Annotated in this window: 106 protein-coding genes, 1 tRNA gene, 8 pseudogenes and 4 riboswitches (1 of these 119 cut by a window edge); of the genes and pseudogenes, 22 read left to right on the top strand and 93 right to left on the bottom strand. The window is 40.9% G+C overall.

Translation table 11 applies throughout. From position 1 onward, the window contains the following. Positions 1-166: 166 nt before the first annotated feature. The 9 genes from secG to rpoN all read right to left on the bottom strand — a co-directional run bounded on the left by secG (position 167) and on the right by rpoN (position 9493). Positions 167-394, bottom strand: coding sequence for a preprotein translocase subunit SecG (gene secG / locus AC6CIB_RS12220; protein ID WP_148995353.1), 228 nt, complete (start codon positions 392-394; stop codon positions 167-169). A 160-nt stretch (positions 395-554) separates the two neighbouring features. Beyond that, the gene (eno, locus tag AC6CIB_RS12215; protein WP_044338271.1) at positions 555-1847 is read right to left on the bottom strand and encodes a phosphopyruvate hydratase; all 1293 of its coding nucleotides are present in this window, start codon (positions 1845-1847) and stop codon (positions 555-557) included. Then, the gene (gene gpmI, locus AC6CIB_RS12210) at positions 1848-3395 is read right to left on the bottom strand and encodes a 2,3-bisphosphoglycerate-independent phosphoglycerate mutase (RefSeq protein WP_498281008.1); all 1548 of its coding nucleotides are present in this window, start codon (positions 3393-3395) and stop codon (positions 1848-1850) included. Further along, entirely contained in the window at positions 3388-4152 is a 765-nt protein-coding gene (gene tpiA, locus AC6CIB_RS12205; RefSeq protein WP_498281006.1) for a triose-phosphate isomerase, read from the bottom strand. Before tpiA ends, gpmI begins: the two co-directional genes overlap by 8 nt. Before the next feature lie 59 nt (positions 4153-4211). Then, positions 4212-5396 (bottom strand): phosphoglycerate kinase, encoded by a 1185-nt coding sequence (locus AC6CIB_RS12200; RefSeq protein ID WP_498281004.1) that lies wholly within the window; start codon positions 5394-5396, stop codon positions 4212-4214. A 182-nt stretch (positions 5397-5578) separates the two neighbouring features. Beyond that, entirely contained in the window at positions 5579-6586 is a 1008-nt protein-coding gene (gene gap / locus AC6CIB_RS12195; protein ID WP_044338275.1) for a type I glyceraldehyde-3-phosphate dehydrogenase, read from the bottom strand. Positions 6587-6642: 56 nt separating this feature from the next. Beyond that, complete coding sequence (locus AC6CIB_RS12190; protein ID WP_498281002.1) at positions 6643-7662, bottom strand: sugar-binding transcriptional regulator; 1020 nt, start codon at positions 7660-7662, stop codon at positions 6643-6645. Positions 7663-7811: 149 nt separating this feature from the next. Further along, a complete protein-coding gene (locus AC6CIB_RS12185) occupies positions 7812-8057 on the bottom strand; it encodes a glutaredoxin family protein (RefSeq protein WP_498281000.1) in 246 nt (81 codons plus the stop codon). Between the two features lie 95 nt (positions 8058-8152). Continuing rightward, on the bottom strand, positions 8153-9493 hold the full coding sequence (gene rpoN / locus AC6CIB_RS12180) for an RNA polymerase factor sigma-54 (protein ID WP_498280998.1): 1341 nt from the start codon (positions 9491-9493) through the stop codon (positions 8153-8155). A 594-nt stretch (positions 9494-10087) separates the two neighbouring features. Between rpoN and AC6CIB_RS12175 the strand changes: the two genes are divergently transcribed. Continuing rightward, positions 10088-10174 (top strand): SEC-C metal-binding domain-containing protein, encoded by an 87-nt coding sequence (locus AC6CIB_RS12175; protein ID WP_498281404.1) that lies wholly within the window; start codon positions 10088-10090, stop codon positions 10172-10174. Positions 10175-10677: 503 nt separating this feature from the next. Here AC6CIB_RS12175 and AC6CIB_RS12170 read toward each other — a convergent pair. Further along, positions 10678-10926: a hypothetical protein gene (locus AC6CIB_RS12170; protein WP_498280996.1), complete on the bottom strand. Its 249-nt coding sequence runs from the start codon at positions 10924-10926 to the stop codon at positions 10678-10680. A 394-nt stretch (positions 10927-11320) separates the two neighbouring features. Further along, positions 11321-11687 (bottom strand): annotated as a pseudogene (locus AC6CIB_RS12165) (IS110 family transposase); the annotation flags it as partial. Between the two features lie 373 nt (positions 11688-12060). On the opposite strand from AC6CIB_RS12165, the pseudogene AC6CIB_RS12160 reads away from it, so the two are divergent. Next, positions 12061-13279: pseudogene (locus tag AC6CIB_RS12160) on the top strand (IS110 family RNA-guided transposase). A 279-nt stretch (positions 13280-13558) separates the two neighbouring features. Next, positions 13559-13644, top strand: a riboswitch (cyclic di-GMP riboswitch). Positions 13645-14218: 574 nt separating this feature from the next. On the opposite strand, the gene tatC reads toward AC6CIB_RS12160, so the two are convergent. The 4 genes from tatC to AC6CIB_RS12140 all read right to left on the bottom strand — a co-directional run bounded on the left by tatC (position 14219) and on the right by AC6CIB_RS12140 (position 16961). Then, the gene (gene tatC, locus AC6CIB_RS12155) at positions 14219-14944 is read right to left on the bottom strand and encodes a twin-arginine translocase subunit TatC (RefSeq protein ID WP_498280994.1); all 726 of its coding nucleotides are present in this window, start codon (positions 14942-14944) and stop codon (positions 14219-14221) included. Between the two features lie 154 nt (positions 14945-15098). Further along, complete coding sequence (tatA, locus tag AC6CIB_RS12150) at positions 15099-15275, bottom strand: twin-arginine translocase TatA/TatE family subunit (RefSeq protein WP_498280992.1); 177 nt, start codon at positions 15273-15275, stop codon at positions 15099-15101. 29 nt (positions 15276-15304) lie between these two features. Further along, entirely contained in the window at positions 15305-16678 is a 1374-nt protein-coding gene (locus AC6CIB_RS12145; protein WP_498280990.1) for a peptidoglycan-binding protein, read from the bottom strand. A gap of 22 nt (positions 16679-16700) precedes the next feature. Next, positions 16701-16961 (bottom strand): twin-arginine translocation signal domain-containing protein, encoded by a 261-nt coding sequence (locus tag AC6CIB_RS12140; protein WP_498280988.1) that lies wholly within the window; start codon positions 16959-16961, stop codon positions 16701-16703. Positions 16962-18340: 1379 nt separating this feature from the next. Here AC6CIB_RS12140 and AC6CIB_RS12135 point away from each other — a divergent pair. Next, positions 18341-19117: a M23 family metallopeptidase gene (locus tag AC6CIB_RS12135; RefSeq protein WP_498280986.1), complete on the top strand. Its 777-nt coding sequence runs from the start codon at positions 18341-18343 to the stop codon at positions 19115-19117. Between the two features lie 42 nt (positions 19118-19159). Beyond that, on the top strand, positions 19160-19516 hold the full coding sequence (locus AC6CIB_RS12130) for an SH3 domain-containing protein (protein WP_498280984.1): 357 nt from the start codon (positions 19160-19162) through the stop codon (positions 19514-19516). Positions 19517-20519: 1003 nt separating this feature from the next. On the opposite strand, the gene AC6CIB_RS12125 is transcribed toward AC6CIB_RS12130, so the two are convergent. The 4 genes from AC6CIB_RS12125 to AC6CIB_RS12110 all read right to left on the bottom strand — a co-directional run bounded on the left by AC6CIB_RS12125 (position 20520) and on the right by AC6CIB_RS12110 (position 22335). Further along, a complete protein-coding gene (locus tag AC6CIB_RS12125) occupies positions 20520-20879 on the bottom strand; it encodes a cell division protein FtsK (protein WP_498280982.1) in 360 nt (119 codons plus the stop codon). A gap of 144 nt (positions 20880-21023) precedes the next feature. Next, positions 21024-21359, bottom strand: a complete 336-nt coding sequence (locus AC6CIB_RS12120; protein ID WP_498280980.1) for a hypothetical protein — start codon at positions 21357-21359, stop codon at positions 21024-21026. 206 nt (positions 21360-21565) lie between these two features. After that, positions 21566-21919 (bottom strand): Na(+)/H(+) antiporter subunit C, encoded by a 354-nt coding sequence (locus tag AC6CIB_RS12115; RefSeq protein ID WP_498280978.1) that lies wholly within the window; start codon positions 21917-21919, stop codon positions 21566-21568. A 56-nt stretch (positions 21920-21975) separates the two neighbouring features. Next, positions 21976-22335: a hypothetical protein gene (locus AC6CIB_RS12110; protein WP_498280976.1), complete on the bottom strand. Its 360-nt coding sequence runs from the start codon at positions 22333-22335 to the stop codon at positions 21976-21978. Positions 22336-22544: 209 nt separating this feature from the next. Between AC6CIB_RS12110 and AC6CIB_RS12105 the strand changes: the two are divergent. Together AC6CIB_RS12105 and AC6CIB_RS12100 are read left to right on the top strand one after the other, a co-directional pair. Then, positions 22545-23042 (top strand): annotated as a pseudogene (locus AC6CIB_RS12105) (DUF4158 domain-containing protein); the annotation flags it as partial. An 18-nt stretch (positions 23043-23060) separates the two neighbouring features. Further along, positions 23061-25463 carry a Tn3 family transposase gene (locus AC6CIB_RS12100; RefSeq protein ID WP_498281402.1) on the top strand — a complete coding sequence of 801 codons (2403 nt, stop codon included), beginning with the start codon at positions 23061-23063 and terminating at the stop codon, positions 25461-25463. A 160-nt stretch (positions 25464-25623) separates the two neighbouring features. Here AC6CIB_RS12100 and AC6CIB_RS12095 read toward each other — a convergent pair whose 3' ends face one another. The 6 genes and pseudogenes from AC6CIB_RS12095 to AC6CIB_RS12070 form a co-directional block, all read right to left on the bottom strand. Continuing rightward, the gene (locus tag AC6CIB_RS12095) at positions 25624-25986 is read right to left on the bottom strand and encodes a DsbA family protein (protein WP_498280974.1); all 363 of its coding nucleotides are present in this window, start codon (positions 25984-25986) and stop codon (positions 25624-25626) included. Positions 25987-26057: 71 nt separating this feature from the next. Beyond that, positions 26058-26273 carry a hypothetical protein gene (locus AC6CIB_RS12090; protein WP_498281400.1) on the bottom strand — a complete coding sequence of 72 codons (216 nt, stop codon included), beginning with the start codon at positions 26271-26273 and terminating at the stop codon, positions 26058-26060. A gap of 108 nt (positions 26274-26381) precedes the next feature. Continuing rightward, the gene (locus AC6CIB_RS12085; protein ID WP_498281398.1) at positions 26382-26771 is read right to left on the bottom strand and encodes a nuclear transport factor 2 family protein; all 390 of its coding nucleotides are present in this window, start codon (positions 26769-26771) and stop codon (positions 26382-26384) included. Between the two features lie 93 nt (positions 26772-26864). Beyond that, positions 26865-27167 (bottom strand): annotated as a pseudogene (locus AC6CIB_RS12080) (DsbA family oxidoreductase); the annotation flags it as partial. 275 nt (positions 27168-27442) lie between these two features. Next, the gene (locus tag AC6CIB_RS12075) at positions 27443-31597 is read right to left on the bottom strand and encodes a S8 family serine peptidase (protein WP_498280972.1); all 4155 of its coding nucleotides are present in this window, start codon (positions 31595-31597) and stop codon (positions 27443-27445) included. Positions 31598-31992: 395 nt separating this feature from the next. After that, the gene (locus AC6CIB_RS12070; RefSeq protein ID WP_498280971.1) at positions 31993-33255 is read right to left on the bottom strand and encodes a helix-turn-helix domain-containing protein; all 1263 of its coding nucleotides are present in this window, start codon (positions 33253-33255) and stop codon (positions 31993-31995) included. Positions 33256-34679: 1424 nt separating this feature from the next. On the opposite strand from AC6CIB_RS12070, the gene AC6CIB_RS12065 reads away from it, so the two are divergent. Further along, complete coding sequence (locus AC6CIB_RS12065; RefSeq protein WP_498280969.1) at positions 34680-35897, top strand: NAD(P)/FAD-dependent oxidoreductase; 1218 nt, start codon at positions 34680-34682, stop codon at positions 35895-35897. A 637-nt stretch (positions 35898-36534) separates the two neighbouring features. On the opposite strand, the pseudogene AC6CIB_RS12060 reads toward AC6CIB_RS12065, so the two are convergent. The 7 genes and pseudogenes from AC6CIB_RS12060 to AC6CIB_RS12030 all read right to left on the bottom strand — a co-directional run bounded on the left by AC6CIB_RS12060 (position 36535) and on the right by AC6CIB_RS12030 (position 41534). Continuing rightward, a pseudogene (locus AC6CIB_RS12060) lies at positions 36535-37196 on the bottom strand (HAD family hydrolase). Positions 37197-37986: 790 nt separating this feature from the next. Then, positions 37987-38434: pseudogene (locus AC6CIB_RS12055) on the bottom strand (ATP-binding cassette domain-containing protein); the annotation flags it as partial. Positions 38435-38496: 62 nt separating this feature from the next. After that, positions 38497-38712: pseudogene (locus AC6CIB_RS12050) on the bottom strand (helix-turn-helix domain-containing protein). Positions 38713-38735: 23 nt separating this feature from the next. Then, positions 38736-38900 carry a DUF2975 domain-containing protein gene (locus AC6CIB_RS12045; RefSeq protein WP_498280967.1) on the bottom strand — a complete coding sequence of 55 codons (165 nt, stop codon included), beginning with the start codon at positions 38898-38900 and terminating at the stop codon, positions 38736-38738. Between the two features lie 603 nt (positions 38901-39503). Continuing rightward, a complete protein-coding gene (locus AC6CIB_RS12040; RefSeq protein ID WP_498280965.1) occupies positions 39504-40121 on the bottom strand; it encodes a TasA family protein in 618 nt (205 codons plus the stop codon). Positions 40122-40204: 83 nt separating this feature from the next. Next, entirely contained in the window at positions 40205-40750 is a 546-nt protein-coding gene (gene sipW / locus AC6CIB_RS12035; protein WP_498280963.1) for a signal peptidase I SipW, read from the bottom strand. Beyond that, a complete protein-coding gene (locus AC6CIB_RS12030; protein WP_498280961.1) occupies positions 40719-41534 on the bottom strand; it encodes a DUF4047 domain-containing protein in 816 nt (271 codons plus the stop codon). Before AC6CIB_RS12030 ends, sipW begins: the two co-directional genes overlap by 32 nt. Before the next feature lie 274 nt (positions 41535-41808). Here AC6CIB_RS12030 and AC6CIB_RS12025 point away from each other — a divergent pair, with 274 nt between their 5' ends. After that, positions 41809-43503, top strand: coding sequence for a M4 family metallopeptidase (locus AC6CIB_RS12025; RefSeq protein WP_498281396.1), 1695 nt, complete (start codon positions 41809-41811; stop codon positions 43501-43503). A gap of 349 nt (positions 43504-43852) precedes the next feature. Further along, the gene (locus AC6CIB_RS12020; RefSeq protein ID WP_498280959.1) at positions 43853-45109 is read left to right on the top strand and encodes a helix-turn-helix domain-containing protein; all 1257 of its coding nucleotides are present in this window, start codon (positions 43853-43855) and stop codon (positions 45107-45109) included. A 110-nt stretch (positions 45110-45219) separates the two neighbouring features. Here AC6CIB_RS12020 and AC6CIB_RS12015 read toward each other — a convergent pair whose 3' ends face one another. The 4 genes from AC6CIB_RS12015 to AC6CIB_RS12000 all read right to left on the bottom strand — a co-directional run bounded on the left by AC6CIB_RS12015 (position 45220) and on the right by AC6CIB_RS12000 (position 48221). Further along, complete coding sequence (locus tag AC6CIB_RS12015; protein WP_498280957.1) at positions 45220-45657, bottom strand: RNA polymerase sigma factor; 438 nt, start codon at positions 45655-45657, stop codon at positions 45220-45222. Between the two features lie 107 nt (positions 45658-45764). Next, entirely contained in the window at positions 45765-46790 is a 1026-nt protein-coding gene (locus tag AC6CIB_RS12010) for an ABC transporter permease subunit (protein ID WP_498280955.1), read from the bottom strand. Next, complete coding sequence (locus AC6CIB_RS12005; protein WP_498281394.1) at positions 46787-47314, bottom strand: ABC transporter permease subunit; 528 nt, start codon at positions 47312-47314, stop codon at positions 46787-46789. The genes AC6CIB_RS12010 and AC6CIB_RS12005 overlap by 4 nt, the downstream gene beginning before the upstream one ends. Positions 47315-47699: 385 nt before the next feature. Continuing rightward, a complete protein-coding gene (locus AC6CIB_RS12000; protein ID WP_498280953.1) occupies positions 47700-48221 on the bottom strand; it encodes a hypothetical protein in 522 nt (173 codons plus the stop codon). 742 nt (positions 48222-48963) lie between these two features. On the opposite strand from AC6CIB_RS12000, the gene AC6CIB_RS11995 reads away from it, so the two are divergent. The 6 genes from AC6CIB_RS11995 (at position 48964) to AC6CIB_RS11970 (ending at position 52761) form a co-directional block, all read left to right on the top strand. Continuing rightward, positions 48964-49533: a sigma-70 family RNA polymerase sigma factor gene (locus AC6CIB_RS11995; protein WP_498280951.1), complete on the top strand. Its 570-nt coding sequence runs from the start codon at positions 48964-48966 to the stop codon at positions 49531-49533. A 2-nt stretch (positions 49534-49535) separates the two neighbouring features. After that, entirely contained in the window at positions 49536-49754 is a 219-nt protein-coding gene (locus AC6CIB_RS11990) for a hypothetical protein (RefSeq protein WP_498280950.1), read from the top strand. A gap of 331 nt (positions 49755-50085) precedes the next feature. Next, on the top strand, positions 50086-50718 hold the full coding sequence (locus AC6CIB_RS11985) for a D-Ala-D-Ala carboxypeptidase family metallohydrolase (protein WP_498280948.1): 633 nt from the start codon (positions 50086-50088) through the stop codon (positions 50716-50718). Between the two features lie 18 nt (positions 50719-50736). After that, positions 50737-51285 (top strand): N-acetylmuramoyl-L-alanine amidase, encoded by a 549-nt coding sequence (locus AC6CIB_RS11980; protein ID WP_498280946.1) that lies wholly within the window; start codon positions 50737-50739, stop codon positions 51283-51285. 64 nt (positions 51286-51349) lie between these two features. Beyond that, a complete protein-coding gene (locus AC6CIB_RS11975) occupies positions 51350-51514 on the top strand; it encodes a YvrJ family protein (RefSeq protein WP_141771974.1) in 165 nt (54 codons plus the stop codon). A 305-nt stretch (positions 51515-51819) separates the two neighbouring features. Further along, positions 51820-52761 carry a nucleoside hydrolase gene (locus tag AC6CIB_RS11970; RefSeq protein WP_498280944.1) on the top strand — a complete coding sequence of 314 codons (942 nt, stop codon included), beginning with the start codon at positions 51820-51822 and terminating at the stop codon, positions 52759-52761. A 51-nt stretch (positions 52762-52812) separates the two neighbouring features. Here AC6CIB_RS11970 and AC6CIB_RS11965 read toward each other — a convergent pair. From AC6CIB_RS11965 to AC6CIB_RS11955, 3 genes and pseudogenes are all read right to left on the bottom strand, one after another. Then, positions 52813-52950 (bottom strand): annotated as a pseudogene (locus AC6CIB_RS11965) (IS3 family transposase); the annotation flags it as partial. 187 nt (positions 52951-53137) lie between these two features. Then, positions 53138-54169: an NAD-dependent epimerase/dehydratase family protein gene (locus tag AC6CIB_RS11960; protein ID WP_498280942.1), complete on the bottom strand. Its 1032-nt coding sequence runs from the start codon at positions 54167-54169 to the stop codon at positions 53138-53140. A gap of 440 nt (positions 54170-54609) precedes the next feature. Further along, positions 54610-55095: a GyrI-like domain-containing protein gene (locus tag AC6CIB_RS11955; RefSeq protein ID WP_498280940.1), complete on the bottom strand. Its 486-nt coding sequence runs from the start codon at positions 55093-55095 to the stop codon at positions 54610-54612. Positions 55096-55204: 109 nt separating this feature from the next. Between AC6CIB_RS11955 and AC6CIB_RS11950 the strand changes: the two genes are divergently transcribed. Beyond that, a complete protein-coding gene (locus AC6CIB_RS11950; RefSeq protein WP_498280938.1) occupies positions 55205-56167 on the top strand; it encodes a helix-turn-helix transcriptional regulator in 963 nt (320 codons plus the stop codon). A gap of 582 nt (positions 56168-56749) precedes the next feature. Here AC6CIB_RS11950 and AC6CIB_RS11945 read toward each other — a convergent pair. Further along, positions 56750-56821: transfer RNA gene (locus tag AC6CIB_RS11945), tRNA-Arg, on the bottom strand. A 230-nt stretch (positions 56822-57051) separates the two neighbouring features. Between AC6CIB_RS11945 and clpP the strand changes: the two genes are divergently transcribed. After that, complete coding sequence (gene clpP, locus AC6CIB_RS11940) at positions 57052-57648, top strand: ATP-dependent Clp endopeptidase proteolytic subunit ClpP (protein WP_113969137.1); 597 nt, start codon at positions 57052-57054, stop codon at positions 57646-57648. A 177-nt stretch (positions 57649-57825) separates the two neighbouring features. On the opposite strand, the gene AC6CIB_RS11935 is transcribed toward clpP, so the two are convergent. The 7 genes from AC6CIB_RS11935 to AC6CIB_RS11905 all read right to left on the bottom strand — a co-directional run bounded on the left by AC6CIB_RS11935 (position 57826) and on the right by AC6CIB_RS11905 (position 63062). Continuing rightward, positions 57826-58083, bottom strand: coding sequence for an HPr family phosphocarrier protein (locus tag AC6CIB_RS11935; RefSeq protein WP_148970361.1), 258 nt, complete (start codon positions 58081-58083; stop codon positions 57826-57828). Positions 58084-58110: 27 nt separating this feature from the next. After that, positions 58111-59058, bottom strand: coding sequence for a DNA-binding protein WhiA (gene whiA, locus AC6CIB_RS11930; protein WP_498280936.1), 948 nt, complete (start codon positions 59056-59058; stop codon positions 58111-58113). A 57-nt stretch (positions 59059-59115) separates the two neighbouring features. Further along, complete coding sequence (mgfK, locus tag AC6CIB_RS11925; protein ID WP_498280934.1) at positions 59116-60078, bottom strand: gluconeogenesis morphogenetic factor MgfK; 963 nt, start codon at positions 60076-60078, stop codon at positions 59116-59118. Next, complete coding sequence (gene rapZ, locus AC6CIB_RS11920; RefSeq protein WP_498280932.1) at positions 60075-60968, bottom strand: RNase adapter RapZ; 894 nt, start codon at positions 60966-60968, stop codon at positions 60075-60077. The genes mgfK and rapZ overlap by 4 nt, the downstream gene beginning before the upstream one ends. Before the next feature lie 49 nt (positions 60969-61017). Then, entirely contained in the window at positions 61018-61476 is a 459-nt protein-coding gene (locus AC6CIB_RS11915; protein ID WP_113970858.1) for an 8-oxo-dGTP diphosphatase, read from the bottom strand. A 422-nt stretch (positions 61477-61898) separates the two neighbouring features. Continuing rightward, positions 61899-62615 carry a GDSL-type esterase/lipase family protein gene (locus AC6CIB_RS11910; RefSeq protein WP_498280930.1) on the bottom strand — a complete coding sequence of 239 codons (717 nt, stop codon included), beginning with the start codon at positions 62613-62615 and terminating at the stop codon, positions 61899-61901. A 132-nt stretch (positions 62616-62747) separates the two neighbouring features. Continuing rightward, complete coding sequence (locus AC6CIB_RS11905; RefSeq protein WP_498280928.1) at positions 62748-63062, bottom strand: MerR family transcriptional regulator; 315 nt, start codon at positions 63060-63062, stop codon at positions 62748-62750. A gap of 182 nt (positions 63063-63244) precedes the next feature. Between AC6CIB_RS11905 and AC6CIB_RS11900 the strand changes: the two genes are divergently transcribed. Further along, complete coding sequence (locus AC6CIB_RS11900; RefSeq protein WP_148995370.1) at positions 63245-63397, top strand: Fur-regulated basic protein FbpA; 153 nt, start codon at positions 63245-63247, stop codon at positions 63395-63397. Positions 63398-63451: 54 nt separating this feature from the next. On the opposite strand, the gene trxB is transcribed toward AC6CIB_RS11900, so the two are convergent. The 21 genes from trxB to uvrB form a co-directional block, all read right to left on the bottom strand. Then, complete coding sequence (gene trxB / locus AC6CIB_RS11895; RefSeq protein WP_498280926.1) at positions 63452-64399, bottom strand: thioredoxin-disulfide reductase; 948 nt, start codon at positions 64397-64399, stop codon at positions 63452-63454. Positions 64400-64550: 151 nt separating this feature from the next. Beyond that, positions 64551-66062: a tetratricopeptide repeat protein gene (locus AC6CIB_RS11890; protein WP_498280924.1), complete on the bottom strand. Its 1512-nt coding sequence runs from the start codon at positions 66060-66062 to the stop codon at positions 64551-64553. A gap of 122 nt (positions 66063-66184) precedes the next feature. Further along, a complete protein-coding gene (gene hisIE, locus AC6CIB_RS11885; protein WP_498280922.1) occupies positions 66185-66814 on the bottom strand; it encodes a bifunctional phosphoribosyl-AMP cyclohydrolase/phosphoribosyl-ATP diphosphatase HisIE in 630 nt (209 codons plus the stop codon). Continuing rightward, positions 66811-67569, bottom strand: coding sequence for an imidazole glycerol phosphate synthase subunit HisF (gene hisF, locus AC6CIB_RS11880; protein ID WP_498280920.1), 759 nt, complete (start codon positions 67567-67569; stop codon positions 66811-66813). Before hisF ends, hisIE begins: the two co-directional genes overlap by 4 nt. After that, positions 67563-68297, bottom strand: coding sequence for a 1-(5-phosphoribosyl)-5-[(5-phosphoribosylamino)methylideneamino]imidazole-4-carboxamide isomerase (hisA, locus tag AC6CIB_RS11875; protein WP_498280918.1), 735 nt, complete (start codon positions 68295-68297; stop codon positions 67563-67565). Before hisA ends, hisF begins: the two co-directional genes overlap by 7 nt. Further along, positions 68294-68935, bottom strand: a complete 642-nt coding sequence (hisH, locus tag AC6CIB_RS11870) for an imidazole glycerol phosphate synthase subunit HisH (protein ID WP_498280916.1) — start codon at positions 68933-68935, stop codon at positions 68294-68296. Before hisH ends, hisA begins: the two co-directional genes overlap by 4 nt. A 3-nt stretch (positions 68936-68938) precedes the next feature. Continuing rightward, entirely contained in the window at positions 68939-69523 is a 585-nt protein-coding gene (hisB, locus tag AC6CIB_RS11865; RefSeq protein WP_498281392.1) for an imidazoleglycerol-phosphate dehydratase HisB, read from the bottom strand. A gap of 54 nt (positions 69524-69577) precedes the next feature. Beyond that, positions 69578-70852, bottom strand: a complete 1275-nt coding sequence (gene hisD, locus AC6CIB_RS11860; RefSeq protein WP_498280914.1) for a histidinol dehydrogenase — start codon at positions 70850-70852, stop codon at positions 69578-69580. 178 nt (positions 70853-71030) lie between these two features. Next, positions 71031-71654, bottom strand: a complete 624-nt coding sequence (gene hisG, locus AC6CIB_RS11855) for an ATP phosphoribosyltransferase (RefSeq protein ID WP_498280912.1) — start codon at positions 71652-71654, stop codon at positions 71031-71033. Further along, positions 71651-72838 (bottom strand): ATP phosphoribosyltransferase regulatory subunit, encoded by a 1188-nt coding sequence (locus AC6CIB_RS11850; RefSeq protein WP_498280910.1) that lies wholly within the window; start codon positions 72836-72838, stop codon positions 71651-71653. Before AC6CIB_RS11850 ends, hisG begins: the two co-directional genes overlap by 4 nt. A gap of 557 nt (positions 72839-73395) precedes the next feature. Beyond that, entirely contained in the window at positions 73396-73935 is a 540-nt protein-coding gene (locus AC6CIB_RS11845; RefSeq protein WP_498280908.1) for an acyltransferase, read from the bottom strand. Further along, positions 73932-74582: a pyrophosphatase PpaX gene (ppaX, locus tag AC6CIB_RS11840; protein WP_498280906.1), complete on the bottom strand. Its 651-nt coding sequence runs from the start codon at positions 74580-74582 to the stop codon at positions 73932-73934. The genes AC6CIB_RS11845 and ppaX overlap by 4 nt, the downstream gene beginning before the upstream one ends. After that, the gene (locus tag AC6CIB_RS11835) at positions 74554-75519 is read right to left on the bottom strand and encodes a nucleoside recognition domain-containing protein (protein WP_498280904.1); all 966 of its coding nucleotides are present in this window, start codon (positions 75517-75519) and stop codon (positions 74554-74556) included. The genes ppaX and AC6CIB_RS11835 overlap by 29 nt, the downstream gene beginning before the upstream one ends. 19 nt (positions 75520-75538) lie before the next feature. Continuing rightward, positions 75539-76375, bottom strand: coding sequence for a prolipoprotein diacylglyceryl transferase (lgt, locus tag AC6CIB_RS11830; RefSeq protein WP_498280902.1), 837 nt, complete (start codon positions 76373-76375; stop codon positions 75539-75541). A 27-nt stretch (positions 76376-76402) separates the two neighbouring features. Next, the gene (gene hprK, locus AC6CIB_RS11825) at positions 76403-77338 is read right to left on the bottom strand and encodes an HPr(Ser) kinase/phosphatase (protein WP_148995385.1); all 936 of its coding nucleotides are present in this window, start codon (positions 77336-77338) and stop codon (positions 76403-76405) included. A 361-nt stretch (positions 77339-77699) separates the two neighbouring features. Next, the gene (locus AC6CIB_RS11820; RefSeq protein WP_324745413.1) at positions 77700-78056 is read right to left on the bottom strand and encodes a phage holin family protein; all 357 of its coding nucleotides are present in this window, start codon (positions 78054-78056) and stop codon (positions 77700-77702) included. After that, the gene (locus AC6CIB_RS11815) at positions 78056-78259 is read right to left on the bottom strand and encodes a PspC domain-containing protein (RefSeq protein ID WP_498280900.1); all 204 of its coding nucleotides are present in this window, start codon (positions 78257-78259) and stop codon (positions 78056-78058) included. The genes AC6CIB_RS11820 and AC6CIB_RS11815 overlap by 1 nt, the downstream gene beginning before the upstream one ends. A 21-nt stretch (positions 78260-78280) precedes the next feature. Continuing rightward, on the bottom strand, positions 78281-79408 hold the full coding sequence (locus AC6CIB_RS11810) for a DUF4097 family beta strand repeat-containing protein (protein WP_498280898.1): 1128 nt from the start codon (positions 79406-79408) through the stop codon (positions 78281-78283). Between the two features lie 22 nt (positions 79409-79430). Next, on the bottom strand, positions 79431-79745 hold the full coding sequence (locus tag AC6CIB_RS11805) for a magnetosome magnetite crystal formation protein family (RefSeq protein WP_113970834.1): 315 nt from the start codon (positions 79743-79745) through the stop codon (positions 79431-79433). A gap of 213 nt (positions 79746-79958) precedes the next feature. Beyond that, positions 79959-82832 (bottom strand): excinuclease ABC subunit UvrA, encoded by a 2874-nt coding sequence (gene uvrA, locus AC6CIB_RS11800; protein WP_498280896.1) that lies wholly within the window; start codon positions 82830-82832, stop codon positions 79959-79961. 7 nt (positions 82833-82839) lie between these two features. Beyond that, positions 82840-84822 carry an excinuclease ABC subunit UvrB gene (gene uvrB, locus AC6CIB_RS11795; RefSeq protein ID WP_498280894.1) on the bottom strand — a complete coding sequence of 661 codons (1983 nt, stop codon included), beginning with the start codon at positions 84820-84822 and terminating at the stop codon, positions 82840-82842. A 621-nt stretch (positions 84823-85443) separates the two neighbouring features. Between uvrB and AC6CIB_RS11790 the strand changes: the two genes are divergently transcribed. Further along, positions 85444-87435 carry an N-acetylmuramoyl-L-alanine amidase gene (locus AC6CIB_RS11790; RefSeq protein WP_498280892.1) on the top strand — a complete coding sequence of 664 codons (1992 nt, stop codon included), beginning with the start codon at positions 85444-85446 and terminating at the stop codon, positions 87433-87435. A 75-nt stretch (positions 87436-87510) separates the two neighbouring features. Here the strand turns inward: AC6CIB_RS11790 and AC6CIB_RS11785 are convergent, their stop codons facing one another. The 7 genes from AC6CIB_RS11785 to AC6CIB_RS11755 form a co-directional block, all read right to left on the bottom strand. Beyond that, positions 87511-87741 carry a CsbA family protein gene (locus AC6CIB_RS11785; RefSeq protein WP_498280890.1) on the bottom strand — a complete coding sequence of 77 codons (231 nt, stop codon included), beginning with the start codon at positions 87739-87741 and terminating at the stop codon, positions 87511-87513. Between the two features lie 72 nt (positions 87742-87813). After that, on the bottom strand, positions 87814-88455 hold the full coding sequence (locus AC6CIB_RS11780) for an HD domain-containing protein (RefSeq protein ID WP_498280888.1): 642 nt from the start codon (positions 88453-88455) through the stop codon (positions 87814-87816). Positions 88456-88528: 73 nt separating this feature from the next. Then, positions 88529-89284 (bottom strand): alpha/beta fold hydrolase, encoded by a 756-nt coding sequence (locus AC6CIB_RS11775; protein ID WP_498280886.1) that lies wholly within the window; start codon positions 89282-89284, stop codon positions 88529-88531. 70 nt (positions 89285-89354) lie between these two features. After that, a complete protein-coding gene (locus tag AC6CIB_RS11770) occupies positions 89355-90530 on the bottom strand; it encodes a phosphoglycerate dehydrogenase (protein ID WP_498280884.1) in 1176 nt (391 codons plus the stop codon). A 2-nt stretch (positions 90531-90532) separates the two neighbouring features. Then, on the bottom strand, positions 90533-91612 hold the full coding sequence (serC, locus tag AC6CIB_RS11765; protein ID WP_498280882.1) for a 3-phosphoserine/phosphohydroxythreonine transaminase: 1080 nt from the start codon (positions 91610-91612) through the stop codon (positions 90533-90535). 847 nt (positions 91613-92459) lie between these two features. Then, positions 92460-93782, bottom strand: coding sequence for a TrkH family potassium uptake protein (locus tag AC6CIB_RS11760; protein WP_498280880.1), 1323 nt, complete (start codon positions 93780-93782; stop codon positions 92460-92462). Between the two features lie 3 nt (positions 93783-93785). Further along, positions 93786-94442, bottom strand: coding sequence for a potassium channel family protein (locus AC6CIB_RS11755; protein ID WP_498280878.1), 657 nt, complete (start codon positions 94440-94442; stop codon positions 93786-93788). A 237-nt stretch (positions 94443-94679) separates the two neighbouring features. Next, positions 94680-94817: riboswitch (cyclic di-AMP (ydaO/yuaA leader) on the bottom strand. A 200-nt stretch (positions 94818-95017) separates the two neighbouring features. Between AC6CIB_RS11755 and AC6CIB_RS11750 the strand changes: the two genes are divergently transcribed. From AC6CIB_RS11750 to AC6CIB_RS11740, 3 genes are all read left to right on the top strand, one after another. Beyond that, positions 95018-95863: a DUF1206 domain-containing protein gene (locus AC6CIB_RS11750; protein ID WP_498280876.1), complete on the top strand. Its 846-nt coding sequence runs from the start codon at positions 95018-95020 to the stop codon at positions 95861-95863. Positions 95864-95932: 69 nt separating this feature from the next. Further along, complete coding sequence (locus AC6CIB_RS11745) at positions 95933-96505, top strand: sensor histidine kinase (RefSeq protein ID WP_498280874.1); 573 nt, start codon at positions 95933-95935, stop codon at positions 96503-96505. Positions 96506-96691: 186 nt separating this feature from the next. Further along, a complete protein-coding gene (locus AC6CIB_RS11740) occupies positions 96692-97927 on the top strand; it encodes a dicarboxylate/amino acid:cation symporter (RefSeq protein ID WP_498280872.1) in 1236 nt (411 codons plus the stop codon). A gap of 46 nt (positions 97928-97973) precedes the next feature. Here AC6CIB_RS11740 and cobD read toward each other — a convergent pair whose 3' ends face one another. The 18 genes from cobD to AC6CIB_RS11650 form a co-directional block, all read right to left on the bottom strand. Continuing rightward, positions 97974-99053 (bottom strand): threonine-phosphate decarboxylase CobD, encoded by a 1080-nt coding sequence (gene cobD / locus AC6CIB_RS11735; protein WP_498280870.1) that lies wholly within the window; start codon positions 99051-99053, stop codon positions 97974-97976. Continuing rightward, a complete protein-coding gene (gene cbiB, locus AC6CIB_RS11730) occupies positions 99025-99987 on the bottom strand; it encodes an adenosylcobinamide-phosphate synthase CbiB (protein ID WP_498280868.1) in 963 nt (320 codons plus the stop codon). Before cbiB ends, cobD begins: the two co-directional genes overlap by 29 nt. Next, positions 99984-100694, bottom strand: coding sequence for an adenosylcobinamide amidohydrolase (locus AC6CIB_RS11725; RefSeq protein ID WP_498280866.1), 711 nt, complete (start codon positions 100692-100694; stop codon positions 99984-99986). Before AC6CIB_RS11725 ends, cbiB begins: the two co-directional genes overlap by 4 nt. 112 nt (positions 100695-100806) lie before the next feature. After that, positions 100807-102003 carry a PDZ domain-containing protein gene (locus AC6CIB_RS11720; protein WP_498280864.1) on the bottom strand — a complete coding sequence of 399 codons (1197 nt, stop codon included), beginning with the start codon at positions 102001-102003 and terminating at the stop codon, positions 100807-100809. 234 nt (positions 102004-102237) lie between these two features. Further along, positions 102238-103683, bottom strand: a complete 1446-nt coding sequence (locus AC6CIB_RS11715; RefSeq protein WP_498280862.1) for a S41 family peptidase — start codon at positions 103681-103683, stop codon at positions 102238-102240. Between the two features lie 175 nt (positions 103684-103858). Then, entirely contained in the window at positions 103859-104932 is a 1074-nt protein-coding gene (gene metX, locus AC6CIB_RS11710; RefSeq protein ID WP_498280860.1) for a homoserine O-acetyltransferase MetX, read from the bottom strand. A gap of 103 nt (positions 104933-105035) precedes the next feature. Then, entirely contained in the window at positions 105036-106331 is a 1296-nt protein-coding gene (locus tag AC6CIB_RS11705) for an O-acetylhomoserine aminocarboxypropyltransferase/cysteine synthase family protein (protein WP_498280858.1), read from the bottom strand. 229 nt (positions 106332-106560) lie between these two features. Beyond that, positions 106561-106677, bottom strand: a riboswitch (SAM riboswitch). Between the two features lie 95 nt (positions 106678-106772). Further along, the gene (locus AC6CIB_RS11700; protein WP_498280856.1) at positions 106773-107912 is read right to left on the bottom strand and encodes a trans-sulfuration enzyme family protein; all 1140 of its coding nucleotides are present in this window, start codon (positions 107910-107912) and stop codon (positions 106773-106775) included. A 125-nt stretch (positions 107913-108037) separates the two neighbouring features. Next, positions 108038-108421: a DUF302 domain-containing protein gene (locus AC6CIB_RS11695; RefSeq protein WP_498280854.1), complete on the bottom strand. Its 384-nt coding sequence runs from the start codon at positions 108419-108421 to the stop codon at positions 108038-108040. A 97-nt stretch (positions 108422-108518) separates the two neighbouring features. Beyond that, the gene (locus tag AC6CIB_RS11690; protein ID WP_498280852.1) at positions 108519-109100 is read right to left on the bottom strand and encodes a redoxin domain-containing protein; all 582 of its coding nucleotides are present in this window, start codon (positions 109098-109100) and stop codon (positions 108519-108521) included. After that, positions 109093-109710: a hypothetical protein gene (locus tag AC6CIB_RS11685; RefSeq protein ID WP_498280850.1), complete on the bottom strand. Its 618-nt coding sequence runs from the start codon at positions 109708-109710 to the stop codon at positions 109093-109095. Before AC6CIB_RS11685 ends, AC6CIB_RS11690 begins: the two co-directional genes overlap by 8 nt. Before the next feature lie 32 nt (positions 109711-109742). Further along, positions 109743-110318 carry a class I SAM-dependent methyltransferase gene (locus tag AC6CIB_RS11680; protein WP_498280848.1) on the bottom strand — a complete coding sequence of 192 codons (576 nt, stop codon included), beginning with the start codon at positions 110316-110318 and terminating at the stop codon, positions 109743-109745. Positions 110319-110596: 278 nt separating this feature from the next. Continuing rightward, positions 110597-110833 (bottom strand): hypothetical protein, encoded by a 237-nt coding sequence (locus tag AC6CIB_RS11675; RefSeq protein WP_498280846.1) that lies wholly within the window; start codon positions 110831-110833, stop codon positions 110597-110599. 128 nt (positions 110834-110961) lie between these two features. After that, positions 110962-111045, bottom strand: a riboswitch (cyclic di-GMP riboswitch). A gap of 182 nt (positions 111046-111227) precedes the next feature. After that, on the bottom strand, positions 111228-112577 hold the full coding sequence (locus AC6CIB_RS11670) for a murein hydrolase activator EnvC family protein (protein WP_498280844.1): 1350 nt from the start codon (positions 112575-112577) through the stop codon (positions 111228-111230). A gap of 39 nt (positions 112578-112616) precedes the next feature. Beyond that, positions 112617-113501, bottom strand: coding sequence for a permease-like cell division protein FtsX (gene ftsX, locus AC6CIB_RS11665; protein WP_498280842.1), 885 nt, complete (start codon positions 113499-113501; stop codon positions 112617-112619). Then, positions 113491-114177 (bottom strand): cell division ATP-binding protein FtsE, encoded by a 687-nt coding sequence (gene ftsE / locus AC6CIB_RS11660; protein WP_498280840.1) that lies wholly within the window; start codon positions 114175-114177, stop codon positions 113491-113493. The genes ftsX and ftsE overlap by 11 nt, the downstream gene beginning before the upstream one ends. A 502-nt stretch (positions 114178-114679) precedes the next feature. Further along, positions 114680-114994 (bottom strand): cytochrome c551, encoded by a 315-nt coding sequence (gene cccB, locus AC6CIB_RS11655; protein WP_427599332.1) that lies wholly within the window; start codon positions 114992-114994, stop codon positions 114680-114682. A gap of 79 nt (positions 114995-115073) precedes the next feature. Then, positions 115074-115343, bottom strand: partial view of a YitT family protein gene (locus tag AC6CIB_RS11650; RefSeq protein WP_427599333.1) — the 3' end only. The gene runs 603 nt beyond the window's last position; only the last 270 of its 873 coding nucleotides appear in the window; the start codon falls outside the window, past its right edge — the gene reads right to left on this strand; it ends in the stop codon at positions 115074-115076.

The following is a 115343-nucleotide window of genomic DNA, read 5'->3' as shown; positions in this document are numbered from 1 at the left end:
GATCGTTTAATTCGTTCTTCTTCTCTATTTTTAGCAAACATCGGTCAGACAATCCAATATTTCGCTTGAAAAGTAATTATTTTCATTGAAAGAAGAAATTACTCCGCTACACTACTTGCATGATAAATAAAAAAACCTGACCTTAATGATCAGGTTTTTGTACGTATTAGATAGCTACGATGGCAATGGTCAGTACGAAGAAAAGTACCGATAATACGATTGTGATTCTGTGTAGTACTAAGTCAATACCACGAGCTTTTTGTTTTCCGAAAAGTTGTTCTGCACCACCAGAGATGGCCCCTGAAAGTCCAGCACTTTTACCTGATTGAAGTAATACAATGGCGATAAGTGCGATTGATACGATAATAAGTAAAGTGACTAATAAAGTGTGCATGAGTCCCACCTCCTGATACGAACATAACATTACTACTAGTTTACCATAGGGATTATGGAGTGGACAAGGTAATATTGTTTGAATTGTGGAAAGAGTTGGTTAGGGATGAAACAAAAAACAGCCCGATCCAAAGACGGGGCTGCTTTTCAAATTGCTTGTATTAGCGATTTACGTTATAGAATGTTTTCGCTCCAAGATATTGAGCTGTGTGAGCTAATTGATCTTCGATGCGAAGAAGTTGGTTGTATTTCGCTACGCGGTCTGTACGTGATGGCGCACCTGTTTTGATTTGACCAGCGTTTGTTGCTACTGCAATGTCAGCGATCGTGCTGTCTTCTGTTTCACCAGAACGGTGAGAGATGACTGCTGTGTAACCAGCGCGTTTAGCCATTTCGATTGCATCGAATGTTTCAGTAAGTGTACCGATTTGGTTCACTTTGATCAGGATCGAGTTACCGATACCCTGCTCGATACCTTGAGAAAGCTTAGTTGTGTTTGTAACGAATAGGTCATCACCTACTAACTGAACTTTCTTACCGATACGCTCAGTTAGAAGTTTGAAACCATCCCAGTCGTTCTCGTCAAGACCGTCTTCGATTGAAACGATTGGATATTTGTTACACATTTCTTCATACCAATCAACCATTTCAGCAGATGAACGAACAACGCCTTCTCCTGAAAGATGGTATTTACCGTCTTCTTTGTTGTAGATTTCAGAAGCTGCAACGTCCATTGCAAGAAGAACTTCTTCTCCTGGCTTGTATCCAGCTTTTTCGATTGCTTCAATAATCGTAGAAAGAGCTTCTTCATTAGACTTAAGGTTTGGAGCAAATCCGCCTTCGTCACCAACTGCAGTGTTGTAACCTTTACCTTTAAGCACTGATTTAAGGCTGTGGAAGATTTCTGTACCCATGCGCAGACCTTCTTTAAATGTCGAAGCTCCTACAGGCATGATCATGAATTCCTGGATGTCTACGTTGTTGTCAGCGTGCTCTCCACCGTTAACGATGTTCATCATTGGTACTGGAAGCTGCTTCGCGTTGAATCCGCCAAGGTATTGGTATAATTCCACTCCGAAGAAGTCAGCAGCTGCACGAGCTACAGCCATAGAGACACCAAGGATTGCATTCGCACCCAGTTTACCTTTGTTTTCTGTACCGTCAAGAGCGATCATTGCTTGGTCGATTGCTACTTGTTCAGTGATGTCATAACCGATCAGTTCTTCAGCGATTTCGTTGTTCACGTTATCAACTGCTTTTTGTACCCCTTTACCAAGGTAGCGGCCTTTTTCACCGTCACGAAGTTCAACTGCTTCGTACTCTCCAGTTGAAGCTCCAGATGGAACTAGTGCGCGTCCGAAAGCACCTGATTGTGTATAAACTTCTACTTCAATTGTTGGGTTACCGCGTGAATCCAGTACTTCACGAGCATATACGTCTGTAATAAATGGCATTTAGAATCTCTCCTTATTTTTTAATAGTGATTTCCCAGTCATTTCAGCTGGTTGATTAACATTTAATAAATCTAGCATGGTTGGAGCAAGGTCTCCTAAAATTCCACCGTCACGAAGTTCGATTCCTTCTTTCGTTACGATGACAGGAACCGGGTTCGTCGTGTGAGCCGTCATAGGCTTACCTTCTTCAGTCAGAACTTCATCTGCATTCCCGTGGTCCGCTGTGATGATGGCTGTTCCGCCTTTTTCAATGATAAGGTCAATGATTTTCCCAAGACACTCATCCACTGTTTCAACCGCTTTGATCGTCGGCTCAAGCATTCCTGAGTGTCCGACCATATCCGGGTTTGCAAAGTTCAGGATAATTGCATCCTGACGGTCTTCACGGATTTCTTCAAGTAAAGCATCCGTCACCTCATACGCACTCATTTCAGGCTTTAAGTCATACGTTGCCACTTTAGGAGAATCGATGAGAATTCGTTTTTCCCCCGGAAATTCATCTTCACGTCCGCCACTCATAAAGAAGGTGACATGAGGATATTTCTCCGTCTCCGCGATACGTAATTGTTTCAGTCCGTTTTGGGAAAGGACTTCACCAAGTGTATTATCAAGGTTTGTCGGTTTAAATGCAACAAATCCATCAACTGTTTCACTGAATCGTGTTAGGCAGACAAAGTGAAGGTTCTTCGGATGCTTCTCTCCACGTTCAAATGAACGGAAATCTGCATTGGCAAATGTATTCGAGATTTGGATTGCTCGGTCTGGACGGAAGTTGTAAAAGATGACAGCATCGTCATCCTGGATCGTTGCAACCGGCTCTCCGTTTTCTTTCGTCATGACAGATGGAATGACGAATTCATCGTAGATTCCATTTTCGTAAGAATCGTTCACAAGTTCCATCGGATCATGATAGCTTGGGCCTTCACCGTAAACCATGGCACGGTAAGATTTCTCTACACGTTCCCAGCGCTTGTCACGGTCCATGGAATAATAACGACCTGAAATCGTCGCAAATTGACCCACGCCGATTTCTTTCATTTTCGCTTCAGCATCCTGGATGAATCCTTTTGCTGTTTGGGGTCCAACGTCACGTCCATCAAGGAAAGCATGAATATATACATTTTTAATGCCTTCTTTTGCTGCTAAACCAAGAAGAGCATAAAGATGTTCAATGTGACTGTGAACCCCTCCATCAGAAAGAAGTCCAAAGATATGAAGATTTGTTCCTTTTGATTTCGCGTGATTGATCGCATCCAGGAAAGTGGCATTGGTTTCAAATTCACCTTCACGAATCGCTAAATTCACACGGGTTAAGCTTTGGTACACGATACGTCCGGCACCAATATTTAAGTGACCGACTTCGGAGTTTCCCATTTGTCCTGCAGGAAGTCCTACTGCTTCGCCACTTGCAGTTAATTGATTATGAGGGTACTGATTCCACAAACGATCAAAGTTCGGTTTGTTCGCTTGGGCTACAGCGTTTCCTTCTTTTGTATTACGGCAAGCAAAACCATCTAAGATGATTAACGCTACTGGTGACTTACTCATGTGTGCTTGCCCCTTCTAAAAGTTGCAAGAAGCTTTGTGGTTCAAGGCTTGCTCCACCTACAAGGGCACCATCGATATCTGATTGAGCCATGTATTCTTTAATGTTGTTAGGTTTTACACTTCCGCCGTATTGAATTCTCACTGTGTCTGCCGCTTCCTCAGAAAATTCTCCTGAAACCACTTGACGGATATGAGCACATACTTCGTTGGCATCTTCTGCTGTAGAGGATTTACCTGTTCCGATTGCCCAGATTGGTTCATAAGCAATGACGGTATGTTTCACTTGATCTGCTGATAGGCCGGCAAGAGCTTTTTTCACTTGGTTACCAACAAGTTCTTTTGTTTCATTATTTTCGCGTTGCTCGAGCGTCTCCCCTACACAAACGATTGGCGTTAATCCGTGTTTGAAAGCAGCTAGAGTCTTTTTGTTCACTGACTCGTCTGTTTCATTGAACATTTCACGACGCTCAGAATGTCCAAGGATGACATATTTTACGCCTAAGTCAGTAAGTGCTACAGGACTGATTTCCCCTGTGAATGCTCCATTTTCTTCAAAGTGCATATTTTGAGCACCAATTTCTACCTTGTATTCTTTCGAAATGTTCACTAAGCTTTCTAAAAATAGAGCTGGAGAACAGATGACAGAATCGACAACCTCTTGATCAGGAACTAACCCCTGTACTTCTTCAGTAAAAGATTTTGCTTCTGATAACGTTTTGTTCATTTTCCAGTTACCCGCAATAATCGGTTTACGCATTGTACTCATCCTTTCTGTTTTATATCGGTTTCCACAAAAATGTTGGTCTAAAAGAAAGATTATTTATCGTTAAGAGCCACCACTCCAGGAAGTTCTTTTCCTTCCATGAACTCAAGTGAAGCTCCGCCACCTGTAGAAATATGACTCATCTTATCAGCATAACCGAATTTCTCAACGGCTGCTGCAGAGTCACCGCCACCGATAACAGAATATGTATCTGTTGCATCGGCTAACGCCTCCGCTACGACTTTTGTTCCATTTGCAAATGTTTCTAATTCGAATACACCCATCGGTCCATTCCATATTACAAGCTTAGAGCTTTTAATAGTGTCTTGGAATAACGCTCTCGTCTTAGGTCCGATATCAAGTGCTTCCCAATCAGAAGGAATCGAATCGATATCCACTTCCTTCGTATTTGCATCATTTGAGAAGTCATCAGCAACGACTACATCAACAGGCATAAGGAATTTAACGCCTTTATCTTCTGCTTTTTTCATGAATTGCTTGGCTAAATCAATCTTGTCTTCTTCAAGAAGTGACTTTCCTACCTCATGGCCTTGGGCTTTCACAAATGTGTAAGCAAGTCCTCCACCAATGATCAGGTTGTCCACTTTATCTAATAAGTTATCGATGACACCGATTTTATCTTTTACTTTTGCTCCACCAACGATGGCTGTAAATGGGCGTTCAGGGTTAGATAGAGCTTTTCCTAATACGTCCAGCTCTTTCTCCATTAGAAGGCCCGCTACAGCTGGAAGATGCTTGGCAATTCCTTCAGTAGAAGCATGTGCACGGTGAGCGGCACCAAATGCATCGTTTACATAGAGGTCAGCAAGAGCTGCAAATTCCTTTGCGAGTTCAGGATCATTCTTCGTTTCTCCCGGGTAGAAGCGTACGTTTTCCACTACAAGAACGTCGCCTTCAGCCATGTCACTGATCTTTGATTGAACAGCTTCACCATAAGCTTCATCCGCTTTTGCTACATCTTTTCCAAGAAGCTCGGAAAGTCTTTCGGCTACCGGCGTTAAGCGCAGCTCTTCTACCACTTCACCTTTAGGACGACCCAAGTGACTAGCGAGAATGACTTTAGCTCCGCCATCTACTAAGTACTTAATAGTAGGAAGAGCAGCTTGAATACGGGTTTCATCTGTAATCTTGCCTTCAGACATCGGTACGTTGAAGTCTACACGGCAAAATACGCGTTTCCCTCTTACATCGACATCTTTAATCGACTTTTTATTCATCGTAAAAGGCCTCCTTAAGTTTTCAATTTCTACTCTATTTTCAAAAAAATAGAAATAGCAATAAGAAAAGGGAGAGGGGAATCTTCCCCGCTCCCCTTCATCACATCTTCATTATAGATGGTGGGACAAAATTTATCCATTAATCACCATGCTAATGATGTCAATTTACAAAACTTTATCGATTAAAGTCCTTTAGAAGCGATATAACCTGCAAGATCAACTACACGGTTAGAGTATCCACTCTCGTTATCATACCAAGAAATCACTTTGACCATGTTGTCTTCTAGAACCATTGTAGATAATGCGTCGATTGTAGAAGAAGCCGGGCTACCGTTGTAATCAGTTGATACTAAAGGCTCTTCGCTGTACGCAAGGATTCCTTTAAGATCGCCTTCAGCAGCTTCTTTAAGAGCCGCATTTACATCTTCAGCTGTTACGTTTTTATCTAATTCAGCAACTAAGTCTACTAAAGAAACGTTTGGAGTTGGAACACGAACCGCTCCACCGTTCAGTTTCCCTTTAAGCTCAGGAAGAACCAGGGATACAGCTTTCGCAGCACCTGTAGTTGTTGGAATCATGTTCTCAGCAGCTGCACGGGCACGACGGTAATCTTTGTGTGGTAAGTCTAAGATTTGTTGATCGTTCGTGTAAGAATGGATGGTTGTCATCATTCCACGCTTGATTCCGAATTTATCGTTAAGTACTTTAGCGAATGGAGCTAAGCAGTTAGTTGTACAAGAAGCGTTAGAGATAACATCGTGGCTAGCCGCGTCATACTTGTCTTCGTTAACACCCATAACCACTGTGATGTCTTCATCTGAAGCAGGAGCAGAGATGATTACTTTTTTCGCACCAGCTTCGATATGTTTTGCAGCGTCTGCACGCTTAGTGAAACGGCCAGTAGATTCAACAACGATATCTACCCCAAGATCTCCCCAACCAAGTTGAGCAGGATCGCGCTCAGCTAATACTTTTACTTTTTTACCGCCAACTACAAGGTAGTCACCGTCAACAGTTACTTTCTCTTGAAGTGTCCCGTGAACTGTATCATATTGTAAAAGGTGAGCAAGCATATTTGCATCAGTTAAGTCATTAACTGCTACTACCTCTACGTCGTTATTTTTAAGTGCTGCACGGAATACATTACGTCCGATACGTCCAAATCCGTTAATACCAATTTTTGTTGCCATGAATAATTTCCTCCTTTAGATAGTTAAGGATGATTTTTTTATATTTCAAAAGGGCTTTACCCTTTTAAAAGCGCTCTTGCTGCTCCTTCATCCGTGATAAGCACGGTTTTAGTTGGAGCACTCTTCATATAAGCCCGGATTGCTTTCGCTTTCGAGCTGCCGCCTGCGACGGCAATGACGTTTTCGATATGACTTAAATCTTCTAATTGCAGGCCGATCGTTGGCACCTTATGTACCACTTCACCCGCTTCGTTAAAATAATAACCAAATGCTTCACCGACAGCATGACCACCTGTGATTTTCTCAAAGTCCTCATCAGTGGTCTTTCGTCTTTCAGCCATTGTGATAGCATCTCCAATCCCATGGAGAACCATGTTAGCCGATTTGATCAAATTCAAAACTTCTTTAATCATCGGTTCTTTCAAGAAGGACTTGTATACTTCTTTACTAACCTGATCCGGCACATATAAGACACGATGTCGCGTTCTCGTATGCTCAGCCATCTTGGCACATATGGTGTTAGCCTGGTTTTTAACGTCTTCTCCAATTCCACCCCGAGCAGGAACAAACAAGGTATCGTCAGAGAAATCAGGTGTCAGCCTTTCTGCCACGGCTGCCATCGTCGAACCTCCAGTCACAGCGATGATAGTATTTCCTTTCAGGTGACGTTTCATACTAGAAGCTGATGCACGCCCTAATTCTTCTTTTACCCAAGGAGACTCATCACTATTCCCAGGAACGATTACAATTTCATGAAGATTAAGTAAAGATTTTAATTCCTTCTCCATTACGTTGATTCCCGAAACCTCTCTCATCATGCTTTCCAGGTTTTCTAAAAGCTGAATACCATCCTCCGTCATGATCATTCCAGAGGTTTTAATATCAATGAGATCTTGGTTGTTCAGGAACTCCACTTCGCTTCTCAGTACACGTTCGGTCAGGCCCATGTTCTGAGCAAGACTTCTGCGTCCGACAGGTTGCATGAACCGGATGGATCGGAGAATTTGATGCCTTTTTTGCATAACTTCAAGCAGGTCAGGTAATAATCGCTTTTGTATGTCAATTAAAGATTCCATAGATAAAAGCTCCTTCAAATGAAGTGAGTGGATTTGTTGGACTTTTAAAGTCCCACATAGACATATTATGTCCCACTACCTCTAAAAAAAATTCATCCCTGCTTTCAAAGTTCATTTTATCAGGGTATGAATCGTAATTCAACTAGAAACTATCGGGTTTTTTCATGTAAACGCTTGCTCAGCGTAAAATAATCAATTTGCCCATATTGAAGGATTTCCCCGTCAAGTTCCACGACAGGTATCATCAATCCGAAACGTTCGATCAGATCATCACTTTCATCGATGTCGATTTCATTTATTTCGAATTCTAATTCATCCTGGAGTAGTCGTAAGGTGATTTTTGCCTCTTCGCATAGTCCGCATTGTGTTCGTGTGTAGAATAGGACTTGGTTCATGTCAGTGCCTCGCTTTATATTAATGGTTGAGATTTGAGGTTGTACCCGGTACAGGATGGTGGAATTGTACCAGGTGCATTCTCTAGTATAATCTTCTATTCATACCTCTTCCTCATCGTAGAAGATGCAACCCCTAATTGATCACGGTATTTAGCAATCGTTCTTCTAGAGACATCATAACCCTTATCCAATAATAGATTCACTATTTTCTGATCAGATAGGGGCTTTTTCTTGTCTTCTTCATCAATAAGCTTTTGGAGCTCATTTTTCACCGATGTCGCAGATGCCGTTTCGGAATACTCGAGCTTGACCGATTTGATGGCTGAGGTGAAGAAGTACTTCAATTCATAAATGCCATAAGGAGTTTGCATATACTTGCCTTTCACAGCACGGCTGATCGTTGATTCATGAACATCGATTTCATCTGCCACCTGCTTTAACGTTAGTGGCTGAATCGCAGATGGCCCTTTTAAGAAGAAGGCCTTCTGCTTCTCAGCAAGTTTCTTCCCCACTTTCAGGATTGTTTGCTTTCGCTGCCTCAAACTTTGCAATAACCACTGGAAATCCTGCTCCTTTTCCTGAAGATAGGACTGGACTTCCTTATCAGGATGAAGCTGTAAGAAATCTGTGTACTCTTCATTATATGTGACGTTTATAGTCGTACCGTCATACAACGATACGGCCACGGTATGACCATCGATTACTTTCACTACCAGTTCAGGAATAATGTATTCAGCGATTTGCTGAGAATATTTTGAACCGGGTCTCGGATTGCATTGCCGGATAAAATCAGCTACTTGTTGGATGTCTTTTAGTTCAACCGAAAGATCCTTGGCGATTGTCTTCCACTTCTTTTCGGCAAAAGCTTGAAAATGATTTTCTACAATCATCGTAACCAGAGGAGGAACATTGGCTTTCCTCTGCAGCTGAAGAGATATGCACTCCTTCAGAGATCTGGCTCCTACCCCGGCTGGTTCTAATTCCTGAAGCCTACTAATATAGTTTTCTAGTTGATCCATTTCCAGACCATGTGTTTGAACGAAGAATTCTTCGTCTATTCTCAAATAGCCGTTGTCATCCAGGCTATATATTAATTCTTCCATTATCTTTCTCCCTGAAAAAGTAAGCGATTTCAAATTTAATTGAACAAATAATGCATCCGCAAGGGACTTCTTTGGTACGGAAACATATTCATACCAATCCACCGTGTTTTCGTGATTTCCGGTATTTCGTTTAAACCAATGAGGTTCTCGGTGATGAAGGGGGTCTTGCTTTGGCAGTTCTAATTGTATAAGGGGATTCTCTAATTGCTTAGATTCTAGATAAGCATTCAATTCCATCGTAGAATATTGGAGGATGGTGATGGCTTGAGAAAGCTGCTGTGTCATTTGAAGTTTTAATTGTTGATTTTGAAAAAGTCCTGCTTTCAAATTCATGATTCTTAACCTCCCATTTATTTATTCTACAATAAAAAGCGTGGTTCGTTAATGGGAATTTACTGGGTAACGTATATAATAACGAAAAACGCCAAGGTTCCCTCCCTATCAAGGATCCTTGGCTTCTTCATTTATTTAGTTACTTGCGTTAATTTGTATTTCACGCAAACCTTCCATTCTACTGAAAATCTACTATTAGTCTTTTGTTGTTCTGATGTACGTTGAAAAGAAACTTCCTACATACTAACTTATCAATGAAAAGAATGTTCCTACATTATACGATTATCCTAGATAATTCGAGACAGAAGGGGCATCTGGTGATGGTGATACCTATAACAACAATAGTCAAAAACAAAATCAACACCATGCTTCAACTCCCTCTTAAGGCAGACATTTATACTAAAGTATTCACCAATCCTGCCTCGATTGATGAATATCATTGCTTATATCTTATTCTAGATAACCACTCAATTATTTAATAATTTTACATTATTGCATTCTAAGGTGTTCCATAAGTAATTTAATTGGCGGTGTACAAAAATCATTAGAACTTATCCTCTTTTTTCATTTCAATGAAAGGACGTATAAAGATAGATGATTGGTCGAAATGACCCTTGCCCTTGTGGGAGTGGGAAAAAGTATAAAAAGTGCTGTATAAATAAGAATTTAGACAAAAATTGATTTTGGAAACAGCGACCTTTGGTACTTGGCTCTGAATATCCATACAATGAACAACTGGTATATTCGTTTTTTGCTGTATTTGAACACTCTATTAAAAAGGCTTGGCGTGGTGCTTGTCATGGGATTTCTAGTATTCTTTATATCCTATTAAAAGAGTAAGGGATCGATTGTCATCTACAACTTTTTTAAAAAAAGCAGATGGATTCCACTTCCCAGATCAGATGTTATGTCGACTATCTCTTTAAGAAAAGACTAAAAAATATTCTAATTATCACTGCGGAACACAGGTCCAACTCAACGAAACCTTTCTTAAGATTAAATTGAAACCAAAACCCCTGAATTTCTACTAAAAATCTACTATTAATCTTTTATTTGTTCTAAGAAAACTTATGTGTGACTCAAACAATTCGGGTATGACTGCAAACAAAAAAGGCCAAGAGCACTAAAAAAATTGCTCTGCATTAAAGCCCCCGTATAGTCGAAGAACATAATATGTTTGTAGACTAAAAATTGAATAAACCTACTAATAGAATTACAAGCATAATGGCAAGGTATATGTAGCTTTTTTTTATATAAAAAGTGATTATAAATACTAAAGAAATTAAAACCCAAAAGATATTATCTGCTACTGTTGGTAACAGGTCAAAGAAAAATAGGTCAATTGTATTCTTTAACAATAATATTAATACTAATGCCATTAAGATTGAGTCAGTTGTTTTATTTTCTTTTTTATGATTTTTAATAGATTCCACGAACTCCCCCATTTTAAATTACACAAACCTCCCTCTATAAAGAAAGAGATAACTCTTGTTTTCTCGCTTATTCTCAATATTTCTATGAGATTTATTTACGTAAGACATTTGAAGTATGGATAGATGTTGAAAGTAAGGGTAATTTTGGGCATATAGAGAGAAAGAAAGCTAACCTCCCCAGCCACTTCAATCCAAAAAGTGGTTAACTAGTAAAAGTATGGTCGCACTGGTGGATCTCCACATTTCTCATGGAGGTCAACCCTCCCAATTCTCACAGAGGAGAAGCTCTTCAATATCAGAATCTAACTCTTCGAACCTTTCAATTATCAACTCATACTTTTCTAGTAAGGTGCGGAGCTCTAATTTAGCCATTTTTGAGCCTTCACGAATGCCAAATAACTTTGGCATCTTTCACATCGTTTTTGGTTGGTGAGTTATCATCCAATTCCTTGGACTTCTTTACATGCATGGGATTCACCACGACAAACTTAATCCCTTTCTCTTTTAGGAAATGAGCGAGATTTAGCCAGTAATGTCCTGTAGGTTCCATGCCAATAATCACCTTGTCCATTTCATTTTCGTCCATTAGCTGCTTGATCCAACCTATTAAAAGCTCGAAGTGAGCTTGTGTATTTTCAACGTGACAAGGTGTGCCAAACTCCAATCCTCTGAAGTCTTGAGCACGTGCGACATGCTTGAATTTCGCAATGTCTACTCCTATAAGTAATTTGAGCAATCTTTTGATTTTGGTTATAATTCATCTTGTAGGCCTCCTGGTATATATGATTTTGTCCGTTTTGCTGGCCAGCTCAGGACACTCATATCATACCAAGAGGTTATTTTTTTGTTCAAACCCCATTTTTCTTCATAACAGGAATGCTGCCCCTTTCGTATTATAAGGTCAATCAGTTAATTCTGGTTGGCCTATTTTATATAGGTTATTCTTTAGGTAGCCGGGGGAGGACGTTCCTGCCCTTGGGACTTAGATCCCGTCAGTTATACTGTCCCCCCTACTTATAGAAACATGTTTGAGGCTGGTTGGGGCGTATTGATCCCGTATAATAAGCGAAGCTATGATACTACTAGGAGGAATTAGGGGTTACTGGCAAGTTGAATTAGAGGAGGAGATTTAAAATGAATCTAGTCGTAGGTCTGGATGTTTCAAAAGGTGAAAGTGAGGTACAGGCCTTTTTAGATAAGGGCAAACCTTACGGTAAAAGTTTTAGTATCAAACATGATTTGGATGGGCTAGGAGAATTACTTGAGTTTTTGGAAAGTGTAAAAGATAAAACCGGTATTCAACCTTCGGTTGTTTTAGAAGCTACCGGGCATTATTACGCACCCGTTGTTCAGTTTCTGGAGCACCATCACTATTTATTAATCATTGTTAATCCACTAATCTCTCATAGAGCTAAAAGTTCTAGTTTACGAAAAGTTAAAACCGATGCCATCGATGCCTATCGTCTTTGTGAGCTTTACTACAAAGAGGATTTAGAACCATATAAAAAACGTGGTATTCAACTCTTAAATCTTCGTAATCTCACCAGGCAACTTATATGTTCAAACCAAGCTGCAATTTCAAGCAGTACTAGATCAAATTTCTCCTGAATACAGAGGAGTTTTTGGTGACTTATATTCCGTCGTGTCTTTGCTTATTCTAAAGGAATTCCCTGCTTCAAAAGATATTTTAGATGTTAGTGAAGATACGTTAGCAAATAAAATCAAGGAATTCAGTAACAATCGGTCTAAGAGATGGGCAGAAGAAAAAGTTCAAGAATTTAAGAAAGCTGCAGAACGAAACCAATTCAAGAAGACACTTTATCAGAGTCATTTACTGAGTCTTGGTATGTATATCAATATGCTTCTTCAATACAAAGAGCATCTATCTAGGTTGGACACAGAGATAGATACTCTCGCAAAGGAAGTTGAAGAATTTAAGATTATCCAATCTATCCCTGGTATCGGAGAAAAGATCGCCGCCACGATCATTTCTGAAATTGGTGAGATAGACCGGTTTAATCACCCCAAAAAGCTTGTTGCATTCGCAGGAGTTGATCCAGAAGTGTTTGAATCAGGTAAGTTTAAAGCTACTCTCGTTCGCATTACAAAACGAGGATCAAGCAGATTAAGGCACGCCTTAGATATGGCTGTTCGCTCTGGTATTCGGGACTGTCGAAAACAGAAAACAACGGATGAAATCATCCCTAGAAACAAAAGATTAAGAGCGTTTTACGATAAGAAGAGTGAAGAAGGCAAACTTTATAAAGTAGCCGTCATTGCTTGTGTAAATAAGCTCTTACATTGGATCTATGTCATATTAAAAAACAGAACCACTTTCCAAGATATAGCCTAATTAAGATTTCCATCTAAATAAGAAAAAACCTTCCAAACATACGTCTGCGGAAGGTTATTTGGCATGCGTATTTTTAGTATAACATGAGTTATTTTGAGTTTTTATTGAAAAATGTTGACAAACTATTAGCTGGTTTAGCTGAAGAAACAAATATAATCTTTACTGAAGTTTATCGTCGAAGTGCGACATAAACTGAAATTGTTGTCGAACTTTTTGTTTTATATTAAATTCATTATAGTTAACGGTAGTGTTACTATTGTTTTACATAGTTGTAAAGTTTTAGTGAAATGGCAAACCTTTCGAAAGATTGGGACGCAAAGCTACAGGTCTAAGGTTATAACAGCAATGACGGCTGAGCTACCTAGAATAGTACATATTTTAGGAGGGTAATATGTTGACTACTGCAAATACTTGTGAAAATGAACTAGACAAAGAATGGATTTAACTCATTATTGAGGCTCGTACTTTAGGAATTTCAGTTGAGGAAATTAGAGAATTTCTAAATAGATCATCTCGTCCTCTATGAGGTCAAGATGATCTATTTATTTGCTTGGCTCTATGGGTCAAAAGTGACCTATCACTAGAGTTTTTATTATTATTCAACAATCCTGCTCTGTACTTGAACAAGCTAGGGGCGGCTAATATATTCAGCAAACTCCCACTATAATGGAAGATAGAGTTTGGACTGATCAATTTTCCCAAACAAAATTGTTGAAATTCCTTTATGTGAAGGTTCTAGAGGGAACTTTGATCAGCATTCGCCTATTTAAATGTATAAGTAGATGTAAAAGTGTCTTTTAACAAGCCATAGTATTCTACATCTTCAAAGGTTCCCCACTTTAGATGATGCTACATTCTTCTTCACAACTGTTGCCCAAATTCTATTTAAGTCAATAGTAGTAAAACCAATACTTTGTGTTAACACACTAGTCTAACATATTAAATAACTTCTTTTGTTTTCTGAATCCTCTTTTGATTGATGAAGGAGGATAAACTTATGCTTAGTTCATAAATGAGTATAAGTGGAACTAGAACGAGTATGTCTGAAATAAAATCTGGAGGTGTCATTAATACAGATATTATCGTAATGACAAAGTAGGCGATCTTTCTGAATTTTTTTAATGTTCGTGGATTTAATATTCCAATAGCCGTTAGAAAAAGAATAATGACTGGCAGTTCAAACAAAAAACCAAAAGGAATTGTCAAGCTAATTAGAAAACTGAAATATTTCTCTGTAGTGTAAATTTGTTGGAATCCATCGCTAGCCAATTCTTGCATGAATGAAAGAACAATAGGAAATACAAGAAAATATCCAAAAGAAATTCCGATAATAAACAGTATAAATAAAGCTGGTATTAGTATAAACGTTGCTCTTCTTTCATGTTTTTGAAGGGCTGGAGATACAAATCTCCAAACATGATAAGCAGTTAGAGGAGTAGTAAGAGCAATCGCAAAAATAGCCGAAATTTTAAAATAAACCCACAATATATCTCCTGGTCCAAGTAAGGCAAGCTTAATTTCTAGGTCTTTTACTAACCAATCATAAACATGTTCTACAAAAATAAAAGAAAAAATGAAAAAGAGTAAAAAACTACAAAGGACATAAATGATTCTTTTCCTCATTTCTTCTAAATGGGCAATTAATTCAATTTCCTCATCAATCATTTGTTCACCTCTTAAAATGGAAAATACAGCTGTCAAAAGGTGGTCGGAACTACTATGTATATCATATATAAAGGGGCATCTAAGTATGATGTTAGTAGTCCTGACACCTTTTTTGGAAAAGCATTATAAACCTATTACTTTTTAATTCAATTAATTAAGAATTATTATCTTCCTTTTTAGAATCCGAAGATACTAGATCCTTGGTCGCGTTTTTAAATTCCTTTAATGTGTTACCAAAAGCACGTCCAACTTCTGGGAGTTTTGAAGGACCAAAGATGATAAGAGCAATGACTAATATAAGGATTAATCCAGGAACTCCAATGTTTGGCATGTTATCATTTCCTTTCTGTTAAATTTTTCTTAAGCGAATAGCCTTTGCCATGTTGAAGGGCCAGGAATACCATCGGTATCGCTGCCGGACCAACCTTGTGCCCTTTGGAAGGCAGCGCATGCTTGACGGTCTGCCTCACTCCACTTAGGACCTGCCCCAACAGTATAATATTGACTGAACCCTTTTTTTATTAATCGCTTACCCATGGCGGTGACGTACTCGTTATTTGCCCCAGGACCAAAGAAGTGGCTTCCAGGAAATTCTGATACATTTGGAGCACTCCCAACAACCTCAAACAATCTTTGCCAAGTCGTCGGACCTGGATATCCATCCGCACCGCTCCCTGTCCACCCTTGAGCTTTTTGAAACTCTTGACAATTTAGTCGATCGGCTTCGCTCCAAGCAGGACCGGGCCCGACGGAATAGTGTCGACCAAATCCTGCCTTCACTAACTGAACTCCTAATAATTTCACATATTGGTTTGAGGCGCCAGCCTGAAAATATTGTGTACCCGGAAATGCTGGAGGCCAGTTGCTTCCGCCACTCCCTCCGCTACCATAATAAATGGTAGAAAGGCGCTCCCAAGTGGACGAACCAGGAATACCATCTGCACCACTTCCACTCCAGCCTTGTGCTCTTTGAAAAGCAGCACAAGCTTGGCGGTCTGTTTCTGTAAATCGAGGTCCAGCTCCTACTTGATAGTAACTACCATATCCCGCCTTTATAAGCATTTTCCCTAACAGCGTGACATAGTTATTATAAGCACCAATGTAGAAATATCTTCCTCCTGGGAATGAAGTAGGGTTATCTCCAGTTCCACTGTTACCATAAGGGGGTTGGGTCGGTTTGACTGCACCACCTGCTCCATCACCCGTCCCAGGGGACGAGCTAGTATAAAATTCGTAATAAGGTATTGCAAAGCCCACTATTTTCGAATCCGATAGACGGCGATATCGACGAAACACTCCCTGAATATGTTCTCCTTTGGAAGGGACGAAGGTATTTCCTTCTACCGTTAACACTGCTTGTTCACCAGGATAATATTGTTCTACGATGCCAATATGTGAATCTCCACTAAAGAATATAAGACACCCTGTTGCCCTAGGAGCCCGATTAGGGTCATTTCCGATGTAATCAATGAATCTAGATTTGGACATATACTCACCAAAAGTTTCATGAAACCACCGATGCTCTCTAACAGCAGCACTGCGGGCGAATAGTGGACGATGCTCCCCATTGAAATCCATATTCCCTGATTTCGCAGCACACCAGCTAACAAAAATCGCACACCAAGGCTGATTGTTTAAACCGAACCATCTCCCATACTTATTGTCATTATTACTTCCTTCCAATGTTCCAATCTGAGAAATGGCTGTATTGACCATGTTCACCCGTAAAGACATAAAAGTTACCTCCCGAATTTGTTCATTGATTTAATTTATAGATAGCCTCTACATCCATTAGAAGTACATTTGGGTCTTGAGGTAGTTCTACCTCCATTTCTAAAATGGTATCCCCCCATGTACCAGGTTCTTTCGGTAAATCCTCTGGATCTGCCGTGGGTGAATCCATTGTTTCGTTCATTCTCGCTAAAGCTTTGACAGGCAAACTAGCGGCAGTTAACGTTACCAAACCAGCTCCTAGGTATCCCAAAAATTTACGTCTGTTTAACTTTCTCTTTTTCACGATTCCATCCTCCTTCACAAACTATTCACTTGGTATAGTGGCATTTTTTAATTTCTTTAGAACATTCAAACAATTACACAATTCGACTAAAATTATACTTTTTTACATAAATTATGTAATGAGTAATTTAGATTATCTATCCATAGTACTTATTACGTTATTTAGTATAAGGAAAGCAGATAGAAGTTAATTTTTGTGGTTCAGAGCTTATAATTATGGTGATTTTAGTCCATAGTAGTAATTATTAGTTTTAAACTATCTGATATTAACCGTAGAAATATAACCATTTATTAGTGTGAATTTATAAGTTAGGGACCATATTAGAGGGTAGGTTCAGATAAAAAATTAAGGATTAATATCTTAAAGCAAAAAGACTAATTTCTCATATAAACTCTGAGAAATTAGGCTTTTTTATCCTTTCATTGAAGAAGTACGCTATCTATTATTTTTTAGGACTAAGTATACGTATGTATCGTATACCTCTCCATTTTGATCCATATTTAATCATACAGATCACTTTCTTTTTTGAAATCCAACTTTGATTAGCTAATTATTTGATTCGTTATTATTGAAACAACTTCACTAATAAGACCTAATTCATCAAATCTAAATTAAATTACTGTTTTTACCACTACGAAAGTATGACCCCCATCTTCATTGTTCAGAGTGTAGTTCATAACCGATTTCAGCCCGTTTATTTTTCGTTTGCAAAGCATTAAAACTCCACATCTTTTGCTGCTAATCCTTTTTCAACATTTTCCATTAGTCTGTTGTGTATTCTTTAAAGTCAAAGCTTTCTCGTTTGATGTTAATCATGACAAACCTAATCATATTTTTCATGCCTTCCCCCTGCTCGTTCAATTAGTCTCTATTTATCTCTTATAGGTTGGATAGTGTTATTAGGACCGTGCCAATCTTTTTTAAAGCGGAACCAAGAACTCCATACAACTCAAACTCATTCTGGACTTTTGCCTACTATCAGTTCAAGCGTTGCATCCATTCAATCGACACTTCCTAAATACTATTTGAATAAGTATCTCTAATCTTCACCCTACCAATAATTTCAAATATTCAGCCTTTAAGCAATGCCTCTCTTCCATTAAATGGCTCGATTACGGAACAAGCATAAATAAGTAATCGGAAGTAGCCCCTGATCTACTTATTCCAGGATTTAAAGCTATAGCCCCCACTATTAAATACTTTATGTAAACTAGAGTAGGAGTGGGAAAGTATCATTTCCTAATATAATTATAGGAATAACTCATAGAAAATTTTTACTTATATGTTAGCATTATGAAAAAGGAGGTGTTACATGATAGATATGGGTGTTGTGAAAGAAGTCGATTATTTTTCATGAAAATTTTAGGAGGAAGATAGAGATGAAGTTAAATAGTTTTAAGGTATTTATAGTTGCCATTCTTTTTTTAGGATCAGGACTTTTTAGTACAAGTCAAGTATCCGCAGCTTCCCCTTCTTTTCAAATGCCTTTTCCATGTGGACAAGTGTGGGAAGGTCAAACACGAACTAATCATAATCCATTGAATTCTGTTGACTTCAACCGATCCAATGATCATGGAGATACAGTCGTCTCCTCTGCTTCAGGTTCGGTCGTTACTGTCAGGGATCTCGGAAGTTCTAGTTATGGGAAGTATATTGTGATTGATCACGGGAATGGATGGTCAACATTATATGCTCACTTGAATTCTTTCAATGTATCGAATGGACAAAGCGTATCTCAAGGACAGAAGATTGGAACAGTTGGTGAAACAGGTAATGTCACAGGGGCACATCTTCATTTTGAACAACGGTATAATGGTTCTGCACAAAAAATTTCATTTAATGGTTCTCAAATTACCTACTATGGTGCTAAGAACTATACGAGCAAAAATTCATGCTCTTCTGAGGGTGTAACCGGAACTGTTAATACAGATTCAGGGATTTCACTTAATGTTCGCTCAGGACCAGGAACTAATTATGGAGTTGTAGGCTCGGTTGCGGATGGACAGAAAGTAACCATCACTTGTCAGAAACGTGGAGAAACCGTTACGGGTAAATATGGAACAAGTAATCTATGGAGTTTCATCGGAGAAGGGTATATTTCCGATACTTATGTCTTTACTGGATCTGATGGACAAGTAGCCCCTACCTGCAATTAAAATACTTAAATCAAATGATATTTAGGAGAAAGAGGGATTAAAATGAGTAAACTAAAAAAGCGTGGAATTCTATCCATTGTGATAGCATCATTGTTCTTTTTTTCTAGTAATGCACTTGCACTCCAATATTACACTCTCTCTACTAACAGTGGTACTCCACTAAATATGCGTAGTGGTCCAGGTACAAATTATCCTATTATGCTTTCTATTCCTAGTGGATCGAGGGTTCCTTACTATTGTTACTCTTATGGTACAACTGTGACAGGGAAGTATGGAACCAGTAATATTTGGGATCAAATCCAATGGAAAGATTCCCGGGGAGTCGTGAATATTGGATATATCTCTGACACGTATCTCTACACAGGGTCAGACGGACCGGTCGGTATCCAATGCAACTAACTCAAAATAAATCATCCTAATAGGATATACTCTATTACGATTGATAATGAAGAACATTAATACGTGGAGATGAAACCTTATTCCCTGATTACACTTAAAAGGGCAACCTTCTGCATAATTGAGTATCTCCAGCTTTATTACACCGTTATACTAATCAGCAGCACCCAAAACGGTCCTGCTGATTAGGCTTTTACATTCCTTTTTAAAAGCATATCCATTACAGTACCATTATTTGATTAATCTCCAGTAATTAACTGATTGACCTTATAATACGAAATGGCTCTTTAATCAAACAGAAATGTATTTTCTCGCACTAACACCTTTAGCTTCCCCACAGCTATAATGTCAGTATTGTTGTCGTTAATGAGAATTTACTGGGTAACGTGTGATATAATGAAAAACGCCAAGGTTCCTTTTATATCAAGAGTCCTTGGCGTTTTTCATTTTTTTTAGTTAGTTGCGTTAAACTGTCTTTCACGCAAACATTACATTCTACTGAAAATCTACTATTAGTCTTTTTTTGTTCTCATGTTGACGAGCGACACAAAAGTTTAGACAATTATAATTTTGACACAAATGTAAGGAATCTTCCCCTATTGTTTAATTTTAGATTTCTATTCGAAAGATTAAATTAATTGATTATAATAATGAAAATTTCTTTTATCATTTTATCCTTAGCTTGCTGTGACACAAATCTAGAGATAAAATGACGCAAAAATACTGATTATACTTGTGGTTTCTCTTCAATAACATATACTTTTTGTCTCTCGTCATCACATGACATGAACAACTTACCTGTGACTAAATTAAAGAAGTAAATTAAAAAGGCTAGGAGCAAATTGATTGCTTCAATTAAAGCCCCCTATAATGGAATAAGTCTAAATTCTAATTTCTATTTACTTTGTACCATTGAATAGGTTGAACTTCATTTAATGCCTTGAAAAAGGAGATTTTTGTTTACTCACCTTTTGATGAAATATACGAAATTCAAAAAGAATAATTTTTACAATTTTAGAATATGAGCTACTCCAACAATATACATATATAATCCTATGAGAGATAGGATAGATCCCAAGATAAATGCCCAAGTATTGTCTTCTTTTTCTTTATCAAATGTCCCAATTGTAAGTATAGCTACTGTCAAAGTTACTATAGGGAAAATGACATATTGTGGTCCAAATGCGAATGAAATTCCACCAAAGATTAACACAAAAAGTCCATAAGGATTTGCTTTCTTGATATTATCAATATATTCTTTCTCAGAAGTCGAAAAATCTTCATCGTCATAATAATAAAACACTTGCTTGAGTCTATTTAGGAGAGTAACTATCTTTTTAAATACGCCCATATCTCCCTGTTTCAATTCCTTCCTTTGTTCAGTAATCCTGCCGGTTTATGTAATAAAGATTATTCAATTAACCTGTCTCTTTAACGGAAGAAAGAAATAGCTGGAGACCTCCTCTTGCTGATCTTCAGCTATTTCCCCCGTTAGTTGAATACAAAAAAACTAACCAACATATTGGAGAATCAACTGATAAAATGCTACGCAAAGTCCTAAAATACTGGCTTTCATTTTGGATGGATGGTTTCTTTTACTAAGAAACAAGTAAATGAAAACTACTATAAATCCTAAAGGAACCCATAGCTCGAAGATACCTTCTTTTGTACTTCGGGAAAAAATTTGACCAATGTGTGTGCTAATCAAAAAGTAAATAAAAACTGTATAACGACGTGTTTCTAATTGCTTACTCCACCTTACTAAAAAGAAAATAATAATTATTGCAATGATTGTAATGTGGAAAGGAGGGAGAACAATAGAAAAGTCACTAAATTTGAATTCCATTCTGAATAGCCTCCTTTTTAATATGAAGCAATATCTTACCCAGGACATACCTTCTAATTTATTTCTTATTAAACTTACCTGGCCTTTAATGCAAAAAAGAAAAAGCCGAAGACCGTCAGACTGATCTTCAGCTATCACCCTAATTAAAAACCTTATCATACGACTATTTCAACCCTAACCCACCTTACGGAAAAATAATAGCTCTTCTACGCCCAATGATCCTCGTTTTCTCTCATTCTCTCCATATCATCAGTTCCGAGCTCCTGATAAGCTCTGTACGCTAACACTAAGAAAAATGCAGTTACTCCAAAACTGATTACAATCGCAGTTAAAATCAACGCCTGAGGGAGAGGATCTATATATCCTTTTGCAGAATGTTCACCCAGTAGGGGAGGTGCTTCTTCTCCCTTTGGTAAGCCGCCCATTGTTATAAGCAAAAGGTGAACCCCGTGACTGAGAAGTCCTGTGCCGATAATTATTCTAAGTAGACTTTTAGAAAGTATTAAATAAACCGCACACATAATAATAATTCCGATTACTATGGACATTAATATTTCCACTCAAAATCCCCCTGATCTTCAGTTATTGCCCCCCGTTAATGGAACAAGCCTTACCACTATTCAAACTCTTGACTGTACAATATTTTTTTGTCTTCACCTCTTACCTTAATAACATATACTTCATTTTCTTTTAATAAGCTCGGTAAATTATTTTCAACAATAATCTTATTCGTTTCCTTAACCCATTGCCCTAGTTGATTTGTGTCAATGTCTTCTTGTGAAAAAGTTGATTTTAATATATAAGTTACAGGCAAAGGATTTAAATCCAATGCTAGCCCAGTATATCTGTCACTAATACTTTTTAGTTTGTTATCAACTTCTGAACCGATTGAAAACCATTCATCGTCATTTCTTTTCTGCTCAATATTTTTTGTTTCTATTATTACATTTATGTTATTAAAATTTTGGGCAGACAACTCTCTATGGGGTAGCGTCAGGAAAATGCGGATTTACAACGCTAAAAGGCTTAGTACCAGCGTTCGTGCAACCAGGGGCAAAGTAAATCTTTTTTAATGATACAGTCCTGACTCTAAGGGCTTTTTTTATATTCTGAATTCCTATAAGATTTTGCTGATACTTATGATAAGGAGGAACAACATGTGAAGCAAATTGGGATTTAGAAGAACTCATTGAACATTTTACCGTTATTCCAGAAGAAATACGCTTACTCGGAAACAGATATGGAGGAACACGACTTGGGTTTGCGGTTCTCCTAAAGTTCTTTCAATATTGGGGGCGTTTTCCAAAAGGGAAACAGGAAATAAGCAAAGATGTTATTCAATACATTGCCAAGCAAGTCGCTGTACCTGTGGATTTATTTCAAGAGTATGATTGGGATGGAAGGTCTATTAAATATCATCGTGCTCAAATTCGTGATTACATGGGATTTAGGGACTGTACCCTTAATGATATGGAACAAGTAAAATCCTGGCTTCAGGCTAACATCCTACCTCAGGAGCTACAGATAGACAGAGTAAGAGAACATGTACTACATCACCTAAGAAAACAACAAATTGTTCCCCCAGCTCATGACCATTTAGAGAGAAACATCAAGTCAGCCATTTATCAGTATGAGGAACGGATTGCTCAATCCATTTTCTCTAAACTTTCTGATCACTCGTAATCTAAGTTAGATACGTTTATACGAACTTGGTCTCATACAGAACAGATAGTAGAAGATCAAATCATTCTCAGTTTCCGTGATCTAGTATCTGATCCTGGAAGGATCGGGTTAGACAGTTTATTTCAGGAGATAGAAAAACTCCGAACAGTACGAGATATACAGCTTCCACCAAATTTATTCTACGGTGTTTCACCCAAGATGATCCGAACGTATAGACAGCGAGCTGTCTCTGAAGATATTAGAGAGTTGCGCAGGCATCCTAATCCAATCCGTTACACTTTATTGGCAGCTTTCTTTTGGTGTAGAGGCAGAGAAATTACGGATAACTTAGTTGAGCTCATCATCCAAATTGTTCATCGAATCGGTGCTCGGGCGGAACGAAAAGTAGAAAAAGAGTTTTTACGCTATTTTCGTAAAGTAAGTGGTAAGACAAACGTATTGTTCCGCATAGCTGAAAAGGCAGTGGAACAACCAGACGGTATTGTGCGAGATGTTTTATTTCCTGTCGTAGGCGAAGATACATTAAAAGATATTGTGAAGGAAATGAAACATACAGGTCCCACCTATAAACAAAAAGTACATACTGTAATGAGATTCTCCTACGGTACTCATTACAGAAGAATGGTTCCAGCTTTACTTGATATTCTAGAATTTCGATCCAATAATGATATACATCGACCTGTGATAGATGCAATTGATTTACTTACACAATATAAACTTACCAATCAGTATACATATAATGAAACGGATTATATCCCAATAGAAGGAATCGTTAAACCAGGTTGGATTGATATGGTCATTGATAAAGAAACAAAACGTGTAAACCGTATGAATTATGAAATCTGTGTACTCCAAGCTCTGCGAGATCGATTACGTTGTAAAGAAGTATGGGTAGTAGGAGCAGATCGGTATAGAAACCCAGAGGAAGATCTTCCAAAAGATTTTGAACAACACAGAGAAAAACATTATGAAGCTCTTCGTAAGCCCCTTGAAGTACAAACACTCATTCAAGAACTGAAACAGGGTATGAATACGGCTCTCGAGAAATTAGATAAAAGTGTTAAAAATAATTCTCAAGTACGTATTTTGAGTAAGGGAAATGGCTGGATTTCTGTGTCACCTTTACAGGCACAGGCTGAACCAGTTAACCTCAATCTCGTAAAGGCAGAAGTCATGAAACGTTGGCCTATGACCAATCTTTTGGATATTTTAAAAGAGGCAGATTTACGTGTACATCTGACAGATGTGTTCCAAACGCTAGGAAATCGTGAGATTCTTGATAAGGAAACACTGCAACGAAGACTCATTCTTTGCTTATATGGATTGGGAACAAACACAGGATTAAAGCGAATTGCGGCTGGCGATCATGGAGAAAGTTACAAGGACTTACTTTATGTACGGCGGAAATTCATCCATAAAGAGAACCTACGACAAGCCATTTCAAAGGTAACCAATGCCATTCTAGATACTCGTGTAACAGAAGTATGGGGTGAAGGAACAACCGCATGTGCGTCTGATAGCAAAAAGTTTGGGGCTTGGGATCAGAACTTGTTGACTGAATGGCATATTCGATATAGAGGACGTGGGGTAATGATTTATTGGCACGTGGAAAAGAACTCTACATGCATTTATTCGCAACTAAAATCCTGTTCTTCTTCAGAAGTTGCTTCTATGATCGAAGGATTACTTCGTCATTGCACAAATATGGAAGTAGAAAAAAACTACGTGGATACACACGGACAAAGTGAAGTTGCCTTCGCCTTTTGTCATTTGCTTGGCTTCCAACTGATGCCGAGATTTAAAGCCATTCATGCGCAAAAACTGTATCGTCCGGATGTAGGCATGCAAGACTCTTATCCAAACTTACATCCTGTTTTAACAAGAGCGATTAATTGGAGTTTAATTGAACAACAGTATGATCAAATGATCAAATATGCAACTGCTTTGCGATTGGGTACAGCTGAAACAGAGGCAGTTCTCAAGCGTTTCACTCGCAACAGTGGTCATCCAACGTATCGAGCACTCAGTGAATTAGGAAAAGTGTTAAAAACAATCTTCCTTTGTGAGTATTTATCATCAGAAGAAATCCGAAGAGAAATCCATGAAGGGTTAAATGTCGTTGAAAACTGGAACTCAGCCAATAGCTTCATTTTCTACGGCAAAGGAGGAGAAATTCAAACAAACCGAATGGAAGATCAAGAAATCGCTGTACTTGCTCTCCATCTTCTTCAAAATTGTTTAGTGTTAATTAATACACTGATGATTCAAGAGGTACTTTTGGAACAAAACAAATCTCTTCTTCAAAAGTTAGCTCCTGAGGATTTCAGAGCCTTAACACCATTAATCTATGCCCATGTAAACCCGTATGGGACATTTAAGCTAAACATGCAAGAACGTTTACGTATTCAAAGATCTTTCTAAGAATAGGGTACCGCCAGCTTGGCCCCCTAATTGATGCAGAAAAAGAAAAGTCATCAAATGTAGATGCCTTATTGTAAAAAAGAGGGAGACTCTTTAGCCTCCCTCCTATTGCACCTATGCTACACGCGTTCATCAATTTCTCATGTTTTCGCGTCAGTTATTATTTTTTCTCAATAACACAGGAGCCATCTACACAAGCAGCATCGCTCGCCGATTTTACAATTTTCAGCCGTTGCTGGTCGTCCCACCCCTGCTGTAATGCTTTCAGGAACACAGTGCCTGGCTGAGCGCCAGATACGGTATGTTTATGGTTAATGACATAGAACGGAACACCTCGTATACCAAGTCGGCTACCTTCTTCTTCTTCCGTACGCACCTGCTCAGTGAACTGCTTATCCGCGAGCATGGAAAGTGCTTCTTCCCGATCAAGTCCTGCTTCAACTGCCAGATCGGCGAGCATTGTGTGGTCGCTCAAATTCTTTGATTGGGTGAAATAAGCTTGGAACAACAGCTCCGATACCACAGCCCCCTTACCATATTGCTCAGCAAAATGTCTTAGTTGTGTTCGTTAGCACTATGCCTTCAAACTGAAAATTAAGTCCTTCGACTGCTGCCTGCTGGATAACCATTCTGATTCATGTTGATGGCTTCCTGACGGCTCATGCCATATCTGTTGGAGAGCATATCATAAACATCATGAGGCACATGTTTGGGAGCATTAGGGTCTAGCTCGAAACTTCGATAGACGACTTCAATACCATCGTGGTGCTCAAATTCCTCTAGCGCTTTCTCGAAGCGACGTTTGCCAATATAACAGAATGGACATGCAAAGTCTGCCCAAATCTCAACTTGCTAGCTATATGACGTTTCTAAACGGAAGAGGATGCTAGTACCTGTCCCACTAGCATCCATATTTCCTCAAACAGTCATTGCCTGTCGTATCACATGACTATCAACATATTGTTTAAATCGAATGATCTTTTCATTTTGAAAGGTAAACACATGTACAAAGTCGGCTTGGATTTCTTTTCCTGTTTTTGTATACGTACCAGAGTACGTCCCTTCTACCATTACCATATTCTTGTCTTTCACTTGGTGATAAGCATGTACGTTTGGATTAAAACCATCCCATTCCTTCGATAAATAGTCGAATACGTGTTCTACGATAGCTTCCACTCCATGGTATGTGCCACCATATGGTAGCCCTGCAGCCTCTGTCCACTCAACTTGTTCGGAAAGAGCTTCTATTAAATGCTTTGGAGATCCTTCATACGTGCTACGGACGATCTCCATATTTGTTTTCGGAATCTCAAGCGTTTTGCTAACATTCGATGTTGTTTCTGACATGTAAGTTCCCCGTTCCCATTTTATTTTTGTATCTATTGCAATGAGTAAGAACTCCTATACACAATGCCCATCCATATCGCATGTCATGCCCTCAAGTTCATCTTGTGCTTGCTTTTGTTTCCCTAATTCTTTATCGATGATTTGCGCAAGCCTTTCTTTACTTGCAAGCCCCTGAACAACTTCATCCCCAATGATAAAAGTGGGAACCGCTCGAATTTTTGCTTCTTCATACGCATGTCGTAGCTCTTTTTGATGGACTTCGCGGTATTTTCGTTCTAAGAGAGCTTCTCGAAACACACTTTCGGATAGACCAACTTCACCAGCTAACTGCGTTAATACTTCCACATCTTCAATATTTTAGTTAAAGAAGTTCAACAAAAAAAGCGTAAATCCTTCTTGGATCAACGCACTTTTCCGCTCTCATTAGTTGACATAACATCCGGACTCAGAAGTTACTCCCCACGAACCCTTACCATCTCTTTCGAGACCCCGAACGTCCTTCAAACAGGAATGCTGTCCCTTTCAAGGAAAAAAAAGAGAAACCATAAAAACAGGTGAAGAAAAACGAATTGTTTTTCTTCACCTGTTTGATTTTAGGGACTTATTAGACAGCCCCTTGTTATCCTTTTTTATCACTTCATTCCTACTTCACCAAGAACAGCATCTAATGTTTTACCTTTGTATTTATCTTTTGGTTTTAGATCCTTGTCTGAGATCCATGGATTTTTCATTAAGTAGTTATTTGCTACATACCGCATGTCTTTTTCATCTACTACACTATCATAGTTAATGTCCGCTTCACGCTTGTTTGATTTCCAATTGGATTGAATATAAAGGGCATCATGAATATCAATCACATGATCCTTGTTTACATCTCCAGCAGGTGCATCGTTATAATAGAGTGCTTTCGAATATGGTTTAACTTCACCATTTTCATTCAGCCCAATCGTAAAGGTTTTCTTAACCAGGAAATGTCCCGGCATTTCTATTTCAAGTGTAAATGGTTTGTCCGTCAACGGTAAATTGGATGATAATGAGGAAGGAGACCCCCAACTTACACTTCCTAATGTGTTTGGATATTCTTTTCCTTCTTCATCTGTCACTTTAACCTTTGCGCCCGCCTTTACATAATCCAAGCTTGATGGCATATCAAGAATAGGAATCTGAAATGCTTCTGCATAGACATACGATTTCATAAAGGAGTAGTTTCGTTCAATCTGATAAGGAATACTGATACCAAATCCGGATTTTGTCGTGCTATCTGTATTTGTATACGCTACATTGAATTTCGCTAAACTCGGTTTTGTACTTTCTGAATCATCTTTCACTTTGTATGTGATATCTATCATTGGTACCTTCCCGGATACTCCTGATTGTGCTGCATCACCTGTTAATGTAGCAGTGATTGTCGTTATGATCTCAAATCCGTCCCCATATACATCTTTATTCTCTACATTAAGATCTACTTTCCCGTCCAATGTCGCATGCGGCTTAATGCTCACCACATCTACATTCTTCGATACATCACTATCTATAAATGAATATACAGCTTGCTTCATGTTTGTCATATTGTTCATAGAAAGGGTAACCGTCACCGTATCGCCTGGTTTTACATTCTGTTTATCAGCAATAGCTTTTCCATATGGAGTGCCTTCTTGTACATAGTATAGATATTTATAACTAGAGTAGTTCCTTACTGTTGCTTTGTTTTCAGCATACATTTGCACCTTGAACGGCTGTACCTTTGGATTCAGTGGTATCTGTGTGGAAAAATCCCCATTAGTATCTACCGGAACCGATACTGCTTTTGTTCCTCCTCCAAGTCCTCCACCACTACCTGGCATCGTATAGACAATTTTATTATCTCCTTGAGAAACATTCATGCCCCCAGCTTTCATCACTTCAACATCTTTATCATATACAGAGCCTGTCAACGAAACAATTTGTTGATCTGGGCTATATTCATACACCCCAGAATCCGCGCTGAGATTGAGTGTTGGCTGCGTCACGCTATAGTAAACCGGTGCATCTGAGCTAAAGGTTTTTCCTTCCTCATTTGTACCAACGAGCCTTATTTTGTACAATCCTGGTTCGGTTTGTTCACGATCATACGCAATTGGTTGATCCGGATTTCCCGTTAGTGGATTGTACATACCCTCGTTCATTACACCTCTTAGATAATATTCAACATTGTCATTTGCACTAATGCCATCCAATGTACCAAGGAATCCTATTTCTTGGTTCGTTTTCGGATCTACAAGGAATAGATCCATCGTGCGCATATGTGATTTTAATTGAAAAAGAAGACCGACTGACCATCTTAATCCGTTATAGCCTGTCTCAACTGCTGTTGTAAAGGCTAGGGGATCTACCGTAATATGGTCGATTCCTTCTGCTACTGTACGGATCGCAAACGGAACTTGATACATTTCTTCTGGGTTGTCTTTGTTCGTGTACGTGATATATCCTTCATACGTTCCTAATACCGCTTCCTTAGGTACGTCTACTAAAACTTTTGTGTTCTCTTTCGAATTTGCCTTTACGGTAATTGTCTTATCCGTTAAGACTTGAACACCGTTTTCTGCTGCATCCTTTGAACCTCTTCGGTCAGTCTGGAACTGTACCTTAACGTCGAACGTTTTTGCTTGTTTACTATTGTTGTAGATAACTAGGGAACGTTTATCCTGCACATTTTTTCCGTTTGGCACAAATGTACCGAAACTGATCGCTCCCGTGTCATCCTTTATGATTTTCAAGTTTTCTTTTTTATCATATGTCCCTTCTGTTTTATCCACTACTTCAATTCGTGTTTGAGAATGAACGACTTCATACGGGTCAACTTGTCCAGCCCCCACCTCAAATACGCTATAGTCCCCGCTTAAAGAATCAGCCGTATTCATCAACTTTTCCTTCACTTCGGCTGGTGTGGCATTCGGATTCGTTTGTAATATGAGTGCCGCTACGCCGGAAACATTAGGAGTTGCCATGGATGTTCCTGACAAGCGCTCGTAAGCGTATTGATAATTTCCAATCTGATCTGGTCCATTCATGTATGAAGGCACAGTAGAAAATACAGCAACTCCAGGTGCAGTTACTTCTGGCTTAATGTCATACAACACACGGGATGGACCGCGGGAGCTGAAATCCGCCAATGAATTTCCTTTTGATTGCACTTCGCCTATTTCTCCGAAAGTAAAGTCTGTGTATCCTGCTTTCACTTTGGCCTGCAGAGCCAAACCATCGGTATTTGTAAGATTAAACGATGGGATAAACTCCATTCCTTCTCCTAGATAAAAAGGCATATAACTTTCAGCAGCATTGTCGTTGTACATAAGAACGGCTGTAGCCCCGTTTTGCTTCGCAAGCTTAATTTTATCGTTTACCGCAGACATACCCCGGCTTACAAGCACGATTTTTCCTTTTACATCTTTCCCTTGATAATCACGTGGGCCTCCAGAACCCACATCAACGACAGGAAGAGTTTGATTTTTAAGAGTCGAGATATTATCCGAGAAGTTCTGTGCCAAAAGGCGTATATTCGCAGAAACTGAATCAATAGCTCCCTTAAAAGTGAGGATGTTCTCCGATACATCGTTCGCTCCGACTGTAATAGCCAAAGGCGATGTACCTGGCGAACCGAGCGTATACATCCCGTCGCCAGAATTGCCGGCTGCCACAACCGCAGTGACACCCGCAAGAACAACATTATTGACCGCGATACTTGTCACGTACATTGGATCGTTGTAAGAAGAGCCAAGAGACATATTGATAATGTCCATACCGTCTTCCATCGCTTTCTCGATTCCAGCCAAAATCCCCGTTGTCGAACCAGAACCGTATGGACCTAATACACGATAAGAGTAAATGTCAGCATCCGGCGCAACACCTTTCATTGCATAATCACTGTTGTTTTCCCCTTGGCCTGCAATGATTCCTGCCACATGCGTTCCGTGTTGTGTATAATATGGAGCACCTTGCAGACTTTTCTCTGGTTCTCCAGACTTCTTCCAGTCATCATAGGTTGCTTCCATCGGATCATGGTCATTTTCTACGAAATCGTAACCGCCCTTATAGGCACCTTTTAAATCTGGGTGGTTGTAGTCAATTCCTGTATCGAGAACGCCAACTTTAACACCTTCTCCTGTATACCCTTCTTCATGAAGCTGATTGATACCTGGGAACGTCACTCTTGTATGTGTTTCCTCTAGTTGTTTTGATTCTTTTTCTAGTACCGGTGGTTCCACTTGTATTTCCATATCGCTCCAGACTGTTTTTACCGCATTGGATTGAAGTAACGCTTTGGCCTTATTAGCAGGTAGTGTCATGGCAACCCCGTTAAACGCTTGCTTGTACGTCCGTTTAACCGTGTAAGAATCTTTCTTTTCTTTAAGCTCCTCTTTAAAAATTGTTTTCAAATCATTTTCAAACATTGCATGTGCAGCATCTACTTTTTGTTTTGCTTTAGCAGCAGAAAGAGATTTACCTTCCGATTGCGCTTCTAACACTGCAGTTTTTTCAGGCTTGTCAATAAATTCAACAATGACAGAAACTGGTGCTTCACTTTCTAGATCCACTTCAGAGGATAATTGAAGTCCTCCTTGATCATTCGTTTTAAGCTGATTAATAGCTTGCCTTTGAGCAGGCGTGAGATTTGATAAAACTTGTTCGATCAATGTTGATGATTTAGCGCTAGCAATTGAAGTGTTGCTAGCGGTCGGAAAAGTGCTAAGTATTACTCCTGCACTGAGTGCAAAGATTGCATAACTCTTTAATAACTTCTTTTTCAATAGTCTCTCCCCTTTTTAATGAGTTGTTTGTATTTTCATTGTATATAAGGTTGATTGAATTATAGATTTTAAAGAATTCTCTCAAGTTAATCTTTTTTATAAAAAGGTTCTGTTAAACAACTCTGTTGATTTTCGTTGCAGGCGAGCGGTCACTGAGCCTCCAGGCCAACAGGACGTCGGTCACGATAGCGTTGCCACACGATGTGACGTTATTAGCCTTCCTTCTTTTGTGCTCCTGCGGTCTCACCTGGACACGCTTTTCCCGCTGGAGTCGCCGCCTTCCACTACAATCTACTTCAAGGTGAAAATCAACAGTGATATACAACTTAGCCATAGCCTCAAAAAAGAAGCCTCTACTTAGAGACCTCTATTAGAACTGTTTTTATTTACCTTTTTTAAGGGAGTTTGCTCATGTTTTCCGTGTGGAACAACTTCCTATACATTTCTTGATGTTCTACAGTAGCGTATTCTCTATATTCCCAATAAATCAGAAGGCATTGACTGAATCTCTCTGATATTCCGATTTTATTTGCAGCATACGCCACATCCAGCAACTCATATAGCCCTTCTGAAAATCGCTTTCTTGCAAAGTAGTACGAAGCATAGGTATAACGAAAATGTAAGTATTTCTGTTGCTGATAGGGTTCGTTACTTGCTGCCCAGTCTTGAATAATATGCCGATATTTATTTAGCAATCGCTCTGCATCCTCTAAGCGATGTAGCTGAACATACGCTTCCATTACTCGCGGCAAGCCTGCAAAAATATCATCCCTAGCTTCTAACCAGTCTAAATATTCATCCACATATTCTAAATGGTTGAAATCTAAAAAAGCACAATACCGATTCCCAATAGCTATATCAGCATAATACTCATTAACTTGCTCATATCGATTTATAAAGGATAGTACTTCTTCTAATGAGCTACCTAGGCATGGTAATGCGAGACTCTGGTACAAAAGAGCTCTTCCATAATGCTCCCCTTCTTTAGCCACTTTTTCTAATTTCTTAGCATAATAGAGTGTTTTTTTCCATTCCCGTCGTACATAAAATGTGGCTGTAATCCATAGATAGGATAATATCTGAAATTTTTCAGGCATATACGCTATATGCTCTAACACATGCCCGAGGGCATATTGTCCTTCTTCGGTGTATCGAACTATATAAAACCGTCTAAAATAACTAATTGCCACCTCTTCCGAGAAGTGATCAGGCATGTTCTCTATGATAAATTCAAACAGCGGCAATGACTTCTCTTCCTTTTCTTTTTCAAAAAGCTGTTCTGCCACGGAGAAAATATGAACAAAACTTTTGTTTCTGATAGTTTTGGATCTTTCTTCTAATACTTCGTCGAAAATGAAGTGGAGCTGTTCTTCATAACCCATAACTACACATTTATATAAAAATTGTTCACATTTTCGCTTATCCAAAATCCGGCTCTCATTAAAACATTCCTCAACATAATAAGGATATAAAGCACCTTCCTTTAACCCAAGTACATCCGTGATACTATCCAAGTTGTTTAGGGAAAGTGATTGCTTATGATTTAAAATACGACTTATCTCACTTAAATGGATACTAGATTGTAGTGCCAAATCTGTTCTGCTTAAATTCATTTCTTGCATACGATGATAGATTTTTTCAAAAAGAATGGCATTCATCTTACCCACCAGCTTTCATGTCCTTATATATAATGTAATGACCAAACCAATTGACATAATATCGTGTAATCTCATACATTTCGGAATATTGTATCAATTATATAACTTTTGGTTATTAGTTAACAATCAGATTTAAGGGGGAAGAGTGCTACTATTTGTTCAAATTTAATGGCCTATCATCCAGCTTAACTTTCAATCTAAACCTGACAGTGGTTAATGTTGGGGAATTTGAAAAAAGACTAAAAATTCCACTTCTTTATTAATTGCGTGCATCCACATCTTCTTGCCAGTTAATATGAAAGAAATCATTTAGTTACTAGTTTAATTACATTGGGTAATTATGAGCTGAATGTAACGTTTTACTATAAGTGTTACATTCGATTGAAATCTGAAGCACATTTATCTATCTTTAAACCAGTTCCAACGGTAGAACTCACTTTAAAACTCATTAGTTAAGACAATCTGGTATTGACATAACTAATGAGTTTTGAAGTGAACATAGAGAAAGAAAATCAACCCTGATTAGGTAGGGGGCAAATATAGCCAACCTTAATCCAAATCCTAGGGTTAAAACACTAAGCTTTTTCATTCTGACAAGCTTAGTGTTTTACTACTCTAAAATTACATTGGTCTAAAACGCAGATATTGTTTATACCGGAAGTGAAGTTGAAGGATTTACTACTCTCTTAAATTTCATTGGACTAAAACCAAGTACAGGTAAGGGGGCTGAAAAATCAGTTTTACTGCTCTCTAAAATCACATTGGTCTAAAACGTATCAGGACAATTGACTTGCGCGTTTTACTACGCTCTAATATTACATTGGTCTAAAACACTTTCTTCTGCTCACCGAAAGGTTGAAGTTTTACTACTCTCAAATATTACATTGGTCAATCCAGCAACTGCATCTACACCTTCTACAAGTGAAATGTAGAAGCTGAAGGAAAAATGAAAGAGTATCTCAAGAGTAAAACAATTGCTGAGTTAAACGAAACCATAAAAGGAAAATCAAAGAAAAGACATTTAGAAGGAATGCATTGGTTCCGGGAAGCTTTAGAACGCAGATAATGGGATCTCGCCCACATTTTGCTGATTTCATACGCTAAAGGAGTCTAAAAAATTACTTACACTGATTTGTATTGTAATTTTGTTTTCGAGATCGTTAAGTCCTCTTCGTGTAATGAAAGTAACATTTTATCGTGTGGAATTTTTTTCGGGATAATAAGGGCAAAATGTGGGCGGGATCCCATACTTGAAATTTTTTACCCTCAATTACAGATAAATATTATCTTCGATATATTCATTGAGTTTTAAAGGAAGGAATTTAAGTAAATATGGTTGATCCCGTAATTTAATTTTTTTGCACTAAAATGCAGACAAATATTATCTATTATGTATGTGTTTGAAACCAAAAGGAGGAATTTAAATGAAACGAATTGTTATTATTTGTGGAGGTTTTGCAGGTGTGTGGAGTGCAATAAGTGCTGCACGACAACTACATGAATTACAAATTGAAGAAAATGAAGTGGAAGTTGTTTTAGTGAATCGTGATTCTTATTTTGGTGTGCGTCCACGCTTTTATGAAGAAAATCCACAGAATTTAAGAATCCCTTTAAATCAGGTTCTTGATCCGATTGGCGTTCGCATCATGCAAGGAGAAGTAAGGAGCATTAATACAGATTCACACAAAGTAACTGTTCAGGAAAACGAAGAACTAGTGGATCTTCCTTATGACCGATTGGTTTTTGCGGCTGGAAGCCAACTGGTTGTTCCGAACATTACGGGTCTACGTGAGCATGCATTTTCTGTAGATACGTATCAAGATGCCTTGAAGTTGGATCAGCATATTAATGGATTAGCTGACTTACCGAATGTAGAGGGTAAGTATACCGCCGTAGTTGTTGGTGCAGGTTTTACAGGAATTGAGATCGCTGCGGAAATGACATCCCGTTTAAAAAAGATTGCAAAAAGGGAAAATAAAGAAACTGAAGTACGAGTTATATTAGTGGACAGAAATTCTGTGGTAGGTCCTGAATTAGGGGAAAATCCACGACCAATTATCGAACAGGCTTTACGTGATATGGATGTGGAAGTCTATACCAATGAAACAGTGAGATCTATAGATGGAGAAGGAGTAACCTTACAATCAGAATGTCGGATTTCAGCATTAACAACAATTTGGTCAGCCGGTGTAAAAGCAAGTCCATTAGCAGCACAATTCTCTGTGGAGAAGGATGGATTGGGACGTTTACCAGTTGATGCATATCTGAAAGTAAAAGGGTTACCATCCGTTTTCACTGCCGGAGATACTGCTCGAGCAAAAACAGATGTAAACCATGTAGCATTGATGTCTTGCCAGCATGCCATGCCTCAGGGGAAAATTGCTGGACATAATGTTGTATGCGATTTGCTAGGATTGGAAGGTATGCCATACAAGCAAGAACAATATGTCACTTGCCTTGATTTAGGTCCTTGGGGAGCTCTGTTCACAAATGGTTGGGATCGCATTCCGCAGTATCAAGGAGAAGAAGCGAAAAAAATTAAAATGAATATTAATCAATCCGTTATTTATCCCCCTTTATCAGGAAATCGTGAAGACCTATTTGAGGCATCTAAACAGATTATTCCAGATACCCGATTGTAAAATTATAGGTGGCAAAAACGGTTAAAACGCTTATACAAATTTTTGTATCAAATGACGTACAAGACCTAAGTCAGTAAATTTGCTAGGAACGGTTCTGGTGTAATGATTTCACAGTTTTTGCACCAGAACCCTAATATTTCCCTTATTTGTGAATTTAATTCTCCTATTGGCCCTTAATATAAAAAAAGAGCGCAATCAATCCTTGTTCTGGAAATGCCCCCGTTAATCGTCGAGATTCCGTTCCTGCTTATTCCACAAAATGGCATCAAAAGGAAAAAGAGCGCTGATCCTTTTTCAGGGTATTGCGGAATAGGAAGGTACATTTCTTAATTTCCTATTTTTTTGTTTCCCTAATTGATTGTTCCACCATGTACTGATATCCATAAATGAAAATTGCCAAAAGCACACATATAAAATACCAAGTAATATGTTTCATTTTTTTAAATTTAAATACTCCAACTTTTTCCCATAAGGAACAAAAAGGAAAAGCTTGAATAATATTAAATACAATATTTGTAATTAGGTACTTTGGAAAATTGCCGTAAGTTAGTTTAAATATCCATAGTGTGGCTACATAGTAAGGACCTAATAGCTGATCTTCAGTTATTGCCCCCATTAGTAGAACAAGGAAGTATACTTAATTTACTTGACTACCCATCAGAATATCTTTTAATTGATTAACACTTTTGACAATATGCGTAGGGTTTGAATGAGTTAATTCTTCAAATAAACCATATCCATAAGTAACTCCAATAGAATCAATTCCAGTATTACTTGCCCCAATAGTATCGTGCTTCCTATCTCCAATCATAATAAATTCACTAAGTTCATGTTCATTATACTTGTCTAGTATGTATTGAATGATTTCAGTTTTTTTTGCTCTTGTTCAAGGTTACTTCCTACAATAAGTTGAAAATACTGCTCCATATTAAAATGCTTTAATATTTGCTCTGCGAAAATAGTAGGCTTTGAAGTTGCAACAACTAAAGTAAATCCTTGTTCTTTTAACGATTTTAATAGCATGGGGATATTTGAATATAACTCATTCTCAAACATTCCCTTTTCTTTAAACCTCTCCCTATATAAATCTATTGCTTTATGGGTGCGTACCTCATCAAAATTGTAATGTTCAGCAAATGAAACTTGTAATGGTGGTCCAATAAAACATTCTAGATTATCAGTGTCAGGCTCATCAATTCCCATTCTATGTAACGCATATTGAACGGATTTAGTTATTCCTACCTTTGGGTCTGAAAGTGTTCCATCTAAATCAAATAAAATTATTTTATAGTTATCCATGTATTACTCCCTTCTGGCACCAATTATCCACCCTAATTTTACCATAAGAAACACAATTAAGTTTCAATCCTTCTTTCACTTATCTGCCATTAACGGAATAAAGAAAAAGCTGGAGATCCCCTGACTGATCTTCAGCTATTGCCCCCTTTAATGGAATAACTCGCATTCAAAAGATCAACCTATTACCTTTGTGGGTGTATATGGTATTTCAGTAAAATTTATATATTCCAACTATCAATAGTGTAACTGCTGCAAGAATACAGACTATATTCAACCCTAAGGAAATTTTGCTTCCATCTCGGTAATCACGGATTGCACACTCAATACCGAACACTAACCAAAATAGAATCAAAAATAAACCTGAGTTCGGATTATGATTTGCGAAAAGGAAAAACGCCACTAAAAATAACAATACCTTTATTACCAGAAAAACCTTTCGTAACATCAAAAAACTATTATACGATTTGTCTTAAATTCACAAGCTCATAGAAAAATAAAAAGAGTTATTAAACAGGAATGCTGCCCTTTACTTGAACAAAGGGCGGCTGCTTGTTCAGCAAACGCCCCCATTCGTATTATTAGGTTAACCAGAATGCTAGATATTTCTGGTTGACCATTTTTTACTTGGTCTTATTATAACAGTAGCCAGGGTAGAACGTTCGCCCCCTACTGGTGGAAACATGTTTGAGGCTGGTTAGGACAGAGATCTCGTATAACAAGCGAAGCTATGATACTACTAGGAGGAATTAGGGGTTACTGGCAAGTTGAATTAGAGGAGGAGATTTAAAAGAAGCAGTGCTTGGGCGACCCCAAGACGCTGGCGCATACCTAGCGAGTACTTTTTGACTTTGTCATGAATCCGGTTTTCCAGTTTGACGAGCGCAACCACTTCGTCAATCCGTTCTTTTGTTACCCCTGGCACCATTCGGGCATAATGAACAGATTATGGTACCCGCTTAAATATTTATATATTTCCGGGCTTTCTACGAAGCACCGACATGGCGGATTACTTGTTCAAATTCAGTTTTAATATTTTTCCCCTTAATAAGGATTTGACCATTGGTGATCGACATAAGGCCAACGATCATACGGATTGTGGTTGTTTTTCCGGCACCCTTTGGACCAAGGAAACCGAAAATTTCTCCTTTTGGTACATCGAAAGAAAGATCCTCGATGATGGTGTTCCGGCCAATCCGTATTAATACATTTTTCAAGCTGATAATCGGTTCGCTGCTCATACCTGTGCTCCCTTAATAAGAGAATTGAAGATTTCGTCCATGAGGAAAAAATGTCCTGCTTGTTAACCTTCGTCATCACTTTTGTATTCCAGAATATCTCCAGGCTGACACTCCAATGCTTTACAAATAGCATCTAAAGTTTATAGCCTAATCGCTTTCGCCTTTCCATTTTTCAATATAGAAAGATTAGCCATCGTGATTCCAACTTTCTCCGAGAGTTCTATTATACTCATTTTCCTTTTAGCCAGCATCACATCAATATGGATTATTATTGCCATTTTATTCATCTCAGACCGTTAAATCATTTTCCTGATTTTATAGTAATTGCTTCTTGTAAAAGTCTCTCGAGAACTGCAGCAAAGACGGCAATGACTAATGAAACACCGACAATGACCATTCCGATAAGCACAAGACCCGATGCATCATCCCATTGCGCTATGATAAAGGTGAAAGGAAGGACCGCCACATACAAATCACTGATGATGAGGGCACAAATTTAGATCTTCCGGAGAGATATAACTGAGAGCACCGTGAACGCCTGGCTCTTGTCATTATAACGCAGCTGCCTTAATGGCTGATACAACGCAAAGTAAAGGAACACAATTTATTGATTTTCAATAAATTTAATTTTCATTCATTATTTATTGATTAGCACTATTTTTATATCCCGAATTAACACAAAGAGCATTTCTATGATTAGGAAATGCTATTGAAAACTAGTAATTATTCAATTTATAACTTCTTGGCTTCCTGCTCGTTCCATTGACAGACTCCGGGCCAAAACGCTGGTTATTCTATTTATAATAATAATGTTCATCCACATACTGCTTTAGGTATATTCTTGAAAGAGGGGTTCTGTACCAAAATTAATAAATTGAAAGATATGAAAGCAGCAAAATCTATATCAGGACATTCTATTCTTCTTTCTACATCAACAAACGCTATCCTTTCCTATTGCTTTAGAAAGAATAGCGTCTATTTTAGATATGATTTTTCTTAAATTCTACGAGTTAAGCTGAAGTTGAAATCTTAGTAAAAATATTTAAGCGCCTTAAAACATGACTAATTATCAATTGTTTTCTGGATCTGTATCGTCATGGTAAGTTGGATCTGTTTGCTCTGCATTAAATGTCCAGTCTACTTTTAGCTTATCACCTTGGAATTGATTTTGATTTTCTCCATTATCCACGAATTCAAATAATACGAAGATTTTTTCTTTTTCTCCAGCAGGAATACCATCTGGAAATGGACCTGCAAGATTATCAATTTGAGTTAAATCTGGTTGTTGAGTTTGTAAATCATGCAATGTTGTTTCAACTACAGTGTTAGTTGAACTGCTTGTATTATACATGATTGTAACTTTGATGTGTTTTGCTAATTCATCAGTATTGGCTTGTCCATCCAACTGTGCATCCTCAACAGTGTAACTTGTATCTAATAGCACTTTTCCAATATCTAATGTTCCGTTGTTTTCAAGTGTGAATTCACGGTAAATTTCATCACCTGGCTTGATATTGCTAATGTTAACAACTGTACTAGGATTTAAGCCTAAATCCAGTGTACCTGCAGCAAATGTGTTCTCGGCTTCGACTGAATCACTAAAATAGGCAAATGTTCCTCCACCGATTAATGATAATCCTAATGCTGCACTCATAACACCTTGACTTACCTTCTTTGTAAAACTCATTTTTAAATCCCCCTTATAAAATTTAAATTATTATTAAACTCTTATGTATGTGTGTAGATACATAGGAGATATAACCTAAATCATCATGCATTATTTACTTCAAGCTCTTTCTTCGCACTCACGATAGAGCGCAATGAAGAAATCATCAACAGTATACCCGGTATAATTAACAAAAGAGCTGATCCCGCTTTTGAATTTGCAAAATTCAATGCAAATCCGGCATATGGAATCGTAAAGCCGGTGTACTTCCCAACCACGTTTTGTGAGGAAAAAGTCCATAAATCTGGAGCGCCGTTATTATCTCCTTTTGTTTTATACCACGCTTGTCCATTCTCTTGTTTAACATCTACAATTCTATGTGTAACGATCTTATCTTCTATCCGAAAAGTAATAATATCACCTTCCTGATAAGTAGAATGATCAGTTCCTAACTTGATAGAAATGATAGAACCCGTTTGAAAGGTCGGTTCCATAGATCCTGATAAGACTGCTTTGACTTGATATCCTAAAATAGTTGGTTCCCCTCCCGATATTCTAGAAGAAAGAACAACAAATGCTAATAAACATACAACAATCAGGAAAATGAATCCAAAAATACTACTTACGCTTCTCAATATTTTTTTCTGCATGTTCTATCACCTGCTCATTATTATTTGAACTCTTTGTTGCCTTTTGATTAGATGTCTCTTCCACAAGAGATTTAGATTTTTCATGACGTTGTTGGGCTTGTATAGGTTCCTGAGAATCTTTTTCCTTTAATTCTAGAGTTTTTTCTGTATGTTCTTGCGCATTCTCATTATTAGGTAAATTTGTTGTTGCCGCGTGATTCGTTGTCTCTTCAATCCCAAATTCAGTGCTATCGTGATGTTGCTTGGATTGAGTTTTTTCCTGGGAAGATTTTTCTTCCCGTTCCTCTATCTGCAATGTGATAGAGGAAAGGATCGTTTCTATTTTTTGAAAATCAATCCTTTCCCGAACTTCCATCAGCCTGTTTTCTACGTTCCAAAAACCTTCAGACACATAATCAAATGTATGATCCTTATCTTGAGTTTGGTTACGATATGCGGACAGTTCATTGTTAATCTGTTGCAGAGTAGTAACTTGTTGATGTAGTTCCTGTTCGATAGATCTAATTTTAGTAAAACTAACATGCAATTCTTGTAATGATCCTTCTACTGGAACTGTATTAATCCTTTCATACTCAAGGTGCATCCGATCTGCAATTTCTTCTGCCCGATCTTCTAGGAGTTTAATAGTTTCAGGAAAAATAAATGCTGCAGATATTATTATAGGTTTTGGTGTATCCTGGCTTGAAAAGGAAGCTTCTGTTTCTCCTACTATATGAAGTCCTACATAAAATGCCATGGAGCATAAACAAGGAAGTATGATGGTTTTATGAAAAGCTCTTCTCATTTGTCACCCCCCTTTGCAAAACAACTTTATTAACACTTATTATTACTCATTTGCCCGAAAATTGTATTGAGATATTCCCATTTCAAAACAGCGCAGAAATTTGTAGAATATACTCGAAAACACTAAAAATCCCAAGAAACAAGCACGAAATTTTCCCAAAATTAAATTCACTGTAAAATATTGATTTTATTTCGGATTTTCTGAATAATTTAAATTGTTCCAATACAAATTCAACAAAGGGGTGGGTTTATTGAAAAAGAAACACCAGAAAAAAATGGGTAAAAAAGTAGTTATTCCTACTGTACTGGCTCTATCAGTAACATTCGGGGGAATAATGCCATCTGTACCGGCGTTTGCAACTGATTCAACAAGCAATTCAAATATTCTATTTAAAGCTGAAGGATTAAGTAAACAAGAAGTTGTGAAAGCATTCCTTCAGTCACAAGTAGAAAATCCAGTTAGGAGATCATTATCCAGTGGAGGGCAGTTTAAAATTGTAAGTGAAAAGACAGACCGTGCGACAGGTACATACCATGCACGAACTGTTGAGCAATATAAAGGAATTCCAGTTTATGGTTCTGGACAAACCGTAGCATTAGACTCGAACAATAACGTATTTGCATCTTTTGGTAAGGTAAAACAAACCTTGACTCGTTCGACCATTCCAACTGATGCATCAATTTCAGAGGAAAAAGCTATAGCGACTGTCAAACAAGACGTGGAATCACAGATTGGTGAAGTGAAAAATTATGATGGTATAAATTCTGAACTAACCATCTATCCTTATAAAGGTAAGTATTATTTAACCTACCTAGTTAAAGCATCTACTTCTACCCCAGCTCCTGGGTACTTCCATTACTTTGTGGATGCAACAACGGGAGAAGTGATCAACAGCTTCAATAAAATTCACAGTGCTGAACCAACGACCCTTTCCCCAATGACTGCAAGGGGATTGGATGTACATGGTGAAATGCAATCTTTCAGTGCTGGAAAAGATTCTGAAACTAAAACAAGCTATTTACATGGTACTTCTGTTGCAAACAACAATAATGTGCCAATATCGACTTTTGACGCTCGTCGTATAGATGAAACTTTATTTTTACTTTCTTCAGCAATTTTTGGATTCACGGGATGGGAAGTTTCAACAACCAGCACGAGTAACTTTTTCCATAATCCAGCTGCAGTTTCAGCACAATTCAACTCTGATAAAATTAACAAGTACTATCAAAACATTCACAAGCGTAACAGCTTAGATGATAATGGGATGAAATTAATTAATACTGTTCATATTGGACAAAAGTGGAATAACGCTGGTTGGAATGGTGAGCAAATGCTATATGGGGATGGTGACGGTATTGAATTTGGCTCGTTTGCAGGTGGCTTGGATATAGCTGGTCACGAAATGACTCATGGTGTCGTGGAGCATACAGCAAACTTAATTTACGAAAATGAATCGGGAGCCATCAATGAGTCAATAGCAGACATCCTCGGTAATTTCGCGGAAATGTACGCTACCGGAGAGGTTGAATGGGATTTAGGAGAAGATAACACTACTCCAAACATTCCTGGTGACGGAGGACTTCGTTCCATGAGTGACCCGGCTTCTATGAGTGTTAGCACAAAGTATATGCCATCAGGACATTATCCGGATACCTATCAAGATCGCTACCAAGGTACATTAGATAACGGTGGGGTCCATATTAACAGCGGTATCAATAACAAAGCAGCTTACTTAATTACTGAAGGCGGTACAAATAACGGAGTAGATATTACAGGAATTGGGAGGGCGAAAACGGAAAAAATTTACTACCGGGCTCTCACTTTATACTTAACACCAACTTCAGGATTTAAAGAAATGCGTGAAGCAGCTATTCAAGCTTCTCGTGATTTACATCCAGATAAAAATGGGGAACCATCAGCAGAAACGAAAGCTGTTATGGATGCTTACACTTCTGTAGGGGTAAACTAAGTAACTTAAATTTTGGAAGCCATGAATGGATTTATTTCAATCATGGCTTTTTTTATTAATCCTAAGTACTTAACCCTTCTCTATAGCAAAATTTGTGTCTCATACCTTTTCTCTTCATCATTCTTCGAAAAAAAGTTGGTCTAAGTTCGTTCTACAACCTACTCAATAACATGATCCCTTTGCTCTAATAGGTATAAAAAATGAAAGACTCGCAAATTAAATTATAAGATAAAAAGTGAGTTTCTCGATAGTTAAACTAGTTATAAAATTCTAAATCATGGTATTATTTTAGAAAATACAGTTACCTGCATCTTACATAATCACTTAGGGAACATAAGGAGCGAATTACATGGTAGAGGGAGAAATCATTAAATTTTACCGAAGAAAAGCTGGTCTCACGCAGGAACAACTTGGATTAGGAGTTTGCACTCTCTCCTATATCAGCAAGATTGAGCGAGGGCAATCAGCTTGTTCATCAGAGATTATCGAGTTATTATCAGAACGGCTGCACCTAGATATAAAAGAAGAAATCCGTCGATTTGAGAACCTAGGGAATCAGCTCTATCATTGGCATAAGGCTATCATTATGCGAAGGTTAAAGGAAGTAGAGGAAATCAACAAAGAATTAATTAAAATACCCTTCATCAAATCTTCCAAATATGCAGCCTTGTATCAACTACTGCAGGCAAGATATTACATCCTAAAGAAAGATTATGAAAAAACTCATGCTATCTTACAGCTTGTCCAAAGAGATTATCCAGAGCTTCCCCCTTATGAAAGAAACCTGCTGAAGCATGTATGGGGAATATATTATATATGCAATTGTATTTCATCCAAAACCGAAAATCATCGAAAGGCTATAGAAGTATTGAATGAAATAGAAAAGGACGAATATGGAAACCCCGAATACAATTACGATTTGGCAGTTGCATATCATTGTATCGATTCTAGAGTAATGGCTTATGCGTATGCAGAAAAGGCACTTCACTACTTCAGGGAAACAAATAACTCTTTAATGGCTATCACGGCAGAGTCGTTAATGCTTCTCCAGATTGGAAGCAACATTGATCTTAATTTAGAAGAGTTAACGGAAACCTATTATAATTTGATTAATCACTGTGAGTTACTATATGCCACTGATAAAAAAGGGATGCTTTTAAACAATCTGGGCTGTGAACATTTTAGAAGAAAGGATTATGTTACTGCACATAAGCTTTATAAAGAAGCGCTTCAAATGACTGATAAGCATTCCGTTTTATATCTTCAACGCCTATACAATTATTTGGAAAACGGACTAGTAGGAAAGTTAATGCGAAAAACATCAATGCTAAGAAGGGCACAAGAAGGGATGTCCATGGCCAAAAAAAAAGAGAACGAATTTTACCAACTAGTATTCAAACTTCTTATTTTACTTATAGAAAATAAATTGAATCAGTATTACACCTTCATAGAGAAAGATGCTCTACCCTATTTTCAGCTAAATAAGCATACAGTTTTTATAAACAAGTATGCCAAAGAACTCTATAATCACTATATGGAAAGGGAACATTATCAGAAAGCAGCCCAAATTTCGAAGACTCTTATAGACCCAATTTCAACTTCCTAATAATCAGGAGTGGTGAGGATGCCGATGAATGATAGAAAGCAATAAGTACTTCCGAACTTCTTGAACTATCAATTTGTTATTAATGTGATTTAAGATATGTTCAGTAAGAGTTAAAAAGGAGTTGCGGCATGGGAACATTCATTTAAGGTAAGTTCTGAGTAAAAATGTAATACGATAATTTCTTTACTTTTCCAAGAGAGGGAGTTGACTATCTTCCACAACTCTTGAAGCTCATCTTCCTTTATATAATTCCCTTCAACTAAATCTACTTGATCATGAGCTACATCATCAGAAAAGAAAGAAAAGCACTTTAACATTTGTTGTTTTTTCATAACAGTCTTAGCTACATTCATTGTTATGGTATAAATCCATGGTTTAAATGGTCTTGCCGGGTCATAAGTATCATATTTGCTCAAGAGTTTAATAAACGTTTCTTGAGTGATGTCATCCGCCAAACTCCGTGATTTCGTTAAGAGTAAAGCTGTTTTATAAACATAGTCTCTATTTTCCTTGAAAATACTTTCTGCTTTTGCCTCATCGATAAACAATGAACTTTTTTCACTCCTCTAATTAGGTTATAGCTATATTTATAGACTGAGAAAAGAATGGTTTGAGTTCTCCAAAAATGAATATATTGATTATTAGAAGTATATTATTATGTATGAGTTTGACTGTTTCTTCTAGTTACCTGGGTGAATGGGCTGCCTGAATTGTTGGTCGTTAATGCTCCTTTTTCCAATGGCTTATGATTTCTCTTTTGTTCGGTGCCTTCATGAGTTTCTTTCAACCCCTTTTCAACTAACCTAAGGGAATAAATCGTCAAAATAAATGCTAAAGAAGGTCCCAATACAATCCATTGATCAAGCATCAACTCTCGATAGGAAAGGCCAATTAATCCAGACCATTCATTAGATAATGACAATGTTACACTGTCGGAGGAACTTATTCCATCCATAATTTTCAATTTCTTCATCTTCCCTATAATCATCTGGAAAACTCCTAGATGTACCAGAATCAACAAAGATTGAACCACTTGTTGGGTGAAAAGTATCAATAGTCTTGGCCTAAGATAATTCAGTATATGTTTTCTTATCAACCAAGTTTTAGTAGCTCCTAATGACTGCGAGCACTTTATAAAGTCATTTTTCAGAAATCCTCTTAATTCTGTTGCTAAATACCCTGTTAGTGGTATTCCTCCAATAAAGCCCAAAATCAATATTTGTTGAGTTATTAGATTCATATTTTGAATATTAGAGTCAATTTTAATGGTTAAGAAAAATATATAAGCTAGTATGACAGCAGGGATAAATCTAAAAGCTCTAATGAAAGCTTCTATAATAATCCTTAATCGATTTAGAAACATAACGTATAGTATACTTCCGAAAAGACTGATAATAATTCTACTCACACTAATAATTAGAGCTATCATAATTGTGTATTTAGCTCCATCTATCACTTTCCATAAAATGTCCTCACCGTAGCGATCAACCCCCAAAGGATACTCTTTACTTGGTGGATATGGGGGGACATCCACTAAACGATGACCTTCCCCATAAATTGCATCTGGTGGTTGCAATACGGGCTTATGTAAAAATAATGAGTAGCAAAAACTGGTGATTAAAAGAAGAAGAATAAAGGAAGACCCTATGAACAACTTTTTGTTCTTAAAAATACTTTTCAAACCCTACCTCCTCCTTGACCTGACATTCTAGCAGATATAAACCTTCCTAAGTACTCAATGAAATAAAAAGGAATAAAAATAAGAAGAAGACAGGCTGCGAGTATATCAACTGAACTTAAGTGCCTGAACATGAAACTAAATATACCTTTCATATTAAAGATGTATTCAGTAATCAATAGATTAGATATGATTAACCAAAGGATTAATTGGATATTCGAAAATACTACTAAACAAACATTTCGAAATATATGAAATGTCAATACTCTCAGTCGAGTTATTCCTTTGGATTTCGCAAATTCCACATACGGTTTATTTTGTTCTTCCCCTATACTAAATGTAGTCATATGAAACAGTACAATAGAAGGTATAATGGATGTTAGCACAATGGGAAGTAGATAAATATTTTCCAAATATCCTATGGGATTTACAATAAGTATTGCAGACTTGTTAAATATCCAAATGATTAATAGTTGTATTGAAAATAGTAATATCACATCAGGAATGGACTCTAAGAAAAATGCTATTTCTTTGATTGTCTTTTGTCTTGGTAATAAAGAAACGATTACAGAAAACTAATCCCAATAACAATCGAAAGCAAAAACACGCTAATAAGAATTTTTGAGGAGTAAAGGTAGGGTTCCGCCAAAGCCTCCATTAATTTCTGATTCTTAAAGTCTGAAACTCGAACCCTTATATCAGAAAAATTCATTACATTAATCAGCAATTCCTTCAACTTAAGAAGAAAAGTTTGAAACCAATGAGGCTTTAAAAATAGTAGGAATGTTTTTGAGAAAGCTATAATTGATAAAATCATCAGACAAGTGGCCATTAATTCTGCCGTCATTTTTACAGGTATAGTTAACCATTTATTTCTTTTCATGAGTAATTGAATAGCAAATTTGCTACTCGTTATTCCTCCCCGTCTTTTGTCTCGTTCGGGTTATCAAAATATTCTGTCAGGAATGTCCGTTGGCCTGCACTCCCCTTAACAACCTTATAAATAAAATCGAACATTTGAATACTGGAATACTCATTACCGTTTATACTGTATTGAAATAAACCTGGCGAGTTCTCACTTATGTTTTCACCATTAGCACCGTATATCTTTTGGATATCTTCTGATTGTTCTTCTGGATTAAATGAGAAGACTAATTTTTGATCCTCTTCTCTGTTTTCTCTAGAAAAATTCAAGCTGTAATTTCCATCCGCATCTACTATTACAGTATTTTCTTGAAGAACAGTTTCAGCCTCTAAATCTTTTAGTTCAATCTTAATTTCTGAACTGCCCTCTAATGTGCTAGTGCCATTCACTGCAATATTACTGCCAATAGACTTAACGTTACCTAGAATTTCAATTTTCTGTTTTTGTTCCGAACAACCACTTACTACTAATAACAAAACTATACCTATAAATACAAACAAATTTTTCATATTTCCTCCCTATAAAGTGAAGACATTTCAAAACTAAAAAGTCTATATTTCACCTCCGACTATTTGATTTTTTAAAATTCACATATATTACTTCAAAGATTCGAAAAAGGTTCGATATAAACGAATTTTTTCTGGAAAATTTTATAATTCATAACAAAGGGAACATCCATTTTGGATGTTCCCTTTGTTATTCCATTAAATGGCCCTTTAATTGAATAGAAGTGTATTTTCTTTCACTAACACCTTTAGCTTCCCCACAGCTATAATGTCAGTATTGTTGTCGTTAATGAGAATTTACTGGGTAACGTGTGATATAATGAAAAACGCCAAGGTTCCTTTTATATCAAGAGTCCTTGCGTTTTTCATTTTATTTAGTTAGTTGCGTTATCAGGAATGATAAAACCTAACCGAAAACCGGGCTGGCACCTGATATTTTTGAATTGAGACCGGTTTGGATCGGGTTCCCGCCATTTATTTTCAACTCCCCTCAATCACCCCTCTAAAACTATTCCAATCCCCGTCATCCCTAACTATTCCTCCCTTTTCAGGAAAAATTAGTGCATTCCTCCCTTCATAAAAAAACCGGCATATGGTTTAATGAATAGTACATTGGAACGATATTAAACAATAAGGTTGTCATTTTTTTGATAGAGGTTTCTTTATATACTAAAAGCAGGAATTGTATCCGCGGCTTTTTTTTTAAATATTTAACCGAACATACGTTCTAATGGTGGTGAAAAAAATGGACTCATTAAAAGAAAGATTTTATCGTATCTATCCTGATTTAAAAGGAAATAAAGCAGTGGAATCGTTTATGACCCAGCCAGAACATCAGGAACTTCTGAAAGAATTTTTGACGTCACCCACCCCTTCAGCGGAGGATTGTCTGAACGAAGCATTCAAGGCTCATTATTTTGGGATCCGATTTACTTCCTATGTAAGTTCATCCTTATATTTTCATAGCGTCAATTTTGATAAAAAAATCCGTCTCCACCGCGGCCGTCAGCTGCTGACCCTCGACCAGCCGCTCAGCGGGGAGGAGGAAGGAACGTTTAAAGACATGATTCCCGATTCCGGGGAACCCCTCATATTACCCGAACAATCCCTGGAAGATGCAATCAGTGACGATGCGCTGCTGGCTGCCTTCAGAAAACTGACGGACAAACAAAGGGAGATCCTTGACCTCGCCTATGTAAAAGAAATGAGTGATACAGAGATTGCGAAGGTCCTCCGGGTTACGCAGCAGGCTGTCTCCAAATCCCACCGAAACGCTTTGGCAAGATTAAGAGAAGCATTACAGAAAGGAGCATGAGAATGAACGCACTTTATGACATGGTGAAAGAAGCAAAGAATAACTCTCTTTATGAAGTGAACGTGGTCCGAACATTTGAGCCCAAGATCCGGAAGTCGCTGCACTTGACGCAGCAGGAAAACCGCGAAGACCTTGAACAGGAATTAAGGATCAAAGTGATTGCGTATGTCCGGAACTATTCCCTTGAAGATGTGCCCGGATTATTTGATCTAACGAAATAACCGCCCTGCAGATGAGGATCCACCGCACACGTTGAAAATGAAGATGCACGCCTTATTAAAAAAGGACAAGTAAACACGCCCCCCCTCGTGTTTACTTGTCTTTTTTTATCCCTGAAAAGTTTTCACATCCAAGGTTGTAATTTCCCGCTCTCCCTCTTCTTTATAAAGTGTAAGGCAAGCAAAACGGAGTAAGCGTGCGGCGGGGATGGCCCCTCTTACTCTGCATCCCTTTTGGCTGTCTCACCACTGAAGCCAGAGCTGCATCGCTTTAAATCAATGCAGCTCTTGCCTCCAACCAAAAATCCACTAAACCTGAGGGAGAGATGCGTTTATGAACTGGACGAGAACAATGAGAAATGGTGATTCCGGCAGTGATGTAAAGGAACTTCAAATCCGCGTGGCGGGATGGGCTTCTGATTCTGCTTCACAGACCAAAGTGACGATCGACGGGGCTTTCGGTCCGGGAACGGAGGCGGCAGTCAAGCGTTTCCAGCGTGCTTACGGGTTATCGGTTGATGGAATTGCCGGTCCCCAGACGCACAATCAGCTGAATGCACTTGAGAGCAGCGACGGTTCCTCTGCAAATTTCAATTTCAGTGAATTCCATTCCAAAGACGGCAGCGGTTTTTCAGGCGGGAAAGTCGGATCGAGCCAGGTAAAGGAAAATGTACGCCGCTTGATGTACAAGCTGGAAGCTCTCCGCAAGAAGCTTGGCAATGCGCCGATCACAATCAATTCAGGCTTCAGAAGTATCAATCATAACAGCAATGTCGGCGGGGCTTCAAACAGCATGCACCTGTACGGGGTGGCAGCAGATACCGACCCTTCAGGCAAGACACCTTACCAAACAGCAGAAATGGCAAAAACCTGCGGATTCAGCGGGATTATCAAATACAATACATTTGTCCATGTCGACAGCCGCATTGAGTACCCATACGGATCTCAGTTCTGGTATTGGGCTTAAGAAGGGAGGATGATGAGCATGCCAAAGATCGTACTTGACCCCGGCCATGGCGGCAAAGACCCCGGTGCAACAGGGAACGGCCTGCAAGAGAAGCAGTTGACATTGACCATCGCTTCAAAGGTACGGGCACTACTGGAAGAACAATATATCGTCGAGGCCATTTTAACTCGGACAACAGACGTCTACGTCGGGTTATCAGAGCGGGCGCAATTTGCGAACGGACTTGGTGCAGATTACTTCGTCTCCTTCCACCATAATGCCGGCGGGGGGACAGGGTTCGAAAGCTTTATCTACCCCGGTACGTCAGGAACCGAAACGGGGAGGCGCCAGGATGTCATCCATGCTGAAATAATGAAATTTTATGCAGGCTTCGGTCTTCGTGACAGAGGGAAGAAAGAAGCCAACTTCGCTGTACTGAGGGAAACCGCAATGCCGGCTATCTTACTTGAGAATCTATTCATCGACCATGCAGGCGATGCTTCTTATTTAAAAAACTCCACATTCATTCAAGGGTTGTCACAGGCCATCGCTTCAGGTATTGCAAAAGCAGTCAATCTGCAGCCATAGACAAGCAGCTTCGTTTCAACCACCGACAGCCCTTTCAAGCAACCAAACATAAGGAGGTCTCGCAATGGAATATTCTGTGTTCATTCAGTTATTGGGCAATTTCGGTTTTCCGATTGCAGTCACTCTTTTTCTTCTCGTCAAGCTTGAAAAGAAACTCGAACAACTCGAACTTGCCATTCACGCCTTATCCAAAGCCTTCTCCAAACAGGAAGGCAAGTCGGATAAATAGAGCCCGAAAAGGAGAGAGAACCGCAGTGGTTCTCTCTCCTTTTTTTATGATAGATGTAATAATGTAATAAGGTTAATATTGATTTCGATACAGTTCTAGCTGTTGGTTGGAGTTCAAGACGAAGACTCCTGCGGGAGAAGTGGCTGATGTGAGACTTGTCCAGCATTCAACAGCGGTGTCTAACAGCATACATAAAGTAAAAAAAGGTAGAAAGAACTGTTTTACTAGATTTACAAACGAATCTAGTACTTTCAAACACGCAGGCTCCCCTTCTCTATCATATGAAATAAGAGGAGGTGAAATAAATGAAAAAAATGATATTGTTTGCCGATACCGGCATTGACGATGCCCTTGCGTTGATTTATGCCTTACAGCATCCCGATATCGACTTGATGGCCGTCGTCGCCGGTTACGGAAATACAGACCGTGATAGGAGCGCCAGGAATGCTTCCTATCTATTGAAACTTGCAGGGCGCACGGATATCCCGGTCATTGCAGGAAGCACCCGGCCGTTAAGCGGGGAAAACCCGGTCTTTTTCCCTGAAATTCATGGGGAAGAAGGACTTGGCCCCATCTCTCCCCCGGTGCCATTTCAGCGCAGAACCAATTTCACTAGATTGTTTCAGCTGATTAAACAGAACCCGGATGATATCACGATTGTCAATGTCGGCAGATGTACATCGCTGGCGATTGCATGGTATTTAAGCCCGGAAGTGATGAATCTTGTGAAGGAAACCTATATCATGGGCGGAGCCTTTTTGGAACCCGGTAATGTCACCGAAGTGGCAGAAGCGAACTTCTACGGAGATCCCCAGGCTGCCGACTTTGTCTGCCAAAACGCCCCCGGACTTACCATCATTCCTCTCAATGTCACACGCGATGCCTTGCTGACCCCGGCTTTGGTAGATTTCATAGACACCCGTGCAGATACCCCGCTGCAGCAGATCATCAAACCGATTCTCGACTTCTATTACGAAGCCTATCAGCAGCTTGAACCCGGCATCGAAGGTACGCCTCAGCATGACTTGGCCGCCGTGATTGCCGCACTCGAAATACCCGGCATGTTTTCCTATGTAAGAAAACAAGTGAAGGTAGAGGATGAAGACGGCTATGCTGAGGGTCTCAGTATCGCCGATTTCCGTCCCGGTGTTCAGGAATGTATCGGGATGGGCTGTGCCAGAGTGGCATCCAGCATGGACATCGGTGCATTTACGGCAAATATGCTCGATATACTGACGAGGGACTGACCCCGGCGAACCGTTAACAGAACAGCTTTCCCCCTAAAAAAGCCTTCTCCCCTTAAATTCCTTCGAGTAGGTAATCCCTTTTGAACTAACCGAAGTAACGTAAGGGTTTTTAGATAATATAGCGATCTCTTTCTCTGTAAAAAGCTTTTTAGTCACAATTCTCCGTCTCCAAATTTTTCTAGATGTCATATTAATTATCCAAAAAGCACCCTATAGAGAGCACTTTTTTTAAGTGTTTACTCTATAGGGTACTTTTTATACTGGATAAGCCCCCGTTAGCACAATAACGATTTATATTACTGAGGTCCTTTCCAAATCAAATACATTGATTTGATTTTGTTCAAATATTGTTCTAAAGCTTCAATTCCGTTGTCCCCTATCTCTCTTTTTGGATCCAAGTCTTCAACAGCTCTTGCTCTTTTTCTCGTGATATCCCTGCTTTTCGTTCTGTATCTTGTCTCGCCTTCTCCCATTGATATATATCATAAACAGTATCTTCAAGAAGTCGGAAGGAAAGTCCGGCGTCAACGGCTTTTTCAATGCTGATGCAAAATGAGCCTTTCCACGGTTCTGTTTCTCCATCTAACGGGAAGTGTTCAGGAATCCATAATGGCATTTCCGTCCATGGCTGTATTTTATGATCCAGTACAAATTTTTCATCTGTCCATACAAATCTAGCATTGCTATTTGTAACTACTTTACACGTACTCAAAAGCTCTCCCATCGTTAATTCATAATCGGGACCTGTAATATTATACGTACCAGCTTTTCTTTTTCCCACCATATCAAACACCCATGTTGCTATATCCTTCACGTCGATCAATTGAATTGGACGGTCCGGACGTCCTGGCACCACTATGTTTCCACCTTCCGCGACTCGTTGAACCCAATACGGGAGCCGATCCGTATAGTCAAATGGTCCAACAAGCTGACCTGCCCTGATATTTAACACTCTCCCCGGCCAATATTTCTCTGCTTCAGCTTCGCATCGCGCTTTCAATGCGCCGTAATACTCATAAGGAGAGATTCTCCCTTCCTCAACTTCTATCAATTGATCCTGCGGCATGGACTGTAAGTGATAATCTTCCGCGATACTGAGAGGAATCCAATCTTTATAAACAGAGATGCTTGAAATGTACGTATAATGTTTGATGCTATCTCCGAGCACAGCAGCAATTTTGTTAATTTGGTGGGGAGCAAACCCACATGTGTCCATTACGACATCCCAGTTCCTGTTTTTAAGCTGTGATACATCACCATCTCTGTCACCGATAAGTTGTTCCACTTCTGGAAATGCTTCTTTATTGTTCCCGCGATTGAATAAAGTGATGTCAAGACCTCTTTTCAACCCTTCTTCTACCATCGCTTTACCTAAAAAACGAGAACCTCCTAATATTAAAACCTTCATACTTTTCCCCCGTTCACTTTAAATAGCCTGCAATAAATACATTCATTTTATATAACGTTTTTCATTCTTAAAAAGATACGGAGAGTATGAAGAAAAGATGAAATTTTTGCGAAAGCATTGTATTTATAAGCTATTTATGGCTTAGTATTATTCCACTATCTGGCCTTTATATAAAGAAAGAACGCATTTCTTATTCGAATTACGCCCTAAAACAGAAAACTTAATTTCAAGATAATATTAATAATGATCTTTCCCATTTGCCCCTGTGAATTAAACTGTCTGACATTTGAATTTCCCATATCTTTCATCCTATACTTCTTTAATATATATCCCCAATATAGATGCTCGGATTATGTCTATAGTTAAGTTCAGCAGCTGTCCCGGTAAATAAAAAGCGTAATCCAATCTAAGGATTACGCCTTCCTGATAAATAGCCCTCTTTATTTCCTAACAACAGGAATCCACATTTCACCAAAAACTAAGCCGTTTTGATGCCCCATCTCAACGGTCGCATTTGGCGCACCAACATAAGCAAAATCCTTTGCTTCTGGTAAGACTTGACCAAAGGCAATAGCAGAAACCTTATTATTTAATTCATCGGCCGTCTTCCCTTCCCCTTTAACAACCAAGTATTCCCCTTTAGGAAATTGGATCACTCTGGCTTCTTCTGGTACAGATGCTGATGCCGATGCCATGACGCCGGCATAATGCATCATCTTGTTATTCACCGCTTCGTTCACGGCAAAAATGTAGTCATTTGTGGCTATGTCTTTTAAAACGTCAAGCCTTCCATCTTGGCTGACGTCCTGCCAAAAGTCTAACTTTTCCTTGCTCAAGCCAGCAAAGTCAGTGTAATCGCTCTTAAGCTCAGTTCCTAAACCTATAACGGTAAAGCTGTCTTTTTCTTCTAAGATATAATCTGCCATATTAAAAACCTTCCTTTTTTTAAATTAATCAAGTGATTTGTCATCATCTCTTGATGTGTATATAATAGCGTTTAATAGTATCAAAAATTGATACTATTTGGAGGCCCCGATGAAAAAAGTTGAACGGATTAATGTCATTATGCGATATATCAACAACCGAGCCCACTTTACGATTTCTGAAATTATGCGAGAATTTAACATTTCTCGTTCGACGGCTATTAGAGATATCCGAGAAATTGAGGCCATGGGTATGCCACTTGTATCTGAAGTTGGAAGGGATGGGGGGTATTTCGTCATGCACAACTCTGTCCTGCCCGAGGTCCGTTTTACCGATAATGAAGTCAAAGCTCTTTTTATTGCCTTTATGGCCACAAGAAATCAGCAACTCCCCTATCTAAAGAGCCGTCAGTCTATAGCTGAAAAATTACTCAGCCTTATCTCAGAAAGCCAGCAAGATGACCTTATTCTTTTAAATCAAATCTTGCTTTTTGAAGGGACCAATCCCCATAATCCTGACTTACTTGATCTTTCAGACCTCCCTCATCCAATGTTAGAAACATTCTTCCAAATCCTGCTTTTAGATAGATATTTATTAATTACTATCGAAGAAGAGAAGGTAATGAAGTCTTATCCAATTTATCTCTTGCACCTTTATCATGAAAAAAGCCTTTGGCTGATTGAAGGCTTTGATTTAAAGGAAGATAAGAAGCGGATTTTTCCGGCCGACCATCTCATCGATGTCAAACCCTTCTCGACGAAAAAAAAATGGAGTGAGCAAGCGATTTTAGAAAAACTAAATAAGCGGGAAGAAGCAATCAACCTTGTCCTTGAACTTGGTCCAAAAGCGATTGCCCAGTTCAAAAAATACCACCCTTTAAAAGTTTCAATTTCCTATACGAATCCTTACCAAACCACAGCTGTTTTAAAGACGTTTGTCAATGTTAATAGACCCGGGGAATTGACCGAAATAACAAACTGGTTGCTTTTCCTCGGTGAGGATCTCGAGGTCAGGGAAATGCCAGAAAAAGTCTTAGAATGTTTACAAAAGAGATTAGGCTTATACTGCCCATAACAGCATTTAAAGCAGCGGAAACAAGTAAAAAAAGGGTTCTATAGGTGTTCGGACACAGGGGTAACTGGAAACTAGCCAAGCATAAACTGATTTGGATTTTAACCCTTGTTATAACAGTAAAATGAGCATACCAATTATAAGACGTAATCCTCTTTTATGGTAAAGGTTGTTTTCCTCTTGAGGAAGAAGAATTCTGTATTCTAGTTACATTGTTTTTGGATGCCTATAAGCTCTGTCACGAAAAATCTCTTAAAGATGGTGAGGGGGAACTGCGAAGACTCCTGCGGAAGTACGGCCGTGCCGAGACCCCGTTCGGCTAAGCTGAGGAGGCTCGGCCGAACGCTAGCTGCAAGCGGAGCGGTTCCCCTCACCATCCAGCACACGCTTGTTGACATAGCTCCTAGCAGATCTTATGTTACAAATCAACAAACTTTGCGCAAAGTGCCTTTTAGAAAAATAGCCATTAATATAAATAAAACGGTAGGAAAATAATTGAAGGTGCCATTGAAGAGCACCCAAACAAAAAAGTTCCTATGCTCGTATATAACTCATACAAACATAGGAACTCATTGAATTAACGTACGCCCTCGGAGGGAATCGAACCCCCATTTTAAGAACCGGAATCTTACGTGCTATCCGTTGCACCACGAGGGCATGAGATGAATAACTGTCACAAATATATATTATAAGCTAGAAAGTGCTTGTTTGCAATACGTTTTATTGTTTAAAAAAGGAATGAGTGGGTATGATGTAGAAAGGATTTATATAAAGGTTAATAAAGGAATCGTTTAGTTTGACCTTTATTGACCATGGGTGTATGATAACAGTACAAAGTGAATAAGTAACTCTTAATAAAATAAAAGGATTTCTAAGGAGGAACGAGGATGAATTTAATTCCTACAGTAATTGAACAAACAAACCGCGGTGAACGTGCGTATGACATTTATTCACGTTTATTGAAAGACCGTGTCATCATGCTTGGAAGCGGCATTGATGACAATGTGGCCAACTCCATTGTAGCACAACTTCTTTTCCTTGAATCTGAAAACCCGGAGAAGGATATTTCGATTTACATAAACTCTCCTGGCGGAAGCATCACGGCAGGTATGGCAATTTACGATACAATCCAATACATCAAGCCTGATGTACAAACCATCTGTATCGGTATGGCTGCTTCCATGGGTGCGTTCCTTCTTGCAGCAGGTGCAAAAGGTAAGCGACTTGCCCTTCCAAACGCTGAAGTCATGATTCACCAACCACTTGGTGGAGCTCAAGGTCAAGCTACGGAAATCGAAATCGCAGCGAAGCGAATTCTATTCCTTCGTGAAAAACTGAATCAAATCCTGGCTGATCGCACTGGTCAACCACTTGATGTGATTTCAAAAGATACAGATCGTGATAACTTCATGACAGCTGAAAGAGCCCTTGAATATGGATTGATCGATCGCATCATCACACGTAACGATATGAATAATAAGTAATCATGAAACCCTCTTGCACGATTTTGCAAGGGGGTTTTTATTTTGACCGGTGGAGGGATAACGTCTAAAGATCGGTAAAAATATCGCTGATGGGTTGATCCTTTCTCGACAAAAAAGAACTAAAAAAAGCTGATGACCACTCCCAAGTCATCAGCTTTTACGGGTATGAAGTTGATCTTATGCTTCTTTTTGAACGAATCCTTCGAGGGCAACGAGTGCTTCTTCTTCGTCGCTTCCGTCCGCTACTAACGTAATGGAAGTACCCGTAGAAATAGCTAAACTCATTAAGCCCATGATGCTTTTCGCATTTACTTTCTTCCCATCCTTTTCCAAGAAGATTTCAGATGAGAAGCGGTTCGCCTCCTGTACGAATAATGCAGCCGGTCGTGCTTGAAGACCTGTCTTCAATTTCACTTCTACTTGTTTTTCCACCATAATCATTTCTCTCCCCTTTGTCCTTATTTAGGTTTGTATCTTTTCTCCCGCTCTGAGTTTCTCAGCAAGCTGGTCAATTTTACGTAAGCGGTGATTAATCCCTGATTTACTGATGGTGCCGCCTGACACCATTTCCCCTAGTTCTTTCAACGTGACATCTTGATAATTCACCCGTAATTCTGCTATCTCCCGTAGTTTATCGGGTAATATCTGTAAGCCTACATGCCTTTCAATAAACTTAATGTTTTCGACCTGTCTTAAGGCCGCACCGATGGTTTTATTCAAGTTAGCCGTCTCACAGTTCACCAGACGGTTTACGGAATTTCTCATATCCCTGACAATCCGTACATCCTCAAATCGCAGCAGGGCATTGTGAGCCCCGATGATATTCAAGAACTCCGTGATTTTCTCTGCTTCTTTCAAATACGTAATGAAGCCTTTTTTTCGTTCAAGGGTCTTACTATTCAACCCGAAGGAATTCATCAGCTCGGACAACGCATCGTTGTGTTCAGAATAAAGAGAAAAGATTTCTAAATGATACGATGAGGTTTCCGGGTTGTTAACCGAACCCCCTGCAAGGAACGCCCCCCTCAAATATGAACGTCTGCAGCATTTCTTCTTGATCAAGTCTTCCGATATATTATGAATAAAGGTGAAATTTTCACCCAGGATTTTCAGTTCCTCAAGAATCATCTTAGTATCTTCTTTGATTCGTACAATGTAGACGTTGTTTTTCTTCAGCCGCATCTTCTTTCGAACCAGAAGCTCTACCGGGGTGTCGTACCCCTTTTTAATCAATGTATAGATTCTTCTGGCAATGGCGGCGTTTTCGGTTTGAATATTGACGACGAGCATTTGATTTGAGAATGACAACGAGCCATTCATTCGGATCAATGCGGATAATTCTGCATTAGCGCAGCAATCTTTCACTTCAATATTGGTCAGTTCTTTTTTTGTTTCGGACGCAAACGACATCCCCATCACCTCCTAGCAAACGCTTGCACAACCTTTTACAAAAGAAATTTTTGTAGTTTAGCTGGTTGATTTTTCAAGATAAGAATATATGATATCAGCGACCTTCTCCGTGTTATGACGAACAAAATGGTTGTCATAGGAGAGAATCTCTTCTGCAATCACTTCTAAGCCCATGGACTTCAATTTATCCAAATCAAAGTGAACGGGACTCGCTTGTTCTTCATTATATCGTGCCTGCACCTCATCGGGTACCTGCTTTTTGTTGACCAAGATATAATCAATACTTGGCGTTTCCAAATGATCATATAATGCCTTTACATGGTCACTTGCTGAATAATCCAATGTTTCCCCTGCCTGGGTCATGATGTTGCAAATATACATTTTCTTCGCTTTCGCCCTGCATACGGCATCGCCAATTCCCGGAACAAGAAGATTCGGTAAAATACTAGTATATAGGCTTCCCGGACCCATCACAATTAAGTCGGCTTCCTTGATGGCCCGCAAGGTTTCACCCAGTGGCTTGATGCTATCCGGCTTTAAGAAGACCCTTTTGATCTTCTTCCCCGCTTTCGGAATCGTCGATTCTCCCGTGACAATCGTTCCATCTTCCATCTCCGCCTTTAAAATGACACTTTGATTCGCTGAAGGCAGTACCTTCCCCTTCACGTTCAATACCCTGCTCATTTCCTGAATCGCGTGGACAAAATCACCTGTAATGGAAGCAAGGGCTGCAATAATCAAGTTTCCTAAAGCATGACCGGAAAGTTCATTCGTTGTTTCAAAACGATGCTGAAACATTTGTTCAACCAGTGGCTCCACTTCTGAAAGAGCAGCCAGGACATTCCGTATATCTCCCGGGGGAGGAATATCCAGGCTGTCACGCAAACGACCTGAGCTGCCACCGTCATCAGCGACAGTGACAATGGCCGAAATATCAATAGGGTGCCGTTTCAATCCCCGAAGAAGGACCGGTAATCCCGTTCCTCCTCCGATCACGACGACCTTGGGTGTATGTGTCATGTTGTTAGACCCTTTCTCTTCTGAATATCCCGATGAGAAATTTTCGTTTGATAGTCACTTTCAAAATGATGGCCAAGATACTCTGCTAATGCAACCGATCGATGCTGCCCGCCTGTGCATCCTATCGCGACCACAAGCTGGCTCTTTCCTTCCCGCTTGTACTGAGGAAGCATGAACGACAGTAAATCGGTTACTTTCTCGATGAATTTATTCGTTTCATTCCATTTCAATACGTAGGTGGACACTTCTTCATCCAATCCCGTTTTCGGTCTCATATGATCGATATAGTGAGGATTTGGCAGGAAGCGTACATCAAACACCAAATCAGCATCGATCGGGATACCATGCTTGAAACCGAAAGACACGACATTCACCGTGAAAATCGTCTTCTTGTTCACCGAGAATTCCGTTAGAATCTTTTCCCGAAGCTCTCTTGGCTTCATGGTTGAAGTTGTATATATTAACTGCGCACGTCCCTTTAGTTCTTCAAGGAGCTCTCTCTCCTGACGAATCCCTTCAAGAGGCAAACCTGAAGGAGCGAGCGGATGAGAACGGCGCGTTTCCTTGTATCGTCTGACAAGAGAAGAATCATCTGCATCAAGATATAAAACCTGCGGCGTCACCCAGGAGGTTTCCGCTAATTCATCCAATGCTTTAAATAGATGATCAAAGAATTCCCTTCCCCTAAGGTCCATCACAAGGGCGACCTTATTCATTTTATTACCGGACTCTTTCATCAGTTCCAAAAACTTTGGCAGAAGAGTCGGGGGCAGATTGTCCACACAGAAGAATCCCAAATCCTCGAAGCTCTGAATGGCAACCGTCTTACCAGCTCCGGACATCCCTGTTATGATTACTAATTGAACATCGTTTGTAGAACCTGTACTCATACTCTTCCCCCCACTTTTATCGTAATGTTGTATTTGAAAAGTTCGTTGATCAACTTGGATCTAATCGATAAGACAATAACTTAAAATCAGGAGTATAGGTAAACGTTCCATAAATCGTATTCTTTCCGTGTAAGAGGTAGTCCAGAATATGATAATCTCCTTCAGCCATCGGAAGGTCCTTAATATCCTCAATCGGATGCCATTTAATCTTACCTTCTTCCGATTCTTGAAGGTTGACCCCATCCGCTTCGGTTGCAAAGAAAGAAAACATCATCCACTCTGATTTAATCTGATCGCCTTCTTTAATAATGAACGTAAAGACACCTTTCAAATCAGGATTCTTTAAATAGATGCCCGTTTCCTCACGATACTCACGAATGACAGCATCCCGGATTGATTCGCCGGACTCCATTTTTCCACCTGGAGCGACCCACCAATTCCTCCTTGGCTTTTGGAGAAGGAGTACCTTGTCTCCATCCAGATATAAACAATTTGTGACACGTTGCACTACCTTCACCTCAATCTTGATGATTAGGGAGCCAATGAATACATTAGTCTCACTCTCAGTCATTCTCATTCCTTATATTATACTATGATTGTAGACAAGCTACAATGTCTTGGCTTGTTGTTTGAAGGTTGTCGATTGAAATCGAAAGATATTGGGACATGTTTCTACAAGAAGAGAATAGGTACAGATATACATGGGTCACTATAACAGGGGAAAAAAGCAAAAAAAATAGACACAGGCGAGTCCTGTGTCGTCTACGGGATTTATTACTTAAAAGGGGGTCAATTTCTTATTATTTATATTACCCGAAAATTGTTTCACTAGTGTTACAACAGATTTAAAACGGTATTACGGAATTGTTAATGTATGGTTGCGGGATTTGCGAATTAAGACGAACGATGTAAGAACCTGTCATTTCGGGGTTAAAAGTCATAATTCTTCATAATTTGATCCGCCATTAATTCGTATCCCTTACCATTAGGATGAAGGGAATCATGGAAATAGTTTTCCTTGGACTTCCCTTTAAACAAAGGATTCGTTGAGACGTACTTCACATTTTTATGTTTATCGGCTTCTTTCATCATAGATTTATTCCAATCATCCACGTACGCCTCGATTTTATCACTGTCTTTATCCGGGTAAGGATTGTATAAACCTAACACGATAATATCCGCTTTTTTGCTCGCTGTTCCGACAATATTCAAGATTTTATCCAGGTGGTCGAGGTAGTCTTTTTTCGCTTCCATGATCTCCTCATGATGCAACGGGAATAGATCTCCACCATTGCTCTTTATTAAATCATTGGTTCCAATGTTGATGATATATACGTCTGCTTCACTTAAATCCTCCGCTACCTCCGGCTTAACGATCTGCCCCAGCAGCTGATCCGATTGCTGCCCCGGTACTCCAAGGTTTTGAAAGGTGTATGTCATCTTTGTATGTTTTTTATTTACTTTCTCTTCTAAACGGCCGATATATCCTGTTTCTTTTTTATCCCCATACCCATAGGTGAGGGAATCTCCCAATGCGATCACCCGTTTCTTAGATGATGACTTGGTCTCATCGGCAAAAAAACTAAAATACACAATGGGAATAAGGGCAAACAGTGCTACTATTGAAGCGACTTTCCATATTTTCATTCATAATCCGACCTTCCGAAATAAACTAGGATGACTTTCATAATAATGGTTATACCCTTTTGAGAGGGTTGTAATCCTGTTTATTTATGGAAGTTATGAATCAATGGTATCGGTTTAAGAGGTCCGTCCCCCTTACTTCTTCTGAACACCAAACCGGGCATTAAGCTGACCCCGAATCATTTTTTGCTTTGCTTCTTTTCTCTCTTTTCTGGATAATTCATGTTTGATTTCTCTTGTTGTGACCCCTTCTTCTCGCTGGTCGGCGATGTCCATTAATCGTTCCACGTCGGAAAAGGAGTACTTACGATAGCCCCGATTGGAACGCTGTGGGAAGATCAGATTCTTCTCTTCGTAATAGCGGATCTTTCTCTCGGTCAAACCTGTCAATTCACTGACGACACCGATCGATATCACTTTTTTATCCTTATAGGAAGGCTCATTATCCACGTTCTCCTCATCCTCCTAAGCAGGGAATACCTTGATTATACATGTCTCTCTTACGGATTTGGCTTATTATGTTAGAAAACCTGACAAAGAATTCTAAATTGGAAGAAAACTTTACAAAGTAGCAGATTTATATTCAAAATCCCCCTACACTATGGGTAACAATCCAAAAGGAGTGAACACGGATGCCATTCTTACGTGAAGCCGTTGAAAAACAGAGGCAGCAATTTATTCGTCGGTTAGTAGAAGCTGGTGTTTACAAGCCATGTGATGAGGGGTTGAAGAAGCTGACGCTGTCGGAGTTGGTATATGTGTTTAATAAGCATAAGAAAAGTTGAATTCATCAAAAAAAGCCTTACGAAGGGAATCTCCCTTTCGTAAGGCTTTCTTGGTTATCCGTTTTTAACTTTTTCTTTCAGCTCTTCGATATAATGCTGAGCCGTTTGAGCGGCGATACTTCCGTCACCTGTTGCTGTAACGATTTGGCGAAGTTGTTTTTCGCGGACATCTCCGGCTGCAAAGATTCCAGGAAGCTTTGTTTCCATTTGTTCGTTTGTTTCAATATAACCTTCAGAGTTGATGATCCCAAGGCTTTCAAATGGCTTCGTTAGTGGAAGCATTCCGATGTAGATGAAGACACCATCCGCTTGGAAGTCTGTTTCTTCTCCATTTTCTGTAGAGACAAGGGTCACACTTCCTACTTTGCCCTCTTTGTCGTTGATTTCCTTCACCGTATGGTTCCAGATGAAATCAACTTTTTCGTTATCAAAGGCACGCTGTTGCAGGATCTTTTGAGCCCGAAGCTCGTCACGACGGTGAACGATCGTTACTTTGTTAGCAAATCTTGTCAGGTAAACCCCTTCTTCTACAGCGGAGTCTCCTCCACCTACAACCACAAGGTCTTTTCCTTTAAAGAATGCTCCGTCACATACTGCACAGTAAGATACTCCGCGTCCGCCAAGCTCTTTTTCACCAGGTACACCGATTTTTTTGTACTCTGCACCCGTTGTGATGATCACGGCACGGGCTTTGAATTCTTTCGAGCCGGTTTTGACAATTTTAAACTCTTCTCCGTCTACGATCTCTTTAATGTCTCCGTATGCGTATTCCGCACCGAATTTCTTCGCATGATCAAACATTTTATTAGAAAGATCAGGTCCCAGAATATGGTCGAAGCCTGGGTAGTTCTCCACTTCTTCCGTATTCGCCATTTGTCCGCCCGGCACTCCTCTTTCAAGCATAAGCGTTGAAAGACTTGCACGTGACGTATAGACAGCTGCAGTCATTCCTGCAGGGCCTGCACCTACAATGATTACATCATAAATTTTTTCTTCAGACATGATGACATTCTCCTTCCGAAACAGTCGTAAGCATATTCTTTATTAAAATACTATGGTTAGAGGTAGTAATGGTGCTTGAGCCTTCCACCCATAGTATTAACTTCCTACATCTATCCTATAAAAAATAGGGTCGCATCGTCCAAAAATATGCTCACGGAAGGTAACTTTCGACGACTGAGATGTATTTTGTCAGCGTACTCGCAGATAAATTGAATCGATCACATAGTTGCTTCTTCGTGACCTTTTCATTTCGCAGTCGATTCCAAACGAATTCGGTCGCCGCTGCAAAAGCTTTGGCATTCTTGAAGGTTTCCCGTTCTTTTATGCCTCTGTAGGCGATCGTAAACCAAGTAAGGAACAATCCGGACTCCACGCTCGTGATCGGTTGATGATCCCCATAAAGGTGCAGAGCCACTTGATGCATATTCTGTATCTCCTGATTCACTTTAATCGAGCTGTTTCCGTTGCTATTCAACACTTGTGCCAAATAAACCTTTTCGACAATCGACAGGTCCTCCACATCACAAAAATCAGCGTGAGTGAGGATAGCTCTCTGATTATCCGAGATGGATGTAAGAAATAGCCCGAATAATTTCTCTTCCGTATATTCACTTTGCAGTTTTTTCAAAATCGATGTGACGTGATTTTCGAAGCCATCTGCCTGCTTCTGATCGTTCCAAGGCTCGAGCCCTTCTTTTTCAGGGTTGATCTCAAGTACCTTTTTCCATGCATTACGGGCTGTATCCTCATGATCTGTTTCATAAGCAGAATAAGACAACCAATAATAGAAGCTCGCATCGCCATCGAAGCCAATTTTCTGAAGGGACTTCAACCAATCATACGCCCGCTTCGAATGACCGACGAGCGCAAACGTAGCCCCCAGCTTGTAACGATGCTCATGAAGTAAGGGACGGACCTTCTCAAGACCCTGGATCAATTCATCCAGTTCTTCATGACGTTTTTGGTAGAAATAAAAAACAGCCGTATTGCACAAGGCATGAAGATTTCCAGGATTCTTCTCCAGCACCTCTTCTAACGTAGCAGCTGCTTGATCGACTTCTCCTAAATAGAAGTAGGCAAGTGCTAAATTATTATAAGCCGACCAGAATTCCGGATAATCTTGAATGACCTTCTGTAAGGTTTCCACGGCTTTTTGAAAATGTCCGGACTCTAGAAGATCTCTTGCTTTCTCCTGTTGGACGATAAGCTCATCATGCTCATATAAATCGTCCACAATCAGATCGGAATCGAGCTCCAGAAGCTCTAATAAGTCTTCTGCATCCTCAACGAATTCACCATATTCTTCTTTGTCAAGATAAGTTAAAACCTGTTCGTACGCCTCTTTAAATAAGCCTAAATGGGCATAATTATTGGCTAGAAAATAATGACACTCCGACATCCGGGGATCCAGATCATCCAAGATTTGATGCAATAAATCATTTGAGCGCTTGTATTCACCAAGCTCTGTATACACAATCGATAATTGACAGGCAATCATCGGTTCTACTGGTTCTAATTGAAATGCTCTATTTAAATATTTTAACGATTTTTTAAGCTCTCGACGTTGATAAGCCTTCATCCCTTTGTTGTAGTAATACTCTCCAGTCGGGACAAAAGACAACACTTTCGCTTGCTCACTACCTAATTTTGACCCTTTTCTCATCAAAGTCCTCCGAAACGTTCATAGTATAACTACAGTAGTATATCATACAATACCACTGTACTAAACTACCATATTTTGAGGGACGGACCTTTGCGCGCGCGCAAGGTCCGTCCCCCAGGGAGTTATTTATTATGACGTTCCACAAGGACTTCTAACACATCTTCGAGTGGAAGTTTTTGTTCTCTTAAAAGGACGAGCACGTGGTAGAACAGGTCGGCGACTTCCCATTTCAATTCTTCACTGTCTCTGTTTTTCGCAGCGATAATCACTTCTGACGCTTCTTCGCCTACTTTTTTAAGGATTTTATCTACACCTTCTTCAAAGAGGTAGGTCGTGTATGCTCCTTCTGGCCGCTCGATTTCACGATTTTCAATGAGTTTTTCCAGAGTGAGGAGGATATTTTCTGTTGATGATTTATCCTCACCATACACTCCTTCATGGAAGCAGCTCTCTTCACCTTTATGACACGCAGGGCCTTCCTTATCGACGAGGACAAGGATGGCGTCTTTATCGCAATCCCACATGATGTTCTTGACTGTTTGGGTGTTCCCGCTTGTTTCTCCTTTATGCCACAGCTCCCGGCGTGAACGGGAGTAAAACCACGTTTCTCCCGTCTCAACTGTTTTCTTAAGAGACGTTTCATTCATATAGGCCAGTGTTAAAACCTCTTTTGTCGAAGCGTCCTGGATGATGGCAGGTACCAATCCTTTATCATCATACTTCACGGATGCGATCCAATCGTCATTTGTCATCGTACGTGCACCTCCTGCTCTCTTAAGTAGCTCTTAACTTCTTCAACGCTCGTTTCTTTATAGTGAAAAATAGATGCTGCAAGAGCCGCATCGGCTTTGCCTTCTGTGAATACTTCTTTGAAGTGCCCCGCATTTCCTGCACCGCCTGAAGCAATCACCGGAATCGAAACCGCTTCGCTAACTGCCTTCGTCAGGGCCAGGTTGAACCCCTGTTTCTCTCCATCGCTATCCATGCTCGTTAACAAAATTTCTCCCGCACCGAGTGATTCTACTTCCTTCGCCCATTCAACAGCATCAAGGTCTTTCAGCTTTCTGCCTCCATGGGTGAACACCTTAAAGCCTTTGCTCTCTTCATCATATTTGGCATCGATGGCCACTACGATACATTGAGACCCGAAGTAATCTGCTCCTTCACGGACAAGCTCAGGACGCTTGACGGCTGCTGTGTTAAGAGAAACTTTGTCTGCCCCTGCGCGAAGGATGGCTTTCATATCTTCAACTGAGTTAATCCCTCCACCTACTGTAAAAGGGATCGCCAATTCCGCAGCTACATGCTGAACGACTCCCACCATCGTTTTCCGTCCTTCATGGGATGCTGAAATATCCAGGAAGACGAGTTCATCGGCACCTTGCTCGTCGTACACTTTAGCAAGTTCAACAGGATCTCCCGCATCTCTCAGCTCCACAAATTGAATGCCTTTTACCACCCGTCCATCCTTCACGTCCAGACAAGGAACAATCCGTTTCGTTAACATGTCTTCACCTCATTTATGGCCTCGCTCACTGTGAACTTTCCTGTATAAAGTGATTTTCCGCAAATCGCGCCGGAGACGCCTTGGTTTTTGTATTGCTTTAAAGTCTTTAGATCTCCAAGTGAGCTAATGCCTCCAGACGCAATCACTGATTTCCCCGTTTGTTTGGCAAGATCTACAACTGCTTCAACATTAGGACCAGATAGCATTCCGTCTGTGGCAATATCGGTGAAGATGAACGTTTCCGCGCCGGCTTCAGCCAGTTCTTTTCCAAGATCGACAGCTTTGAGACCTGATGTTTCCAACCATCCGTGCGTTGCCACATAGCCATCCTTTGCATCAAGTCCAATGGCAATCTTGTCACCATATTCCGTCAGCCATTTCTTCACTAATTCCGTGTTGGAAACAGCGATACTGCCGATGATCACACGATCGACGCCCCGGCTTAAATAGTGCTCGATATCCTCTTTGGAGCGAATGCCTCCACCGATCTGCACCTTCGCTTCAAGCTTCTCTGCAACCGCGATCACGAATTCATCATTGATCCGGGAGCCTTCCTTTGCCCCATCGAGGTCTACCATGTGAATCCACTCGGCACCTTCATCAGCGAATTTCTTCGCCATATCAAACGGAGAGTCTCCATAAACCGTTTCTTGATTATAGTCACCTTGAACAAGACGAACGCACTTCCCACCCCGCATATCGATCGCTGGATAAATCGTAAAACTCATGAGACCACCTCCGATTCCTTCACTCGTTTTGTAAAGTTTTCTAACAGTTTCATTCCAATCTCCCCACTTTTTTCAGGGTGAAACTGCATTCCGTATATATTTTCCCGACTCACGACTGCCGGGATTTCGACTCCCGCATAATCAGCACTTGCCGCTATCACAGCTTTGGATCTTTCGTGCACATAATAGGAGTGAACGAAGTACACGTAGCCTTCTGATAACCCTTCTAAAAGGGGGGATTTTTTTTGGTATCGCAGAAGATTCCAGCCCATGTGAGGGACTTTGAACGAGTTTCCTTGACTGTCATATTTCGGAATTAGAAGCACTTCACCAGGAAGCAGAGACAACCCTCTCGTCTCCCCATTCTCTTTACTTTCTTCAAAAAGGAGCTGCATGCCCAAACAAATGCCTAAGAGCGGCTTCCCGCTTTGGGCAAAAGCGAGGATGGTTTCTTTTAAGTGAGTGGTTTCGAGAAGATTCATAGCATCTTTAAATGCTCCGACTCCCGGTAAAATCAAGCCATCTGCGTTCAGTAATTCCTCTTGTTGATCACTGATAAAATAAGGAACGTTCAACCGTTCAAGTGCTTTACTGACGCTGAATAGATTTCCCATCCCATAATCTACAATGCCGATCATGAATTATAACATTCCCTTCGTTGACGGAACCCCTTTTACCCGGGGATCAATCGTGGTTGCTTCATCAAGAGCACGTCCCAGTGCTTTAAAGATCGCTTCAATGATATGGTGGGTATTGTGACCATAATGAACGATGACATGAAGATTCATTCGCGCTTCAAGAGCAAGCTTCCAAAGGAATTCATGAACAAGCTCCGTATCGAAGGTCCCGACTTTCTGACTTGGAAGTTCTGCACGGAACTCAAGGTGCGGACGATTACTCAGGTCCACCACGACTTGAGCAAGTGCTTCATCCATCGGAACCATGGCTGAGCCGTAACGCTTAATCCCTTTTTTGTCTCCCAGTGACTCCAGTAATGCCTGTCCCAAGCAAATTCCGATATCTTCAGTGGTGTGATGGTCATCCACTTCAATATCGCCATTTGCCTCGATCGTACAATCAAATTGTCCATGTTTTGTGAACAAATCCAGCATATGACTCATGAACGGGACGCCTGTCTCAATCTTTGAGTTCCCCTCACCATCGATTCCAAAAATCAAACAAATATCCGTCTCATTCGTCTTTCGCACAATCTCTGCACTTCTCACCATGATGTCCTCCTTTTTGGAGGGACGGACCTCATGGAGGTCCGTCCCTCTTCCCTATTTTTCTTTGTCGAATCGAATCTCCACTGCCCTTGCATGGGCTTCAAGACCCTCTAGTCGGGCAAGCTTTGCGATTTTTTGATAGTTTTGCTGCAGTGCTGTTTCACTGTATGAAATGACACTTGTCTTCTTCATGAATTCGTCTACATTTAACGGACTTGAAAAACGTGCTGTCCCGTTCGTCGGAAGAACGTGATTCGGTCCTGCAAAGTAATCCCCGACAGGCTCGGAACTGTATCGGCCAAGGAAGATGGCTCCGGCATGACGGATTTTCGCCATCGTTTCAAACGGCTTCTCCGTTAAAATTTCTAAATGCTCCGCTGCGAGTTGATTCACAACATCGATTCCTTCTTCTATACCTCTCGTCACGTAGATGGCTCCGAAATCATTGATGGACTGACGGGCAATGTCTTTTCTGGGAAGGGAAGACAGCTGTCGTTCTACCTGTGTCGATACCTCTTCGGCCAATGTAGACGAACTCGTCACGAGAACTGCAGATGCAAACACGTCATGCTCAGCCTGGGAAAGAAGGTCAGCGGCAATCTCATCGGGATTCTGATTCTCATCGGCCAAGATCACGATTTCACTCGGGCCGGCGATCATATCAATATCCACATCGCCGAACACTTCGCGTTTTGCCAGGGCTACATAAATGTTCCCCGGTCCTGTTATTTTATCCACGGGGGTGATGGATTCCGTTCCATACGCCAATGCGGCTACGGCTTGAGCACCGCCCACTTTAAAGATGTCTTCCACTCCGGCAATTTTAGCTGCAACCAACACGCCGGGAGATAGCTTCCCATCCTTTCCAGGAGGAGAAACCATCGTGATTCGTTTGACTCCCGCTACTTTAGCAGGCAGCACATTCATTAATACAGAGGAAGGATACGCAGCCGTCCCACCTGGCACGTACACGCCAACTGAATCTAGTGCTGTCAGCTTTTGACCGAGCATCGTACCATCCTCGTTTGTCGTGAACCATGAAGACCTCTTTTGCTGTACGTGAAAGTCACGAATATTATCCGCCGCTTCTTCAATGATCGAGATCATTGAAGAATCTAGAGAAGAGAATGCTTCCTCTTCCTCACTTTGGGAAACCCTGTAGTTCTCTAATTGGACACCATCAAATTTCTCCGTATAGTCCAGGACTGCGCTGTCCCCATCCTTTTTTACAGAAGCAATGATTCCCTGAACCGCTCTGCGCTGCTCCTCCGTACCACTGTCGACCGAGCGCTTAATCGACGCCCTGCTTATTTCCTTAATAATCTTCATTCCATTTCACCAGCCTTTGTGGGGACGGACCTGCTTACGACAGCAGATGCCGTATTCCCTATGTAATCTATAATTGGAGGGACGGACCTTGCCTGAATGAACAAGTATCCAAACCTCAGGGTCTCTTTATAAGTGTGTTAATCCTGTATCGACCTGCTCCAGGCAAGGTCCGTCCCTCTTACCCGATGATGCGTGTCAGCCGGGTGACGAGGTCTTCGATTTTTTCGTCTTTCATACGGTAGCTGACGGGATTGACGATGAGTCTGGAGGTGATGTCGACGATGGTTTCGTATTCCACCAGTCCATTTTCCTTCAGGGTTCTTCCCGTGGAGACGATATCGACGATGCGATCAGCGAGCCCGATTAAAGGAGCGAGCTCAATGGATCCGTTTAGTTTAATGATTTCCACTTGCTCGCCCTGCTCCCTGAAATAGGATGACGCAACATTCGGATATTTTGTTGCGATTTTCGGTGCCACATCACTCATTTTTGTATTCGGCAGTCCTGCGACCGCCAAGTAACAACCACTGATCCGCAAATCAAGCAGTTCATATACGTCACGCTCTTCTTCCAACATAACGTCCTTCCCGGCAATCCCTAAATCAGCGACTCCATGCTCCACATATGTCGGAACATCCATCGGCTTTGCCAGGATAAATCGTAAATCCTCCTGGGGAACTTCGATGATCAACTTCCTCGAATCATCGAATTCAGGCGGCAAATTGTAATCTGCTTTCCTTAATAGTTCCACGGCTTCTTCAAATATCCTGCCTTTGGGCATGGCAATGGTTAACGCACTCATGATATTTCACCGCCTTTTCGATCCTGTCCTACAACGAAGTGCACATTGCTGAAGCCCTTCGTAAACTCGTCCACATCCCCTACGCCCTTCCAGTTCTGTAGCACCACTTTGACTCCTTCACTTCGCAGCTCTTGGGCCAGACCGATAGCCTCTTTCCTGCGCTCATCACTGAAAAGCACGCATTGCTGAAGGGTGGAAGTTAACTCAACCTGCATCGCTTCAAGCACATAATCGAGACGCAATCCAAAACCTGTCGCACCGGAGTTCTTTCCGAATTTTTCAAGTAGCTTATCGTAGCGGCCGCCATTTCCGATCGCAAACCCTACATTTTCTCCGTACACTTCAAATAAAATACCGGAATAGTAACTCATGTGGCTCACCAGACTCAAGTCGAACTTCACATATTGCTCCACTTCGTAATCTTTTAAAATACTCCACAGATCTTTCAGCTGTTCTAAAGCATGCAGTCCTTTTACCCCTTCTAAAAGAGAATGGGCTTCACCCAGCACACTTTCTGACCCCCGTAATTGCAGGAAACGGAACAATCTCTGTTTATCGATGGATGAAAGAGCCAGTTCATTGACATGTTGGCGATATCCAACATAATTCTTCTCATATAAGTATCTTCTTAACGTATCCGCCCGTTCTTCTGTCCCTACAATTTGAGTGAACAGCTCCTGCACAAATCCGATGTGGCCTATGGAAATCTTGAAATGTTCCAAGCCTGCTTCTTTTAAAACCGATACCATCAGCGCAATTACCTCAGCGTCGGCACTGACTGAGTCGTCACCGATACATTCAATTCCCACTTGTTCAAATTCTGCCGGACGCCCGCCTTCCCGCTGCTGGGCTCTGAACACAGAATTCGAGTAGGCCAATCGCAGCGGCGCTTCGTCCTTTAATAATTTTGACGCGGCAATCCGGGCAATCGGCGCTGTCATATCCGGTCTTAACACGAGGGTGTGACCCTGTTGATCCAGAAGCTTGAATAGCTGCTGATCTAATATCGCCGATGCCTCACCAACTGTTTCATAATATTCAAGGCTGGGAGTCTCAATAAACTTGTAACCCCACAACTTCATCGCCTGTTCCATTTTCTTTTTCGTCAGACCTTTGATTTCGTATAAATCAGGAAATGTATCTCTCATTCCCAATGGCTTCTCGAACATAAATAACTTAGTCATAAGAACCACCTTTGGCGTATTAATTCATCTATTTTTCCCCGATTAAGGGATTGCTACTAAATCTCGATTATTCAGAAATACTTTAGTTCGCTAATGTGCTAATAAAATAAAGTTATTTGTAGTGTAGCGTTTCTTTTTTTATTCGTCAACCGTTTGATTTTGTGGATTTTTTTGAGGGGATTGGATTAGATTTAGTAAAGCACTGCTAATCTTTTTCAAAGTTAGTGCTCTAGCACTGTTCCAATAGCATACTGCTTGATTGGAAGGGGATTCGCTCCCTTTCCGCGGACTGGGCAAGCCACCTCGCTTCGCTGGGGGGTCTCGCCCAGTCCGTTTTTCCGCAGGAGTCTCGCAAATCCCCGTCCAATCTATATGAGGTAGCGATGAACAGTGCTAACGTTCATTTGGATAAGAAAAGAATCAGCAAATGAATACTTCTTTCGGTTTATCTGCTATTCGCCAAATTCCGCCGCTCTTCCAACACGCACATCCAGGTCCCACAACGTTCATCCAAACAAAAAAGGCAAAGATAGATTAATCTATCTTTGCCTTTTCCCTTATTCTTCTCTTTTCAATCCGTAGATTGCATCTTCTCGCCAGCGTGCGGCCAGTTCGTCTTTGGTGTAGATGATCCGCATGGGATTTCCACCTACGAACGCTCCTTCCGGGACGTCTTTATGTACGAGAGTTCCTGCCGATACGATGGCTCCGTCGCCAATCTGAACGCCCGGTAATATCGTGGTGTTGGCCCCGATCATCACTTCCGATCCGATTTCCACATCTCCTAATCGATATTCTTTGATCAGGTATTCATGGGCCAGTATCGTCGTATTGTACCCGATGACTGTATTACGCCCAACCGATATTTTCTCTGGAAACATCACGTCAAGCATCACCATCAGGGCGAATGAGGTGTGTTCACCGATCTTCATCCTCAAAAACGTTTTGTACAGCCAATTTTTCATTCCCAGAAAGGGTGTGTACCTTGCCAGTTGAATTACGATGAAATTTTTGACGACCTTCCCGAAAGGAACGGTTTTGTAAACATGCCAGAGAGAATTTGCTCCTTCTACAGGGTAGCGGGTCGTTCGTCTCATGTAGTAGGAACTCCAACAATCGGTAATAAGTCTTTCATATTATCCAGCATGAAGTCCGGTTCGTAGTGAGCCAGGTGCTCTCTTCCCTTCGCACTCCACGCGACACCTGCCGATAGCACTCCTGCATTTTTCCCCGCTAAAATGTCGTGGTGATTGTCCCCGATCATGATTGCTTCTTCAGGCGAGGATCCCAATGCCACGAGAGCTTTCTCAATCGGTTCAGGATGCGGCTTCGCGTTCTCCACTTCGTCCAGGGTGATGATGACTTCAAAGAACGAACGAAGATTCATAAGGTCCAGTCCCTTTAACACAACATCACGGACTTTCGTTGACACAATCGCTAATTTATATCCATTTTCGTAAAGGGCTTGAACGGTTTCATACACCCCTTCAAACTCAGTTACAAGTGTGTCATGATGCTCATGATTAAAAGCACGGTAGTGGGCACACATTTCTTCCATACGGTCGGGGTCCAACCCTCCAAATGACTCCTCTAACGGTGGTCCCATAAAAGGATGAACGTCCTTTTCCTCATAATGCCCTGGATAATAATGATTCAATGTATGCAAAAAGGAAGAAATGATTAATTCATTGGTGTTGATCAATGTTCCGTCTAAGTCAAATAATATTGTTGTAATCCTGCTCATAATGTCTCTCCTTTTCTTTCTTTGCATCGACCCTGTTCCAAATGTAGGCCACCGCCATCGTTAACAAAATCGCTGTGACCAGCCTGATGATCAGGAGGGGCAGCACAGGGATGCCGAGAGGGATGAAGATTAACGTATCCTCCACCACGGCGTGACATGCGACTAAAAAGATGAAGGCAATCGTGACATCCTTCTTACTCACTCCATCTTCTTTTACCGCCTGGATCATGACTCCTGCTCCGTATGCCAGCCCGATGACGAGTCCCGCTACCATCGTGGATGATGTATTTGCATTCATACCAAGCGCCCGTGTGGCAGGGGACATCCAGCGTGAAAAAACATCCATCCACTTCAGATCTTTCATCACTTGTATAATCATCATAAGAGGAATGACGATAAGAGCTAATTGCAGGACACCAAATCCTGCTTTTTCAAAGCCCATCAGAATGATTTCTCCCCACCCGTTCGGCTCAGCTTGTTGTGGAGGCATCATTCCGTACTTGGCGATTTCAGATCCACCGTTCCAAACCAGATTAATGACAACTGCCGATACCAGTGCCAATCCGATCCTAACAGCGACAATCAGCCAAATCTTCACGCCCACCTTTGCGGCTACGGTTGATTCAATGAACAAATTATGAGAGAAGGAGAGCATCACCGCAATGATGAATACTTCTTTCACCGTTAAATCAAGGGATAGGATTCCACCTATTCCTGCGTACAAGTTAAGAAAATTCCCTAATACAAGAGGAATGGCCGCATCACCTGAAAGCCCTATAAGTTTCATAAATGGAGAAATCTTCTCCATGACCCAAGGAAGGACAGGTGTGTATTGAAGCAAAAACACGATCAGCGTGATTGGAAAGATGACCTTTCCTAGTGACCACGTTGTTTTCAAACCTGTAAGGCCGCCATTTTTCAAAGATGACATCCACATACTCCCTACTCTCCTTTTGTTAAGCGTTTACGCTATCCGTCTTTTCATCGTATGCCTTCTTCGCAAGGCCGGCTTTTCTTCTGTAAAAGAAAACACCAATCGCTGCAATGATAAGGACAATGGAAATGACTTGAGCGAATCGTAAAGACCCCATCATCAGACTGTCTGTTCTCAATCCTTCAACAAAAAATCGACCGATGGAATACCAAATCACATATGTTAAGAACAGTTCTCCACGACGAAGACTGCTTGCTTTTCTTCTCAAGACAAGAAGAAGAATCAATCCGGCAAAACTCCAAAGTGATTCGTATAGGAATGTAGGGTGATAGTACGCTCCATTAATATACATTTGATTAATGATGAAATCAGGAAGCATCAGGTTTTCAAGAAACCCACGGGACACCTCTCCACCATGGGCCTCCTGGTTTACAAAGTTACCCCAGCGACCGATTGCCTGACCTAAAATAATGCTCGGTGCCGCAATATCAACGAGCTTCCAGAAAGACAGCCCTTTTATTTTGGCAAACACAATCGTAGTAAGGACAGAACCGATTAACGCACCATGAATGGCGATTCCACCATTCCATACTTTAATGATATCCCCGGGGTGATCGGCATAATAATTGTCCCACTCAAAGATGACATAATAAGCACGGGCACAAATGATCGCGATGGGAATGGCCCAAACGAGCAAATCGATGAATGTATCGGGATGAAGACCGAGTCGTTTGCTTTCACGAATGACTAAATAGAGTCCTAATGCGATTCCAAGTCCGATGATGACACCGTACCAATGTACTTGGATCGGACCGAGTGAAATGGCAATGGGATCGATTGGCGTAATGTTCTCGTTCATTTTGTCTCTCCTTTTTTTTCATTAAGATTAGATATCTTCATTCTCTCCATCTTCAATCACATCAGACAATCGGTTTGTAAATTGCTCTGCTGCATTTACGCCCATACGTTTCAGACGGAAGTTCATGGCAGCCACCTCAATGATAACTGCGAGATTTCGTCCAGGACGAACAGGTACGGTGTATTTTGTAATATCCGTATCGATAATTTTCATCGTCTCCTCTTCTAGTCCGAGACGGTCGTACTGTTTCGTTTTATCCCATAGCTCGAGATTGATGCAAAGGGTAATACGCTTATGGCTGCGGACCGCTCCTGCACCAAATAACGTCATGACATTGATGATCCCCAAACCGCGGATCTCAAGCAGATGTTCAATCAATTCAGGAGAACTGCCGATTAGCGTATCCATGTCTTCCTGGCGAATCTCGACACAATCATCTGCTACAAGGCGATGACCTCTTTTCACTAGTTCAAGAGCAGTTTCACTTTTACCAACACCGCTTTTCCCTGTGATCAACACTCCGACTCCATAAATATCCACCAGTACACCATGGATCGCCGTTGTTGGGGCAAGCTTACTTTCCAGATAGTTTGTCAGCCTCGAAGAGAATCGTGTTGTTTTCATCGAAGAACGCATGACAGGAACATCATAACGATTTGATGCTTCCACTAGCTCAGGCGGAATCTCCAGGTCTCTGGAAATGATGATACCAGGTGTGATATCTGTACATAGAGCTTCCATTCTGCGCTTACGTTCGGCTTCATCTAATAGCTCCAGAAAAGACAACTCGGTTTTCCCTAATAATTGTATCCGCTCTGCAGGATAGTAGTTGAAATAACCAGCCATTTCCAAGCCTGGACGGGAAATGTCACTCGTTGTGATCGGTCTATGTAAACCTTCTTCTCCACCGACAAGCTCTAATTTAAACTTCTCGACAATATCTTTTGTGCGGACCTTTGCCACATACAGCTCCTCCTTCACATTACACTCGCTTCATATTTATAAACGATTCTTACTCTAACCTATTTTAGCAATTATAGAGAAAAGCGCAAGGCAGCTTACTTGTGACAGACAAACGGGGATGCTATTACTCTAATATTGAATATTGTACCTATTCCTTTAAATAGGCTATTATCAAACATTACCATTAAATGAATAGTGGTTTATTTCCCCTGCTGGATCCTCGCTTTCCGCGGAACGGGCGGTCAGCATCCTCGTCATCTGATGCTGCGGGGTCTACAGTACTTCAATTTCAGGTATAGTAACAACTCTTTTTATCCATAAAAAAACTCCGGCTCATGTTTCAAGCCGGAGTCTTTTTCTATTACTTCTCCTTCATCGGATCCATCACGGTTTTTTGAATCACCAGGTTGGCAAGGGACAAAATGATCGATGCCAGAAAAGCCATGCCAAAACCGGATAACTCAAAGCTGCTTCCCATCAGACCATCCGTTAACAGTAACGTAATGGCATTAATGACGAAGAGAAACAGCCCCAGAGATAAAATCGTCACCGGCAGAGTCAGGATAATCAAAATCGGTTTGACCAGAACATTCAGTATCGAAAGAATAAAGCTGGCACCTATTGCTGCCCCGAACCCAGATACTTCAAATCCTTCAAAAAATCCTGCCAATGCAATAAAGATTACGGCATTGATTAAAATTCCAATAATCCATCTCATTATTTGATGGCTTCCTCCTCATTTGGCAGCACGAAGCCCAATAAACCGTAAACGATGGCCAGAGGAAAGAATCCCGTCGGAATGAGCAGGATGATGAAAATCACCCTAAGAATCGTTGAATCGATCCCCACATAACGGGACAAACCTCCAAGCACCCCGGCGAGCTTTCTGTCAGACCTTGATCGTGCTAATTGTTTTCTCATCATTATTCCTTCTTTCTCATCTTATGCGTTGTCCTTATTAACATTCTTCTGTTCATACTTTTTTATGAGGACAGATCCCGCTTTTGTTTCCGCAAAAAGATGAAGCTTATCGTCTGAATCGGTTTTACGACTGAAACGAATCGACTTTTGGACTACTTCATTTTTTTCCTCTAGTACATCAATACCCTGCAACTCAAGCTTAAAACCACCGAAGTTTGATTTTGCCTCTCCGGAAATGTTGATGTTTTCAGGAACGAGTAAATCAATGTTTCCCGTTACCGTTTTTGCGTGAAGCGTATCGGCTTTCTCCCCCGTCAAGGCACAAACGACGTTTCCGTTCAGGGATTGCACATCTGAATACGAGATATCCCCTTCTACATGGACCTTGCCATTAATGGATTCAGCTTCAACCCGGTCTGCTTTCACGTTCAAAATTGAAATCGCACCGTTGGATGTTTCCACTTCGGCTTTCTTGGCTATAAGGTGATCGATATGGATCTTTCCATTAGCAGCTTTGGCACGAAGATCCTGGACATCTATATGCCCTGCCTTTAACCCTCCATTAAATAAACGGACAGAGATCCTTTTATATTGATGCTTTGGAATGTAGAGTTTAGAGTCCACTTTCATCCATTTTAACTGCGTCGAGTAATACAGTGTATCCCCGTCTACAGCAAAGGACGTATTCTCCATGAACTGCTTTCTGGCTTCTTCATGATCTTCCGTACGATAAACTTTCGCCTCACATTCCACCCGGACTTCCTCACCATCCCAGGGGATCAGTTCCACTTTCCCATTGGCCACGTCTACATCGATTTTCTCGAAATCCGTATTAGGCTGTTGATACACATGAGACAACTCCACCGGTTGATTCCACTGAAAGTCAAAATCAAAATTCTTAATCTTGTTCAACGCAGTATTCATGAAATCTAGAAGCTTATCTTTCGGATTGCCCGAATGAGTAGAGTGTTCTTGCTCACTCTTTTTACCCTCTTGAAAGATGGACACAAATTCATCCAGAAAATCCTTTTCTTTTGCCTTTGATGTATTTGGCTTTTGATCGAGTGCTTCCAATAATGCCACTGCTTCCTGTGCCGAAATCGTCCCATTTTCCAACATATCCAAAATGCGTTTTCGTTCTTCATTCATACTCTTTCATCCCCTTTATTGATTATAAAAGTACTTTAATGCCTTTATACACATTCCAAATGACAACGACAACACTAAGTAATATGGCTAAACCGATCATGATGACGGTGAATATCGGCAATCCCGCACCACTCGCGAAAACACCCATATCCAAAAACAAACCTGCAATCACAAGGGGAACCGCAACGACCGGTAATAAGTGGGATAAAAAGGCTGCTTTTGCGTCCTTTTTCACATAAGGATTATCTGATACAAAATAAACGATCAGCGGAAAAAGGAAGCCTGCAAAAAATATACTAAAATAGCATAGGGCTGATAATACCTTATTGGTCTCCATCTTCATCATCTCCTCTACTATTATTTACGATACGTGAAGCAAAAGGTTTCAATGCATTTGTTTACAATCTTATTTTCACATAATGGAAATGTTATTCACTCCATCTTGAGGCTGAATTTGGGTAGGTATGGAGTTGTGGTTTTGGTTGGTGGATTGAAATGGGAATTGTGTTTTAGTTAAAAAGAGAGATGCACTATGCATCTCTCTCCATCATTAATACGTCACTTCTTCTTTTTCCCGGATCTTCTTCTTCATCCGTTCACGATCTCGCTCAAGCACAGGTTTCAGGTACTTACCTGTGTAGGAACCTTGTACTTCAGCCACTTTTTCAGGGGTTCCGCTTGCAACAATCGTACCACCTTTGTCTCCACCTTCAGGACCAAGGTCTACAAGGTAATCGGCTGTTTTAATAACATCAAGATTGTGTTCGATGACGAGAACAGTATCTCCGTTTTCAACAAGGCGTTGAAGAACAACTAAGAGTCTTGCGATGTCATCCACATGAAGTCCAGTTGTCGGCTCATCTAAAATGTATAGGGAGCGGCCAGTAGAACGACGATGCAATTCTGAAGCAAGCTTCACACGTTGGGCTTCTCCCCCTGATAACGTAGTGGCTGGCTGACCTAAAGTGATGTAGCCAAGTCCAACATCAAAGATGGTTTGCAGCTTACGTTTGATCTTCGGAATGTTTTCGAAGAATTTCACTGCGTCTTCGACTGTCATCTCAAGTACATCAGAAATATTTTTATCTTTGTATTTCACTTCAAGTGTTTCCCGGTTGTATCGTTTCCCATGACAAACTTCACATGGAACATACACATCAGGAAGGAAGTGCATTTCGATTTTGATGATCCCGTCTCCGCGACATGCTTCACAACGTCCGCCTTTAACATTAAAGCTGAAACGGCCTTTTTTATAGCCACGAACTTTCGCTTCATTGGTTGTGGCAAATACATCCCGGATATCATCGAATACCCCGGTATAAGTAGCCGGGTTGGATCTTGGGGTACGACCGATTGGTGATTGATCGATATCAATGACCTTATCAAGGTTTTCAATCCCCTTCACTTCTTTATGCTCACCTGGTTTTGATTTCGCATTATGAAGCTTTTGAGCCAGTGACTTATGCAGGATTTCATTGATCAACGTACTTTTACCGGATCCCGATACTCCAGTTACCGCTGTAAAGATTCCTAATGGCAGCTTCACTTTGACATTGTTCAGATTATTTTCTTTCGCTCCCACAATCTCTAAGTACCGGCCATCAGGTTTACGTCTTTCCTGTGGTAGAGGGATGAACTTCTTTCCTGAAAGGTACTGACCCGTTAAAGAGTTCGAGTCATCCATCACTTCTTGTGGTGTTCCTGCAGAAACCACTTCGCCCCCATGAACACCCGCTCCAGGTCCGATATCGATGAGGTAGTCAGCTGCCATCATCGTATCTTCATCATGCTCGACTACGATCAAGGTGTTTCCTATTTCTCTCATGTTCTTTAAGGTGTCGATCAGTCGGTCATTGTCCCGCTGGTGCAATCCGATGGACGGCTCATCAAGAATGTAGAGGACCCCCGTCAGACGGGAACCGATTTGAGTCGCTAAACGAATTCGTTGAGCTTCTCCCCCCGATAGCGTACCTGCCGCCCGGCTTAATGTGAGGTATTCAAGTCCAACGTTGACCAGGAATCCGAGTCGTTCACGGATCTCCCTCAAAATAAGATTGGCAATCTTCATATCTTTTTCCGATAGCTCGAGCTTATGAAAAAACTGCTCTGCTTCTTCAATCGAAAAGGCCGTTACTTCCCCTATATGAAGAGAGTCTACTTTTACTGCCAGGCTCTCTTCTTTCAAACGGTGGCCATTACAGGTTGGACAATCCTGCTGAGCCATGTATTTCTCCATCTGTTCACGGATATAATCAGAGCTTGTTTCACGGTAACGGCGCTCAACATTCGGGGTGACTCCCTCGAAACGAAGATAGTTTTCTCGTACTTGACCAAAATCGTTCTCGTAACGGAAGTAAATCTCATCCTTGCCCGATCCATATAAGACCTTATCCATTTGTTGTTTCGGAATATCCTTTACAGGCATATCCATCGGAATCTCATAATGATCACATACGGCCTTAAGAAGAGACGGATAGTATTGGGAGCTTGTCGGTTCCCACGGAGTAATCGCATGTTCATCGAGAGTACGATCCCAATTGGGAATCACAAGCTCCTTATCGACCTCAAGCTTTGTTCCTAAGCCGTCACAACTTGTGCAGGCACCGTATGGACTATTGAAGGAAAACATTCTCGGCTCCAGTTCCGTTATGGAAAATCCACAGTATGGGCATGCGTGATGCTCACTGAATAAAAGCTCTTCTTCCCCAATTACATCGATGATCACTTGACCGTCTGCCAATCTAAGTGCAGTTTCAAGTGAGTCAGACAGACGTGCTGCAACACCTTCCTTCACGACGATTCGGTCAATAATCACTTCGATGGAGTGCTTTTTATTTTTTTCCATCGAAATTTCTTCCCCAAGATCCTGGACTTCACCGTTGATACGTACTCGAACAAACCCTTGTTTCTTGATTTCTTCAAGGGTTTTCACGTGAGTTCCTTTACGGCCTGATACAACTGGTGCCAGTACTTGAAGCTTAGTTCTTTCAGGGTACTCAAGAATACGGTCAACCATTTGTTCAATCGTTTGGGAGGAAATTTCGATCCCGTGATTCGGACAAATTGGTTTTCCAACTCTAGCGAATAGCAGTCTGAGGTAATCGTAAATTTCGGTTACCGTCCCTACAGTCGAACGTGGATTACGACTCGTTGTCTTTTGATCGATGGAAATCGCAGGGGACAATCCCTCGATTGCATCGACATCAGGCTTATCCATTTGACCTAAAAATTGACGGGCGTAAGCAGAAAGGGATTCGACATAACGTCTTTGTCCTTCTGCATAAATGGTATCAAAGGCAAGGGATGACTTACCTGAACCCGAAAGCCCCGTTAAAACAACCAGTTTATCCCGGGGGATTTTAATATCTATATTCTTTAAATTATGAGCTCTAGCTCCTTGTACGATTATTTGATCTCGCGCCATATTTCGTTCATCCTTCCGCCTTGAGCTCAAGAATGGTATCACGAAGCTGTGCAGCGCGCTCAAAGTCCAACGCCTTGGCTGCTTCCTTCATTTCCACTTCTAAGCTAGCAATAAGTTTTTGTCGCTCCGGTTTAGACATAGTCGAAACTTTTGTCTGTTCTCCTTCATAAACCCCTGCTTCTTCTGCGGCATGAGTTGCCCTGATGACATCCCGGATTTCTTTTTGTATGGTCGTCGGGGTAACGCCGTGTATTTCATTGTATTCTTCTTGTATCGTCCGACGACGTTCTGTTTCATCAAGTGCTTTTTGCATAGAGTCGGTCATTTTGTCCGCGTACATGATGACTTTACCGTTACTATTTCGTGCGGCACGGCCAATCGTCTGAATGAGGGAACGTTCAGAACGTAAGAACCCTTCTTTATCGGCATCCAGTATGGTGACGAGTGATACTTCGGGAATGTCCAATCCTTCACGAAGTAGGTTGATTCCCACTAATACATCATATTTACCTAGACGGAGATCGCGAATAATTTCAATCCGTTCCAAGGTTTTGATTTCTGAATGCAAATATTGAACTTTAATACCCATTTCCTTCAAGTATGCCGAGAGATCCTCTGACATTTTCTTCGTAAGGGTAGTCACAAGGACACGTTCATTTTTCTCGATACGTTCGTTGATTTCACCCAGAAGGTCATCGATTTGTCCTTCGATGGGACGCACCTCGATGATCGGATCTAAGAGTCCTGTTGGACGGATGATCTGCTCAACCATCTCAGGAGTATGCTCCAATTCGTATGGACCTGGTGTGGCTGAAACATAGAGGAGCTGCTGGGTTTTCTTCTCAAACTCTTCAAAGCGCAGGGGACGATTGTCCATGGCTGAAGGCAGACGGAATCCGTGATCCACAAGCACCTTTTTACGGGCCTGGTCCCCGTTAAACATCCCCCTGATTTGAGGTAACGTCACATGGGACTCGTCAACCACAATTAAGAAATCGTCTGGAAAATAGTCCAGAAGAGTATACGGAGTCGATCCTGAAGGCCTTAGTGTCAGGTGACGGGAGTAGTTTTCAATACCCGAGCAAAAGCCCATCTCCCTCATCATTTCGAGATCATAACGGGTCCGCTGCTCTAGACGCTGGGCCTCGAGCAGTTTATTATCTTCTTTCATGATGGCTAATTGCTCTTCAAGCTCTTTTTCAATATTCTTAATGGCTACCTGCAATTTTTCTTCACGGGTTACGAAGTGGGAAGCCGGGAAAATCGCGATATGATCTCTATCGCCCATGATTTCACCGGTCAGGGCATCCACTTCACGAATCCGGTCAATTTCATCTCCGAAAAACTCTACACGCATACAGTGTTCATCCCGCGAAGCCGGGAAAATTTCCACTACGTCGCCTCGCACACGGAAGGTTCCGCGCTGAAAGTCGATGTCGTTTCGTTCATATTGGATATCCACAAGCTTTCGCAGCAATTGATTCCGTTCGATTTCCATTCCTGTACGCAGGGAAAGAACGAGCTCCCGGTATTCCTCCGGGTTACCTAAACCGTAAATACAGGACACGCTGGCAATGATGATGACATCTTTTCGCTCAAACAAAGAAGATGTGGCAGAGTGTCGCAGTTTATCGATTTCATCATTGATGCTGGAATCCTTCTCAATAAACGTATCCGTTTGAGGAACATATGCTTCCGGCTGATAATAGTCATAGTAACTGACAAAATATTCAACGGCGTTATCAGGGAAAAACTCTTTAAATTCACTGTAGAGCTGCCCCGCTAATGTTTTATTATGAGCGATGATGAGGGTCGGCTTTTCAACCTGCTTGATCACATTGGAGACAGTGAATGTCTTTCCTGTCCCTGTTGCTCCAAGTAAGGTTTGATGACGTTTCCCTTCATTTATGCCTTGAACTAATTTTTCAATCGCCAGGGGCTGATCTCCCTCTGGTTTATATTTAGACTTGAGCTCGAATTGATCTTTCACCGTGAAACCTCCTATAGTAAAGGACTGCTACCTTGTATTTACCTACCTATACCCATCTTAAACACTGTCCATTCTTCTATACACATTCTACCACATTTCCTACAGTATTAACCAATAATAAGCGAACAAAAGTTCGTTTATTTATTTTTATAGAGAGAACAGTATCTTGGTTGTGGATAACTTTTGATGAAGAAACCGTTTCGAGGCTTGAATTGTGGTTTCGACATATTACGGGAGGCAGCAAGGAGCTTATAAGAAATTTTCGACATAATCCGAGCATTTCTATACACAACCTGTGTACAACTATGTGCATAAGTCGATATTACTTGTGGAAAATCCCTAAACTTATTCACAATTCGTCAAATTTCTTGTGCACAATGTTGATGAATGCGGATTCAATCTGTGAATAACATGTTCACCCCCTCACTTATTCACACTATTCTTTATTTATCCACAATTAAGATATCTCTATCTGGGATGATTTCTCCCACATCATAAAGCTTATCCCTATCCAAATATTCATCTAGGCATATACCCAATAATTGATTGACTATTCTGTCTAATTTCCAATAAGCTTTCTTATAGGTTCTACAAAAAATACATAGTGTTTAGGAGGAATGTATGAAAAAATCTAAATGGCTACAAGTCGCCGTCTCCCTTAGTTTAACGGGATTTCTACTGAGTTCCACCATCACCTCGATGTCACCATCGATTACCTCTCATGGAGTGGCACAAGCTGAAGTTTTCGATTCACTCGAGTTGCAAAAAGCGTTTCAACAAGCAGCGCAGGAATTCAATGTCCCTGTTGAAATTCTACTTGCAGTGGGTTATAACGTATCCCTATGGGAGCATCATGACGGAAAGCCAAGTGCTTCCGGAGGCTACGGATTGATGCATCTTACAGATGTTCACACTGATAGTTTAGAAGATACCCACAGCGATGAACCTGCTCATATGTTTTTATCCGGTAAAGAGGATGAAGACGCTCAACCTCTAGAAGAATCAACATTGAAAATCGAATCTACATTAGACATTAATGATCCCAAACTTCACACTCTGAATACCGCAGCTGAACTACTCTCTCTTCAACCAGAAACTTTAAAACAAAATAAGAAAGAAAATATCCGCGGTGCTGCAGCACTTCTGGCACAGTATGCCAAGGAGATAGCTGGAGAGACACCTTCTGACGTAAATGAATGGTACGGGGCAGTCGCTAAATACAGCGGTTCATCCGACTATACGGGAGCAAAGGATTTTGCGGACCGTGTATACGATACAATCAACAACGGAGTGACTAAACAAACAGAGGATGGCTCTTCCTTAACCTTAGCGCCCAAACAAACCAATCCGAATAAAGAATCAATCCAATCATTAAACTTAAAAATGGATACTGAAGAGGCCGATTGTCCGAATGGCCTTGCATGTCATTACGTTCCGGCAGCTTACAAGAAAATTGACTGGGGCGGCGGGACCTACTATGAAACTTCATACGGTAATTACGACATAGCAAACCGGCCACATAACAATCAGGAAATCAAGTACATCGTCCTCCACGACACGGAAATCAGCTATGATTTAACCAAAACCGTGTTCCAGCGTGAATGGACTCAGGCTTCCGCTCATTATGTGATCCGTTCTTCCGACGGTGATATCACCCAAATGGTGGACAATAAAGATGTGGCCTGGCATGCTGGAAACTGGTATTTCAACTCGAAAAGCATTGGGATCGAGCACGAAGGTATCGCCATTGAAGGGGCGGCCTGGTATAACGAACAGTTGTATCATGCATCAGCCCGATTAGTAAAACATCTTTCTAAAAAGTACAATATTCCATTAGACCGCGATCATATCATTGCACATGATGAGATACCTGGAACGACTGCTGCAAGACAACCTGCTATGCACTGGGATCCAGGTCCATTCTGGGATTGGGCACATTATATGCAAATTCTTGGAGCTCCCCTGGAATCAGGAAAAGGACAAAAAGACATCGTCCAAATCCGTCCGAATTTCGAAACAAACAAGCCAATCCTTCAGACTCCAACGGGAGAACCCGTACCTGAACAATCGGCAAATTTTGTGTATTTGTATACAGCCCCAAGCTTTGATGCTCCATTGATCAAAGACGCTGCTCTAACGAAAGCCCACCCATATGATGCGTCCAATTGGGGCAACAAGGCCGTTACAGGGCAAACCTTTTACAAAGCAGAAGAACAAGATGACTGGACAGCGATTTGGTACGCAGGTCAAAAAGCGTGGTTTTATAATCCTAAAGGAACGAATACCACAAAAGGATCAGGTATTGTGATCACACCTAAGGAAGGAACTACGGGCATCCCTGTTTACGGACTTGCTTATCCAGAAGAAGAAGCTTTTCCTGACGGCATCCCGATAAGAGGAATGTCTCCTCTTCAGTACACGCTGACTTCGGATCAAACGTATGTAGCAACCGAAAAAGTAAAAGGAAGCTACTACAGTGCACCTGTTTACACGTACAATCCAGAGACGACACATAAAATCGTCTGGGGGAATGATGAATTTTATCTTATTCACTTAAACCATCGCCTGGCATTTGTAAAGGCCAGCGATGTCGATGTTGTAGCTACTCCATAAAAAAACACGGGCTGTCTTTTTAAAAAAGACAGCCCGTGTTTTTTCAGGAACTTCTATTCATCTTTGTCACCCAAATCATGCACTTCTCTTCGCTTTTTTCATCATCTGGTCGCTATACCAGAATCCAACGGTCAATGAAGCCGCGTCTACGACAATCAGTAACCAGGAGTCCGTATAGCCCTTTGAAACCGAAGCTGCAATGAGAGCTACGGTCAAGATCAATCCGACATAATGATTATACGTCACCCGTGTGAACAGAACGACAAGCAATCCTGGTAAAAATAAACCTAAAATGATTTTAGACACGTTCAACTCTCCTTAAAGATAAGGGAATAACCCATATTCTACCGAAGTTTTCCCTATCTGGAAAGGGTTTTCCTAGTCTTCACCCTGCTGAATTAATTTCTGGGTCCGTTCCTTCAACTCACTGTGAGGGATGAATTTCTCAGAAAGCATATCGGGCAGAATGTATTCCAAGAAATATTGTACACATTCCAGATCCTTGTAGTTCACAATCGTAGAAAGTGCTTCTTGATAAATTTCAATAAATAGAGGCTCCGGATTCCCTTTTTGAATTTCTCCAAAGGATTCATACAGAAGATCGATTTTGTCTGCTACAGATAAGATTCTTCCTTCAAGGGTATCGTCTTTCCCCTCTTTAAACCGTCCTCTGTACACTTCTTGAAATTGCGGGGGGAATTCTGTAGTGATGAATTTATTGACCATCTGATCTTCTACCTGGCTAAAGAGCTCACGCAACTCTCCTGATGCATATTTTACAGGGGTCTTAATATCCCCTGTAAACAGTTCCGCGTAGTCATGATTCAAGGCTTTTTCATACAGTGCTTTCCAGTCAATTTCTTTCCCGCTCTGTTCTTCCACCGTTCCAAGAAATTGTGAGATTTTGGTCACCTTAAAGGAGTGGCTGGCTACGTTATGCTCATGATACTTAAATCGCCCTGGACAGCGAATGAGGGTTTCAAGGTCGGATAAGCTTTTAAAATAATGATGAATTCCCATCGTATTCTCCTCTCATTGTTCGACTTTACTTTATTAAAATAATATCAAGTAGAAGGAGTAAGAGCAAAGATAATCACCCTTCTATTTCTCCTAACAGTATATTATTTAGAGCGTCGTGATAACGTGTGGGAATTTGATGAGAGGCTCCTGGAATGATATATATTTTCTTAGGATAGCAATCGTTATACAGTTTAAGATGAGAATTGATCCAATCCGACCTTTCCCCGTATATTAAGAGTAGCGGGATGGGAAGCTTCTTGACCCGCTCTATCCCATCGTAGTGAAGTGATTGCTCGTAGAATTGATACCAAATATGGTGGTTCGCCTTATTCATATGACCCCTCAGCTTCTCCCGCTCAAGCTTGTCTTTGAAATGCGCTCTGGAAATAATCCCAGATAGGCGAGCCGGATGTTCACGAACCATTTTCATGCCCATATGGTGCATCCATTTCAGCTTGGGATTCGTGACTTTCGGATAACCCCCTACAAGAATGAGGGCGGAAACCCGATCTTCATAGGTACAAGCGAATATTTGTCCCACCACTCCCCCTGCAGAGTATCCGAGCATCACACATGTAGAAAGGTTCAGGTGGTCGAGAATCGCCTTTATGTCCTCTACAAACTGAGAGATACTAATATTCTGCTCCATGGTAAAGGAGTCACCGTGGCCTGTTAAGTCCGGAATGATGAGGCGAAAGTGCCTGGAAAGCACATGCTGCTTTATGAAGGTCATCCTCCCCATACCGGGAGGATGAATCAAGACTAGGGGAGTCCCCTCTCCTAGATCGTCAAAATAAAGATCTCTATCCTTAAAATGGATCATCGCCATAAAAATAAATCCTCCCTCAACCGCTTTACTACACATTATTCTCGGGTTAAGGGAGTTCTAGTCACTTTATTTAAATGAGGCGGACGGAAACAACACCGTGTATTTCTTTCATCCTGCTTTTCACTTGATGTTGTTCTTCTTCGAGGAGTTTCTGATCCAAATCAATCATGGTATAGGCCCACGTATGTTTACTCCGGTTGATCATATCTGCAATGTTAACTGCATACCCTGAGAGGACATTGGCGATTTGACTGACCATATTCGGGATGTTTTGGTGCATGACCGTAACTCGCATTTTTCCGCTATAAGGCAGGTTCACATCAGGCAGGTTCACAGCATGCTTAATATTACCCGTTTCAAGATACGTTTTCAGCTGCTTTGTCGCCATGATGGCACAGTTTTCTTCAGATTCAACGGTAGACGCGCCCAGGTGAGGAACAGGGACGACATTTTTCATGTTCAATACCTTTTTATTAGGGAAATCCGTCACATACTTTCGGACAATTCCTGCTTCAAGGGCCTTTTCCAGAGCACCTTCTTCCACTAGCTCACCTCTTGAAAAGTTTAAGATCGTCATACTCTTTTTCATCTTCGTGAAGCCTTCTTCACTCACAAAGCTTGCAGTTTTGTCTGTTAATGGAATGTGTAGTGTCACAAAATCACACTCTTCCCATACTTCTTCAATATGATGAGCGCGATTCACATCCTGGGATAAACGCCACGCTGCGTCCACTGATATAAATGGATCATAGGCGACCACATCCATACCAAGGGCAAGGGCATCATTTGCGACAAGGACGCCAATCGCTCCCAAGCCTACTACACCAAGCTTCTTCCCTTTAATCTCACTTCCTACAAATTCTTTTTTCTTTGCTTCTACGACACTCGGTACGTCTTCCTCTGTTTCTTTTAACGTGTTCGTCCAGCCGACTGCAGAATATAGGTTACGGGAAGAAGCGATCAAATTAGCCAGTACGAGCTCTTTCACGGCGTTTGCATTGGCACCGGGCGTATTAAAGACAACAATTCCTTTTTCCGTACAGAGATCAATCGGGATATTATTGACTCCTGCTCCTGCCCGTGCAATGGCTTTGACTGAAGTCGGGAAAGAGTAATCATGCAAGTTCTTTGATCTTACTAAAATTCCATCGGGATCCCCATTCCCATTCAGATGGTAGTTCAGGTCATCCTCGATCAGTGAAAGTCCGCTTTGACTAATGGCATTGTACGTATTGATTGTAATCATTTTCATACTCCTCCTTGCTCAGACTCAAATTTTTTCATGAAACCGACCAGTGCTTCCACACCTTCAAGCGGCATGGCATTATATAAACTCGCTCGCATTCCCCCTACGGAACGGTGCCCTTTTAAAAATTCAAACCCTTCTGCTTTGGCTTCTTTTAGAAACCGGGCGTCCAGCTCCTCGTCACGTGTTGAAAAAGGAATGTTCATTAAGGAACGATTTTTTTTCGGGACAGGGTTATGGAATAAAGATGATTCATCTATACAGTTGTATAAGAGACCTGCTTTCCTCTCATTTTGAGCCTGCATCCCTTCCACTCCACCATTCTCCTTCACCCACTCCAGAACAAGCTTTAATACGTATATGGCGAAGGTCGGAGGCGTGTTAAAGAGGGAATCATGCTTTACATATGTTTCGTAATTCAGCATCGTTGGACACGTATTCGCTGCTTGACCGACCAGACTTTCATGAATGATCGCCACCGTAACACCCGAAGGACCCAGATTCTTTTGAGCTCCTGCGTAGATGACTCCGAAAGAGGAAACATCTATTTTCTCAGAAAGGATATGGGAGGACATATCGGCTATAAGTGGAATGCCTCCTGTTTCAGGCCACTTATGGTAACGCGTTCCTTCAATTGTATTGTTGGATGTAATATGTACATAGCTGGACTGTCGTGAAAAATCTTCTGGTGTATAAGCAGGGATCTCAAACTTCTCTTGAGGTGATAAAGTTCGGACATTCCCAACCTTCCCCGCCTCTTTGACAGCTTTCTTTGACCAGCTGCCTGTCAGGATATAGTCAGCTTCTTGATGTGAACCGAGCAGATTAAGAGGAATCATGGAAAATTGCAAGGATGCTCCACCTTGCATAAATATCACGTGATAATCATCTGGAATCGAGAGCAGTTCACGCAATAATTTCCGGGCTTCTTCTATTATATTTTGGAAAGGGGCAGAACGATGGCTTAATTCCATTACAGACATGCCCGTTTCTTGATAGTTCAATAATTCACCTTGAACCTTTTTCAGAACAGGCTCAGGTAACACCGCAGGACCAGCAGAAAAATTATACACACGCTTCAACAACAGCACCGCCTAAAGTTCAGAATTTTTCAACAGTATAATCGCGCACATTGGTTTAGTCAATATCAAAAATGTGTGATGAAAACGCTTAATAGAACTGTTTTTAGGCTCATGCGTGAGTATGGATTGATTCTTTGTCGTTTTTAAAAAAGGCTCTTTTCATAAACATTGTGGCTTTGCATAACTTCCCAAAAGTGAATTTTTGTTTTGGATGAGTAGTAGTGCGAAAACATGGACCGTTCCTTTCCGCGGGGAGGAAGTCGAGCCTCCTCGACGTTCCGTCTGTGGGGTCTCGACCTTTCCTCTATTTCCCGCAGGAGTTAAGTGCCTTCCGCTACAATCCACTCTGTGCTTCTCCTAATGAGGTATAGACAATATAAAAAAGCTCCTATTGTAGAAATGTTGAGCGTTTTTTTTTCAAAAAAACATCTACAAAGGAGTAAAAGAAAATTTTATGTTTACTCATGAATCGAAGGATCATTAAACTATCTTTTAAATGAACCAACCAATGCTCCCACCGTAAATAACCTCATTTAAAGAGAGCAGTAGTCCGTTTTCTATATTAAGCTTTGTCATGAATTTTTTTATAGATGGTAAGGGGAACTGCGTAGACTCCTGCGGATTTCGGGCGTGCCGAGACCCCGTTCGGCTAAGCTGAGGAGGCTCTGCCGAACGCTAGCTGCAAGCGGAGCGGTTCCCCTCACCATCCAGCACACATTCATTGACAGAGCCCTGGCAGATTCAATTATATTCATCAAACTTCACGAAAAGAGCCTAAAAACAATAAAAAACCGGCTCCCCCACTTACCCGCGAAGGGCAAAATGAAGAGAGCCGGTTGGTTTAATATTAACCTGTTAATATATCTTCTTTTGGATAGCGGATCTTTTCTTTGTCCGGTCTTGATAGGGAGAAGGCCAGTGTGAGGGGGCCCAGTTTCCCGACAAACATCACGATGATAATGATCCATTTACCGATGGCTGTCAGGGAGCCTGTAATCCCCATGGACAACCCTACTGTTCCAAAGGCTGATACCACTTCAAAGAGAATAGCCAGGAAAGAAGCATTCCTTTCCGTCATATCAAGAAAAAATAGAGCCGTAAAAACAAGGAGGACACTAATCATCGACACGGCCAAGGCCTTAAAAATATAGTTTTGATCAATGGTACGACGAAAAATACGAATCTCTCTTTTCTCCTTCAAGAAAGCAAACACACTCAATGAAATCACAACAAAGGTGGTAAGCTTGATTCCTCCACCAGTGGAAGCACTCCCGGCCCCGATGAACATCAAAAGAATCGTGAGAAGCAATGTGGAGCGTTCCATGCTGCCATAATCAAGAGAGTTAAAACCAGCCGTGCGGGGTGTGACCGCTTGAAAATAGGAAGCGAATAGTTTATCCAGGAGTGGTAACTGAGCCAGTGTATTGGGGTTATTATACTCCAGGATGAAAATCATCATAAAAGCGAATACATTGATGACAAAGGTCCCAACTACCATGATTTTCGTATGGAGTGACAGTTTTCGAATCATTTTCGATTTCCATAGGTCCACTAAAACGGTGAAACCGATCCCTCCTACAATAAACAGAAACGAAATCGTGATGTTGACGATGGGACTTCCCACGTAACCCATTAAACTATCGGACCACAGAGAGAATCCTGCATTATTAAACGCGGAAATAGAATGAAATATACTGACGTACAGCCCTCTTCTCCAACCGAATTCAGGAACCCATTCTGACGCCAGTAATAGTACTGCGAATCCTTCTACAAGGAAGGAAAAGATAAATAAATATTTTACAAGCTTGATGACTCCTCCTACAGACGTCTGATTTAATGCCTGCTGCAGAAGAAGTCGCTCTTTAAACCCGATCTTCTTTCCGAGCATCATAAAAATCAAGACGGCAAAGGACATAATGCCCAGTCCTCCAATTTGGATCAGACTCATAATGACCACTTCTCCAAAAAGGGTGAAGGCATCTCCTGTATCAACGACCGCAAGCCCTGTAACCGTCATGGCGGAAGTTGTCGTGAACAAGGCATCAAGCCATGTAATCGATTCTGTGGTGGCAAACGGTAGTTTAAGCAAACCCATTCCTACTATGATAAAAAATAGAAAGGTCACAACGAGAAGTTGAGGAGGGCTTAACCGAATCACCTTATGCTTCATAGGTTATACACCTTCTTTTTCAAATCGGTTGATATCCCTGTTATGTCCAATGACAATCAGTAGATCCTCAATTTTTATGACTTCATCGGCAGAAGGGGATACAATGACTTCCTCCCCGCGGTGAATGGCAATAATATTACAACCGAATTTCGCCCGGACATCCAGATCATTTAAAGTTTTGTTAGCGACCTTTTTAGACGCACAAACTTCTACAATACTGTGCTCTTTCGATAGTTCGATATAATCAATGATCTTTTCTGACGTAATGTGGTGGGCAATTCTTCGTGCCATGTCACGTTCAGGGTGAATGACTTTATCGGCCCCGATCCGGTCCAACACCTTCTGATGATAGGAGTTTGAAGCTTTCACCCATACTTCTTTAACCCCTAATTCTTTTAAAAGTAAGGTGGTAAGAATACTTGCCTCTATATTATCGCCAAAGGAAACGATCACGTGATCAAAATTTCTGAGCCCAAGGGATTTCAATACAGATTCATCCATCGCATTCGCTTGCACGGCATGCGTGGCAATGTCTATATATCGTTGGACAACATCGTGATGAATATCGATTGCCAACACTTCAACATCCAGGTCAGCTAATTCCTGAACCAGATTTCCTCCAAATCTCCCTAAACCAATAACAGCAAACTGCTTTTTCATGATGAAATCCTCCAAAACCTTTTTAATAGCTTAACCATCTAGTACTTCTTCATTACAACAAAAGCGCAGACTGCTCGAACAGAGGCGACAAGTATAAGACGAATCTGTCGGAAAGGCTTCCTTTGCCTTTTTGGCAGATTCGTCTTATGACCTCTGGCCTCCGGAGCCAGACTTCTAAACAACGCAAAAAGACCAGCAGGAACTAAGCCTGTGGTCATCCATAATCGATCACAAGTATCATCCTCTCCCATTACGCTTACGAGGTTAGCTGACGGATTCGGGTTATGGAAGTAGCCCTACCTTTTTAAGAAAGGATTCACCCCTTTAAAATACTCGGGTCCCCCGCTTCAAAAATGAATTAAGCGATAAAGAATATTCATTTGATGATAGATATATTACTCCTCTCCTAATTCGTTGTAAATAGGTTTTATGTAAAATTTTTTAAAAGAAAAAAAGGCAAAATTAAATCAATCCATCCAGCATTTACTGTTCGTTAAAAAGGTTTCCCTTTTCTATATCCGGGGAATAGCATACATAAGTATTACGAAAATAGAACCAGAAGGGAAGAAGCGTATATGGCAGGAGTTTCATCCATTACAACATCAAGCAGTTCATCTGTTTCATCAAATGATATAAAACCTTGGATTAGAGGGTTTGCACGAATTGGATATATTTCACGAGGAATTGTATATATGCTGATCGGCGCATTATCCGTGATGGCGGCGCTGGGTGTAGGAGGAAGCACTTCGGACTCAAGTGGTGCCTTTTCAGCAGTGGCGAGCAAACCCTTTGGGGAAGTCCTTCTGTGGATATTAGGTTTTGGTCTGATCGGAATCGTTCTTTGGCGCCTCATTCAAGTGGTAAAGGATCCGGAGCATGTGAAAAACGATGGGAAATCCTTATTTAGAAGATTGGCAAATCTAATCAGCGGGATTGCCTATGGTTCTTTAACTTATAATGCTTTCGCCATTGCGACGCATGCCAAAAGCTCCGGCTCGGGATCTAAACAAACCTTATCTGCTAAGTTATTGTCTCAGCCCTTTGGTCAATGGATTATCGGGATTGTCGGACTTATCATTATTGGATATGCAGTCTATGAAGTTCATAAAGCTTATACTGAAAAATACACGAACAAATTCAAACGGCATGAAATGTCCGAGAAAGAATGGGAACTGGGAAGAAAGACAGGAAAGCTCGGATTATATTCCCGGGGCACCGTCTTTTTACTGATCGGCTATTTCTTTATTCAAACTGCGATCACAGCCGATCCGGATAAAACAAAAGGGCTGGATGGAGCACTTTCTAAAATTGCTCAACAGCCGTACGGCCAATGGCTACTCGGGCTCATAGCAGTCGGGTTATTTCTATATGGCGTTTTCCAGATTTTAAAAGGAAAAAACCGTCATATGAGTATATATTGAAAACCAAAGGAGTTGCCCCCCGGCAGCTCCTTCTTCTATTCCAAAACACACTCCCCCAAAAGCATATGAATGACTCTTCCCACACCCTCTTCTTTTTTCACTTACTATCTAGCTGGTGAACTGGATTCAATCGGTTTGGTCGAGGAGCTTCTCGACTTCTCACGATATTCTAAAGGGGGATCTTTTACGATTCATCCTACTGCCTTTTCATTCGATTCGTTAATTCGTGAAGTCATTCTTCAGCTGGATCAAAAGCGAAAAGAAAAGGGAATATCCATCATTCTTGAAAACAAAGAACCGATTGACCTATATGCCGATGAAAATCGAATCCGTCAAATCCTGATCAACCTCATAAAAAACGCGATCAAGTATTCTGAGCGGGATTCTATGGTGTTCATTCGTTATACCAACACGAATTCTTTTTTTACCTTTGAAGTTGAGGATCAAGGTGAGGGAATCGATCAAGACCACTTACACCATGTGGCTACCTTATTTTACAAAGAGAATGAAAATACGGATGGTATCGGCTTAGGTCTCGCCATCTGTAAAAATATCATTGAACTTCATCATGGACAATTAGTGATAAAAAGTGATAAAGGTTCCGGGACAACTGCCGGCTTCACCTTACCCCTTCATACGTAAAGAGCTTGGATCAGCGCTTGATTCAGGCTTATTTTTTATTGGTTGACAAGCATGGATTTTGACACGATTCGTATTCTGTTATATCTTATGACCATAAATCCTCACTAAACCTATCAGAATTGTATATGTTATGTTTGTGATTCGATTCGTAGGGAAATCTACTACTAAATTAAAGGAGGCGTCAAAATGAAATCTCTTTGGAGGGGTTATCTTAATACATCGCTTATTATGAAAATAACCGTCGCCCTCGTTCTAGGAATTGCTGCAGGGCTAATATTCGGAAAGGATGCATCGATTCTTTCACCATTAGGTGACATCCTGATCCGCTTGCTCACATTCCTTATCATCCCACTTATTCTATTTACATTAATAGTCGGGGTGAATCAGACAAATGTAAACAAACTGGGGCGAATGGGTGGAAAAACGTTCTTATACTATTTATTCTCATCTGCTTTAGCGATCATCGTCGGGATTGCGGTTGCAAGTATCTTTAAGCCGGGAACGGGAATGACTCTGGATACATCGGAGACATTTGAAGTACCGGACAATCCAGGGATGATCAGTGTTCTATTGAATATTATCCCAGACAATATCATCTCAGCGTTCACGGAAATGAATCTATTAGGAATCATCTTTACCGCCATCGTGTTTGGCATTGCCATCTCTTATTTAAGGTCAACAACTGAACATCATGAACTCGGAGAACATGTGTATAAGTTCGTAAGCGGTTTGAACGAAGCCACGCTGGCCGTTATGAAAGGGATCCTTCAATATGTTCCGATCGGTATCTTCGCGATCATGGCGGAAACGGTCGGGAAACAAGGACTGAATACACTGTTGTCTTTAGGAAACATGATCCTTGTTCTTTACATTGCTTTATTTGTTCAAATTGCCATTTATATAGTGGCCTTACTTTTCTTTAAAATCAGCCCAGGCAGGTTCTTTGCTCAAGCAAGAACACCGATGATTACAGCATTTGTGACTCAAAGCAGTTCTGGTACCCTGCCGCTTACTTTAAACGCAGCAAAAAACCTTGGTTTACCGAAGAGCTTATACGGATTCAGCTTACCCCTTGGGGCCACAATCAATATGGATGGGGCTGCGATTCGAATCGCAGTGTCAGCTGTTTTCGCGGCTAACGTAGTCGGCAATCCATTAAGTTTGACTGACATGCTGGTCGTTGTCCTCGTTGGAACACTGGCATCGATTGGAACAGCCGGCGTTCCTGGAGCAGGCATTATCATGATTGCCACTGTATTCGCACAGCTCGGGTTACCGATGGAGACCGTTGCCCTGCTAACGGCCATTGATGCACTTGTGGGTATGGGATGTACGGCTCTTAATGTAACGGGAGATTTGGTTGGTACGTCGATTATTGATAGGACGGAGAAAGGCGACCATCAGTCAGCCGTTTCCGTATAAATATCGATTAAAAAACAAGCTTGAGTATGCCTCAAGCTTGTTTTATTTAAGGACGAGATTTCCATTCCTTTAAGGCGACGATTAATTTTCCGTGCTCTTTTTCTCCCTTAACGGCAAACCTTAGCCACCTTCCATCCAACCCTTTGAAATTATAGGTATGGCGGCTCACAATACCATTTTCTAACAGAAAACGGAATAACTCAGTTTGATCGTTAAGCTCCGGGTCCCTTAAGAGATAAAAATTTGTCTGACTTGGTGAATAGTCAAATTTGGATTGGTCGAAAAATGCAAATAGCTTCTCCCTCTCCCTTTTCACCATGCATTGAGTATGACGGATAAAATCCGTTTCCTCCAAGAGTGTTTCCCCTACTTTTTGAGCGATCCCGTTCACACTCCAATGAACCTGATAGGTTTCCAATTCTCTCACGACTGTCTCCCCAGCCATAAGAAAACCTAGGCGGATCCCAGGAATACTAAACATTTTCGTCATGCTTCTTAAAACCACGAGATTTGTATATTTCTTTACCAGAGGGGCTACCGTTACCTCTTTCAAAGGAAAATCATAAAATGCTTCATCCACAATCACGTAACAATTTTCATTATGAGCTTCCATAATGATTTCTTCTAACTTGGAAGCAGAATACAATACACCCGTCGGATTGGTAGGATTACATATAAAGACAGCATCCATTTTCGGTAGAGATGCTTTCAATTGATTCAAATCAAGGGCCCAATCATTCTCTTTTATAATAAAATGATGGATAGTGCAATCATTGATTTGACAAGCTTTCTCGTATTCCGAAAAAGTGGGATGAATGATCAGAACATCGGAATGGGACAGCCATCTACCCATTAGATGGATCAGTTCTGCGCCGCCATTACCAATGAGGATCGCTTCTGCCTCTATCTCTTCCTTCCGTGCAATGCTTCTTCGTAATGCTACAGAATGCGGATCAGGATACGTCACAATCTCCTCTAATAGATCTTTCCATATTTTTTTTAAAACAGCTGGTGGACCGTTTGGATTAATATTTGCACTTAGATCAACGATTTGTTCAGGCATCCTAATATCCATTGCTTTATATGTATACTGTGGATTAGATCCATGATCTGGTAATACCAACAAGAATTCCTCCTATCCAAAGAACAATGATGAAGATGAAACAAGCCTTCTGCATTCGGGCAATGGTTTCCGGGATATGATTTCGTTCTAATTCGAAAACCTTTCTTCCCATTTTCGCCCGATCAGAGACCATTCCTTTATATGTATTGAGTCCTCCCAGTTGTATTCCTAAATTCGCAGCTACAGCCGCCTCTCCCCAGCCGCTGTTGGGACTAGGGTGTTTTTTGGCGTCTTCCAGTAGAATCCGAAATCCTTCTTGGTAAGTGAAATATTCAGGACGTTTACAGAAAAATAGAATGAATCCCGTTATTCTACTCGGAATCCAATTTAGGACGTCATCAAGCTTGGCCGATGCCCACCCAAAGTCTATGTACCTCTTGTTCTTATATCCCACCATGGAATCACACGTATTCACACATCTGTACACGATGGCTAGAGGGGCACCGCCAATTAACGCCCAAAACAAAGGAGCTGTTATTCCATCGCTTGTATTCTCCGCAACGGTCTCCACAGTCCCTCTTACGATTTCACTTTCATTTAAGTGTTCTGTATCTCTCCCCACAATATAAGATAGCTTCACCCTTGCCGTTTCCATGTCGTTTTTTACAAGTGGTTGAAATACTTCTAAAGCCGCAAATTTAAGGCTCTTTTGGGAGATGGTCGTCATGATGACGATTGCTTCTACCAAGACCCCAACGATAGTATGGAGGGAATAGCTTAACCAAATGATACAGTAGGTAAGGATAAATGCGTTTAGGACAAGAATCGATACCATCAATATACCTTTTCCCTTTAGAAATCCACCTTTATTTAATTGATGATCTAACCGGAGAATCGCCTTTCCCATCCACTTAACGGGATGAGGCCAATCCGGTGGATCCCCAATCCATAAATCGAGAACATACGCAATGGTTATAGCCAACAAATGGTGTATCATCTTTCAGCACCGATCCTTTTCTTATATATGGAAATCGCTTCTTTGGTACACTCATAAACCCCTATACTAATCTTTTTTCCTAGGGGCGTAATCGTTCCTGCATATTCTAGAAGAGACCCCTCTTCAGTACTGGCGATCAAAATGCTGTCTGTTGAGGTACCGGTTGCGCCAGTTCCCGTAACAGGGTCCCTGACGTTATGAGCTTCAAGAGCTTTCACCTTAGCTTCTGTTGCAGTCATAATCCCCTGGATTCTCGCTGCCTCCGTTACTCTCCCATTGATAAACACCCAGGTGTTAATCGTGCCGGGTGAATAATCAAAAGAATGATGATCACTCATACTCGCATCAACGGCATTACCTACTCCTGCGGTAACGACAATGAATACGGAAAACGATTCCTCCTCATAAAACCCCCAGCATACATCTTCCAATTGAACAGCCGTCATCATCCCGACCGTTTCTTCACCTTGGGCACCTATTTGCTGGAGATATTCTTGCATCTCTTCATGATGGTTTTCACTATTATAGTTTTTCGATACATGGCGATTCACAAACGTTGTATACCACCCTGTTCCGGCATTGGTGACGCCAGAGGAGACTGTTTTTAGTGGGAGTGGTGAATGGAGAATGATTTGGTCTTTAGAGTGAGTCAGTAAGTGCTGGTTGATGATGAAAGGTGTTTGCAACTTTTCTTTTCCGCTTTTCATTGGTATCTTCTCCTCGTTTGATCTTCCTTTTTGATTATTTAAATATCATTCTATAAAGACTATTTCTATTAAAAAAGCAAACTACTGTCAGTAGTTTGCTTGAAAGAATTGTCTATGAAACCTGATGATGCTCCCAACCTGAAGACTCATCCGCAAAAATGATTCCCAACTCGTGATGATCACCTTCGTACAGGGCTCCTTGCGTAAAACGGTTTTCCCCGTTTGTCCCAAGTACCTCAAGCTTACAGTACGCCCCGTTTTTTTGAAGGGCTTCATAAAACGCTCTTTCTGTATTCACTTCGACTCCATTTACTTTCAGGACGATTTCCCCTACTTGAAGCGTCAGTTTCTTTGCAGGAGAACCAGGTAGAATTCCAAGAATCATGACTCCCTTAGACTGTCTTTTAAAGAAGTATGGCTTAGAATCCTCCGCACTTCGGTAGCGAAAAGAAATCCATGCTCGTCCTCCCATTGCCACAACCGCTGCTCCAATTGAAAACAAAGGAGCCCAGAATCCTGTTACAGCCAGTGTCAATACAAATGCACCAAGCCAGAAAACCCTGTAACCTGTATGCTTAATCGCAACTTCAGGCAAGGTGCTTTTAACAAGCTGCTGAAAACCAAGGAGAAACGGTACACAAAGTAAAGAATACGTTTCAGTCCCCAAAGTAAACACCGGCCACCATTCAAATGGAAGGGTCAATGTCCCGGTAGGAATAAGCACAAACATCGGCACAAGCCACAGTTTCTTCCCTTGATGGGCACCTACCTTCAGGCCACGGGCACTTTTAAGAAGACGGGGTGAAGTATGCTTCCACCCGTTCATTCGAATCAGGCTTCCTTCAATCATCGTTAACACCCCAAGAAGCACGACGATGGAACTCAGCAGCCCTAAATTCAAGGTTTCCACATATGTATTCACGTAGGGGATATCCCACTGGAAATAATCCACCGCAACCAGGATAAAATACGAAAACCCTACCGTCATGGTCGCAGACATGAGGTGAAAACGACTCGTTAACGCAAACAGGATGGACACCAAGCCTATAAGCATGATTCCGGCGAAAGGAACCACAACCCCTGCTCCAACTGTTACAACAGAAAACAGCAATCCAAGTACAATTCCATATGAAAATAAAACCCGCGTATCATGATAACCATCCAGCAATCTCGTATTAAAGTCCCTTCGTTCTCTTTTGACACGATAATAGCCCGTCATGATAGCGAAAAACACAGCCACATATAATACAGGATGAAGAAATAACTTTCCAAATCCTTTTACGACCTCCAGCAACCAAAGCTCAACCAATGATCCGTCACCACCTTTTGCAAGAAAATTTGCATTATCTACTATTTTATCAAAAGACTCCTCTAAAACCTATTGCAATTTTATTTGATAGTTTTACGATTCGATTTCATTTCCGACAGTATTCTGCATATTTTCCCGGGAAATGATGTCGGATAGACAGGAAAAACAAGTGATTATGTGTGATTTTCAACACAAAAACAGAGCCGACCATCATGATGGTCGGCTCCCAATTCATTAATGCTCAGCTGTCCGTTCAATATACTCCAAAGCCGCCTGCAGCTGCAGGTCATTCTTCTCCTCCTGAACCGCTTCAAAGATTTCTTCCTGTAATCTTTCCGCCGTTACAGTATCAATGAGCCCTGTAGCATCAATACTCTCCTGACTTTGGAAATCCTTTACGGCCTTTTCCGTTTTCTTACTGAAATATCCATCCACACGGTCAATGGAGAATCCAAGTCCTTGAAGCATTTCCTGGGCGTTTTGAATCTGTTCATTGTTCATTCCTTCTTGAAGGGGCTTTTCCACTTGAAGCGGGTGGGCATAGAAATAGGACGGCTGTCTGACAGGGATATCCGGTTTGATCCCTTTTTTATGAATCCAGTTTCCATTTGGCGTCAGCCACTTGAACATCGTCAGCTTGATATTGCTTCCATCTCCCATTGGAACGGCTTGTTGTACAGTGCCTTTCCCAAAGCTCTTCGTTCCGATGAGCGGATACCCTTCCGCTTCTTTTAGCGCGCCTGCCAGAATTTCAGAAGCTGAGGCACTTCCTTCATCTATTAACACCACAACTGGATACGTCTTTCTTGCTTTGCTGTTTGAGAAGGATTTCATTACTTCTCCACTTCGCTCTTGAATTTGTACATACGGCTTTTTCTCCGTTACAAACTCTTTAAGGATTTCTTCTACACTTGAAAGGAGACCTCCCGGATTCCCTCTCACATCCAGGACCAATCCTTCTACCTTTTTCTTTTCAAGTTCTCCTAATTGCTTTTTAAAATCAACGGCTGTATTTTCTGAGAAGGTAGTGATCTGGATGTAGCCGGTTTTCTTACCATTGACTTCCTTCACATCAGAGAGGACTGTCTCAACAGGAATTTCATCCCGTTTCACAGATACTTTGACAGGATCTGTCAGTCCTTCCCGCGTAATTTCCAATTCAACCTCAGTACCCTTTTTCCCTCTGATTTTCAAAGTAGCTTCGTACAGATCAAGTCCTTCGATGCTATTTCCGTCGATTTTAATGATACGGTCATTCGGTTTCAGTCCCGCTTCTTCCGCAGGAGAATTTTTAAAAGGAGCGACAATGATCAGCTTTCCGTCCATAATCGTAACTTCTGCTCCTATTCCTTCAAAGGAAGAATCCAGGGCGTCATTAAATTGCGATGCCGTTTCGGCATTCATGTAAACGGAATAAGGGTCATCCAGTGTTTTCAACATTCCTTGAATGGCGCCTTCTACAAGCTGCCCTTTGTCCACATCCTGAAAGAATTTGTCACTAATCAAGTCATACGCAACTTCTACTTTGTGTAGCTTGTCATTGAGCTCGCCTTTTCCGTCAAACTGAGCAAGCTCATCCCCATCCTTGCCCGTCCATTCCAAGCCGCCATACATTCCTCCAGCACCGATCAACATGCTAATGATGATTGTGATGATGAGCTTTCTGCCCGTCCACTCCATATATTCCCCTCCAGCTTGTTGTTTGTCTATGGTATAGATAAGAGTGGCGCGACTAAGGACGCCAACCTTTCTTATCCAACGAAAAAGACACCACACAAAAACGCGCTAAGGCGGTGCGATGTCTTTGCTTATCTAACTATATGCCGGAGGGGGACGAGTTATGATAAGTGAGCTCTTATTTTGAACCTGTAAAAACTCTTTGAACAGAATGGTTCTTGAGGTGAGAAGCAATGATTCCTCCCCACTTTTCAAATTCCACCAGAAACCCATCATGACCAAAGGAGGTAGAGATAAAGTAATGTTCACTCTTTGGTACAAGATGGGTGAACTCCTTTAGATATTGAGGTGAATAAATTAAATCTCTTTCATAACTTATCGAAATCAGTTCGCACTGATAATTCTTCGCTACCTCTTCTGTTCCTCCTCTTCCCCTTCCGATATCATGTGAGTTCATCGCTTTCAGCAGGGTAAGGTAGCTGTTTGGGTCAAACCGCTTTCCTAATTTCTTTCCTTGGTAATCGAGATAGCTTTCTACATTGAACCGTTCATTTTGCTTTTCACGTTGGAAACGATGATCGAACAACTCCTGTGTCCGGTACGTAACCATTCCAACCATTCTGGCAATCTCTAACCCTTTTAAAATAGCGCCTGGTGGATAATGCCCCTTTTGAAACTCGGGGTCCTCTTCAATCGCTGTGATTCCAATGTGATTAAAAGCGAGACCATAATCATTTAAGGCAGGGGTGACGGCAAGAGCGAATACTTTATTTATATAGGCAGGATACAGGGCCCCCCATTCCAGGGCCTGCATTCCTCCCAGTGAGCCTCCGATGACTGCTTCGATGTGGTCGATTGAAAGTTGTTGGAGTGCTTTATATTGGGCATGGACCATGTCCCTTATCGTAATACCCGGGAAGTCCGGACCGTACCGTTCTCCTGTATGCTGATTGGTGGACGCTGGTCCCGTACTTCCTTCACATCCTCCTAATACATTAAAGGCAATCACATTAAAATGTTCAGTATCAATATACGATTGAGGACCGATCAGTCCATCCCACCAGCCGCGATCTTCACTCGTTCCCTTTACGATATGGGTCCCAGTGAGGGCATGGCAAACCAAGATGGTCGGTCCTTCTTTGTTTCCTGTTCGTTCATACGTAAGATCTACCTTTTTCAACGTGGTGCCTGACTCTAATGTTAGGGATGGGATGGTAATGGAGCTTACTTCATATGTGTAAGGCTTCTCCATTCCTCCACCTCCTTTTTTTGGTGTTGTGGTGGGGGTGATCAGGATTCCACTCCGTATACCCCCGTGGGATTAATTCCTCCCTGAATAAAAAATATTTCTCCTATTATACCCGTGATGTTTCCAATGCGACTTCAATGGCATGATCTAAGTCCTCGATCAGGTCCTTCGCAGACTCTAATCCAACAGAAAGTCTCACCAGATCTTCTGTAACGCCTGTCGCCCGGATTTCCTGATCGTTTAATTGCTGATGGGTCGTGGAAGCCGGATGGATGATCAGTGATTTCGCATCCCCTACGTTGGCAACGTGAGACCAAAGGGAGATATTATCGACTACTTTCCGTCCGGAATCTCTACCACCTTTAATACCAAAGACGACGATGGATCCTGCTCCGTTTTTCAAATATTTTTGAGCAAGTTTATGAGACGGATGCTGAGGCAATCCTGGATAGGATACCCAAGCGACCCCATTGTGCTGATCTAAATGCTCTGCAATTTTCAAGGCATTTTCCGTATGACGCTCGACGCGAAGATGCAGGGTTTCTAATCCTTGTAGCAGCAGGAACGCGTTTTGCGGACTTAAGCACGCCCCTAAGTCACGAAGCAACTGCACTCTTAATTTTGTAATGAAGGCTGCCGGGCCCACATCCTGTGCGTAGCGCAGTCCATTATAGCTCCGGTCCTCTTCCGTGAAGCCCGGGAAATTTTCATGATTCCAATCAAACTTCCCACCGTCAATCACCACTCCCCCGATTGCCGTACCGTGACCGCCAATCCATTTTGTTGCAGAGTGTATGACGATATCCGCTCCCCACTCGATCGGCTTACATACATATGGAGTGGCAAAGGTATTATCGATGATCAGTGGGATGTGATTGTCATGAGCAACTTTTGCTACCGCTTCAATATCAAGCACATGTAGACTTGGATTTCCGATTGTCTCAGCGAATACGGCTTTCGTTTTAGGAGTGATCGCTTTGCGGAAATTTTCCGGGTCAGTCGGATCTACAAAATGAACCTTGATTCCGTATTTCGGAAGAGTGGTCGAGAATAAATTATAGGTTCCACCGTAGAGATTGGTAGCCGCTACAATTTCATCACCTGCTCCGGCAATATTTAAGATTGATAGTGAGATAGCGGCCATTCCGGATGAAACACCAAGTGCTCCGATTCCCCCTTCTAAAAGAGCAAGTCGTTTTTCCAACACGTCTACTGTCGGGTTCATGATGCGGGTATAAATATTTCCTGGTTCTTCAAGGGCAAATAGTTTTGCAGCATGATCACTGTTATCGAAAACGTAGGATGTCGTTTGATAAATCGGCACTGCCCTCGAACCTGTGGATGGGTCAGGCTCCTGGCCACCGTGAAGCAGTAGTGTGTCGAAATCGAATGATTTTGTCATAGAGAATTCCTCCTGTAATGGTTTTTTTGGATTTGGATTGGGTTTGCTTAAATGCTGCGGTTGACACATTCAGCTGTTAAAATAGATGGTTTTTTCAGCTGCTGACTATCACCAAACATTCTCCCGCTGAAATCAACCAACGTCTGAAATGTGTTTTTCTAAGAAGATAGAAGAGGAAAAAATAAAAAACCCTCTTCCTAAGAAGAGGGTCTAATTTAATAGGGTCCTCCTCTTATCTTTCAGGCAGATGCCTGCAGGAATTAGCACCTTTTCATGACGCTTGAATGCGTACATGAAGGTTGCCGGGTTTCATCGGGCCTAGTCCCTCCACCTCTCTGGATAAGAGCATGTAGTTGTCAATGTGAAAATTCTTGCGTTGAGATGAATTATAAAGGGTAACCGACCTCAACGTCAAGAGTATTTTTAGAATTTTTACATTATTTAATTACTAACCGAAGCTGCAATCGCTTCGTTAAATTGCACGACAATGTCTTCCCCATCCTCAATACCTAACGATATGCGCACGACATGTGTGTTTATTCCCAGTTTTTCCTGAGCATCTTTCGGTAAAGCACGATGAGACGTTCCTAGAGGGTAAGAAACCGTTGTTTCCACGCCGGCTAAGGACGGGATGATTTTAATCCATCCCAGTGATTTGAAGAATGCGCTGATATCACATGTGCTGGATAGCTCGATGGTTACGATGGCCCCATTTCCCTTATCGGATAAATCCGTTGGGTAATAGACTTCCTTCACAAATTCATTTGCTCTAAGGTCCTCAGCCAGAACTTCGGCATTTCTTGCTTGGGTTCCCATTCGAAGAGCCAATGTTTTCGCTCCACGGCATGTCAGCCAGGCTTCAAATGGACTCAAATTCGAACCGATATTGACAACTTTTTCTCTTGCTTTTTGAACAAGGATTTCTTTTCCAACTACGACTCCTGCTGTGATATCACTGTGTCCTCCGATATACTTCGTGGCACTGTGAGCGACCAGGTCGACCCCTTCCAAGAAAGGCTGGCGCAGAAACGGTGTGGCAAATGTGTTGTCGATCATGGTTTTCAAGTTGTGTTTTTCAGCTAATTCGACCATTTTAGGGATATCTTCCACTCGCATAAACGGGTTTGTGACGGTCTCACTGTAGAGGAGTTTAGTTTGTGGAGTAATGGCCTCCTCTAATTCTTCCACACTTGTAAAATCAACGAATGAAGTAGAAATACCGAATGATCTCAGCTCTTCTTTTAACATATGAAACGTACCACCGTATAAATCCTCGGCGGCAATGATGTGATCGCCTGATTGTACAACAGCAAGGATTCCAACAAGGATGGCCGATAATCCAGAAGAGGTTGCGACACCTGCTGGAGCCCCTTCCAAGTCTGCCACCATCTTACCAAGCTCGTCTGTATTTGGATTTCCCGTTCTTGTGTAGAGATAAGGAGACTTCCCTTCATAGAAACCCTCCAACTCTTCTAAAGAGGTAAAAGAAAATGCAGATGTTTGATAAATCGGCGTCGTCTTACTGCGGATTTCCTCAGTCCCTTTTAACTGACTGTGCACGACCTTGGTTGTGAATTTCATCTCTCTTTCATCCTTCCTGAATCTATGTATTTTTAAAAGTGTATCATATTCAGAAGATTGTGAGGAGTAGGATGTATTGGAAGGCATAAAAAAACACCTGCCCACTTGCAACAGGTGCTCTCGTTTTATTGAACGTTATCTAAACATCCGATCAGGCGATTTTCAATATCCAATGCCAGATTTTTCAGTGCACCGTTATCCACCATCTCGATCAGCTTGCTTGGTTTTGCCATCCCGATCTTAGTTGTTCCGCCTTCTGTGTATACCGCTACTTTACAAGGCAGGAAGTAGCTTACGAGCATGCTTTCTTCCAGCACCTTTTTAGCTTCATGTGGATTACACACCTCTAATACGACTACTTCTTCATTGAAATCAAGCCCTTTATCCTGCAGCTTCTGGGCAAGATCGAGATTCCACAACACGCCAAAGCTTTCATCTTTCAGGGCAGTTTCTACCGCTTCCACTGCTTCTTTCACACTCATTGAAACTTCTTTTGTGTAATGAAACATGTTCACATCTCCTTCTTTATTCTCTGAGTCTACATTCTGTTAATACCTCGTAGTGTATAAGGTGAAACATCGACATTCAGAGGTCCGTCCCTCTCGATTATTCCATTCCCTCTACCATTTTACCCATCATTTCTTCGTTCATGGGGCCGACGATTTTGTGTTGGATGATGCCTTTGGTGTCGATCATGTAGGTGGTGGGGATGGTGAACGCCCGGTATTCGTCTCCGATTTCTCCCTTTTCATCCATTGGGATGGGGAAGGTGAGTTCGTAGCCGTCGATAAATTGATGAACGGCCTTTTCCCCATCGTCTATGGAGGTCAGATTGACCGCAAGGATTTCAACGTTTTCTTTATCGGCATTGTTTTCATAATAACTCTGCATATGGGGCATTTCAGCTTTACACGGCGGACACCAGGTGGCCCAAAAGTTCAGGATCACTTTCTTACCTTGATAATCTGAAAGCTTTACGGCTTCACCATTTAAAGTGGTTAATTCAAAATCCGGAGCGCGGTCCCCTTTTGTCAGCCCTTGCTCTGCATCAGACAGATCCATGGATTCATTGGCTAATTGGGCCGCCTCTTCCCTGGCCTTCTTTTCCTGCTGATCCTGAAAAAAGTTCACTAAGAAAATGCCGATCAGAAGCGCAACGATGGCCAACGCAAAATTTCGTTTATTCATTGTGTTTCCTCCTTACGTTTAAAAGAAAGATGAGATAGGTCATCATGATCAAATACGTCCAGACGGTGACGGTCAATTCAAAGCCGCCAATGAAAGCACTTAGAAATAGCTGGACTAAAGTAAACATAACTAGTAACTGTCCCGCCCAGATATCGCCGCCAGGATCACTGGTTTTTTTAATAAAAAAGACAGTGATCAATAGATTGAGCACTACCTGAATACCAACTAGCAGATAGTGGTGATGAAGCATATGAAGGACAGCTTCAAAGACAAGAACTGTGACCATCCATGAAATGATAATAGTAGCCGGATGATCTACTTTTTTAACCAATATGTAAGTAAGAGCCGCTATCAGTCCTAACCAGTGCCCAACGACTCCTCCGTGAAAATAGAGAATCGTAATGGGATGCTTGAGAACCGTTTGAAAGTCAACCACAATCACACTCAGCTTCCAGACGAGTAAAAAAGTAAAAATACTATTGGAATACCAGTCGCTCAACTTTCTATTCCAGAAGAAGAGGAACAAGAAAGTGAGTATGAACGAGGCGATAACGGCTCCCCATGAAGCCGGGAATGTGAAGGAGGCTATGGTGTACCACTGCTCATTCATAGCCATTTCCCTCCCTTCAGAAACGTTTTAAATTATCTATTATTCTTCCTAATGACAATATAATAAACCGATGGATGCAAGTGACCTACCGATGTGTGGAATCCTGATGATTTGAGCTGGTGATCAAGTTCCTCGGAAGAAATCCGACGATCTAAAGACGGTCCCATTTCTGATTCTACCCTCTCCCAATCCAGGATCAGCCAAATTCCATCTTCCTTCAGCATATCGTGTAAATCCTGAAATACTTTGATCAAATCGGGAACTTCGTGCAAGACAAAAGCGGATACGATTTTATCCAAGGTGCCTTTATTGAAGCTGAGATATTCAAGGGATGATTTCACATAAACAATATTGTCTACATTTTCTTCGTTTGCACGGTGTTTCAGGTATTCCAGCATTTCCTGCTGCAGATCTACCGCCTGGACCTTTGTTTCAACTGTTTTGGCAATGGGAAGGGTCAGGTAGCCATTGCCACAGCCTAAATCGGCGACGATATCGCCTTTATTTAGTTTGAGAAGTTCGAGCACTTTGTCCACCGGTACGAGCTCTTGACGATTTGGATCGAGGAGCTTTGAAGCTTTATGGTGTTCGAATAAGTCTCCTGCCATTGGAATTCCTCCATTCGTTAAATATACCCTAATATGTATTAGTATCTTAAATTTTTATATACAAGCAAATTATTTACTCATAGTGTATCCTATATAAGAATTATTACAGATTTCCTGGGAGAGTGTGTGTCTAATCATTGAATTATTTTATTCATTGCAGGAACAAGTTACATATGAGAGGACGGCTCGTTAGAAATAAGGGTCTGGATGAGCAATTACTGCCTGTTACATAAATAAAACCGAATGCCGGATTTGGATCCGCATTCGGTTTTTATATGTTATGCTGCTTTTAATCCTTCTAAAATAAACATAAAGTATGTCACTGTATTTCCACCACGACGATTGATGATTTCAATGTCGTTTAATATCCTCTTAACCTCTTCAGCGCCGAGATTTTCAATAATCATCTCGGTGATCTCTTCTGCTGTATATTCACCTGCATAAGTAGACTTTAATGCAGTACGGTTCCTTCTACAAAAACTTCTTAATTGCCTTTTTAATTCAGTCGATTCCAACATCATCATCCTTATTACAGATTCAAATCCTACTATAATGGACATATAGATAAAAATATCCCACCAAAATGGCAGGCAAAATGATACTAATAAAACGTCCTAATTAGTATTCATTGTAATACATTGTTTTCGGTAACCCGGCGATCAATATAAAAAATGGCAGACCCGTGGTTTTGCGTCCTAATCTTTCAATTAGTTTGCCTTTTCGAAGGACTATACAAATCAATTGTTTTAATATTTAGGTAATATAGTTGTCATTATACTAGAACAAAAAGGATATGAAAACAGTGATGAGAATAATCTTCCATTCCATTTCCTTACAATATCAATATACTGCGTACCAACATGAAATATATCCAATAAAAGAAACCCCGCTCATGGCGGGGTTTTCTAATTAAAAGTTAATATATTGACGTGGGTTTACAGCATTGGATTTCGATGCATTCCAAGAACCTGCATGAAGCTCAAAGTGTAAATGCTGTCCGAAAGAATATCCTGTATTACCCATGTAACCAATTCTGTCACCCTTGTTCACTGCTTGACCAGTGCTTACAGATGAAGAAGCCATGTGGGCATAAACCGTTGTGAATGTTTGACCATTGATTGAGTGAGTGATGTATACTACATTTCCATAGCTAGAGCTAAAGTGACTCTTGATGACATATCCATCAGCTGCTGCTGAGATTGGAACACTGCCTCTTGCCGCGATATCCGTACCATAGTGGTAACGTTTCTTACCGTTTAATACATCCCAGCCGAAGTTGGTTGTAATCGTTCCAGAAGCCGGGGCTGTCCATGCACCGGCACTTACCGGTGCACTTGGAGCTGATTCAACAGGAGTAGAAGAAGAACCACCGCTGCTGCTGGTTGTTGCTTGTTGTTGTGATGCTGTGCGTTTTGCCGCCTCAGCTTCCGCTTGACGCTTGCGTTCGATTTCACGCTGACGTGCAAGTTCCGCTAATCGTGCTTGTTCAGCCTGGATTTCACCTTCAAGCTGGTGTTCCATTTTAGAAAGCTCATCCGATTCTTGTTGAAGGTCTTTTTTCTCCACTTCCAAAGAAGCCTGCTGCGTTTCTAGTTGTTTAAATAAATCCGCTTTTTTAGCTTTTTGACTATCAAGATCTTTTTTCAGAGACTCTAGACTTGCTTTAGTAGATTCTAAATCTGCAAGCTTGCCTTCTACTTCTTCTTGTTTCTTTTCTAATTCAGCCTGATCACGTTTTTGTTCGTCCATGATCTTCTTATCGGCACTTACGATTGTATTTACTGCTGTTACACGGTTGATGAAGTCACCGAAGCTGTCCGCGCCAAGTAGCACATCAAGATAATTTGCAGAGCCGCCTTTTTCCTGGATCGCACGGGCACGTTCTTTTAATAGTTCGTTACGTTCTTCTATCTTTTGCTTTAGAACTTCAATTTCTTCTTTAAGTTTATTGATTTCTGCAGTTGTTTCGTCAATCTCTTTTGTTTTCTCGGCAATCTTTGCTTCAGTATCTTTTAATTTTGTACTGATTTCTGCAATTTGTGATTGGATTTCTTGTTGTTTATTGATGTTTTGGTTAATTTGTGATTTTTTCTCATCTATCTTTCCATTGATTTCCTCTTTTTTAGAAGAAATGCCTTCTTGTTGCTTCTGTAATTCCTCCACAGAGGAATGAGCGTTAGCAGTTGTCCCTAACGTTGGTAGACTTCCGATTGTTAATGCTGCTGCAATTGATAATGATATGAAATACTTCTTGTTCAAGCGGCATGCTCCTTTCAACTTCTATCAACCTATCAAATTTTACACTTTTAAGAATTTACGTACAGACATAAAGCTTCCCCAAGCCCCGATCAGGCAACCCATTAATAGAATTAATCCGTTTACTTGATAGATAAAGGGGGTAAAATCTAATATCTGAATAAAATGGTTTTGTAGTTTTGGTCTAATAAATTCATAAGCATAGTAGTAACCTGTTGTGACAAGAGCGACCGGGATAATAGAACCTAAAATTCCAAGCCATAATCCTTCTAGAATGAATGGCCAGCGTACAAACCAGTTGGTTGCACCCACGAGTTTCATTATCTCGATTTCCCTTCTTCTGGCGACAATGGTGATTTTGATTGTATTTGAGATGAGGAACATGGCGGTAAACAATAAACCGATGATTAACACTAATCCAACGTTTCGACTCATTTCCAGTACATTAAATAATCTTTCAATCTTCGCTTCACCATAAAGTGCTTCGTTCACACCTTCATACTTGCTGACTTCAGCAGCGATTTTCCCAGTATCGCGGGGATCTTCCGCTTTTACAATAAATACATCGTATAATGGATTATCCTGTTCGAATAACCTGAAATCGTCTCCTAAATCCTTTACCAGGTTTTGAAGTTCTTCTTCTTTAGAAGAATATTCTACGGATTCCACTCCACTTATTTGGTTAATTTTCTTATCTATTTCTTCTACTTGAGCTTTTTCAGTACCGATTTCCAGTAATACGCGTACTTCAACGTCTTTCTCAATATCGGTTGCAACCTTGTTCATGTTTAGCATAAGTACCATAAATACACCAACAAGTAGTAGGGTTACAGTAACGGCACTCACGGATGCGAATGTCATCCAGCCATTACGTCCGATGCTTTTGAAGCTTTCTCTTAGATGTCGACCATACGTCCTAGCCTTCATAACCGTAATCACCTCGCTGTTCGTCACGAACAATTCGGCCATTTTCGATGGCAATTACCCGATGCTTGATGGTATTTACGATTTCCCGATTATGAGTAGCCATGATCACCGTTGTTCCACGATTGCTGATATCTTCAAGAATGTTCATGATATCCCAAGATGTTTCCGGATCCAGGTTACCCGTAGGTTCGTCTGCAATCACAAGCTGCGGCGTATTCACGATGGATCGTGCAATCGATACACGCTGTTGCTCTCCACCTGACAATTCATTCGGAAGCATTCTTGCTTTATGCTTTAACCCTACCAGATCCAGTACTTCCATGACTCTCTTCTTAATTTGCCTTGGATGTTCTTCTATTACTTCAAGTGCGAAGGCAATGTTCTCATAGATTGTAAGAGATGGTAACAGCTTAAAATCCTGAAACACGACTCCAACGTTTCTTCGTAAGTATGGAACTCTACTATTTTTTAATTTTGCAAGATTAATACCGTTTACGATGATATCACCCTTAGAAGGCTTCTCTTCGCGGTACATCATCTTGATGAAAGTAGACTTCCCGGCACCACTTGGACCCACAACATACACAAACTCACCTTGCTTAATGTGGACGTTAAAGCCATTGGCAGCCATGACACCGTTGCTGTACTGCTTATACACGTCTTTCATTTCTATCATTATAAAATCACCTAATTTGTATTATGTAGTTACCCTCTTGGCTGTTATCGACATATGTACGAACACAACGACGTTTTTACCATAATTAGACATGAAATGGCGAAAAACCTCGAATTGCTCTCCCGAAAGTTATTATAACATCACTTTGTACGTTGTTAAGGAAAAAAATTATTACATTTACGTTTCAAAGTTTGAAATTATGTGTATATTTTACCTTTTTTATTGCCGATTATGCCTATTTTCCGTTATAAACATAGGTATTTTTATCTATAACCTGGTACTATAACCAAGTAAAAAGGTTTGATAATAGGAGGATGATAAACCTTAGGTTGATGCTAGTCTCAGTAAGTTACTAGGTTATAATTTTTTGCGGTTCAATTGCTGATTTTTTACAATATTTATTCGAGGAGCTTTTGTAACATATATTTAAAGAAGGGAAAGGAGAAAGTTTGTGGATAAATCAAAAAAGAAGAATCCTCAGTTCGGGACCCTTCTTCCTCACTTACTTCTTATTCGCCAACCACTCTGCCACTGCTTCTGCTTCTTCACCTTCAATGAGTCCCGCAGGCATTTGACCTTTACCATTTTGAATGACTTCCAAGATTTGATCTTTGTTTAAATCAGCACCAATTTTATTAAGGGCTGGCCCCATACCGCCTTCAAGGTTTCCACCATGACAGCTTGTGCATTTATTGTTTACGATTTTTTCAGGGTCTACTCCGCCAGAGCTTGTTTCTGTACTTTCTTCGCCGCCACCACCGCAAGCTGCAAGTACCAATGAAGCGCCAAAAACAATACCAAGTAGTTTTTTCTTCATTTTTCCTCCCCCTAGGAACACATTTTAAGAGTAACGGGATGTATCGAGGTCCGTCCCCTATTACATAATTATACCAAGGTTAAACCCGTTTGAAACCTTCACCTAACACCTCTGAAGCGTCCATTGTGACGACGAAAGCAGAGGGGTCAATGGTTTTGACCAGTTGTTTCAGTTTTGTGAATTCTGTTTGATCGACCACACACATAAGGATCGGGCGCTCATCGTCCGTATAACCACCGTATGCAGATAGTTTTGTCACACCACGATCAATTTTATTCAGGATTCCTTCACGAACTTCTTCCTGTCTGTTTGTAATGATAAGTGCCATTTTTGATCGGCTGATGCCGAC

The organism is Rossellomorea sp. GQ25, assembly GCF_059758515.1.
This window is presented reverse-complemented; position numbering and strand designations above follow the sequence as displayed.

Coding starts and splice junctions, on each gene's coding strand:
- secG (WP_148995353.1), bottom strand. CDS start 394: ATGCACACTTTATTAGTCACTTTACTTATTATCGTATCAATCGCACTT.
- eno (WP_044338271.1), bottom strand. CDS start 1,847: ATGCCATTTATTACAGACGTATATGCTCGTGAAGTACTGGATTCACGC.
- gpmI (WP_498281008.1), bottom strand. CDS start 3,395: ATGAGTAAGTCACCAGTAGCGTTAATCATCTTAGATGGTTTTGCTTGC.
- tpiA (WP_498281006.1), bottom strand. CDS start 4,152: ATGCGTAAACCGATTATTGCGGGTAACTGGAAAATGAACAAAACGTTA.
- AC6CIB_RS12200 (WP_498281004.1), bottom strand. CDS start 5,396: ATGAATAAAAAGTCGATTAAAGATGTCGATGTAAGAGGGAAACGCGTA.
- gap (WP_044338275.1), bottom strand. CDS start 6,586: ATGGCAACAAAAATTGGTATTAACGGATTTGGACGTATCGGACGTAAT.
- AC6CIB_RS12190 (WP_498281002.1), bottom strand. CDS start 7,662: ATGGAATCTTTAATTGACATACAAAAGCGATTATTACCTGACCTGCTT.
- AC6CIB_RS12185 (WP_498281000.1), bottom strand. CDS start 8,057: ATGAACCAAGTCCTATTCTACACACGAACACAATGCGGACTATGCGAA.
- rpoN (WP_498280998.1), bottom strand. CDS start 9,493: ATGAATTTGAAAGCAGGACTTTTTCAAAATCAACAATTAAAACTTCAA.
- AC6CIB_RS12175 (WP_498281404.1), top strand. CDS start 10,088: ATGATTGGTCGAAATGACCCTTGCCCTTGTGGGAGTGGGAAAAAGTAT.
- tatC (WP_498280994.1), bottom strand. CDS start 14,944: ATGATTGATGAGGAAATTGAATTAATTGCCCATTTAGAAGAAATGAGG.
- tatA (WP_498280992.1), bottom strand. CDS start 15,275: ATGCCAAACATTGGAGTTCCTGGATTAATCCTTATATTAGTCATTGCT.
- AC6CIB_RS12145 (WP_498280990.1), bottom strand. CDS start 16,678: ATGTCTTTACGGGTGAACATGGTCAATACAGCCATTTCTCAGATTGGA.
- AC6CIB_RS12135 (WP_498280986.1), top strand. CDS start 18,341: ATGAAGTTAAATAGTTTTAAGGTATTTATAGTTGCCATTCTTTTTTTA.
- AC6CIB_RS12130 (WP_498280984.1), top strand. CDS start 19,160: ATGAGTAAACTAAAAAAGCGTGGAATTCTATCCATTGTGATAGCATCA.
- AC6CIB_RS12120 (WP_498280980.1), bottom strand. CDS start 21,359: ATGGAATTCAAATTTAGTGACTTTTCTATTGTTCTCCCTCCTTTCCAC.
- AC6CIB_RS12070 (WP_498280971.1), bottom strand. CDS start 33,255: ATGAATGCCATTCTTTTTGAAAAAATCTATCATCGTATGCAAGAAATG.
- AC6CIB_RS12065 (WP_498280969.1), top strand. CDS start 34,680: ATGAAACGAATTGTTATTATTTGTGGAGGTTTTGCAGGTGTGTGGAGT.
- AC6CIB_RS12040 (WP_498280965.1), bottom strand. CDS start 40,121: ATGAGTTTTACAAAGAAGGTAAGTCAAGGTGTTATGAGTGCAGCATTA.
- sipW (WP_498280963.1), bottom strand. CDS start 40,750: ATGCAGAAAAAAATATTGAGAAGCGTAAGTAGTATTTTTGGATTCATT.
- AC6CIB_RS12030 (WP_498280961.1), bottom strand. CDS start 41,534: ATGAGAAGAGCTTTTCATAAAACCATCATACTTCCTTGTTTATGCTCC.
- AC6CIB_RS12025 (WP_498281396.1), top strand. CDS start 41,809: ATGGGTAAAAAAGTAGTTATTCCTACTGTACTGGCTCTATCAGTAACA.
- AC6CIB_RS12020 (WP_498280959.1), top strand. CDS start 43,853: ATGGTAGAGGGAGAAATCATTAAATTTTACCGAAGAAAAGCTGGTCTC.
- AC6CIB_RS12000 (WP_498280953.1), bottom strand. CDS start 48,221: ATGAAAAATTTGTTTGTATTTATAGGTATAGTTTTGTTATTAGTAGTA.
- AC6CIB_RS11995 (WP_498280951.1), top strand. CDS start 48,964: ATGGACTCATTAAAAGAAAGATTTTATCGTATCTATCCTGATTTAAAA.
- AC6CIB_RS11990 (WP_498280950.1), top strand. CDS start 49,536: ATGAACGCACTTTATGACATGGTGAAAGAAGCAAAGAATAACTCTCTT.
- AC6CIB_RS11985 (WP_498280948.1), top strand. CDS start 50,086: ATGAACTGGACGAGAACAATGAGAAATGGTGATTCCGGCAGTGATGTA.
- AC6CIB_RS11980 (WP_498280946.1), top strand. CDS start 50,737: ATGCCAAAGATCGTACTTGACCCCGGCCATGGCGGCAAAGACCCCGGT.
- AC6CIB_RS11975 (WP_141771974.1), top strand. CDS start 51,350: ATGGAATATTCTGTGTTCATTCAGTTATTGGGCAATTTCGGTTTTCCG.
- AC6CIB_RS11970 (WP_498280944.1), top strand. CDS start 51,820: ATGAAAAAAATGATATTGTTTGCCGATACCGGCATTGACGATGCCCTT.
- AC6CIB_RS11960 (WP_498280942.1), bottom strand. CDS start 54,169: ATGAAGGTTTTAATATTAGGAGGTTCTCGTTTTTTAGGTAAAGCGATG.
- AC6CIB_RS11955 (WP_498280940.1), bottom strand. CDS start 55,095: ATGGCAGATTATATCTTAGAAGAAAAAGACAGCTTTACCGTTATAGGT.
- AC6CIB_RS11950 (WP_498280938.1), top strand. CDS start 55,205: ATGAAAAAAGTTGAACGGATTAATGTCATTATGCGATATATCAACAAC.
- clpP (WP_113969137.1), top strand. CDS start 57,052: ATGAATTTAATTCCTACAGTAATTGAACAAACAAACCGCGGTGAACGT.
- AC6CIB_RS11935 (WP_148970361.1), bottom strand. CDS start 58,083: ATGGTGGAAAAACAAGTAGAAGTGAAATTGAAGACAGGTCTTCAAGCA.
- whiA (WP_498280936.1), bottom strand. CDS start 59,058: ATGTCGTTTGCGTCCGAAACAAAAAAAGAACTGACCAATATTGAAGTG.
- mgfK (WP_498280934.1), bottom strand. CDS start 60,078: ATGACACATACACCCAAGGTCGTCGTGATCGGAGGAGGAACGGGATTA.
- rapZ (WP_498280932.1), bottom strand. CDS start 60,968: ATGAGTACAGGTTCTACAAACGATGTTCAATTAGTAATCATAACAGGG.
- AC6CIB_RS11910 (WP_498280930.1), bottom strand. CDS start 62,615: ATGAAAATATGGAAAGTCGCTTCAATAGTAGCACTGTTTGCCCTTATT.
- AC6CIB_RS11900 (WP_148995370.1), top strand. CDS start 63,245: ATGCCATTCTTACGTGAAGCCGTTGAAAAACAGAGGCAGCAATTTATT.
- trxB (WP_498280926.1), bottom strand. CDS start 64,399: ATGTCTGAAGAAAAAATTTATGATGTAATCATTGTAGGTGCAGGCCCT.
- AC6CIB_RS11890 (WP_498280924.1), bottom strand. CDS start 66,062: ATGAGAAAAGGGTCAAAATTAGGTAGTGAGCAAGCGAAAGTGTTGTCT.
- hisIE (WP_498280922.1), bottom strand. CDS start 66,814: ATGACAAATGACGATTGGATCGCATCCGTGAAGTATGATGATAAAGGA.
- hisF (WP_498280920.1), bottom strand. CDS start 67,569: ATGTTAACGAAACGGATTGTTCCTTGTCTGGACGTGAAGGATGGACGG.
- hisA (WP_498280918.1), bottom strand. CDS start 68,297: ATGAGTTTTACGATTTATCCAGCGATCGATATGCGGGGTGGGAAGTGC.
- hisH (WP_498280916.1), bottom strand. CDS start 68,935: ATGATCGGCATTGTAGATTATGGGATGGGAAATCTATTCAGCGTCAGT.
- hisD (WP_498280914.1), bottom strand. CDS start 70,852: ATGAAGATTATTAAGGAAATAAGCAGGGCGTCGATTAAGCGCTCGGTC.
- hisG (WP_498280912.1), bottom strand. CDS start 71,654: ATGAGTGCGTTAACCATTGCCATGCCCAAAGGCAGGATATTTGAAGAA.
- AC6CIB_RS11850 (WP_498280910.1), bottom strand. CDS start 72,838: ATGACTAAGTTATTTATGTTCGAGAAGCCATTGGGAATGAGAGATACA.
- AC6CIB_RS11845 (WP_498280908.1), bottom strand. CDS start 73,935: ATGAGACGAACGACCCGCTACCCTGTAGAAGGAGCAAATTCTCTCTGG.
- ppaX (WP_498280906.1), bottom strand. CDS start 74,582: ATGAGCAGGATTACAACAATATTATTTGACTTAGACGGAACATTGATC.
- AC6CIB_RS11835 (WP_498280904.1), bottom strand. CDS start 75,519: ATGTGGATGTCATCTTTGAAAAATGGCGGCCTTACAGGTTTGAAAACA.
- lgt (WP_498280902.1), bottom strand. CDS start 76,375: ATGAACGAGAACATTACGCCAATCGATCCCATTGCCATTTCACTCGGT.
- AC6CIB_RS11820 (WP_324745413.1), bottom strand. CDS start 78,056: ATGAGATGGATTATTGGAATTTTAATCAATGCCGTAATCTTTATTGCA.
- AC6CIB_RS11815 (WP_498280900.1), bottom strand. CDS start 78,259: ATGAGAAAACAATTAGCACGATCAAGGTCTGACAGAAAGCTCGCCGGG.
- AC6CIB_RS11810 (WP_498280898.1), bottom strand. CDS start 79,408: ATGAATGAAGAACGAAAACGCATTTTGGATATGTTGGAAAATGGGACG.
- AC6CIB_RS11805 (WP_113970834.1), bottom strand. CDS start 79,745: ATGGAGACCAATAAGGTATTATCAGCCCTATGCTATTTTAGTATATTT.
- uvrA (WP_498280896.1), bottom strand. CDS start 82,832: ATGGCGCGAGATCAAATAATCGTACAAGGAGCTAGAGCTCATAATTTA.
- AC6CIB_RS11790 (WP_498280892.1), top strand. CDS start 85,444: ATGAAAAAATCTAAATGGCTACAAGTCGCCGTCTCCCTTAGTTTAACG.
- AC6CIB_RS11780 (WP_498280888.1), bottom strand. CDS start 88,455: ATGGGAATTCATCATTATTTTAAAAGCTTATCCGACCTTGAAACCCTC.
- AC6CIB_RS11775 (WP_498280886.1), bottom strand. CDS start 89,284: ATGGCGATGATCCATTTTAAGGATAGAGATCTTTATTTTGACGATCTA.
- AC6CIB_RS11770 (WP_498280884.1), bottom strand. CDS start 90,530: ATGATTACAATCAATACGTACAATGCCATTAGTCAAAGCGGACTTTCA.
- AC6CIB_RS11760 (WP_498280880.1), bottom strand. CDS start 93,782: ATGAAGCATAAGGTGATTCGGTTAAGCCCTCCTCAACTTCTCGTTGTG.
- AC6CIB_RS11755 (WP_498280878.1), bottom strand. CDS start 94,442: ATGAAAAAGCAGTTTGCTGTTATTGGTTTAGGGAGATTTGGAGGAAAT.
- AC6CIB_RS11750 (WP_498280876.1), top strand. CDS start 95,018: ATGGCAGGAGTTTCATCCATTACAACATCAAGCAGTTCATCTGTTTCA.
- AC6CIB_RS11745 (WP_498280874.1), top strand. CDS start 95,933: ATGACTCTTCCCACACCCTCTTCTTTTTTCACTTACTATCTAGCTGGT.
- AC6CIB_RS11740 (WP_498280872.1), top strand. CDS start 96,692: ATGAAATCTCTTTGGAGGGGTTATCTTAATACATCGCTTATTATGAAA.
- cbiB (WP_498280868.1), bottom strand. CDS start 99,987: ATGATACACCATTTGTTGGCTATAACCATTGCGTATGTTCTCGATTTA.
- AC6CIB_RS11725 (WP_498280866.1), bottom strand. CDS start 100,694: ATGAAAAGCGGAAAAGAAAAGTTGCAAACACCTTTCATCATCAACCAG.
- AC6CIB_RS11715 (WP_498280862.1), bottom strand. CDS start 103,683: ATGGAGTGGACGGGCAGAAAGCTCATCATCACAATCATCATTAGCATG.
- metX (WP_498280860.1), bottom strand. CDS start 104,932: ATGGAGAAGCCTTACACATATGAAGTAAGCTCCATTACCATCCCATCC.
- AC6CIB_RS11705 (WP_498280858.1), bottom strand. CDS start 106,331: ATGACAAAATCATTCGATTTCGACACACTACTGCTTCACGGTGGCCAG.
- AC6CIB_RS11700 (WP_498280856.1), bottom strand. CDS start 107,912: ATGAAATTCACAACCAAGGTCGTGCACAGTCAGTTAAAAGGGACTGAG.
- AC6CIB_RS11695 (WP_498280854.1), bottom strand. CDS start 108,421: ATGTTTCATTACACAAAAGAAGTTTCAATGAGTGTGAAAGAAGCAGTG.
- AC6CIB_RS11690 (WP_498280852.1), bottom strand. CDS start 109,100: ATGAATAAACGAAATTTTGCGTTGGCCATCGTTGCGCTTCTGATCGGC.
- AC6CIB_RS11685 (WP_498280850.1), bottom strand. CDS start 109,710: ATGAATGAGCAGTGGTACACCATAGCCTCCTTCACATTCCCGGCTTCA.
- AC6CIB_RS11680 (WP_498280848.1), bottom strand. CDS start 110,318: ATGGCAGGAGACTTATTCGAACACCATAAAGCTTCAAAGCTCCTCGAT.
- ftsX (WP_498280842.1), bottom strand. CDS start 113,501: ATGAAGGCTAGGACGTATGGTCGACATCTAAGAGAAAGCTTCAAAAGC.
- ftsE (WP_498280840.1), bottom strand. CDS start 114,177: ATGATAGAAATGAAAGACGTGTATAAGCAGTACAGCAACGGTGTCATG.
- cccB (WP_427599332.1), bottom strand. CDS start 114,994: ATGAAGAAAAAACTACTTGGTATTGTTTTTGGCGCTTCATTGGTACTT.